This is a genomic window from Paraburkholderia lebeckiae (genome assembly GCF_014201005.1).
In the GTDB taxonomy this organism is placed as follows: domain Bacteria; phylum Pseudomonadota; class Gammaproteobacteria; order Burkholderiales; family Burkholderiaceae; genus Paraburkholderia; species Paraburkholderia tuberum.
The window spans coordinates 1-114,126 of the sequence record NZ_JACHDK010000005.1; the positions used below are offsets into that span (position 1 = coordinate 1).

At 64.0% G+C, this 114,126-nt stretch carries 101 protein-coding genes, 1 tRNA gene and 4 pseudogenes (1 of these 106 only partly in view); 45 read left to right on the forward strand and 61 right to left on the reverse strand.

What is annotated here, in order from left to right:
• Window positions 1-177: 177 nt before the first annotated feature.
• The 5 genes from HDG39_RS11215 to HDG39_RS11235 form a co-directional block, all read right to left on the reverse strand.
• On the reverse strand, window positions 178-432 hold the full coding sequence (locus HDG39_RS11215; RefSeq protein ID WP_184005942.1) for a hypothetical protein: 255 nt from the start codon (window positions 430-432) through the stop codon (window positions 178-180).
• 215 nt (window positions 433-647) lie between these two features.
• On the reverse strand, window positions 648-1,694 hold the full coding sequence (locus HDG39_RS11220) for a hypothetical protein (protein WP_184005944.1): 1,047 nt from the start codon (window positions 1,692-1,694) through the stop codon (window positions 648-650).
• A 91-nt stretch (window positions 1,695-1,785) separates the two neighbouring features.
• Window positions 1,786-2,961 (reverse strand): DNA-methyltransferase, encoded by a 1,176-nt coding sequence (locus tag HDG39_RS11225; RefSeq protein ID WP_184005946.1) that lies wholly within the window; start codon window positions 2,959-2,961, stop codon window positions 1,786-1,788.
• Window positions 2,958-3,269 (reverse strand): hypothetical protein, encoded by a 312-nt coding sequence (locus tag HDG39_RS11230; RefSeq protein ID WP_184005948.1) that lies wholly within the window; start codon window positions 3,267-3,269, stop codon window positions 2,958-2,960. The genes HDG39_RS11225 and HDG39_RS11230 overlap by 4 nt, the downstream gene beginning before the upstream one ends.
• Before the next feature lies 1 nt (window position 3,270).
• A complete protein-coding gene (locus HDG39_RS11235; RefSeq protein ID WP_184005950.1) occupies window positions 3,271-3,504 on the reverse strand; it encodes a helix-turn-helix domain-containing protein in 234 nt (77 codons plus the stop codon).
• Between the two features lie 57 nt (window positions 3,505-3,561).
• Here HDG39_RS11235 and HDG39_RS11240 point away from each other — a divergent pair, with 57 nt between their 5' ends.
• Window positions 3,562-4,071: a helix-turn-helix domain-containing protein gene (locus HDG39_RS11240; RefSeq protein ID WP_260327731.1), complete on the forward strand. Its 510-nt coding sequence runs from the start codon at window positions 3,562-3,564 to the stop codon at window positions 4,069-4,071.
• A 71-nt stretch (window positions 4,072-4,142) separates the two neighbouring features.
• Window positions 4,143-4,415, forward strand: a complete 273-nt coding sequence (locus HDG39_RS11245; RefSeq protein WP_184005952.1) for a hypothetical protein — start codon at window positions 4,143-4,145, stop codon at window positions 4,413-4,415.
• A gap of 173 nt (window positions 4,416-4,588) precedes the next feature.
• On the opposite strand, the gene HDG39_RS11250 is transcribed toward HDG39_RS11245, so the two are convergent.
• Window positions 4,589-5,575: a LysR family transcriptional regulator gene (locus HDG39_RS11250; RefSeq protein WP_221305716.1), complete on the reverse strand. Its 987-nt coding sequence runs from the start codon at window positions 5,573-5,575 to the stop codon at window positions 4,589-4,591.
• Window positions 5,576-5,901: 326 nt separating this feature from the next.
• Here HDG39_RS11250 and HDG39_RS11255 point away from each other — a divergent pair, with 326 nt between their 5' ends.
• The 12 genes from HDG39_RS11255 to HDG39_RS11310 all read left to right on the forward strand — a co-directional run bounded on the left by HDG39_RS11255 (window position 5,902) and on the right by HDG39_RS11310 (window position 12,469).
• The gene (locus HDG39_RS11255; protein ID WP_184005954.1) at window positions 5,902-6,210 is read left to right on the forward strand and encodes a hypothetical protein; all 309 of its coding nucleotides are present in this window, start codon (window positions 5,902-5,904) and stop codon (window positions 6,208-6,210) included.
• A 73-nt stretch (window positions 6,211-6,283) separates the two neighbouring features.
• The gene (locus HDG39_RS11260) at window positions 6,284-6,697 is read left to right on the forward strand and encodes a hypothetical protein (protein ID WP_184005956.1); all 414 of its coding nucleotides are present in this window, start codon (window positions 6,284-6,286) and stop codon (window positions 6,695-6,697) included.
• 127 nt (window positions 6,698-6,824) lie between these two features.
• A complete protein-coding gene (locus HDG39_RS11265; protein ID WP_184005958.1) occupies window positions 6,825-6,995 on the forward strand; it encodes a hypothetical protein in 171 nt (56 codons plus the stop codon).
• The gene (locus HDG39_RS11270; protein ID WP_184005960.1) at window positions 6,992-7,216 is read left to right on the forward strand and encodes a hypothetical protein; all 225 of its coding nucleotides are present in this window, start codon (window positions 6,992-6,994) and stop codon (window positions 7,214-7,216) included. The genes HDG39_RS11265 and HDG39_RS11270 overlap by 4 nt, the downstream gene beginning before the upstream one ends.
• A complete protein-coding gene (locus HDG39_RS11275) occupies window positions 7,216-7,671 on the forward strand; it encodes a hypothetical protein (RefSeq protein ID WP_184005962.1) in 456 nt (151 codons plus the stop codon). The genes HDG39_RS11270 and HDG39_RS11275 overlap by 1 nt, the downstream gene beginning before the upstream one ends.
• 8 nt (window positions 7,672-7,679) lie before the next feature.
• Complete coding sequence (locus HDG39_RS11280; protein ID WP_184005964.1) at window positions 7,680-8,603, forward strand: YqaJ viral recombinase family nuclease; 924 nt, start codon at window positions 7,680-7,682, stop codon at window positions 8,601-8,603.
• Entirely contained in the window at window positions 8,600-9,769 is a 1,170-nt protein-coding gene (locus HDG39_RS11285) for a RecT family recombinase (protein WP_221305717.1), read from the forward strand. The genes HDG39_RS11280 and HDG39_RS11285 overlap by 4 nt, the downstream gene beginning before the upstream one ends.
• A 1-nt stretch (window position 9,770) precedes the next feature.
• Window positions 9,771-9,959, forward strand: coding sequence for a hypothetical protein (locus HDG39_RS11290; RefSeq protein WP_184005966.1), 189 nt, complete (start codon window positions 9,771-9,773; stop codon window positions 9,957-9,959).
• A 392-nt stretch (window positions 9,960-10,351) separates the two neighbouring features.
• Complete coding sequence (locus HDG39_RS11295) at window positions 10,352-10,609, forward strand: hypothetical protein (RefSeq protein ID WP_184005968.1); 258 nt, start codon at window positions 10,352-10,354, stop codon at window positions 10,607-10,609.
• On the forward strand, window positions 10,606-10,830 hold the full coding sequence (locus HDG39_RS11300) for a hypothetical protein (protein ID WP_184005970.1): 225 nt from the start codon (window positions 10,606-10,608) through the stop codon (window positions 10,828-10,830). The genes HDG39_RS11295 and HDG39_RS11300 overlap by 4 nt, the downstream gene beginning before the upstream one ends.
• Entirely contained in the window at window positions 10,827-11,390 is a 564-nt protein-coding gene (locus tag HDG39_RS34620; protein ID WP_260327733.1) for an HNH endonuclease, read from the forward strand. Before HDG39_RS11300 ends, HDG39_RS34620 begins: the two co-directional genes overlap by 4 nt.
• Window positions 11,390-12,469, forward strand: a complete 1,080-nt coding sequence (locus HDG39_RS11310) for a phage Gp37/Gp68 family protein (RefSeq protein ID WP_184005972.1) — start codon at window positions 11,390-11,392, stop codon at window positions 12,467-12,469. The genes HDG39_RS34620 and HDG39_RS11310 overlap by 1 nt, the downstream gene beginning before the upstream one ends.
• Window positions 12,470-12,471: 2 nt before the next feature.
• Here HDG39_RS11310 and HDG39_RS11315 read toward each other — a convergent pair whose 3' ends face one another.
• Window positions 12,472-12,738 carry a hypothetical protein gene (locus HDG39_RS11315; protein ID WP_184068586.1) on the reverse strand — a complete coding sequence of 89 codons (267 nt, stop codon included), beginning with the start codon at window positions 12,736-12,738 and terminating at the stop codon, window positions 12,472-12,474.
• A gap of 35 nt (window positions 12,739-12,773) precedes the next feature.
• Here HDG39_RS11315 and HDG39_RS11320 point away from each other — a divergent pair, with 35 nt between their 5' ends.
• The 3 genes from HDG39_RS11320 (at window position 12,774) to HDG39_RS11325 (ending at window position 14,807) form a co-directional block, all read left to right on the forward strand.
• Window positions 12,774-13,244 (forward strand): ASCH domain-containing protein, encoded by a 471-nt coding sequence (locus HDG39_RS11320; protein ID WP_184005974.1) that lies wholly within the window; start codon window positions 12,774-12,776, stop codon window positions 13,242-13,244.
• 283 nt (window positions 13,245-13,527) lie between these two features.
• Window positions 13,528-13,875, forward strand: a complete 348-nt coding sequence (locus tag HDG39_RS35625; RefSeq protein ID WP_311666199.1) for a helix-turn-helix domain-containing protein — start codon at window positions 13,528-13,530, stop codon at window positions 13,873-13,875.
• On the forward strand, window positions 13,791-14,807 hold the full coding sequence (locus tag HDG39_RS11325) for a tyrosine-type recombinase/integrase (protein WP_311666218.1): 1,017 nt from the start codon (window positions 13,791-13,793) through the stop codon (window positions 14,805-14,807). Before HDG39_RS35625 ends, HDG39_RS11325 begins: the two co-directional genes overlap by 85 nt.
• On the opposite strand, the gene HDG39_RS11330 is transcribed toward HDG39_RS11325, so the two are convergent.
• The 4 genes from HDG39_RS11330 to HDG39_RS11345 form a co-directional block, all read right to left on the reverse strand.
• Window positions 14,754-17,300, reverse strand: coding sequence for a DNA internalization-related competence protein ComEC/Rec2 (locus tag HDG39_RS11330; protein ID WP_260327734.1), 2,547 nt, complete (start codon window positions 17,298-17,300; stop codon window positions 14,754-14,756). The two genes, HDG39_RS11325 and HDG39_RS11330, sit on opposite strands and share 54 nt — an antisense overlap.
• Window positions 17,301-17,415: 115 nt before the next feature.
• Entirely contained in the window at window positions 17,416-18,204 is a 789-nt protein-coding gene (locus HDG39_RS11335) for a TatD family hydrolase (RefSeq protein WP_184005978.1), read from the reverse strand.
• 97 nt (window positions 18,205-18,301) lie between these two features.
• On the reverse strand, window positions 18,302-19,057 hold the full coding sequence (lolD, locus tag HDG39_RS11340) for a lipoprotein-releasing ABC transporter ATP-binding protein LolD (protein WP_184005980.1): 756 nt from the start codon (window positions 19,055-19,057) through the stop codon (window positions 18,302-18,304).
• A complete protein-coding gene (locus tag HDG39_RS11345) occupies window positions 19,050-20,303 on the reverse strand; it encodes a lipoprotein-releasing ABC transporter permease subunit (protein ID WP_184005982.1) in 1,254 nt (417 codons plus the stop codon). The genes lolD and HDG39_RS11345 overlap by 8 nt, the downstream gene beginning before the upstream one ends.
• A gap of 305 nt (window positions 20,304-20,608) precedes the next feature.
• Between HDG39_RS11345 and HDG39_RS11350 the strand changes: the two genes are divergently transcribed.
• From HDG39_RS11350 to HDG39_RS11370, 5 genes are all read left to right on the forward strand, one after another.
• Entirely contained in the window at window positions 20,609-21,718 is a 1,110-nt protein-coding gene (locus HDG39_RS11350) for a regulator (protein WP_184005984.1), read from the forward strand.
• Window positions 21,719-21,734: 16 nt separating this feature from the next.
• Entirely contained in the window at window positions 21,735-23,441 is a 1,707-nt protein-coding gene (gene recJ / locus HDG39_RS11355) for a single-stranded-DNA-specific exonuclease RecJ (RefSeq protein WP_184005986.1), read from the forward strand.
• A 109-nt stretch (window positions 23,442-23,550) separates the two neighbouring features.
• Window positions 23,551-24,655, forward strand: a protein-coding gene (gene prfB, locus HDG39_RS11360) for a peptide chain release factor 2 (protein WP_184005988.1) whose coding sequence is annotated in 2 segments (ribosomal slippage) — window positions 23,551-23,631 and window positions 23,633-24,655 — 1,104 coding nt in all. Because the reading frame shifts where the segments join, the coding sequence is not laid out codon by codon here.
• Between the two features lie 173 nt (window positions 24,656-24,828).
• Window positions 24,829-26,355 (forward strand): lysine--tRNA ligase, encoded by a 1,527-nt coding sequence (gene lysS / locus HDG39_RS11365; RefSeq protein WP_018417531.1) that lies wholly within the window; start codon window positions 24,829-24,831, stop codon window positions 26,353-26,355.
• Window positions 26,356-26,699: 344 nt separating this feature from the next.
• Complete coding sequence (locus tag HDG39_RS11370; protein ID WP_184005990.1) at window positions 26,700-27,446, forward strand: glycine zipper 2TM domain-containing protein; 747 nt, start codon at window positions 26,700-26,702, stop codon at window positions 27,444-27,446.
• A 98-nt stretch (window positions 27,447-27,544) separates the two neighbouring features.
• Here HDG39_RS11370 and iscX read toward each other — a convergent pair whose 3' ends face one another.
• From iscX to HDG39_RS11420, 10 genes are all read right to left on the reverse strand, one after another.
• Window positions 27,545-27,742: a Fe-S cluster assembly protein IscX gene (gene iscX / locus HDG39_RS11375; RefSeq protein WP_013588918.1), complete on the reverse strand. Its 198-nt coding sequence runs from the start codon at window positions 27,740-27,742 to the stop codon at window positions 27,545-27,547.
• Window positions 27,743-27,757: 15 nt separating this feature from the next.
• Window positions 27,758-28,099 carry an ISC system 2Fe-2S type ferredoxin gene (gene fdx / locus HDG39_RS11380; RefSeq protein ID WP_062129615.1) on the reverse strand — a complete coding sequence of 114 codons (342 nt, stop codon included), beginning with the start codon at window positions 28,097-28,099 and terminating at the stop codon, window positions 27,758-27,760.
• A 218-nt stretch (window positions 28,100-28,317) separates the two neighbouring features.
• The gene (gene hscA / locus HDG39_RS11385; protein ID WP_184005992.1) at window positions 28,318-30,189 is read right to left on the reverse strand and encodes a Fe-S protein assembly chaperone HscA; all 1,872 of its coding nucleotides are present in this window, start codon (window positions 30,187-30,189) and stop codon (window positions 28,318-28,320) included.
• A gap of 165 nt (window positions 30,190-30,354) precedes the next feature.
• Window positions 30,355-30,882, reverse strand: coding sequence for a Fe-S protein assembly co-chaperone HscB (hscB, locus tag HDG39_RS11390; protein WP_018417527.1), 528 nt, complete (start codon window positions 30,880-30,882; stop codon window positions 30,355-30,357).
• 137 nt (window positions 30,883-31,019) lie between these two features.
• Complete coding sequence (gene iscA / locus HDG39_RS11395) at window positions 31,020-31,343, reverse strand: iron-sulfur cluster assembly protein IscA (RefSeq protein WP_018417526.1); 324 nt, start codon at window positions 31,341-31,343, stop codon at window positions 31,020-31,022.
• A gap of 78 nt (window positions 31,344-31,421) precedes the next feature.
• Complete coding sequence (gene iscU / locus HDG39_RS11400) at window positions 31,422-31,835, reverse strand: Fe-S cluster assembly scaffold IscU (protein ID WP_013089817.1); 414 nt, start codon at window positions 31,833-31,835, stop codon at window positions 31,422-31,424.
• Between the two features lie 72 nt (window positions 31,836-31,907).
• Window positions 31,908-33,131, reverse strand: coding sequence for an IscS subfamily cysteine desulfurase (locus tag HDG39_RS11405; protein WP_184005994.1), 1,224 nt, complete (start codon window positions 33,129-33,131; stop codon window positions 31,908-31,910).
• An 83-nt stretch (window positions 33,132-33,214) separates the two neighbouring features.
• Window positions 33,215-33,745, reverse strand: coding sequence for a Fe-S cluster assembly transcriptional regulator IscR (gene iscR / locus HDG39_RS11410; protein ID WP_018417524.1), 531 nt, complete (start codon window positions 33,743-33,745; stop codon window positions 33,215-33,217).
• 200 nt (window positions 33,746-33,945) lie between these two features.
• A complete protein-coding gene (locus tag HDG39_RS11415; RefSeq protein ID WP_184005996.1) occupies window positions 33,946-34,443 on the reverse strand; it encodes a low molecular weight protein-tyrosine-phosphatase in 498 nt (165 codons plus the stop codon).
• A gap of 154 nt (window positions 34,444-34,597) precedes the next feature.
• Window positions 34,598-34,837 carry a hypothetical protein gene (locus tag HDG39_RS11420; RefSeq protein ID WP_184005998.1) on the reverse strand — a complete coding sequence of 80 codons (240 nt, stop codon included), beginning with the start codon at window positions 34,835-34,837 and terminating at the stop codon, window positions 34,598-34,600.
• 273 nt (window positions 34,838-35,110) lie between these two features.
• Between HDG39_RS11420 and HDG39_RS11425 the strand changes: the two genes are divergently transcribed.
• Window positions 35,111-35,638, forward strand: coding sequence for a hypothetical protein (locus HDG39_RS11425; protein WP_184006000.1), 528 nt, complete (start codon window positions 35,111-35,113; stop codon window positions 35,636-35,638).
• Window positions 35,639-35,754: 116 nt separating this feature from the next.
• On the opposite strand, the gene HDG39_RS11430 is transcribed toward HDG39_RS11425, so the two are convergent.
• Together HDG39_RS11430 and HDG39_RS11435 are read right to left on the reverse strand one after the other, a co-directional pair.
• Entirely contained in the window at window positions 35,755-37,170 is a 1,416-nt protein-coding gene (locus HDG39_RS11430; RefSeq protein ID WP_184006002.1) for a lactate utilization protein B, read from the reverse strand.
• Between the two features lie 111 nt (window positions 37,171-37,281).
• The gene (locus HDG39_RS11435; protein ID WP_184006004.1) at window positions 37,282-38,004 is read right to left on the reverse strand and encodes a (Fe-S)-binding protein; all 723 of its coding nucleotides are present in this window, start codon (window positions 38,002-38,004) and stop codon (window positions 37,282-37,284) included.
• Window positions 38,005-38,184: 180 nt separating this feature from the next.
• Here HDG39_RS11435 and HDG39_RS11440 point away from each other — a divergent pair, with 180 nt between their 5' ends.
• Entirely contained in the window at window positions 38,185-39,009 is an 825-nt protein-coding gene (locus HDG39_RS11440) for an IclR family transcriptional regulator (protein ID WP_184006006.1), read from the forward strand.
• Window positions 39,010-39,156: 147 nt separating this feature from the next.
• Here HDG39_RS11440 and pbpG read toward each other — a convergent pair whose 3' ends face one another.
• The gene (pbpG, locus tag HDG39_RS11445; RefSeq protein WP_018417517.1) at window positions 39,157-40,344 is read right to left on the reverse strand and encodes a D-alanyl-D-alanine endopeptidase; all 1,188 of its coding nucleotides are present in this window, start codon (window positions 40,342-40,344) and stop codon (window positions 39,157-39,159) included.
• Between the two features lie 746 nt (window positions 40,345-41,090).
• On the opposite strand from pbpG, the gene HDG39_RS11450 reads away from it, so the two are divergent.
• Window positions 41,091-41,666: a phasin family protein gene (locus HDG39_RS11450; protein ID WP_013089827.1), complete on the forward strand. Its 576-nt coding sequence runs from the start codon at window positions 41,091-41,093 to the stop codon at window positions 41,664-41,666.
• 318 nt (window positions 41,667-41,984) lie between these two features.
• On the opposite strand, the gene lpdA is transcribed toward HDG39_RS11450, so the two are convergent.
• From lpdA to aceE, 3 genes are all read right to left on the reverse strand, one after another.
• On the reverse strand, window positions 41,985-43,763 hold the full coding sequence (gene lpdA, locus HDG39_RS11455; RefSeq protein WP_184006008.1) for a dihydrolipoyl dehydrogenase: 1,779 nt from the start codon (window positions 43,761-43,763) through the stop codon (window positions 41,985-41,987).
• Window positions 43,764-43,900: 137 nt separating this feature from the next.
• Window positions 43,901-45,553: a dihydrolipoyllysine-residue acetyltransferase gene (gene aceF / locus HDG39_RS11460; RefSeq protein WP_184006010.1), complete on the reverse strand. Its 1,653-nt coding sequence runs from the start codon at window positions 45,551-45,553 to the stop codon at window positions 43,901-43,903.
• An 83-nt stretch (window positions 45,554-45,636) separates the two neighbouring features.
• The gene (gene aceE / locus HDG39_RS11465; RefSeq protein ID WP_184006012.1) at window positions 45,637-48,333 is read right to left on the reverse strand and encodes a pyruvate dehydrogenase (acetyl-transferring), homodimeric type; all 2,697 of its coding nucleotides are present in this window, start codon (window positions 48,331-48,333) and stop codon (window positions 45,637-45,639) included.
• A gap of 275 nt (window positions 48,334-48,608) precedes the next feature.
• On the opposite strand from aceE, the gene fixL reads away from it, so the two are divergent.
• The 4 genes from fixL to HDG39_RS11485 all read left to right on the forward strand — a co-directional run bounded on the left by fixL (window position 48,609) and on the right by HDG39_RS11485 (window position 55,495).
• A complete protein-coding gene (gene fixL / locus HDG39_RS11470; protein WP_035470140.1) occupies window positions 48,609-51,125 on the forward strand; it encodes an oxygen sensor histidine kinase FixL in 2,517 nt (838 codons plus the stop codon).
• Window positions 51,122-51,766 carry an oxygen response regulator transcription factor FixJ gene (gene fixJ / locus HDG39_RS11475; protein WP_018417512.1) on the forward strand — a complete coding sequence of 215 codons (645 nt, stop codon included), beginning with the start codon at window positions 51,122-51,124 and terminating at the stop codon, window positions 51,764-51,766. Before fixL ends, fixJ begins: the two co-directional genes overlap by 4 nt.
• Before the next feature lie 436 nt (window positions 51,767-52,202).
• Window positions 52,203-53,066 carry a bifunctional methylenetetrahydrofolate dehydrogenase/methenyltetrahydrofolate cyclohydrolase FolD gene (gene folD / locus HDG39_RS11480; RefSeq protein WP_184006014.1) on the forward strand — a complete coding sequence of 288 codons (864 nt, stop codon included), beginning with the start codon at window positions 52,203-52,205 and terminating at the stop codon, window positions 53,064-53,066.
• Between the two features lie 323 nt (window positions 53,067-53,389).
• Window positions 53,390-55,495, forward strand: coding sequence for a M3 family metallopeptidase (locus tag HDG39_RS11485; RefSeq protein WP_184006016.1), 2,106 nt, complete (start codon window positions 53,390-53,392; stop codon window positions 55,493-55,495).
• A gap of 130 nt (window positions 55,496-55,625) precedes the next feature.
• Here HDG39_RS11485 and HDG39_RS11490 read toward each other — a convergent pair whose 3' ends face one another.
• Window positions 55,626-56,927 carry an amidohydrolase family protein gene (locus HDG39_RS11490; RefSeq protein WP_184006018.1) on the reverse strand — a complete coding sequence of 434 codons (1,302 nt, stop codon included), beginning with the start codon at window positions 56,925-56,927 and terminating at the stop codon, window positions 55,626-55,628.
• Between the two features lie 163 nt (window positions 56,928-57,090).
• Between HDG39_RS11490 and HDG39_RS11495 the strand changes: the two genes are divergently transcribed.
• Window positions 57,091-57,789 (forward strand): aspartate/glutamate racemase family protein, encoded by a 699-nt coding sequence (locus tag HDG39_RS11495; RefSeq protein WP_184006020.1) that lies wholly within the window; start codon window positions 57,091-57,093, stop codon window positions 57,787-57,789.
• A 137-nt stretch (window positions 57,790-57,926) separates the two neighbouring features.
• Here HDG39_RS11495 and HDG39_RS11500 read toward each other — a convergent pair.
• Window positions 57,927-58,003: transfer RNA gene (locus HDG39_RS11500), tRNA-Met, on the reverse strand.
• 22 nt (window positions 58,004-58,025) lie between these two features.
• Between HDG39_RS11500 and HDG39_RS11505 the strand changes: the two genes are divergently transcribed.
• The gene (locus HDG39_RS11505) at window positions 58,026-58,175 is read left to right on the forward strand and encodes a GNAT family N-acetyltransferase (protein ID WP_311735890.1); all 150 of its coding nucleotides are present in this window, start codon (window positions 58,026-58,028) and stop codon (window positions 58,173-58,175) included.
• A 5-nt stretch (window positions 58,176-58,180) separates the two neighbouring features.
• On the opposite strand, the gene HDG39_RS11510 is transcribed toward HDG39_RS11505, so the two are convergent.
• From HDG39_RS11510 to HDG39_RS11560, 11 genes are all read right to left on the reverse strand, one after another.
• On the reverse strand, window positions 58,181-61,366 hold the full coding sequence (locus HDG39_RS11510) for a multidrug efflux RND transporter permease subunit (RefSeq protein ID WP_184006024.1): 3,186 nt from the start codon (window positions 61,364-61,366) through the stop codon (window positions 58,181-58,183).
• Between the two features lie 7 nt (window positions 61,367-61,373).
• Complete coding sequence (locus HDG39_RS11515; RefSeq protein WP_184006026.1) at window positions 61,374-61,937, reverse strand: GNAT family N-acetyltransferase; 564 nt, start codon at window positions 61,935-61,937, stop codon at window positions 61,374-61,376.
• The gene (locus HDG39_RS11520; protein ID WP_184006028.1) at window positions 61,934-62,515 is read right to left on the reverse strand and encodes a GNAT family N-acetyltransferase; all 582 of its coding nucleotides are present in this window, start codon (window positions 62,513-62,515) and stop codon (window positions 61,934-61,936) included. The genes HDG39_RS11515 and HDG39_RS11520 overlap by 4 nt, the downstream gene beginning before the upstream one ends.
• A 47-nt stretch (window positions 62,516-62,562) precedes the next feature.
• Window positions 62,563-63,987 (reverse strand): TldD/PmbA family protein, encoded by a 1,425-nt coding sequence (locus tag HDG39_RS11525; RefSeq protein WP_184006030.1) that lies wholly within the window; start codon window positions 63,985-63,987, stop codon window positions 62,563-62,565.
• Complete coding sequence (locus HDG39_RS11530; RefSeq protein ID WP_184006032.1) at window positions 63,984-65,630, reverse strand: ABC transporter ATP-binding protein; 1,647 nt, start codon at window positions 65,628-65,630, stop codon at window positions 63,984-63,986. Before HDG39_RS11530 ends, HDG39_RS11525 begins: the two co-directional genes overlap by 4 nt.
• Window positions 65,630-66,742, reverse strand: a complete 1,113-nt coding sequence (locus tag HDG39_RS11535) for an ABC transporter permease (protein WP_184006034.1) — start codon at window positions 66,740-66,742, stop codon at window positions 65,630-65,632. Before HDG39_RS11535 ends, HDG39_RS11530 begins: the two co-directional genes overlap by 1 nt.
• Window positions 66,696-67,748 (reverse strand): microcin C ABC transporter permease YejB, encoded by a 1,053-nt coding sequence (locus HDG39_RS11540; protein ID WP_184006036.1) that lies wholly within the window; start codon window positions 67,746-67,748, stop codon window positions 66,696-66,698. Before HDG39_RS11540 ends, HDG39_RS11535 begins: the two co-directional genes overlap by 47 nt.
• 7 nt (window positions 67,749-67,755) lie before the next feature.
• Window positions 67,756-69,675: an extracellular solute-binding protein gene (locus HDG39_RS11545; protein ID WP_409259167.1), complete on the reverse strand. Its 1,920-nt coding sequence runs from the start codon at window positions 69,673-69,675 to the stop codon at window positions 67,756-67,758.
• A 155-nt stretch (window positions 69,676-69,830) separates the two neighbouring features.
• The gene (locus HDG39_RS11550; RefSeq protein WP_018417498.1) at window positions 69,831-70,574 is read right to left on the reverse strand and encodes an energy transducer TonB; all 744 of its coding nucleotides are present in this window, start codon (window positions 70,572-70,574) and stop codon (window positions 69,831-69,833) included.
• Complete coding sequence (locus HDG39_RS11555) at window positions 70,571-70,990, reverse strand: ExbD/TolR family protein (protein ID WP_018417497.1); 420 nt, start codon at window positions 70,988-70,990, stop codon at window positions 70,571-70,573. The genes HDG39_RS11550 and HDG39_RS11555 overlap by 4 nt, the downstream gene beginning before the upstream one ends.
• 24 nt (window positions 70,991-71,014) lie before the next feature.
• Window positions 71,015-71,626, reverse strand: a complete 612-nt coding sequence (locus tag HDG39_RS11560; RefSeq protein WP_018417496.1) for a MotA/TolQ/ExbB proton channel family protein — start codon at window positions 71,624-71,626, stop codon at window positions 71,015-71,017.
• Window positions 71,627-72,699: 1,073 nt separating this feature from the next.
• Between HDG39_RS11560 and HDG39_RS11565 the strand changes: the two genes are divergently transcribed.
• The 8 genes and pseudogenes from HDG39_RS11565 to xth all read left to right on the forward strand — a co-directional run bounded on the left by HDG39_RS11565 (window position 72,700) and on the right by xth (window position 82,225).
• Window positions 72,700-75,390: a TonB-dependent receptor plug domain-containing protein gene (locus tag HDG39_RS11565; RefSeq protein WP_184006040.1), complete on the forward strand. Its 2,691-nt coding sequence runs from the start codon at window positions 72,700-72,702 to the stop codon at window positions 75,388-75,390.
• A gap of 130 nt (window positions 75,391-75,520) precedes the next feature.
• The gene (locus tag HDG39_RS11570; RefSeq protein ID WP_184006042.1) at window positions 75,521-77,137 is read left to right on the forward strand and encodes a peptide ABC transporter substrate-binding protein; all 1,617 of its coding nucleotides are present in this window, start codon (window positions 75,521-75,523) and stop codon (window positions 77,135-77,137) included.
• Between the two features lie 17 nt (window positions 77,138-77,154).
• Window positions 77,155-78,090, forward strand: a complete 936-nt coding sequence (locus HDG39_RS11575) for an ABC transporter permease subunit (protein ID WP_018417493.1) — start codon at window positions 77,155-77,157, stop codon at window positions 78,088-78,090.
• A gap of 1 nt (window position 78,091) precedes the next feature.
• On the forward strand, window positions 78,092-79,042 hold the full coding sequence (locus HDG39_RS11580) for an ABC transporter permease subunit (protein ID WP_018417492.1): 951 nt from the start codon (window positions 78,092-78,094) through the stop codon (window positions 79,040-79,042).
• Between the two features lies 1 nt (window position 79,043).
• Window positions 79,044-80,045 (forward strand): ABC transporter ATP-binding protein, encoded by a 1,002-nt coding sequence (locus HDG39_RS11585; RefSeq protein WP_184006044.1) that lies wholly within the window; start codon window positions 79,044-79,046, stop codon window positions 80,043-80,045.
• The gene (locus tag HDG39_RS11590) at window positions 80,042-81,061 is read left to right on the forward strand and encodes an ABC transporter ATP-binding protein (protein WP_184006046.1); all 1,020 of its coding nucleotides are present in this window, start codon (window positions 80,042-80,044) and stop codon (window positions 81,059-81,061) included. Before HDG39_RS11585 ends, HDG39_RS11590 begins: the two co-directional genes overlap by 4 nt.
• Before the next feature lie 50 nt (window positions 81,062-81,111).
• Window positions 81,112-81,237 (forward strand): annotated as a pseudogene (locus HDG39_RS35055) (integrase); the annotation flags it as partial.
• Between the two features lie 211 nt (window positions 81,238-81,448).
• Window positions 81,449-82,225 carry an exodeoxyribonuclease III gene (xth, locus tag HDG39_RS11595; RefSeq protein ID WP_184006048.1) on the forward strand — a complete coding sequence of 259 codons (777 nt, stop codon included), beginning with the start codon at window positions 81,449-81,451 and terminating at the stop codon, window positions 82,223-82,225.
• 51 nt (window positions 82,226-82,276) lie between these two features.
• Here the strand turns inward: xth and HDG39_RS11600 are convergent, their stop codons facing one another.
• The 4 genes from HDG39_RS11600 to glnA all read right to left on the reverse strand — a co-directional run bounded on the left by HDG39_RS11600 (window position 82,277) and on the right by glnA (window position 88,868).
• Complete coding sequence (locus HDG39_RS11600) at window positions 82,277-84,394, reverse strand: prolyl oligopeptidase family serine peptidase (protein WP_184006050.1); 2,118 nt, start codon at window positions 84,392-84,394, stop codon at window positions 82,277-82,279.
• Between the two features lie 141 nt (window positions 84,395-84,535).
• Window positions 84,536-86,074, reverse strand: coding sequence for a nitrogen regulation protein NR(I) (ntrC, locus tag HDG39_RS11605; protein WP_184006052.1), 1,539 nt, complete (start codon window positions 86,072-86,074; stop codon window positions 84,536-84,538).
• 36 nt (window positions 86,075-86,110) lie between these two features.
• Complete coding sequence (gene glnL, locus HDG39_RS11610; protein ID WP_018417486.1) at window positions 86,111-87,253, reverse strand: nitrogen regulation protein NR(II); 1,143 nt, start codon at window positions 87,251-87,253, stop codon at window positions 86,111-86,113.
• A gap of 199 nt (window positions 87,254-87,452) precedes the next feature.
• Window positions 87,453-88,868 (reverse strand): type I glutamate--ammonia ligase, encoded by a 1,416-nt coding sequence (gene glnA / locus HDG39_RS11615; RefSeq protein ID WP_184006054.1) that lies wholly within the window; start codon window positions 88,866-88,868, stop codon window positions 87,453-87,455.
• A gap of 456 nt (window positions 88,869-89,324) precedes the next feature.
• Between glnA and HDG39_RS11620 the strand changes: the two genes are divergently transcribed.
• A complete protein-coding gene (locus tag HDG39_RS11620; RefSeq protein ID WP_184006056.1) occupies window positions 89,325-89,789 on the forward strand; it encodes a rhodanese-like domain-containing protein in 465 nt (154 codons plus the stop codon).
• 204 nt (window positions 89,790-89,993) lie between these two features.
• Here the strand turns inward: HDG39_RS11620 and HDG39_RS11625 are convergent.
• From HDG39_RS11625 to HDG39_RS11645, 5 genes and pseudogenes are all read right to left on the reverse strand, one after another.
• Window positions 89,994-90,463, reverse strand: a pseudogene (locus HDG39_RS11625) (GH92 family glycosyl hydrolase); the annotation flags it as partial.
• 527 nt (window positions 90,464-90,990) lie between these two features.
• Complete coding sequence (locus HDG39_RS11630) at window positions 90,991-91,830, reverse strand: competence/damage-inducible protein A (protein ID WP_184006060.1); 840 nt, start codon at window positions 91,828-91,830, stop codon at window positions 90,991-90,993.
• A gap of 19 nt (window positions 91,831-91,849) precedes the next feature.
• Window positions 91,850-92,683, reverse strand: coding sequence for an EI24 domain-containing protein (locus tag HDG39_RS11635; protein ID WP_184006062.1), 834 nt, complete (start codon window positions 92,681-92,683; stop codon window positions 91,850-91,852).
• 209 nt (window positions 92,684-92,892) lie between these two features.
• Window positions 92,893-93,891 carry a sterol desaturase family protein gene (locus HDG39_RS11640; protein WP_184006064.1) on the reverse strand — a complete coding sequence of 333 codons (999 nt, stop codon included), beginning with the start codon at window positions 93,889-93,891 and terminating at the stop codon, window positions 92,893-92,895.
• Between the two features lie 70 nt (window positions 93,892-93,961).
• Window positions 93,962-94,981, reverse strand: coding sequence for a YVTN family beta-propeller repeat protein (locus HDG39_RS11645; RefSeq protein ID WP_018417479.1), 1,020 nt, complete (start codon window positions 94,979-94,981; stop codon window positions 93,962-93,964).
• A 566-nt stretch (window positions 94,982-95,547) separates the two neighbouring features.
• Between HDG39_RS11645 and HDG39_RS11650 the strand changes: the two are divergent.
• Window positions 95,548-96,198: pseudogene (locus HDG39_RS11650) on the forward strand (YadA-like family protein); the annotation flags it as partial.
• Between the two features lie 149 nt (window positions 96,199-96,347).
• Here the strand turns inward: HDG39_RS11650 and hrpA are convergent.
• Both hrpA and HDG39_RS11660 read right to left on the reverse strand, forming a co-directional pair.
• Window positions 96,348-100,631 (reverse strand): ATP-dependent RNA helicase HrpA, encoded by a 4,284-nt coding sequence (hrpA, locus tag HDG39_RS11655; RefSeq protein WP_184006066.1) that lies wholly within the window; start codon window positions 100,629-100,631, stop codon window positions 96,348-96,350.
• Complete coding sequence (locus HDG39_RS11660; protein WP_184006068.1) at window positions 100,628-100,843, reverse strand: hypothetical protein; 216 nt, start codon at window positions 100,841-100,843, stop codon at window positions 100,628-100,630. The genes hrpA and HDG39_RS11660 overlap by 4 nt, the downstream gene beginning before the upstream one ends.
• A gap of 123 nt (window positions 100,844-100,966) precedes the next feature.
• Between HDG39_RS11660 and argA the strand changes: the two genes are divergently transcribed.
• The 3 genes from argA (at window position 100,967) to proP (ending at window position 104,909) form a co-directional block, all read left to right on the forward strand.
• Window positions 100,967-102,355: an amino-acid N-acetyltransferase gene (argA, locus tag HDG39_RS11665; RefSeq protein ID WP_184006070.1), complete on the forward strand. Its 1,389-nt coding sequence runs from the start codon at window positions 100,967-100,969 to the stop codon at window positions 102,353-102,355.
• Window positions 102,356-102,429: 74 nt separating this feature from the next.
• Window positions 102,430-102,702 carry an oxidative damage protection protein gene (locus tag HDG39_RS11670; protein WP_026225286.1) on the forward strand — a complete coding sequence of 91 codons (273 nt, stop codon included), beginning with the start codon at window positions 102,430-102,432 and terminating at the stop codon, window positions 102,700-102,702.
• Between the two features lie 737 nt (window positions 102,703-103,439).
• Window positions 103,440-104,909 (forward strand): glycine betaine/L-proline transporter ProP, encoded by a 1,470-nt coding sequence (gene proP / locus HDG39_RS11675; protein ID WP_090800879.1) that lies wholly within the window; start codon window positions 103,440-103,442, stop codon window positions 104,907-104,909.
• A 71-nt stretch (window positions 104,910-104,980) separates the two neighbouring features.
• On the opposite strand, the pseudogene HDG39_RS11680 reads toward proP, so the two are convergent.
• The 8 genes and pseudogenes from HDG39_RS11680 to HDG39_RS11715 form a co-directional block, all read right to left on the reverse strand.
• Window positions 104,981-105,469: pseudogene (locus tag HDG39_RS11680) on the reverse strand (metallophosphoesterase family protein).
• Window positions 105,470-105,477: 8 nt separating this feature from the next.
• A complete protein-coding gene (locus HDG39_RS11685) occupies window positions 105,478-106,284 on the reverse strand; it encodes a hypothetical protein (RefSeq protein ID WP_184006072.1) in 807 nt (268 codons plus the stop codon).
• 2 nt (window positions 106,285-106,286) lie between these two features.
• The gene (locus tag HDG39_RS11690; protein ID WP_184006075.1) at window positions 106,287-106,862 is read right to left on the reverse strand and encodes a TMEM175 family protein; all 576 of its coding nucleotides are present in this window, start codon (window positions 106,860-106,862) and stop codon (window positions 106,287-106,289) included.
• 144 nt (window positions 106,863-107,006) lie between these two features.
• A complete protein-coding gene (locus tag HDG39_RS11695; protein WP_184006077.1) occupies window positions 107,007-107,360 on the reverse strand; it encodes a cupin domain-containing protein in 354 nt (117 codons plus the stop codon).
• A 28-nt stretch (window positions 107,361-107,388) separates the two neighbouring features.
• Complete coding sequence (locus HDG39_RS11700) at window positions 107,389-108,786, reverse strand: FAD-containing oxidoreductase (protein ID WP_184006079.1); 1,398 nt, start codon at window positions 108,784-108,786, stop codon at window positions 107,389-107,391.
• A gap of 170 nt (window positions 108,787-108,956) precedes the next feature.
• Complete coding sequence (locus HDG39_RS11705) at window positions 108,957-109,145, reverse strand: hypothetical protein (protein WP_008922008.1); 189 nt, start codon at window positions 109,143-109,145, stop codon at window positions 108,957-108,959.
• Window positions 109,146-109,281: 136 nt separating this feature from the next.
• Window positions 109,282-111,597 carry a putative bifunctional diguanylate cyclase/phosphodiesterase gene (locus HDG39_RS11710; protein ID WP_184006081.1) on the reverse strand — a complete coding sequence of 772 codons (2,316 nt, stop codon included), beginning with the start codon at window positions 111,595-111,597 and terminating at the stop codon, window positions 109,282-109,284.
• Window positions 111,598-111,872: 275 nt separating this feature from the next.
• Window positions 111,873-112,637, reverse strand: coding sequence for an SH3 domain-containing protein (locus HDG39_RS11715; RefSeq protein WP_184006083.1), 765 nt, complete (start codon window positions 112,635-112,637; stop codon window positions 111,873-111,875).
• Between the two features lie 244 nt (window positions 112,638-112,881).
• Here HDG39_RS11715 and HDG39_RS11720 point away from each other — a divergent pair, with 244 nt between their 5' ends.
• On the forward strand, window positions 112,882-113,451 hold the full coding sequence (locus tag HDG39_RS11720; protein WP_184006085.1) for a lysozyme inhibitor LprI family protein: 570 nt from the start codon (window positions 112,882-112,884) through the stop codon (window positions 113,449-113,451).
• A gap of 82 nt (window positions 113,452-113,533) precedes the next feature.
• Here HDG39_RS11720 and HDG39_RS11725 read toward each other — a convergent pair whose 3' ends face one another.
• Both HDG39_RS11725 and HDG39_RS11730 read right to left on the reverse strand, forming a co-directional pair.
• Complete coding sequence (locus HDG39_RS11725; RefSeq protein WP_184006087.1) at window positions 113,534-113,824, reverse strand: helix-turn-helix domain-containing protein; 291 nt, start codon at window positions 113,822-113,824, stop codon at window positions 113,534-113,536.
• 48 nt (window positions 113,825-113,872) lie between these two features.
• Window positions 113,873-114,126 carry the final stretch of an aminotransferase-like domain-containing protein gene (locus HDG39_RS11730; protein WP_184006089.1) on the reverse strand. It continues 1,180 nt past the right edge of the window, so the window shows 254 of its 1,434 coding nt (coding positions 1,181-1,434); its start codon lies off the right edge, out of view; the stop codon is at window positions 113,873-113,875.

Consider the following 114,126-nt stretch of genomic DNA (forward strand, 5'->3'; position numbering starts at 1 on the left):
ACCGGATTGCACGCACAGCCGTGCGGCGCGTGCTCGCGCAGGTCGTTGCACGGGATCACGTGACATTCGCCCTTGATGCGCACCACGCGCCATTCGCCTCTCGAATTGCTCAATCACCACTCCAATCGTTAAAAACTGCTATCAATTGCTATCCGACGCGGGCGACTCGCTGTCCCATCACGGATCCTCGACCGGCGCACGCTTAGGCACCGGCACAAGACGCGCCGTTGTTGGCCGCGCCGCATTTGTCACCGTTTGCGAAGCACCTGAACATTTCTGAACATTCGCCCCACCTGTCGGCGCCTCGCCCTCGGGAAACGTCAGTCCCAATGCTGCATACGCGACGCGGTAGACGTTCGTCGGCTTCGGTGGCCGCCCTGCCTCGTACTCGTCGACGAGCTTGCGCGCCCATGCTTTCGGATCGGCCGACATGGTCAAAACGGAATCCGGTCGAAGTACTCGACGCGCTGCATCGCGACAGCGCTGTACGACATCTCGGCGCCGAGCACAAAAAACTCGCGCCCCGGATTGGCCCTGCGCGAGCCGCTCGGCTTCCGCGGCAGCGCTGCCGAAGTTCGTGTGCCGATAGGTCGGCGGCTTCGCGCCAGTCGGGCACCACACGATCCAGAATTTCTCGCCTTGGGTTTTCATGCCGCATGCCCTCCCCGTTGCTGTGTACGCACCTGCTCGAGCTTCGTGATGCTCGCCGCGCGGTCCAGTCCGTGAATGCTGATCGTCAGCCGCTTCGCCTCGTCGCAGAGTTGCGCATCGGTCATCGTCCGCAGCGGGACAGGCTTCGGTGGCGCGAGCGCCTTCGCGACGAACGCATCGAGGAAACCAGCGTTCACCGCTGTCATGTCGCGGTCGTGGTCGCGTTGCGCGACGGCTGCGTCGTACGCGATGCGCAGCTGCTCGGCAGTGATGCCGCGCATTGCCCACACGACGATCTGCTGTGCGTCAGGTGCGAATCGCGGGTTCTTGCCGCGCTCGCACTCCCACTGCTTCAGCAATTCGGCGATCTCTTTCGCACTCAACGACGACGACGAATGCGGCGGTGAACGTGCGACGCCATTCGAGTTATCCACAGCCCCACCACGTATCAAGTCTCTACCGTCGTCGTTAGTACCCTTAGGTTTACTACCGGTTCCGGTTCCGGTGTCGGATTCCCGATGGAGTCCCGCGTCTGTCCCATGGGACACATTTAGGACTCCATCGCCATTCACATGAGACGGCGGAGGCTTATCAGGGGACTTCTTCGCGGGCGTACGTTTGCCGCGAGCAGGGTCGCCAGACGCCTCCTGTGCGCCTTCCTTCGCCGCACGTTGCGCAGCCTTGCGCAGCCGCTCGCCGTCGCGATGGGCAATCATCTCGAGCACGCGCTCCGTCAGCGTGCTGTGATAAAGGCGGCCGTCATCAGCGAGCCACCATCCACGCATCAAGCGCTTCTTGATCGACTCGAACTGATCTAGTGGCATCCCGATACGCGCTGCGATCAGCTCGTCGTCCGCCGGCAGGCTGCCGCACGGCGTTTGCTCCCACGCAGTCATCCATAGCATCAGCAGCCACGGTCGAACCTCAGACGTGGCAAGCGCCCAGGTGTCGGACTGACGGATTCGCTCGTAGTCGAGTTCGAATCGCCAGCCTTTCGCGCGGGTGTCGGGTGGATAGGGTGCGGGGCGTGGACTCTCGGTCATGCAGAAGCCTGTTGCAATGCGCGTTCGTGCTCAAAGTTGCCGACGATCAGCTCGGCGCCGAGATCGAGAGGCCGCGTGAACGTATCGCGCTTCATGCGACCTCCAGCACAAGGCCCAGTTGCCGCAAGCGTTCGCGTTGCAGCGCTTCGTCATCGGAATTGAGCTCGCAGCCGATAAAGCGCCGGCCGAGCCGCTGCGCGACTTGACCGGTTGTGCCGCTCCCGAAAAACGGATCGAACACGATGTCGCCCGGCCGCGAGCCGGCAACTACGCAAGGCTCGACCAGCGCCTCGGGAAACGTGGCAAAGTGCGCACCGCTGAACGGCTGCGTCGGAATGCGCCACACGGAACGACGGTTCCGCGTGCTCACGAGATTCGCGACCGCGGCTGAGAAAGACTCGTTCTGCTTCACGCGAGGCTTCGTGACCTTGTCATAGCCCCGGCCGAAGCCCACCCCATTCCCGGCATAGCGCTCGCCGCGGTTGTGCTCCATTGCGGAATGCGATCCGGGACCGGTCGCCCAGCCAGCGACGGCCTTCGGATTAACGCCCGCCGCGCGCTGCCGCTCCGCATATGCGACGAGGCCGCTTTTCGTGCGATGGTGAGCATCGCCGGAGGCGTACGCATCAGCGCCACGATGCGTGTGATTGCCGGGTGCTCGCGCGTGGGCGCCGCCGGTCACCGGTTCCTGCATCGCATCGAAGTCCCAGTAGTACCGTTCTGACTTCGAAAGCAGGAACAGGTACTCGTGCGCCTTCGTGCAGCGATCGCGCACGCTTTCCGGCATGGGATTCACTTTTTCCCATACGATGTCCTGCCGCAGATACCAGCCCGCGTCCTGCAGCGCAAACGCGAGCCGCCAAGGCTGGCCCATCAGGTCCTTCGGCTTCAGGCCGTCGCCGTCCGTCCGGCCGAGCAGGTTCGGCGCGGTAAATCGACGGTCTGCGCGATCGCCCCGCGCGCCCTGAATGCCCGCGCCGCCGGCGGACGCGTAGCTGTCGCCCATGTTCACAAACGCCGTACCATCATCGGCCAGCAGCTCGCGGCACAACTCGAACACATCGACGAGCGTAGCGATGAACTCGCGGAGCGTCGGCTCGAGCCCGATTTCGGATCCCTTCTGCGGATGATCGTCAGGCAAATACGAACGCAGGCCCCAGTACGGCGGGCTCGTCACGATCGTCTGCACCTTCACGCCGTCGGCAATCATCGCGCGCATCGTGTCGCGGCAGTCGCCAAAGTGACATTTATCGACCCAGGCGTTCATGATCGCCCGCCCCTTTCTGGTCCTGAATTGGACCCATTCATCGACGCGACTCGGCGCCGGCGCTCGATTAACCTGTCAATCTCGTCACCGCATGCCCACCGGCACAGAATCTCGCGGTGCAGTTCGGTGACACCCATCCCCGCGGCGCGTGCGCGTTCGGCCAGCACGTCGCCGACGGATTCGGGGATAACGGTCTTTGCGAGGAAGGTCAGCTTGCCGAGCGGGTGCGACGTGCCCGAACGCGCGAACAGCGCAGCGTCGTCCGCGTGCGCCTCGTCGCTAATGTGGTAGGTCTGGCCGTTCGGCATATCACCCGACCTCCGAAGCGGCGGTCGAGACTGGCGGCGAGCCAGGCCTGCCCTGCGTCGCGATCTCAGCGTGCAACGCCACGATCGCAGTCAGAGTGGCCCCTTTACAGTCAGGTTGCCCCTTGAGGATGCGATTGACCGTCGGCTGGGAGACGCGCAGGCGCGTTGCCAGCGCCTTCTGCGACATCTTCGTCGCCGCGCGTATCTGCGTGAGGAGTTCGGTGGCTGTATTCATGCCACGAAATATATACGCGCTTGTATTGACAGTCAATCATTCGCGTATTGACCTTTGATGACCACCTATACGCCGATGTATATTTTTCAAATGAACATAGGTGATCTTCTCGACCAGGCAATGAAACGGCGAGGCATACGCTCGCAAGGCGCATTGTCGCGTCTATCCGGCGTGCCGCAGCCGACCATCAATCGAACGCTAAAAAACGTATCGGTGCCGGAGTTCTCAACGCTCAAGAAACTGGCTGACGCCTTGGACGTTGACGTGCGTTCGCTTATGGACGGCGACACTTCGGGATCGACGTCAGTGGCCAGAGTTAGCCCAGAAGCTGAACAGGCCGCGATGGTCGGCAAGTATGTCAGGCGCCTGACGTCACTGTTTGCGGGTCGAACAGAAGATGAAATAACGCGGATCGTGCGCGCGATCGAAATACTGATGCCGGCACAAGAAGCGAAGGCCGACGAGCCGGCACGCCATTCTCGCAAGATCTCGCTTAACGATGACGAAACGGCTGCTGAGGCCTCGTTCTCTCGTCGGCCACGTCGAAAGTCAGGAACACATGAATAGACACGCTATTTTCAACCGAAGCGCCCATTTGGGCGCTTTTTTTTTGCCATCTCAAAATGGAGATCTCAATAATGCAATCAATAGATTTGAAAAAACTCACCATCGCAACTCTGCTCGCCATCGCTGCGACCAGCGCCGCCCACGCCGACACGTACGTCAACGGCTACACCCGCCGCGACGGCACATACGTGCAGGGATATAACCGTACCGAGCCAAATTACACGCGCAACGACAACTACTCAACGCGCGGAAACTACAACCCGTACACAGGACAGGAAGGCCACAAGCCGCGTGACGAAGATTATGGATATCGCGGCAATGGGTACAGCCGATACGGGTACTGAAGGCAATTGAATTCGAAGGGAACGGATTCCGGGTCGACGTTGCAGCGCCGCCCGGCTCCGCCTACTTCGCCGCGGGGTTGCGCATCCCTGCGGGCGGCAGCCAAGCTCATTGCTCCGAAGTCGAAGGCGCTACAAACGTTGTCGCTGGCAGTACGCGTACCGCCATCGGTTGTCTAGATAAGCAACTCGACTGTATGCATCACCCGCTTTGTATCGGGATCGGACGAACTCATGGCGTCGCGAATCGTGTCGATCAGACTTCCAATAAAGCAGCTTGCAGCGGGACTCATGGGAGCGTCGGTTCGCGACAGGATGCCGGTTATGACGTCATCTAGATCCTCGCGTATCGGGACCGCGCGAAGGTCGTCCCGAACTGCGCGGGCCTCTATCAGTGGCCACGGGAAAGCACCAACCATGTCAGTCTTGGACAACAGTGCGAGTGAAAAGGTGAGCGAATGTCCAAGATGGATCGTGGAGGGCATGGGCAGACTGTTACGAGCAAACATCCTGAAGAGTACAAGGCCTTCAGACTCCATATCCGATGCCACAAGCCAGGCGAGATCAAGCAGTTCCGCGAGTGAACGACTCTCGGCGCGCGGATGCCCCCGCCTAACCACGATCGCCAAACCCGAAGATACAAGGGGCCTGAAGTCGAGGTCCATATTCTCTTCGCTGGGAACCTCTCTGCCGATTGCCAGTTCGATGCTGCCGTCACGCAATCCCGGATATATGATCGCCGGCAGCCCTTCGAAGAACTCGAGCCGGACGTCTGGCATTGTTTTCCGAAAGCGCCCCACTACCTCTGGAAGAAAGGTCACGGTTACCCACGGCACCACGGCAACCGAAAGCGTTTTTCGTGACTCGCCTTCCGTCGCATTGAATGCCCGCTCCGCACGGGACGCCTCCGCAACGATATGCCGCGCGTATGGCAGAAGAATCCGCCCCTGTTGAGTCAGTGTTATGCCGCTCGACGTTCCCTGTATCAGCGGCGCGTGAAGATACGCCTCCAGTTGATGAATGCTCGCGGCGACCGTCGACTTCGATGCATCGAGCATCTGTGCTCCGTTGCGGATGCTCCCGGCGTCCGCAACAGCGACCAGCATACGCAGATGATGCAACCGCACATTCCCGAGCTTATCGATGAGAGCTAGCCCCGACATTTCGCCCTCCAAGTTTCGTGCCTTGTTACAAAAGCGTCGCCAATTTGCGGATGGATTTCAACACGTAGAACCGGAGAAGGCCGCCAGGCTTGGCTTTGGGGTGTGTCCAGGAAACCTGGACGCGTCCAGGTTTCCTGGCCTTATGCGAGACCTCGCAAATCTGTACCGTACTGGCAGTTCATCTGAAGAGAAATTCAGCCTGAGCGCAGAGCGCTAAGGTCGATGCTGCGGGTTGCCGACATGCCGACTGGAGCAGAAAGCGGAAAACAGCCGACGTTATACGACGCAACGAAAGAAGCGTTCGGCCCGGTTGCGGGTGCACGGCTGTGAACGTCATTTCGTTCGCGCGGTATCTGGAACGACGTCGACAGTCCGGCGGCGGCGTTACTCAGCAGTTGCCTTCGCAGCCTGATTCCCTCTCCGATTTTTCCGCTGTTCCGCCCGTTATTGCAAGCCAACCGCAGCAGTCTCAATCTGAGCGCCCCCGCCCAGGCAGCTTCTTTCTTTGGGACGATGGTCTCGGCAATCGCGAGGTCGAATTCAACGGGCGGTGGGATGCCGACGAATCAGACCTCGACTACGTACTGCTGCAGCTTCTATTGAAATTGCGCAAAGGGGGATTACGCCGCGAATAATTCATTCGCGTATTGACATGATCAATACGCGTTCGTATTATTCCTCCATCGCACTCAACCGATGGAGGAAACGATGCTCCCCCTTCCACCCCCTGCGCCGCTGGCGCGCGTCACCGGCCTCGGTGACTACCTGACCGACGTCGAACTCGAAGACTCGACGCGCGAGACACAGGACATGCTTGCGCGCGCCGAGCTCGTGAACCGGATCGCACAGGAAAAGTTCGACGCGAAGATCGCGAACCTGCAACCGATCGACGTGATCGCGGCCATGCAATCGTTCGACATGCTCGACGGTGAGGTTGTGCGTGCAGCTTTCCTCGAAAGTGGTTCCGCGCTGCGCACGCTGATCGCCGGCCGCTTCTTCGAACTGCTGACGCGCGAGTGTTTCGAGCAGGCCGAAAAGGCTGTCCAGATGATCGAGCGCGACGACGTGCACGAGGATCTGAAGCAGTCGCATCGCACCTTCGTTATCGCGGGGGTCCAGTGATGTCGGCACTCGCAAAGGATTTGCTCGCGCTCCGCGCGCTGCCGGCGCCGAACGGCGCGCAACACGGCGGGCTGACCGAACACCTCATGCGCGCAATCGCGTGCACCCTCATTGCGCGAGGTGCCGCATGAACGGCCGCCTCTTACTCGGCCGCGCCCGCAGCGATAACGCCCTGCTGGGCGCTTGCCCGCACGCGCGGCGCCGCGTGCGCGCCGTGGCCACGATGTTCGCCTATGGCGCCACCGCCGGCGCTTTCCTCTGGCTCGTCGTCGCGCTGCGCGCTGGTGGTGGCGCATGAGTTCCACCCTCGGTTTTCTCGGCATCTGGGCATTGATCGCGCTCGCCTGCGGCGGCTTGTGGGTCTTCGTCCGCAGCGACAGCGCGGTGCGCCGCCTCGACATGTTCGAGCGCAGTCATCCGGTCTGGACATGGCTCGCCATGCTGGCGATGCTGCTCACGACCGCTATCGCCCTTGTCTGCATCAACACCGATGCGGCCTCTGTGTTGCGAGGTGCGTGATGGGTGAAATTGCCGAATCGATGCTCGACGGATCCTGCTGCGAACAATGCGGCGAATACCTTGGAGAGGCCGTCGGCTACGCACAGTGTTGCGCCGCGTGCGGCGGCGACAGCGAGCGCGAAGATAGCCAGATGCGGAGAGCCTCGAACCGCGAAAGCTCGAACCGCCTCCTGCGAGAGAACGGTTACACGTTTGACGAGCGCAACGGAGCCGCACACCTGATCGTGCAGACGCAGCGCGGCATCGTCGATTTCTGGCCGGGCACCGGCAAATTCATCGTGCGCTCGACGCGCTACGAGGCACGCGGCGTTTTCAACCTGATGCAACACGCCGCACCACTCCAGCCAGCGGCACCCCTCGAAATTCAATGGAAGCCACACATGACGCCTTTCTCAGTTCGGGCGTATCTGCAGGCGGGTTTCATCTTGGCCGGTGCGCCGGCCGATTCAAAATGAGGTTCTATATGAATGCACGCGAACAACGGCTCGCCGATCGTCAAGCAGGTATTGGCGGATCGGACGTAGCTGCCGCGCTCGGTCTGAGCCGCTACAAGACTGCCTATCAACTGTGGGCGGAAAAGACCGACCGACTCGCCCCGGAAAACCTCGACGACATCGAGCGCATCCGGTTCGGCAACCTGATGGAGGAAATCATTGCGCGGGAATACGCCCGTCGCAACGACGTGAAAGTCCAGCGTCGCAACTCCATCATCACCCACCCGAAATACCCATTCATGCGTGCGAACGTCGACCGTCTAATCGTCGGCGCGCGCCGCGGGCTCGAATGCAAGAACGTCGATGGCATGGCGTTCCGCTTTGGCGAGTGGGGCGAACCTGGTACCGACCAGGTGCCCGACGAGTATCTGCTGCAGTGCCATCACTACATGACCGTGCTCGACTATTCCGAGTGGCACCTTGCCGCTTGCGTCGGCGGCAACAGCCTGCGCACGTACATCATCGAGCGCGACGCCGAAACCGAGGAAATGCTGATCGAGCAGGAGCACGCGTTCTGGCAGTTCGTGCAGCGCGACGAGGCACCGTCGCTCGACTACGGCCACGCCACAACCGAGGCCGTGCTGAAACGCATGCACGCGGGTATCGACGGCGACGAGATCGCTCTGCCGCCCACAATCGCCGACTGGCACGCGGTAAAGCTGGACGCCGACGACCACATCAAACGATACGAGGCCGTCAGCGACGCCGCGAAGAACCACATCCTCGAAGCTCTCGGCAACGCCGCGGCCGGCCTGCTGCCAGACGGCGGCAAGTACACCCGCAAGCTCATCAAGAAAAAGGAATTCACCGTCGAGGCCAGCTCCTACATCAGGCTCGGTTACACGAAGCCCAAGGGCGCGAAGGATGCCGACGAAACCAAGGAAGCAGCATGAACAGCAACGTGATGCAATTTGGCGCCGATACGGCCGCGCCTGGCGCACCCAACCTCGGCAATACCTCTCTCGACATGGTGCTCGACGTCGCCACCATCCAGGCGATCAACATGATCGCGGAGACGATGGCCGGCGGCAAAGTAGCGATCCCGGTCCACCTGCGCGGTAATAAAGCCGACTGCTTCGCCGTTGCGATGCAAGCGTTTCAGTGGCGAATGAATCCGTTCGCGGTCGCGCAGAAAACGCATATCAGCCAGGGCGGCCAACTCGGCTACGAGGCGCAGCTCGTGAATGCGGTTGTCTCCAACCTTGCGCCCATCACGGGGCGCCCCGACTATGAGTTCCTGGGCGACTGGAACAAGGTTCTCGGGAAGGTCGAGGAACGCAAATCGGACAAGGGCGGCAAGTACTACGTCGCGACGTACACGAAGGCCGACGAGGAAGGGCTCGGCGTGATCGTGCGCGCGACGCTGCGCGGCGAGTCCGAGCCGCGCGAAGTGACGGTGATGATGTCACAAGCCTATCCGCGATTCTCTACGCAATGGGCGACCGATCCGCAGCAGCAAATCTGCTATCTCGCGATCCGGAAGTGGGCGCGCCGCTTCACACCCGACGTCCTGCTTGGCGTCTACACGCCCGACGAACTGAGCGCCGAGCGCCCCGAGTCGATCGACATGGGCCGGGCGGACGAGGTTCGCGCCGCCGCAAGCACGCAGGCTGCCAGCAAGACCGACTCGCTGCGCTCGCGCATGTCGAGCAAGCGCACCGGCGCCACTGCGGCCGACGTACCGAACGCCGACGCGATGATCCGCGCGATCGAGGGCGCAACTACAGGTCACGAGCTGAAGGTCGCAGTTGCGCGCATCGACGAACTCACCAGCGACGGCGACCGCGAGCGCGTGCGGACCGCGTATCAGGACAAGATCCGTACCGAAAAGGAACGGTCGCAGCAGGGAACAGCCGTCCAAGCGGAGCCGCCGCAGCAGACGGACAGCGGCCCGCCGCAGCTTGCACCGTATGAAACCATGCTGTCTCGCATTCAGCAGTGCAACGACGTCGAAGTGCTGGCCGTACTGGCCGACGAAGCGCGCGCCTATCCGGAAACAGAGCGCATCAAGCTCGACCAGGCATATCAGGACCGCCGCGAGATCTTGCTCGGAGCCTGACATGCGCCACGTCTCTACAACCGAAATGATTCAACGACTGTCGGGCCTGCTCGGCACAGACGACCTGACCGAATGGGAACAGGGATTCGTGCGCCAGCTCGACGCGATCCGAAGCACTGGCCATGTCACGAGCCTGAGCGACAAACAGGTCGAGCGACTGGACGAGCTGCACGCGAAGCATTTCGCCTAACCCCGCGGCGCGCCGGTATGCCGCAGAGACTTTCAAGCCTCGAAAGCCGGCACACGTCCCTCGGAATTTACGGGTGGCTTGGACAGCGCCCGGTTTTTTGGACACGGCAGAGAATAGGTATAAATCATATGCATTCCTACAGAAAGTCACGCGTGCGTGGCAACCGCATCAAGCGGCGCGCTGCCGAGCGCGTACACAAAAAGGCGCTTCAGCGCGCCGGGAAAAACGAGGCACAGGCAGCAGCAGCCGTGTCGCGCCTTCACGCCGAGGGCTATGCGCTCATGTGGTACGCGTGTGCTTGCGGCCACCGCGAGCGCATCTGGAACAGTCGCGACGGTGTTACACCGTACGTCGTACCCTGCCCCTCGTGTGGTAGTTCATCGCTAACACATGTGGACTGGCACGACGATCAGATTCGTTCCACCTACACGCCGCGCGACGGTCAACGCGTGTTCGTCGACATGGCACGCGACCAGGCGGAAACGATCGTCGAGCGCGCGTTCGTCCGGCTCGGTTTGACGCGGGACCATCCGAAATTTGCATCGTCCGTCGACGAGTTGCTAGGACACACAACCGGCGCCTCGCCGCTCGTCGCAGTCGCCGGCGATGTCGCCTACTACGCGCCGCGACATGGGGAGCCGGCAATATGAACGAATGTTCGATTACCCGCCTCTCTGAACTCACGCCGTCTTATCAGGAAGCCCTGCGCGACTGCGCGAGGTTTCGCCCCGGCACGTACGTTTTCAAGCCGGTGACGATGCAAAGGCTCAGCGACCTCGGGCTCACCAGCAAGACACAAAGCGGCGCGTTTTGCCTGACGCGCGAAGGCGCCGCCCTCGTTCGCGCGTGGAAGGAAGGAAGCCCGAAATGAGCGACAACACCAAAATCGAGTGGACGGACGCGACAGCGATTGTCGATCGCGACGGGCGCCGCGTGCGCATCTACCAGAGAAAAGACGCCACTCGACCGGGGCAGCAAATGCGCCGCAGGAAGTTGCTTGAGGGCCTGAAATGGTGTCGAGATTGCCAGGTATGGCTTCCCGTATCGCTCGTTGGCAAGAACGGTTTGTGCCGCCCGCACGAAAACGAACAAGCGCGGCTGCTGTATCGCGACAGCGAGGCACATCGGGACGAGAGAAAGCGGCACACCTACAGGCGCAGTCGAAACGTGGAGCCGATGCCGAAAGTCGCGGCTGAATTGATTGCAGAGTTGTTCAACGGTCTCTGCGCGTACTGCGGCAACCACTTCGAGACATGGGATCACGTCATCCCTGTGAGCAAAGGCGGAACGACGACACCCGGGAACATGGTGCCCGCGTGCAGACCATGCAACAGCTCGAAGAAGAATTCCGACATTAATGATTGGCTGGACAGAGCGCCGATGATCAAGCCATACACCATCGAATATCTCTCTTTCGCCGGGGTGCTGTAATGGCGAAAACGACAATTGAATGGACCGAGTACACGTGGAACCCGATTACGGGCTGCGACGTCACCAGCCCCGGCTGCAAGAACTGCTACGCAATGAAGCTCGCCGGCACGCGGCTGCGCAACCATGCGAGCCGCGCCGGTCTGACGCGTGCGACTTCAGCCGGCCCAGTATGGAACGGCGAAGTCCGTTTCAATGAGGAATGGCTCGATCAGCCGTTTCGCTGGACACGGCCGCGCATGGTCTTTGTGTGCGCGCACGGCGATCTGTTCCACGAGTCGGTGCCGGATGAATGGATCGATCGCGTGTTCGCGGTCATGGCCCGCGCGCGGCAGCACACGTACCAGGTGCTGACGAAGCGCGCCGACCGGATGCTCGAGTACTTCTCGCGCAGGGACCGTCACGGTCTCGTGCTCGCGGCCTCGCACGACATCGGCTGGGCAGGAATGGAATGGTGCCCGTGGCCGCTGCCGAACGTCTGGATCGGGGTAAGCGTTGAGGATCAAAAGCGAGCCGACGAGCGGATACCGAAGCTGCTGCAAGTACCCGCTGTAGTTCGCTGGATCAGCGCGGAGCCGCTGCTCGGACCGGTCGACCTGACGTCCATCCAATGGGGCGGCATTGGCACTTCCATGCTACAGGGATGGACCGGCCAAGAGGATGGTTTGCACTGGGTTGTTGCCGGCGGCGAGAGCGGTCCGGGCGCACGGCCGATGCATCCGGATTGGGCTCGCTCGCTGCGCGACCAGTGCGCCGCGGCCGGGGTGCCGTTCCTGTTCAAGCAATGGGGGGAGTGGCGGCCGATCAGCGAAGGCGAAAGCGACTGGTTCAGCAGCCTGTATGTGTCGCGCCGACGGGCACGTGAAGGCGAGGACCAGGCCATCGTGGATGAAATGCAGGGGCGCCGATGCACCGTGGCGCAAGCCGTCATCCACCAGGACGGGACGGTGTTCGAGGACATCGCCGCCTTTGGGGCTTACCAGCAGGGCACGGGGGCCATGCTCACCTTCGCCACGGGCAAGAAAGCCGCCGGCCGAATGCTCGACGGCCGCACCCACGACGAGTTTCCGGGGGCGCGGTGATGTCAGAGATCGGGGAAACCGTCATTGATCGCCGTACGAGCGCGCACTTCTGCGTCTCTGAGTGCATCCTGAAGCTCGTCAAACCACGGACCTTCTTCGAGCTGGTAGTTGAGGAAATTCTTGTACACAGGTTGACCGTCCAGCCTCGTAATTACGGCTCGCGCCGAAAAGCGACCATTCGGATCGGCAGCGCCGGCAAGATATTCCCGGTCAGCGTTGACAATGATTCGATACGGATCGTATTCAATTTCGCGATGTCGGTCCGACATGATCAGCTCCGGTTTTTCGCTTTAGGAATCCTAGCATGAGAGCGCTTTCGATCCGCCAACCATGGGCGTGGCTAATCGTGCGCCCTGACCTAACGGGGCCCGCCCGCGCCGCCGCGATCGCCGCCGGCATTCTGAAGAACATAGAGAATCGCAGCTGGCCGACAAAGGTCCGCGGGCGCGTGTTGATTCACGCTTCAAAGGGGATGACGCGCGCGGAGTACGACGCCGCTCAAGATCCCCTGTGGCCTGTCGGTGGACCGTCGATCGAACTGCCACCGTTCGACCAGTTGCAGCGCGGCGGGATCGTCGGCGTCGTGACGATCGATGAGTGCATCCATTCCGCCGATCGCACGTCGCGCTGGCACATCGATGGCGCTTTCGGTTTCCATCTGGTCGACGCGAAGCCGTTACCGTTCGTGGAATGCAAAGGCGCGCTGAATTTTTTCGACGTGCCGCCCGACGTCGCCGCGCAACTGCGGCAGATGCACGAGTTGGGGGCTATCTGATGCCGTGCATTCCCTTCCGCCTGCCCGACGGCACATCGGGAATCGTCTGCACGCGCGACCGGCGTACGGGGCGACGCTGCTCGGTCGATAGCTGCCGTGCGCCGAGCGGATACCAGTGCGACTACCCCATCGGTCGCGGCAAGACATGCGACCGGCATCTGTGCACAAGCCATGCACACGATATCGGCACCGATGTTCACTACTGCCCCGAGCACTTCGCGCAATGGAAGCGCGACGGCGCTCCCACTCAAGGGGCCTTTGATTTCGACAAAGGAGAAGGATCGTGAGCGACAAGGTCCCGATCATCGGCACGCGCGCAATCACCTTGAAGGAGGCCGCCAAGCTGCTGCGGGTCTCTTACGGCACGGTCTACGCGCGCCGCCAGCAGCTCGGATTCTTCCAGATCGGCTCGGTGTGGCGCATCTGGCCAGAAACTTTGGCCGATGCGACACAGGGCTACAATGAGCGCCGACCGGCGCAGACGGACGAGGAAAGCGAAACATGTCAATCCGAAAGCGCGAAGGCAGCGACCTCTGGCACCTTGACATCCGCACGCCAGACGGCCGCCGCATTAGACAAACTACTGGAACGCCCGACCGCAAGGAGGCGCAAGAATTCCACGACAAACTAAAGCATGAGCTCTGGCGCGTCGCGAAGCTCGGTGAGCGGCCGCGCCGCACGTTCGATGATGCCGCGTTGCGGCTGCTGCAGGAATGTCAGGGCACAAGCGATTTTGCGAACAAGCGGCTTCACATTCGACATTGGCGGACGCATTTCGCCGGCCGATACCTGGATTCGTTGACTCGGGACGAAATTTTTTCCGCCCTGCCGGAGCTGAGCGGTCGCACGAAGGAACCGCGGCGGGTCTCGATTGCCACGAAGAACCGGTATCTGTCGACCATTCGCGCGATGCTTAGCCGCGCAACGCATGAATGGGGTTGGATCGACAAAGCGCTCAAGTTGCCCGATCTGTCGAACAGACAGAAGCGGATTCGGTGGATCACGAAGGAAGAAGCGCAGCGCCTCATCGGCGTCATTAGCACGAACTGGATGCGCGACGTCGCGATTCTCGGGTTCGCAACTGGGCTGCGGCGCGCCAACCTACTCGGACTCGAATGGTCGCAGGTGGATCTGGTAAATCGCCGCGCATGGATACACGCCGACCAGGCCAAGGCTGGAAAGCCCATCGGCGTGCCGCTCAACGACGACGCGGTCGCGGCAATCCGTCGGTGGATCGGCAAGCACCAGACTCACGTATTCGTGCGGAAGGGGCACCCTATTCGTCATTGGTGCAGCGTGCAGTGGAACCGGCAATGCGAGCGTGCGGGAATCGAGAACTTTCGATTTCACGACGTGCGCCACACGTGGGCGAGTTGGCACGTTCAGGCCGGAACGCCGCTTGACCGGTTGATGGAGCTCGGCGGATGGTCAAAGTACGAGATGGTGTTGCGGTACGCCCACCTCGCGCCCGACCATCTGGCGCCGCACGCAACGGCGGTCACAATCTGGTCACAGCCGCCCCACGAAGGATCGGCGGAAATGCCGGAAAGAGCCGCCGCATAAGGAAGACAAGGGAGCGCAGAACAAGTAGTAATTCAGGTAGCCTACCTGAAATAACGCGATGGACGGATCGACAGAGTCGAGGAACGGCTCGGTCGACGACGTTTTGCTGCCATGATGCGGCACCATCAACACTTGCGCGCGCAGCATAGCGGGATCGCGCGCGAGCAGCGCGCGTTCGGTCGGCGCTTCGATGTCGGCGGTCAGCAGGGCCGTGAAACGCGGCGCGTTCGCACCAACGAACGCCGCCGCCTGGCTTGCGTTGGTGGCCGGCAACGTGCTGACCCTCAACACGCAGCAATGCTCGTTCGCCTTGCCCGTGAGTGCCCCGACGTCAGGCCACAGCACGGCGAACTCAACACCATCCCACTGCCAGCGCTGCCCCGCCACGCACGGCAGCGTCTGCGTGCCATGCTGTTTTGCCTTCGGCCACAGCGGATTGTCCGGCTCCAGAGCAGCCACCAGCTGACGCACCTCGATCGCATCGAAAACGGCAGGCGCGCCGCCCGCATGATCCGAATCGGCGTGACTGATCATCAGCGTATCGAGTGTCGTCACGCCTTGCGCCTGCAGGAACGGCACCACCACGCGCTCGCCAGCGTGGCTCGATTCCGGACCGGGACCCGCATCGAACAGCAACGCGTGATGCGCGGTCTGCACGAGCACCGACGAGCCCTGCCCGACATCGAGCGCAGTCAGACGGAACGCGCCTGATGGCTCGGCGAGTGCACCGCTTGCGCTGGGCATCAGTAGCGGCAGCCACGACAGCGGCGCCGCCCACCGCAGTGGCCAGCCGCGTGGCGCGAGACACCACAGCACACCGAGCGCCGCCGCGGCCAGCGCCCACGCATGCGGCTGCGGCAGCCACCACAGCGTCCAGCGCGGTCCCGATGCCAGTTGCAGGCCAGCCGTGAGACCATCGAGCAGCGTGTGCGCGGCGCGCCACGCGAACGCATCGAGCGGCGCGGGCAATGCGACGCCCGCGAGCACCGTCGGCGTGACGAGCAGGCTCACCCAGGGAATCGCGAACGCGTTCGCGAGCGGACCGGCGAGCGGAATTTGCGCGAACCAGTAGGCGGTCAGCGGCGCCAGCGCGACCGTCACCGCGAACTGCACGTGAGCGGCGCTGCGCAACCGTTCGGCAAGTACGCGCAGACGCCGGATCGATACGGGACGCGCCGCGCTGCCCTCCTCGTCTTCATGATGACGGGACGCCAGTGGACCCCGCACGCGCGGCCGCCCCGACATCGCGAACAGGATCGCGCCGACTGCGCAAAACGACAGCCAGAATCCGGCCGACACGACCGCCCACGGATCGACCAGCAGCACGAGCCCGAGCGCCCACGCGAGCACAGTGGAGCGCGCTAGCTGCCGGCCGCCGACGAACGCCAGCGCGACGAGCGCGGCCATCCACAGCGCGCGTTGCGCTGGCACGTTGAATCCCGCGAGCGCGGCATGCAGTGTGGCGAACATCGCACCGGCCGTCACGCCGACGAACTGCGCGGGCAAGCGCAGCGGCCAGTTGCGGCCGAGCCACCCCGAACGTCGCCAGATTGCTGCCGCGAGCCAGCCGGTCAGCCCCGCGACCAGGCCGATATGCAAGCCCGAAATCGCCACCAGATGACTCGTGCCGGTGCCGCGCATCAATTGCCGGTCGGCGGGGCTCACTTCGTCCTGCGCGCCGATCGCGAGCGCGACGACGACGCCGCGATGCGGCGCATCGGCAAGCACCGTGTCGATACGCGCACGCAACCCGGCGCGCCAGCGGTCGACCAGCACGGGGAGCCCGCGCGCGTGACCGGTCAGGCGCCGCGCATGGTCCGGCACGCTCACATAGCCGGTCGCGCGGACGTTGCGCGCGAGCAGACTCGCCTCTGCATCGCGCACGCCGAAATTCGCGTTGCCGTGCGGGCGCTTCAGGCGCACGGTCAGACGCCAGCGTTCGCCCGGTTCGAGCCGCGGCGTCGCGGCGTCGCGTGCGATCCAGGCTAGCTGGATCACCCGCGGGAACGCGGCGAGCCGCGCACCGTTCGTATCGACGTCGAACAGGAAGCGCGCGCCTTTGTCGTCACGCGTCGGCAATCCCTTGATCGTGCCGACCACCTCGATATCGCGCCCTTCCCACTCGTGCGGCAGGCTCACCGCGAGCCGCGTTTGCGCGCGCACGGCCGCGTAGCCGAAGCCGACGCAGATCGCCGCGCACCACACCGCGCCCCAACCGGCCACCCGCCGCATCCGAGCGTCGCGCCATACGCGGCGAGCGAGCTGGTGCGAGAAGCCCCGCTCGTATTCGCGCTGGAGCGCCGCACCGACCGCACCGGTGGCACCTGTCACACCCGCCGCAGCCGCTCCGCCGCCACGCAAACCCCACACCGCAACGCCGGCCGCCGTGCAGCCGACCAGTATCAACGCGCACCATCCGCCTGTATCCGGCAACACCGCCTGTCGCTGCAGCCAGACCACGCCCAACGCCAACCCACACCAGACCGCCCGCATCCGCCCTCCGTATCCGCTGGCGCCGGGCGTCGTCACCGCGCCAGCGAACGGGCAGCAGCGAGCCCGCCGGGCGTGGGGATCGCCCGACGCGAACCCTTTCGATCAACGGAATCGATTATGCAGAGGAAAGCGCGAGTCGCGGCAGCGCGGCGAGCGCGTTAGCCGTTGTGCCAAGGGCGGCTGCGTCGGAAGTGACACCGCGCAGTCGCGCGAGACTCGCGCCGATCGCCGGAATCTGCTCGGGTGAATTGCGCTGTCTGTACATCCACGACGGCGCTATATCCGGCGCGTCGGTCTCGACGACCAGCGCATCGAACGGCAGTTGTTCCGCGAGTCGCCGGATCTGCCGGGCGCGCTCGAACGTCAGGTTGCCGCCGAACCCAAGATGCATGCCCTGATCGATGTATGCCTGCGCCTGCTGGAAACTGCCATTGAACGCGTGCGCGATGCCGCGATGGATCTGATGCCGGCGCAGCCCTTTGATCACCTGATCCTGCGATTTGCGCACATGGCAGATGACCGGCAAATCGAATGCGCGCGCGAGCTGCAACTGGCCGTTGTAGAAAAATTGTTGGCGCGCATCGTCGAGACCGTCGACGAAATAGTCGAGCCCGATCTCGCCGATGCCGACGAAGCGCGGATCGTCGAGACTCGCCTCGATCTCCATGCGCAGCAGGTCGAGGTCGGCATCGACGGCGTGCGGCGTGAACAACGGATGAATGCCTAGCGCGTACGCGCCGCCGTCGACGCGATGCGCGAGCTCGCGCACCGCCGCGAAGTTCTGTCGCCCGATCGCCGGAATCACGATGCGCGACACCCCCGCATGGCGCGCGGACGCCGCAACCGCATCACGGTCGGCGTCGAACTCCGAAGCGTCGAGATGGCAATGCGTATCGATCCACATGGGTTATCTCGCTGGCAAGAGGACGGACCGAAGGCGGCCCGACGGTCCGCGTGACGGTCAGCCATCCGCGACCCGCCACGACCGCGCCGGCCCGCACTCAGACTGGCACCGGCGGCTCTTCGTGCAGGACGCCGTCGCGCAACCGCATGATGCGGTCACAGCGGCCCGCCAGCTCCGGGTCGTGCGTGACGATCACGAAGCTCGTCTCGAGCGTGCGCGACAGTTCGAGCATCAGGTTGAAGACCGTGTCGGCGGTGCCGCCGTCAAGGTTACCGGTCGGCTCGTCGGCGAGCACGCAGGCGGGCTTCGTGACGAGCGCACGCGCGATCGCGACACGCTGACGCTCGCCGCCCGACAGCTCGCCAGGTCGATGCTTCGCGCGATTCCCCATGCCGACGCGCTCCAGTACCGCCATGGCCTCTTGGCGCGCGACTTCGGTCGTCTCGCGACGAATCCGCAGCGGCATCGCGACGTTATCGAGCGCGGAAAACTCCGGCAGCAGATGGTGAAACTGATACACGAAACCGAGCGTGCGATTGCGTAGATCGTTGCGCTCGCGCTCGGAGAGCTTCGTGAACGGCTTGCCGAGCACCGACACGTGGCCCGCGCTCGGATCGTCGAGACCGCCGAGCACGTGCAGCAGCGTGCTCTTGCCGGAGCCCGACGCGCCGACGATCGCGAGCTTCTCGCCGCGCCGCACGGCGAGTTGCGCATTGTTGAGCACCTGCACGTTCAGCCCGCCCTGCACGAACGATTTGGAAATGCCGGTGGCTTCGAGCACGAACGGATGCGACGCGGAGTCCTGAGCGGTCGTGGATGAATCGGTTGAGGGATGGGCGAGGCGGTCATTCATAGCGCAGCGCCTCCGCCGGACGGACCTTCGCGCCGCGCCAGCTCGGATAGAGGGTCGCGAGCGCCGACAGCACGAACGCGATGGTGCCGATGCGCGCGACGTCCGCCGGAACCAGCTCGGACGGCAGCTCGCTGATGAAGTACACCGACGGCGGCAGGAATTGCACGCCGAGCAGATGCTCGATCATCGGCACGAGCCACGGAATGCTCCACGCGATCAGGCAGCCGAGCACGACGCCAGTCGCCGTGCCGATGAAGCCGATCGTCACGCCCTGCACGACGAAGATCTTCATGATCGAGCCGGGCTGCGCGCCGAGCGTGCGCAGGATCGCGATGTCGGCCTGCTTGTTGGTCACCGTCATCACCAGCGACGACACAAGATTGAACGCGGCCACCGCAATGATCAGCGTCAGGATGATAAACATCATGCGCTTCTCGATCTGCACCGCCGAGAACCAGGTCTTGTTCTGCTGGGTCCAGTCGCGAATGTACAGATCGCCCGACAGCGTGCGCGCGAGCTGATGCGCGACTTCCGGCGCGCGCTGCATGTCGGTGAGGCGCAGCCGCACGCCGGTCGGTGCGGGCAACCGGAACAGCGCCTGTGCGTCCTTGATGTTGATCAGCGCGAGCGTGCTGTCGTATTCGTAATGGCCCGACTCGAAGATGCCGACCACCGTGAACTGCTTCAGGCGCGGCAGCATGCCGGCCGGCGTGATCGTGCCTTCGGGCGCGACGAGCGTGATCTTGTCGTTCAGCTGCACGCCGAGATTGGCCGCCAGATCGGCGCCGAGCACGATGCCGAAGCCGCCGGGCACGAGGTCGGCCAGCTTGCCGCCTTTCATTTCCTTGCCGATATCGGACACTTCAGGCTCGAGCGTCGGCTCGATGCCACGCAACGCGACGCCGCTCACCGCGTCCTGGCGCGTGAGCAGCGCCTGGGCCTCGACGTACGGAGCCGCGCCAATCACCTCCTTGTTCTGGCGCGCTTCCTTCGCGGTCAGTTGCCAGTCGGGCATCGAACCGGTCGGCGAAAAGATCTCGACGTGCGCGAGCACCGACAGCATGCGGTCGCGCACCTCTTTCTGAAAGCCGTTCATCACCGACAACACCACGATCAGCGCCGCGACGCCAAGCGCGATGCCCGACATCGACACCAGCGCGATGAACGAAATGAAGCCGTTACCGGTCGTGCGTTTGCCGGCGCGTGTGTAGCGCCAGCCAATCTGCCATTCGTAGGGAAATTTCAAGCGAATCCTTTTGTGCGTTCTTCGACTGTATGTCGGGACCGGCGGACATCGACGTCCGCCGTGCGGCCCGAGCGTCGTGATCGTTGGGCTCGCGGCGGCGCGGATCGTTCCTCGCGCGCCCGGCCGCTGTGCGACTCTGCCGGCGCATAGAGGCGCGGCGCCGCGGTGCGCCACCCTGCCGGGTCCGGCGATCAAGCGCGAAGTTTGCCACACAATGCCGCCGGCTCGCGCAAAGGACGTGCCTCGGCCGCGCCATCAACAAACCGGCCGCGCTTCGTCGAAATACTCGCACCGTTTGCCCTACAATGCGCAGCATCATGCCTGCCGACCGCCTCCATCTTCTGCTGCCCTTCGCGCTGCCTGCCGCGGCCGACGCCTCCACCGCGCTTCACGACATCCAGTGCCCCGCTCTCGACAGGCTGATCGCGCGCGCGACGCTGATCGAACGCGTGATCGGCGAGGATTTTCAGCGCACGCTGCCGCACGAGCGCTGGGTCGCGCGACAATTCGGCGCGCTGCCCGGCGGCGCCTCGGCCGCCGCCGACGAAGCCCCGCTCGCGCCCTACATGCTGCGCGCCGACGGCGGCGAACCCGGCAACGCGACGTGGGCCTGCGTGCAGCCGGTACACGTGCACATTGCGCACGACCACCTGGTGCTGATCGACCCGGCGTCGCTCAATCTGTCGGACGACGAAGCGAGCACGCTGCTCGCGCTCGCGCGTCCGCTGATCGAGGAACTCGGCGTGCGCATCGAGGCGCCCAAGCCAATCCGCTGGTATCTGTCGAGCGACGCTTTCGGCTCGCTCGCGGGCGCGTCGCCGTTGCGCGCGAGCGGCCGCAACATCGAGATCTGGTTGCCGCACGAAGCGCATTCCGGCGAACGCTCTCGCGCGTGGATGAAGCTGCAGAACGAAGTGCAGATGGCGTGGTTCGAGCATCCGGTCAACGAAGCGCGGGAGGCGCGCGGGCTGCCCCCTGTCAACTCGATCTGGTTTCACGCGCAAGGCGCCGCGCGGAACGTGCGCAGTCCGTTCGCGCAGGTGCTGTCCGATGCCGCCGCAACGCGCGGTCTCGCGCTCAGCGCGGGGGTCGCGACAGGCGCGCCGCCGGCGTCGTATCGCGAACTGGCCGCGGCGCTGCGCGGTACCAACAACGGCAGCGGCGCAACGCTCGTCGAACTCGACCCCTTCTCCGCGCCCTACATCGAACAGGACTGGGCGCGCTGGAATCAGGCATTCGCCGCGCTGCAGACCGACTGGTTCGCGCCCGCGCTCGCGGCACTGCAGTCGGGCGAACTCGCCGAGCTCGGCCTCACGCTGTGCGGCGACACCGGCTCGGTGACGCTGACGGTCACGCGCGGCGATCTGCGCAAATTCTGGCGGCGGCGCGTGCTGGCCTCGCTTTTCATCGAATGATCCACGGCCCTTCCGCATGACCCGAATCGTTACGCGCCCCTGCTCCCCCGTCGACGCCGAAGTGTTGACCCGCTGCGGCCTGCATCCGGTGCTCGCGCGCCTGTACGCATCGCGCGGCGTGTGCCTGCCCGAGGACGTCGAAACCGGCCTCGCGCGGCTCGTGCCGCCAGCCGAACTGAAGGGCTGCAACGCGGCCGCCGCGCTGCTCGCCGACGCGCTCCAGCAGCAGCGCCGCATGCTGGTCGTCGCCGACTACGACTGCGACGGCGCGACAGCCTGCGCGGTCGCGGTGCGCGGGCTGCGCATGTTCGGCGCGCGCATCGACTACCTCGTGCCGAACCGCATGGAGCACGGCTACGGGCTCACGCCGGACATCGTCGAGCTGGCGGCGCGTAGCGCGGCCGGCAAGCCTGATCTGCTGATCACCGTCGACAACGGCATCGCGAGCGTCGACGGCGTCGCGGCTGCCAACGCGCTCGGCATCGACGTGCTCGTCACAGACCACCACCTGCCCGGCGACGAGCTGCCCGTCGCGCGTGCAATCGTCAATCCGAACCAGCCGGGCTGTACGTTCCCGAGCAAGTGCCTCGCCGGCGTCGGCGTGATGTTCTACGTGCTGCTCGCGCTGCGCGCCGAACTGCGCCGCCGTGGGGCGTTCGGCGACGCGCTGCCCGAGCCGCGCCTCGACGGCCTGCTCGATCTGGTCGCACTCGGCACCGTCGCCGATGTCGTCAAACTCGACGGCAACAACCGCGTGCTGGTGGCGCAAGGTCTGCAGCGCATCCGCCGCGGCCGCATGCAGCCGGGCATCGCCGCGCTGTTTCGGGCCGCTGCGCGCGACGCGCGCAACGCCTCCGGCTTCGACCTCGGCTTCGCGCTGGGACCGCGCCTGAACGCGGCGGGTCGGCTGTCGGACATGTCGCTCGGCATCGAATGCCTGACCACCGACGACGTCGGCCGCGCCTGGGAACTCGCGCAGCAACTCGACACGATGAACCGCGAGCGCCGCGAAATCGAGGCCGGCATGCAGCAGCAGGCGCTGGACGACCTGTCGACGGTCGATCCCGACGGCGCGACCACGATCACGTTGTTCAATCCGGGCTGGCATCAGGGCGTGATCGGCATCGTCGCGGGACGGCTGAAAGAGAAGTTCCACCGCCCGTCGTTCACGTTCGCGCCGGCCGACGATACCGGCATGCTCGTCAAGGGCTCGGGCCGCTCGATCGCGGGCTTCCACCTGCGCGACGCGCTCGATCTGATCTCGAAGCGCGAGCCGGACCTGATCGTCAAATTCGGCGGCCACGCGATGGCCGCGGGCCTGACGATCGCCGCCGCCGACGTGCCGCGCTTCACCGCCGCGTTCGAGGCGGTCGGCCGCGAGTGGCTGTCCGCGCAGGCGCTCGCGCGCACGATCGAAACCGACGGCGAGCTCGAAGACGCGTACTTCACGCCGCAATTCGTCGAAATGCTCGACGCGGCCGTTTGGGGCCAGGGTTTTCCGGCGCCGGTGTTCTCCGGCGAATTCGAGGTCGCCTCGCAGGCGTTAGTGAAGGACAAGCACCTGAAGCTGCAACTTCTGCGCGGCCGCCAGCGCTTCAACGCGATCTGGTTCAATCACACCGACACGCTACCCGCGCGCACGACCGTCGCCTACCGGCTCGCAAGCGATACATGGAACGGCGTGTCGCGCGTGCAACTGATCGTCGAGCACGCGGTGAGCTGAAATCTCCCGCAAAATCAATCGCGAACACGCGCTGGATCGCCCGCGAGGCTCCGGCGCGGCGTGCCGATCGGCTATAATTTGTGCTTTTTACGCAGAATAGAAGATCGACATGGAAGCGGAACGTCTCAACGCGATCGAAGCCTCTCTGGCCGACCTGCGCAAGCGCGCGGACGACCTACGGGGGTATCTTTGACTACGACGACAAAGCACTGCGTCTAATCGAAGTCAACCGGGAACTCGAAGACCCGGACGTCTGGAACGACTCGAAGCACGCCCAGGCACTCGGTAAAGAAAAGAAGCTCCTCGACGACACGGTCGGCAAGCTCACGTCGATCACGAACGACGCGCGCGACGCGCAAGACCTGTTCGAGATGGCACGCGAAGAAGCCGACGACGACACGCTGCTCGCCTGCGAGGGTGACGCCCAGGCTATCGAGGCACGCGTCGCCGACATGGAATTCCGCCGGATGTTCGCGAACCCGGCCGACCCCAACAACGCCTTTCTCGACATCCAGGCCGGCGCCGGCGGTACCGAAGCATGCGACTGGGCGTCGATGCTGCTGCGCCAGTATTTGCGTTATTGCGAGCGCAAGGGCTTCAAGACCGAAGTGCTCGAGCAGACCGAAGGCGACGTCGCCGGCATCAAGAACGCGACGATCAAGATCGAAGGCGAATACGCGTACGGCTTCCTGCGTACCGAAACCGGCGTGCACCGGCTCGTGCGCAAGTCACCGTTCGACTCGTCGGGCGGTCGTCACACGTCGTTCTCGTCGGTATTCGTGTACCCGGAAATCGACGACTCGATCGAAGTCGACATCAACCCGGCCGATCTGCGCATCGACACGTACCGTGCTTCTGGAGCGGGCGGTCAGCACATCAACAAGACAGACTCGGCGGTGCGTATCACGCACATGCCGTCGGGCATCGTCGTGCAGTGCCAGAACGACCGCTCGCAGCACCGCAACCGCGCCGAAGCAATGGCGATGCTGAAATCGCGCCTGTATGAAGCGGAAATCCGCAAGCGTCAGGCCGAGCAGGACAAGCTGGAAGCCGGCAAGACCGATGTGGGTTGGGGCCATCAGATCCGTTCGTACGTGCTCGACAACAGCCGCATCAAGGATCTGCGCACCAACGTCGAAATCAGCAACACGAAGAGCGTGCTCGACGGTGACCTCGATCCGTTCATCAGCGCGAGCCTGAAACAGGGCGTCTAGGCGCGCACGGCGCGGCCCCGTTCACCGATCGGGACCGCGCCTTCTTGGTTGCTGCTTTTGCGTTGCTTCCGCGCTATTTGTTCGCCGTTTTTCCCGTACCGCCTGAGGTTTTACACTGACTGGCTTCCCGCCAGCGGAGCACTCCGCGGCGGGCCACCGAATACCAAATCATCATGACTGAACCGACCCAGCCGACTGTCGTGCCCGAAGCGGACGACAACAAGATCATCGCCGAGCGCCGCGAAAAGCTGCGCGAACTGCGTGAGCAAGGCGTCGCCTATCCGAACGATTTCCGTCCCACGCACCACGCCGAAGATCTGCAGGCGCAGTACGAGCACGCCGACAAGGAAGCGCTCGAAGCGAATCCGCTCGAAGTCGCGATCGCCGGCCGCATGATGCTGAAACGCGTGATGGGCAAGGCAAGTTTCGCGACCGTGCGCGACGGCTCGGGTCAGATCCAGTTCTTCATCACGCCGGCAGACGTCGGTCAGGAGACCTACGACGCGTTCAAGAAGTGGGACATGGGTGACATCGTCGCCGCGCGCGGCGTGCTGTTCCGCACCAACAAGGGCGAGCTATCGGTGCGCTGCACGGAGCTGCGTCTGCTGTCGAAGTCGCTGCGTCCGCTGCCGGACAAGTTCCACGGTCTCGCCGACCAGGAAATGAAGTACCGCCAGCGCTATGTCGATCTGATCGTCACGCCGGAAACGCGCCGCACGTTCGTCGCGCGCACGAAGGCGATTTCGTCGATCCGCAAGTACATGGCCGACGCGAACTTCATGGAAGTCGAAACACCGATGCTGCACCCGATTCCGGGCGGGGCGGCGGCCAAGCCGTTCTCGACGCACCACAATGCGCTCGACATGCAGATGTTCCTGCGCATCGCGCCGGAGCTGTACCTGAAGCGGCTGGTGGTGGGCGGCTTCGAGCGCGTGTTCGAGATCAATCGTAATTTCCGCAACGAGGGCGTGTCCGTGCGCCACAACCCGGAATTCACGATGATCGAGTTCTACGCGGCCTACACCGATTACAAGTGGCTGATGGACTTCACCGAGCAGCTGATCCGCCAGGCGGCGATCGATGCGCTCGGCACGGCCACCATCACTTATCAGGGCCGCGAGCTCGACCTGTCGAAGCCGTTCCATCGGCTCACGATCACGCAGGCGATCCAGAAATACGCGCCGCAATACACGAACGAGCAGCTCGCCGACGGCACGTTCCTGCGCGCCGAGCTGAAGAAGTTCGGCGTCGATGCGTCGCAGCCGCAGTTCCTCAACGCGGGCGTCGGCTCGCTGCAACTTGCACTGTTCGAAGAGACCGCCGAGTCGCAACTGTGGGAGCCGACCTACATCATCGACTACCCGATCGAGGTGTCGCCGCTCGCGCGTGCGTCGGACAAGGTGGAAGGCATCACCGAGCGTTTCGAGCTGTTCATCACCGGCCGCGAAATCGCCAACGGGTTCTCGGAGCTGAACGATCCGGAAGATCAGGCCGCGCGCTTCAGGAAGCAGGTCGACCAGAAAGACGCCGGCGACGAGGAAGCGATGTTCTACGACGCCGACTACATCCGCGCGCTCGAGTACGGCATGCCGCCGGCGGGCGGCTGCGGTATCGGCATCGATCGTCTGGTCATGATGCTGACCGATAGCCCGAGCATCCGCGACGTGATTCTGTTCCCGCATCTGCGTCGCGAAGACTGAGCGACGCTCGGCGCGAGCGCTCGTTGTGCTTCGCGCGCAATGCGATGGTTTGAAGAGCGCCCGGTTGATGCCGGGCGTTTTCTTATGCGCGCGTTTTCGCTTTGCGGGACCGTTTTCTGCTTCTCATCGTTTGTAACCAGCGGTAAAAGCTGCTCGTTCGCGCGCAAGTCGCCGCGGACTCGATGGTCTTGGAAGCTTGTTGCACCAAAGCGCACGGCGTGAAGGGCGCCTACCCACGCCCGAGGGCGCCACCTGAGCGGTTACAAATAGAAACGCTGCCCAGATCGAATTGCCCGACACTCAGTCTCATCAGAAGTCGGCTCTGCCAGAAACGGAGGACCTACATGGACACCCCTACTCATCAACCCACGCAGCCACGTCGCCTTCATCCGTTGATCGCGGTGGCCGCCGGCGCGGTGCTCGTCGCGAGTCTCGTCGCTACCGCGGCGATCACCGGCGTGTTCCCAAAGGCGTCGGGCAACGGCGCACAGAACGATCAGACGCAGGCCGCGCAGGTCAGCACGCAACCGCCGGGCGTCGTGGATTCGGCCGCGCCGGTCAATCCATCCGCGCAACAGCAGCAGGTTCAGGCTCAGCAAGCGGCGCCATCCGCCCCTGCCCCGGCTCCTGCTTCGGCGCAGCAACAGCAGTACGCGCAGCAGCAGGCGCAGGCCGCACCCCAGTCGCAATACACACAACCACCCGAGCCGCAAGCGGCGCCGCAGCATGCGCAGCAGCCGGCTCCGCAAGCCGCTTATTGCGCGACTTGCGGCACCGTCGTCGCGATCTCGGCGCTTCGCCATGAAGGACATGGCACCGGTATTGGCGCGGTCGGCGGCGCGGTGGCCGGTGGCGTCGTCGGTAACCAGTTCGGTGCCGGCGGCGGGCGTACCGCGATGACGCTCCTTGGCGCGCTCGGCGGCGGGTTCGCCGGCAACTCGGTCGAAAAACATCTGCGCAGCACGACGTCGTATTCGGTGCGCGTGCGCATGGAAGACGGCAAGATGCGCTACTTCACCTATCAAGAGGCGCCGCCGTTCCGCGACGGCGAGCGCGTGCGCGTCCAGAACGGCCGCCTCCTCGCCGACTGAGGTCAGCGCTCCAGGTTTCTTCGACGCAGCAATGAAAAAGGCGATTCCATTGGAATCGCCTTTTCTTTGGAGTTCAATGCACCCGTTCGAACACGCGCTCAGTAATCCGCGTCTTCGATCCACGCCGCCTGAATCGCTTCGAGAATCTTTTCGTTCGAGCGGTTCGGATCGTCGTCGAAGCCTTCGAGCTCGGTCACCCAGCGATGCAGGTCGGTGAAACGCACCTGCTGCGGATCGACGTCCTGATGCTTGTCCGTCAGAGCCATCGCGATGTCTTGAGTATCGGTCCACTTCATGGCGGCGCCCTCCTGTTAGTGATTTTCCTTCGCGTGATTGATCGAGTAACGCGGTATTTCGACGACCAGATCCTGCTCGTCCGGCACGATCGCCTGACACGACAGGCGCGAAGCGGGTTCGAGCCCCCATGCCTTGTCCAACAGATCGTCCTCGTCTTCCTCGGACGGCGTCAAGGCGGCGAAACCCTCACGCACGATCACGTGACAGGTCGTGCACGCGCACGACTTCTCGCACGCATGCTCGATTTCGATACCGTTATCGAGCAGGTTGTCGCAGATGCTCTTGCCGGGAACGGCGTCGATCACCGCGCCTTCCGGGCACAGTTCGACGTGAGGCAGCACAACGATTTGAGGCATACAGTTTCCGTTTGGGTCTGAGGCACGGCGGCTGCCAGCATATTGCCGCGTGCAGGCTCCGTGTCATTTTACTGGCGTCGCGCGGACTTTTTAAGCCCACGCGGCGCGCTCCGGTGGTTCGTGGGATGTTCGCAATTCGTCCGTGGGTGGAGCGCGCGTTGCCGGTTCGCTCACGCAACGCGCATAGCGCGTGCGCGGCCTTCGCCACGTTCGCCCGTTCAGATCTCGTCGAGCTTGCGTCCCGCCAGCGCGCGGCGAATTCCCTTGTTCATGCGGCGCGCGGCGAATTCGTCGGTGCCTTCGGCGAGCGCCTTCGTCGCGGCTTCGATCGTGCCGACGTCGTCGCCTGGCGCGACGTTGCGCAGCGCGGCGAGCAGCGCGTCGAGTTCGGCGCGTTCGCTGTCGTCGAGCAGCTCGGCGTCGGCGGCGAGCGCCGCGTCGGTCGCTTCGACGAGACGCTGCGCTTCGACCTGCGCCTCGCGCAGAGCGCGCGCGCGCATGTCGATTTCAGCGGTCGAAAAGCTGTCTTCGAGCATGCGCGCGATGTCGTCGTCGGCCAGGCCATACGAAGGCTTCACGACGACCGATGCCTCCACGCCCGACGCCAGCTCGCGCGCAAACACCGACAGCAGGCCGTCAGCGTCGACCTGATAGGTCACGCGAATGCGCGCGGCGCCGGCGGCCATCGGCGGAATGCCGCGCAGCTCGAAGCGCGCGAGCGAACGGCAATCGCTGACGAGCTCGCGCTCGCCCTGGACGACGTGAATCGCCATCGCGGTCTGGCCGTCCTTGAAGGTCGTGAAATCCTGGGCGCGCGCGACTGGAATCGTCGAGTTGCGCGGAATGATCTTTTCGGTGAGGCCACCCATCGTCTCGACGCCGAGCGACAGCGGAATCACGTCGAGCAATAGCCACTCGTCGCCTTCCGCCCCGCGGTTGCCGGCCAGCAGATCGGCCTGGATCGCGGCGCCGAGTGCGACGACCTGATCCGGATCGAGGTTGACGAGCGGCAGCTGGCCGAAGAACGCCTCGACCGCGCGGCGGATCACCGGCATGCGCGTCGCGCCGCCGACCAGCACGACGCCCTTGATTTCCTTCGTGGTGACCTTCGCGTCGCGCAGCGCCTTTTTCGTCGGGCCCAGCGTGCGTTGCACCAGCGCGGCCGTGATGGTCTCGAAGGTGGCTTCGTCGATCGTCAGATCGAGCGCGGTGCCGTTGGAAAGCGTGAGCTTGAGGGTAGTTTGCGACGCGCTCGACAGCGCCTCCTTGGCCTCGCGCACACTATCGAGCAGCAGGCGCACGTCGTGCGGCGCGAGCGTCTGCGACGTGATGCCGGCCTGTTCGAGCACATGGCGGTACAGCGTGTGGTCGAAGTCGTCGCCGCCGAGCGCGGAATCGCCGCCCGCCGCGAGCACTTCGAACACGCCCTTGGTGAGCTTCAGGATCGACAGGTCGAAGGTGCCGCCGCCGAGGTCGTAGATCGCGTACAAACCTTCGGCGCCGTTGTCGAGACCGTAGGCGATCGCCGCAGCGGTCGGTTCGTTGAGCAGACGCAGCACGTTCAGCCCCGCGAGGCGCGCGGCGTCTTTGGTCGCCTGGCGCTGCGCTTCGTCGAAGTAAGCGGGCACCGTGATTACCGCGCCGACGAGCTCGTCGCCGAGCGTGTCTTCGGCGCGCTGGCGCAGCGTCGCGAGAATTTCAGCCGATACCTCGACCGGGCTCTTCACGCCGTCGACGGTGCGGATCTGCACCATGCCGGGTGCATCGACGAAGTCGTACGGCGCGTTTTCGGCGCCCTCCACCTCAGCCTTGCCGCGACCCATGAAGCGCTTGACCGACACGATCGTATTGCGCGGGTCGCTCGCAGCCTCGGCCTTCGCCCGGCGGCCGATGCGACGGCCGCCCTGCTCCAGGTAACGCACCACCGACGGCAGCAGCACGTGCCCGTCTTCGTCGGGCATCACATCGGGCAGGCCGCTGCGCACGGCGGCGACGAGGGAGTTGGTGGTGCCAAGATCGATACCGACCGCCAGACGCCGCTGGTGAGGCGCCGGCGCCATGCCGGGTTCGGAGATTTGCAGTAAGGCCATCTGGATTTTCTCGGGGACGTCGTGCCCCGTCCTGAATGTTCGCGTTGCTGGGGGTGATGCCGCGGCTCGCGGCCGCTCTGATTTTTTGTTTGTCGCTTACTACGTCGCTGCCTACTGTTGCTGCTTGCCCGCGCCGCGCTTTTGCGCGCGCCGCACGAAACCGCGCTAGCCTTCGAGCCGCTCGATCTGGGCATCGATTTCCGACGCGACGCGCTCGATGAACATCAGCTGCCGCACCGCCTCGCCCGCCGCCTGATTCGCGCCGCTATCGAGCGATGCGCCGAGCTTGTCGAAGCGCCGACGCTCCTCGTCGCGCAACTCGATGAGCAGCGCGTCGAGCGCGTCGACGTTCTTCGCCGCGGCCGCGTCCTCGATGTTCTCGCGCCACTCCATCTGCTGCATCAGGAACGCGGGCTCCATCGCCGTGTTGTTCTCCGCGCCGACGTTGATGCCGCGCAACGACAGCAGGTAGGTCGCACGCTTGAGCGGATCGCGCAGCGTCTGATAGGCCTCGTTCGCGCGCGTCGCCCACTGCATCGCGATACGCTTTTGCGCATCGCCGGCCGCCGCGAAGCGATCCGGATGCACCTGCGCCTGCACGGTGCGGTACGCGTGATCGAGCGTGCTCGCGTCGAGCGCGAATTGCGCCGGCAGACCGAACAGATCGAAGTGGCTGTCGTTCAGCGAGACCATCGGATTAAAGTTCGTTGATGAAAACTGGTGTGGAGACGTTGGGCCTTGTCAGGCGTGACCGGTTCAGTGGAGCGCGGATCAAACTAAAAAGGCGGCCCGCGCCGCCTTTTATCCGCCGAACGCGGAAGGTAACGAATCTAGACGCGGAACGACTCGCCGCAGCCGCATTCGTCTTTCACGTTCGGGTTGTTGAACTTGAAGCCTTCGTTCAGCCCTTCGCGCGCGAAGTCGAGCTCCGTCCCGTCGATATACGCGAGACTCTTCGGGTCGACGATGACCTTCACGCCGCCCGTCTCGAACACCTGATCTTCCGGCGCGAGTTCGTCCACGTACTCGAGCTTGTAGGCGAGGCCCGAGCAACCGGTGGTGCGCACGCCGACGCGCAACCCGATGCCTTTACCGCGGCGGATCAGATACTTCTGGACGTGCTGTGCTGCCTTTTCGGTCAACGTAATTGCCATAACGTTTCTCAGTTGCCAGAGTGCGCGGCGCGCGTGTTCGCGCCGCGCTCACCGGTTGCTTCTTTCTTACCCTGTTGCTCAGGCGGCCTTGCCGTCTTCGGCAACCGCTGCTTCGCCGTGGCGCTGCTTGTAGTCGGCGACGGCTGCCTTGATCGCGTCTTCCGCGAGGATCGAGCAATGGATCTTCACCGGCGGCAGTGCCAGTTCTTCGGCGATCTGCGTGTTCTTGATCGACATCGCCTGGTCGAGCGTCTTGCCCTTCACCCATTCGGTGACGAGCGAGCTCGATGCGATCGCCGAGCCGCAGCCGTAGGTCTTGAACTTCGCGTCTTCGATGATGCCATCCGCGCCGACGCGGATCTGCAGCTTCATCACGTCGCCGCAGGCCGGCGCGCCGACCATGCCGGTACCGACCGTGTCGTCGTCTTTCGCGAAGGAACCGACGTTGCGCGGGTTTTCGTAGTGGTCGAGGACCTTGTCGCTATAAGCCATGATTACACTCCTTGATTCGTTTCAACCTGCAATGCGATGAACGTTCGATGTCCGGTTCGTCCAGCCGGCGCGTCAGTGCGCGGCCCACTGGATGGTCGACAGATCGATCCCGTCCTTGTGCATTTCCCACAGCGGCGACAGATCGCGCAGCTTGGAAATCTTCGACTTCAGCAGGTTGATCACGTAGTCGATTTCCTGCTCGGTCGTGAACCGTCCCACCGTGAAGCGGATCGAGCTGTGCGCGAGTTCGTCGTTGCGGCCAAGCGCTCGCAGCACGTACGACGGCTCCAGCGACGCCGACGTGCACGCCGAGCCCGACGACACCGCGACGTCCTTCACCGCCATGATCAGCGATTCGCCTTCGACGAAATTGAAGCTGATGTTCAGGTTGTGCGGCACACGCTTTTCCATGTCGCCGTTCACATACACTTCCTCGATTTGCGACAGGCCTTTCAGCAGCCGGTCACGCAGCATGCGGATACGCTCGTTTTCGGTCGCCATCTCTTCACGCGCGATACGAAACGCTTCACCCATGCCGACGATCTGGTGCGTGGCGAGCGTGCCCGAACGCATGCCGCGCTCGTGACCGCCGCCGTGCATCTGCGCCTCGATACGGATACGCGGCTTGCGACGCACGTAAAGCGCGCCGATGCCTTTCGGGCCGTAGGTCTTGTGCGCCGAGAACGACATCAGGTCGACCTTCAGCTTCTGCAGATCGATCTGGATCTTACCGGTGGCCTGCGCCGCGTCGACGTGGAAAATGATGCCCTTCTCACGCGTGATCTCGCCAATCGCCTCGATGTCCTGGATGACGCCGATCTCGTTGTTGACCGACATCACCGACACCAGAATCGTGTCCGGGCGCAGCGCCGCCTTGAACGCGTCGAGGTCGATCAGACCGTCGTCCTTGACATCCAGATAGGTGACTTCGAAGCCTTCGCGCTCTAGCTCGCGGGTGGTGTCCAGCACCGCCTTGTGCTCGGTCTTCACCGTGATGATGTGCTTGCCCTTGCTCTTGTAGAAGTGCGCGGCACCTTTCAGAGCGAGGTTGTCCGACTCCGTCGCACCCGAGGTCCAGATGATTTCGCGTGGATCGGCGTTCACGAGCGCGGCGACCTGCTCGCGCGCTTCCTCGACTGCGCGCTCGGCGGTCCAGCCATAAGCGTGACTACGCGACGCTGGATTGCCGAACTGCTCGCGCAGATACGGGATCATCTTGTCCACCACACGCGGATCGATCGGCGTCGTGGCGCTGTAGTCCATGTAGATGGGCAGATGGAGAGAGTCGTTGTTCATCAATTGCTCCGGGGACGTCATGTGCTCTGGCTTCTGGGTTCGATATGGGGCTGCGGCGAGGGTTTTCTATTGCGTGCCGCGCTTCACGAACCGGCCATGTTGAAAACGGAATTGGGACCCTTGGGCGCCACGCGGACGGGTTCGACCGCCGGAGCGTCGTTGCGCCTGTCGCGCAGCACGGCAGGCGTGCCTTCGCGCGAACGCTGCTGATCGACCAGATCCTTCAGCGAAACCGAATCGAGGTATTCGACCATTTTCTGGTTCAGCGTCGACCACAGCTCATGCGTCATGCAGTGGCCGTCGTGCTGCTTGGTGCCTTCGCACGTGCCCTTACCGCCGCACTGGGTGGCGTCGAGCGGTTCGTCGACCGCGATGATGATGTCGGCCACCGTCACCTCTTCGGCACGGCGCGCGAGATTGTAGCCACCGCCCGGTCCGCGCACGGACTCGACGATTTCATGACGGCGCAGCTTGCCAAACAGCTGCTCGAGATACGACAGGGAGATGTGTTGGCGCTGGCTGATACCCGCAAGCGTCACCGGGCCCTGCTCCTGGCGCAGCGCCAGGTCGATCATCGCCGTGACGGCGAAACGGCCTTTCGTGGTGAGTCTCATATGATGTGGGAACCGCAATTCTCGACAAGTTTGGTCAAGTATAAATACATGAGCGATTTAGTCAAGTATGGGCGGTAAATTTTGTGTCATTCGCTTAATTGATCACCATACTTCGACGCCGCACCCGTATGCGCGCGGCGCACGCGGCAGAGGCGGCGTTTGCCCACCCGTGTGGTGCGTCTGCATTCTTCGCCCGATGCCTACGCGAGCAACTGCGGGCGCAGCGCGGCGATCAGCCCGCGGCAGGCTGCTTCGCACTGATCGAGCACCAACTCGAAGCCTTCCGCGCCGCCGAAATACGGATCGACAACCTCTCGCGCGCCGCTCCAGCGGCCATCCGACTCAGGCACGAACTCCATCAGCAGACGGATCTTGTCGCGCTGTGCGGGCGGGCACAGTTGACGCAACGCGGCGACGTTTCGGTCGTCCATGGCAATCAGCAGATCGAAGCGCTCGAAGTCCGCGACCGTGATCTGGCGGCCGCGCAGCGCGTCGAGCGCATAGCCGCGCTGGCGCGCCGCGTGTTGCGCGCGTTCGTCGGGCGCCGCGCCGATGTGCCAATCGCCGGTGCCGGCCGAATCGATCACGATGCAGTCCGCAAGCTTCGCCTCGTCGACCAGATGACGCATCACGCCCTCCGCCGTCGGTGAACGGCAGATATTCCCGAGGCAAACGAAACAGATCGACACAGTTTTCATCAGGGATTTTTCGACGCTCGAGGCGCCGCGCGTGAGGTCGTCAGACAGTCAGCGGACTGCGCCGCGATTATACAAATCTCGACAGATTCGCGCCGAGCGGGGCGCAGCCAGGCAAGGTCAGCGGCTTCGGACCGTCGCGGTCCGCCGCGACGGCTTACGATGCCTCGGCGAGCGGCGTCGCCGTGGCGGCACGCATCGGCTTGGCCGGCAATGCCGACGCCGTGTCGATCATGCCGTACGACACCGCGCGTGCGAGTTCGGCGGTCAGATGGTTGGCGTCGAGCGGCATCTGCGAAGCGCGCGAACCGGTTTGGCCGTTGACATGCAGAAAGGCGAGCACCGCGAGCGGTACAACGATGACTAGGGGCCAGTACACCGATATTGTGTTTTTCATGATGGTTTTTCAATTAGGGGCGTATGAGCTTAGACGCGCTATGCCCTAATTAAATGCTATAGGAATTCACAATCGGGAAAAACCCGCCCGCGCAAGATAGATCGTTGCTCGACACGAAACAGTCAATTGATGCCTGTTTCGGGAACGAATGGCGCATCGCTGGCACACAAACGTAAAGCTTACAAACGCATACAAAGCCGCCGCGACGGACGGCGATAATCATGGTCTTATTCTTACCCCTACATTTCTTTGCACTTGCATCGGTCCCACAAAATGAAACGCGTTGCACCTCTCACTGGCCTGGTGGTCGCCGCGCTGCTCGGCGGCTGCGCGGTCTATCCGGACGGCACGCCGATGTACGGCAACGGCTACGGCGCCTATAGCGGCTACAACGGTTATGACGACTCCGCATACGCGCCGGGCGCCGCGGTCGTGCCGCAAACCAATGTGTACCTCGGCTACGGCGATTACGGTCCGGGACGCTACTACGGCCCGGCGCCGGGCTCCGGCTATCGCGGCTATCCGGATCGCGGTCACCCGAGCAACAACGACTGGCACCATGGCGATCACGGCAACGGTCATGGCAACGACGGCGGCGGTCGTGGACAACCGCACGGCGGCCCGCCGCCGCAGGGCGCAGCGGGCGGTCCGCACGGCCCTGGTGGCGCCAATGGCGGCCCGCACCCCGGCGCGGGCGGCTCGCCGCCGGGCCAGCCGCAAGCCGGCAACGGCGGCGGACGAGGCAACGATTCGGGGAGAAATGCGCCCGCGCGTCAGCCGGGGCAGATGACCGAACATTGAAGACGGAGCGGCACTGAAGTATCCCGCCGGCTCGCTGAAGTATCCCGCCGGCTTCTTCGCCCATCTCGACGGCTGCGCGAGCGCGCAGCCGTCAAACCAATCCCAATGCCGCCCGCTCAGCCAATATGGCTGCGCTGCGCGGCATACAACTCGCGGAACGTACGACCCACCGGCGCCGGCATGTCGCGCGTATCGGTCCAGCCCGCGCCGCCGAGCGGCAGTTTGGCGATCGACCGATTGCGCCCACCCATGCGCTCCAGCACGCGCACGGCGAGTTTGGTAAAGAGCGCATAGGCATCGGGATGCAGCGCGAGCCAGCCCCACAGCGCCAAGCCGGCGCGCTCCTTCCACGGACGTAGGTGTCGCTCCATCTGCTTTTCGCGCAGCTTGCGCAACAGATCGGACAGCGGGATACCGACCGGGCACACGCTATTGCATTCGCCGCATAACGTCGCCGCTTGCGGCAGATCGAGCGCCTTGTCGATACCGACATAGCTCGGCGTCAGCACGGACCCCATCGGCCCCGGATAGACCCAGCCATACGCGTGCCCGCCGACCTTCTGATACACCGGGCAATGGTTCATGCACGCGCCGCAGCGGATGCAGCGAAGCATCTCCTGGAAGTCGCCGCCGATCAGCCCCGTGCGGCCACCGTCGACGAGCACCACGTACATATGCTCGGGCCCATCCTGATCGCCCGCGCCACGCGGCCCGGTCAGCATCGAAAAATAGTTCGAGGTGGCCTGGCCGGTTGCCGAACGCGGCAGCAGGCGCATAGCAGTCGCGAGATCCTCGAGCGTCGGCAGCACCTTCTCGATGCCGGTGACAGCGACATGCACGCGCGGCATCACCGTGCACATGCCTTCGTTGCCCTCGTTGGTCACGACCGCGACCGAGCCCGTTTCCGCGATGATGAAATTGCCGCCCGTCACGCCCATGTCCGCGCTCAGAAAATGCGGCCGCAGCATCTCGCGCGCCTCGCGCGTCATGTCGGCAATCTCGGTGAGCCGCGGCCGGCCGTGCGTTTTCGCGAACAGATCGGCGATCTCGTCCTTATCCTTGTGAACGACCGGCGCGATGATGTGACTTGGCGGCTCGTTATCGTTGATCTGCAGGATGTATTCGCCAAGGTCGGTTTCGATCGACTGCACGCCCATCTGCCCGAGCACTTCGTTCAGGCGCATTTCCTCGGTGACCATCGACTTGGTCTTGATCACCTTCTTCACGTCGTGCTTGCGCGCAATGTCGCCGACGAGCCGCGCGGCCTCTTGCGTGGTCTCCGCGAACAGCACAGTCACGCCGCGCCGGGTCGCCTCGCGCTCGAAGGTTTCGAGCCACACGTCGAGATTTTCGAGCGCGCGATCACGGCGCTCCTTGAGCGCGGCCCGCGTCGCGGGGAAATCGATCGCGGTCATCGCGCTCGCGCGCGCCGACACGAACTTCGTGGACAGCTTGGTCAGGTTCTGCTGCAGGCGCTGGTCGGCGAGTTTCTGACCGGCGCGAGCCTTGAACTGCATCGATTGGACTTGCATGGCGGTCCTGATGAGGTCGGAGTGAAACGCGCGGCGCATTCGCGCCCGACGCAATGCGTGACAGACAAGATAAGCGTGACGCGAACAATGGCGGTGTTCGCCGCGCGGGGATTACACGTCGCCGGCCAGCACCTGCGCGATATGCAGCACGCGCGTCGTCGAGTCGCCGTTGCGGCGCAGCCGCCCTTCGATATTCAACATGCAGCCGAGGTCGCCGAGCACCACCGCACCGGCGCCGCTCGCGGCGATGTTCGCGCACTTTTCGTCGACGATCGCGGTCGAGATATTGCCGTATTTGACCGCGAAAGTGCCGCCGAAGCCGCAGCAATGCTCGCAGCCTTTCATCTCGGTGACCGAGACGCCGACCTGCGCGAGCAGTTCGCGCGGCTGTTCCTTGACGCCCAGTTCGCGCAAGCCCGAACACGAGTCGTGATAAGTCACCTGTCCCGCGAACTCGCCCGGTTGCAACTGCACCTTCGCTACGTTGACGAGGAAATCCGTGAGTTCGAACACCTTGCCGCGCAGGCGGCCGAAACGGTTCATCAGTTCGGGATCGTCGCGGAACAGGTCGCCGTAGTGCGCGCGGATCATGCCGCCGCACGAGCCCGACGGCACCACCACATAGTCGAACTGTTCGAACTCGCGCAGCGTTTTCTCGGCAAGGTCGCGCGCGAGGCGGCGGTCTCCCGAGTTATACGCAGGTTGCCCGCAACAGGTTTGCGCGGGCGGCACCACGACCTCGAAACCGGCGCCTTCGATCAGCTTGATGACCGAAAAACCGATCTCGGGACGCATCAGGTCAATCAGGCACGTGACGAACAATCCGACTCGCATGAGCCCTCCTTGCGGGGAAACGTCCCTGATTATCCGCTGTTTGCCGGTGCAATACCAACGGCCGAAAGGCATAGGAAGTACGCCGCGCTCGATTGGAAACGCGCCTCGAAGCGCGTTCGCTTTTTTCACAATACGAGATACAATCAATTTCCGCAGTTTGACGCATCCACCAATTCTCATATGAGCGATACGAACCCGGATCCCAAAACTTCGATCCAGGTGATCGAACGCATGATGCGCCTGCTCGACGCGCTGGCGGCGCATAGCGACCCGGTCAGCCTGAAAGAACTGGCCCTCCGCACGGAGCTGCATCCATCCACCGCGCACCGCATCCTGAACGATATGGTGATGTGCCGGCTGGTCGACCGCTCAGACCCCGGCACCTACCGTCTCGGCATGCGCCTGCTCGAACTGGGCAATCTCGTCAAGGCGCGCCTGTCGGTGCGCGACGCGGCGCTCACGCCGATGCGCGAGCTGCACCGCCAGACCGGGCAGACCGTGAACCTGTCGGTGCGTCAGGGCGACGAAATCGTCTATATCGAACGCGCATATTCGGAGCGCTCGGGCATGCAGGTGGTGCGGGCGATCGGCGGGCGCGCGCCGCTTCATCTGACCTCGGTCGGCAAGCTGTTCCTCGCGGCCGACGAAGCCACCCGCGTGCGTGCCTACGCAACCCGCACCGGTCTGTCGGGCCACACGCAGAACAGCATCACCGATCTCGCGAAACTCGAGCGAGAGCTGTCGCATGTGCGCCAGCAGGCCTGCGCGCGCGACAACGAGGAACTGGAGTTGGGCGTGCGCTGCATCGCCGCCGGCATCTACGACGATACCGGCAAGCTGGTCGCGGGGCTGTCGCTGTCGGCGCCGGCCGATCGTTTGCAGGATTCGTGGCTCGGGCAGTTGAGCCAGACCGCGTTGATGATTTCGGAATCGCTCGGCTACCGGCCGCAGGCGCAGCAAGACCATTCGCACGCTTCGCACAGTTCCCACGGCCAGCATTCGTAGGCGACGCAGCGGCCGTCGGTTCGTGGTTGCACCCTTTCCCGTCGTGCCTTCGTCAACGCCAATAAAAAGCCTCGCATCCGCGAGGCTTTTCTCTGCACGTCAGCTGCAGCCGGACTGACTACCACCGGCTGAGTATGCGTTGCGGCTTCAGGTACCCGGACCGCCGGCATCGGCGCTCGTGATACGCGGCTGGTCGCCGCCGTTGTCGAGCCATGTACGCAGACGCGTCGCGTCCGCGAAACGCGAGTACTTGCCCGACGAATCGAGCAGCACCAGGATCATCGGCCGGCCGTGGATGGTCGCCTGCATCACGAGACACTCGCCCGCTTCGTTGATGAAGCCGGTCTTCTGCAGACCGATGTCCCACGTCGGGTTGCGCACCAGCGCGTTCGTGCTGTTGTACGCGAGCGTGCGCTTGCCGGTGTACACCTCATAGCTGTGATCGGTCGAGAACTTGCGGATCAGCGGGTACTGATACGCCGCGTTGACCATCTTCACGAGATCGCGCGCGCTCGACACGTTCATGCTCGTCAGACCGGTCGGGTTCTCGAAGTGTGTGTCGCTCATGCCGAGCTGCCTGGCCTTCGCGTTCATCGCCGCGAGGAACGCCGGACGGCCGCCCGGGTAGTAGCGCGACAGCGCCGCCGCCGCGCGGTTTTCCGACGCCATCAGCGCGATGTGCAGCATGTCCTCGCGCGACAGCACCGAGCCCACCGACAGACGCGAACCGGTGTTCTTCTCGTAGTCGCGGTCTTCGTCGGTGACTTCGATCTGATCGGTCATCGGCTCTTTCGAATCGAGCACCACCATCGCCGTCATCAGCTTGCTGATCGATGCAATCGGTACCACCGCACGCGAGTTCTTGTCGAACAGCGTCTCGCCGCTGTTCTGGTCGATCACATAGGCGACGCTCGAGCGCAGCATCAGCGCGTCCGGCGTCTCGTGCAGACCAAACGCCTGGCCGACGCTCGGTTGGCGCGGCTCGTACGCGACGCGTCGCATCACCGAACGGTGCCGGCCGTTCGCTGTGAATGTGACGCGCTTGCGTTTGACGCCGGCGTGCGGCGCGTCTTCATCCGCGGCAGCGCCTTTCACGGCCTCACCCTTGCCGGCTTTCGCCGCATGGCTCGACACCTTTTCGGTGGCGGCCGCCTGCGCCGGTTTCCTGGCAGTTTTAGCGTGTTTGGAAGTTTTTGCGGTTGCAGCAGACGTAGCTGCAAAAGTGCTTACAGGCGTAGCGAACGCTGCGATGGCCAGCGAGACGGCCACCGACAGAGCGGTGCTGCGCGCCGCGCCGTGGAGCACTTTTAGCGACGAAAACATGTCGGTTTTCATGGGTGTTCGATAGGGAGCGGCGAGAGGTTTCCGCAAGTGTAGTAAAGCAACGAAAAATTAGCAATTTGAAGCACTTATACACGCTCCTTAAACCGGCTTGTCAGCTCCGATCGCGAAAACGCAAATAAGTGCCGCGCCTCGATCGAAAAAAACGATCGCCGCCAGCAAGCCTCGCCATTGCCGCCGCCCGCTCCAATCGAGCAGATCCTTGCAGGATAACGGCAATTTTGAGACAACCTTGATCCGGGGAAATACTGTCAGAGCACAGGCGGAAACTACTGCACCGCGCCATGAAGGCGTTGCGAACGTGCGACAGACTTTTAAGTGTCCGACGAAAGTCGCTAACGCGCGTTCGACTGCCATCGTTCTTTAACGTTCCTTGTCATCTTGTGGTTTACATCGAATCGACGAGAATTGGTTTTTCAGGGGCGAATCGCTGCTACACGGAAAAATAATCTCCGGACGGCCTGCCGATCAGTTATTTTATGTCGCACCAGCACGGTGCAACGCGCAATCGTTCCGCGTCATATTAATGACATGCCTACTGCATAAGCTATTGTTTTGTCAGCATTTTCTTAACATTGTGCGATGCACAAAAAACGCTTGACATTCCTTGTAGCCATCCTAAAATGGGAACCATTGCTGCGATGCACAATACATCGCGGTCCGGGCAGACGATGAATCCGCGTCTTGCCACCCACCCAACGCGGTCCGCACAGACCGGCCGCGATCCAGGAGCGTAAACCATGACTCTGCTGACCCCTGAGCAATTCGCCGCAGCCCAGAAAGCCAACTTCGAAACCCTGTTCGGCCTGACGACCAAAGCATTTGAAGGTGTCGAAAAGCTGGTCGAACTGAACCTGCAAGTTGTGAAGTCGACGCTCGCCGAAAGCCAGGAAAATGCCCAACGCGCGCTGTCCGTGAAGGACGCGCAGGAACTGCTGGCACTGCAAGCAAGCCTCGCGCAGCCGGTGGCTGAAAAGGCGCTGTCGTATGGCCGCCATGTGTACGAAATCGTTTCGGCAACGCAGGGTGAATTCACTCGCGTCGCGGAAGCGCAATTCGAAGAGCAAAACCGCAAGGTTCAGGCGCTCGTCGAAAACGTCGCCAAGAACGCACCGGCCGGTTCGGAAACCGCTGTCGCCGTGATGAAGTCGGCTATCACCGCCGCCAACACCACGTACGAAACGGTCCACAAGGCAACCCGCCAGGCTGTCGAAATCGCCGAAAGCAACTTCAACGCAGCTGCAACGGCCGCTTCGAAGGCAGCTTCGCAAGCCGCGGCGCAAGCATCGCGCGCCGCCGCCAAGAAGGCCGTCTAAGCTTCACGCGTCAACACGCCAGGCTTTATGCCTGGCGGCGTCTTTCACGCCGGCCCAGCCTATGCGCTGCGCCGGCGTTATCGCAAGCAACAGCGTCGTGCCGTTGCCGCTTATACGGTTTGATGAGCCGAACGCTCCGATACGTTGCAATGACGTATCGTTTGCCCGGCCGCCAAGCCGGGATTTTTTTGCCCGCTACCGGCCGCCACGAAAACAGAAACGGCGCGCTCCGACCTGGAGCGCGCCGTTTTTCTTTGCCGTACGGCTCGACCGGCTTTGCCGCGCCCGCGTGTCGTCACGCAGGCGCGGTGCACCGCGTTACTTCTTCTTGACGGGCGGCAGATCGGTACAGACGCCTTCATACAACTCGGCCGCCATGCCGATCGATTCGCCGAGCGTCGGATGCGGATGGATCGTCTTGCCGATATCCGTTGCGTCCGCGCCCATTTCGATCGCGAGACAGACTTCGCTGATCAGGTCGCCCGCATTCAGACCGACGATACCGCCGCCGATCACGCGATGCGTTTGCTCATCGAACAGCAGCTTCGTGAAGCCCTCGTCGCGACCGTTGGCGATCGCGCGACCCGATGCGGCCCACGGGAACACCGCCTTGCCGAACTTGACGCCTTCGGCTTTCAGCTGGTCTTCCGTCTTGCCGGCCCATGCTACTTCCGGATCGGTGTAGGCCACCGACGGAATCTGCAGCGCGTCGAAGTACGCCTTCTCGCCATGCGCGACTTCCGCCGCCACGTGGCCTTCGTGCACGGCCTTGTGCGCGAGCATCGGCTGACCGACGATGTCGCCGATCGCGAAGATGTGCGGCACATTCGTGCGCTGTTGCTTGTCGACTTCGATGAAGCCGCGATCCGTCACCGCGACACCGGCCTTTTCCGCGCCGATCCGCTTGCCGTTCGGCGAGCGGCCGACGGCCACCAGCACGAGGTCGTAGCGTTGCGGCTCGGCCGGCGCCTGCTCGCCCTCGAACGACACGTAGATACCGTCGTCCTTCGCTTCGGCGGCGATGGTCTTGGTCTTCAGCATCACGTTCGCGAAACGCTTGCTGTTGTACTTCTCCCACACTTTGACCAGATCGCGGTCCGCGCCGGTCATCAGGTCTTCGAGCATTTCGACGACGTCGATCTGCGCGCCGAGCGTCGAGTACACGGTCGCCATTTCGAGACCGATGATGCCGCCGCCGATCACGAGCATGCGCTGCGGAATCTGGCGCAGTTCGAGCGCGCCGGTCGAATCGACGACCCGCGGATCTTCCGGAATGAACGGCAGCTTCACGGCTTCCGAGCCCGCTGCGATGATCGCCTGCTTGAACCGGACGACCTTCTTGCCGCCCTCGGTCTGCACTTCCATGTGGTTCGGATCGACGAACGCACCCGTACCGACCACCACTTCGACCTTGCGCGCCTTCGCCATGCCGGCGAGACCGCCGGTCAGCTTCTTGACCACGCCGGACTTGAAATCGCGCAGCTTGTCGAGATCGATCTGCGGCTTGCCGAAGGTGATGCCGTGCGCGGCAAGATCAGCCGCTTCGTCGATGACGAGCGCGGTGTGCAGCAGCGCCTTCGAAGGGATGCAGCCGACGTTCAGACACACGCCGCCGAGCGTCGGATAACGCTCGACCAGCACGGTCTTCATGCCGAGGTCGGCGGAGCGGAACGCGGCCGAATAACCGCCGGGGCCCGAACCGAGCACGAGCATATCGCACTCGATGTCGGCGCTGCCCGAATAGCTGCCGGCTTGCGGAGCCGGTGCGGCGGCCTGCGGCGCCGCAGCAGCAGGCGCCGGCGCGGGAGCCGCCTTCTCGGGCGCTTTCGGCGCCGGCGCGGCCGCAGCCGCGCCGCCCGCCGTTGCCTCGACGAGCGCGATGACCGTGCCCTGCGAGACCTTGTCGCCCGGCTTGATACGCACTTCCTTGACGGTGCCGGCGGTATCGCTCGGCACTTCCATCGACGCCTTGTCGGATTCGAGCGTCAGCAGCGACTGCTCTTTTTCGATGGTGTCGCCCGGCTTGATGTTGACTTCGATGACGTCGACGTCCTTGAAGTCACCGATGTCCGGCACTTTTACTTCGACGAGACTCATGGTGTCCCCTTCTCTTATTGATCGATGATGAGCGGCGCCTTCGACGCGCACAGCGCACGCGAGCGCGAACGCGCGGACGGCGCGACGCGGATCGGTCGAAACCATCCGCGCCCGCGCCGGCGAACCTCACCAGCCGGTCAAAGAATCACACGCCGGAAATCGGCAAGAATCGAACCGAGGTATGCGTTGAAGCGCGCGGCTTCCGCTCCGTCGATCACGCGATGGTCGTACGACAGCGACAGCGGCATGGTCAGGCGCGGCTCGAACTGCTTGCCGTCCCACACCGGCTTCATCGCGCTGCGCGACAGGCCGAGAATCGCGACTTCAGGCGCATTGATGATCGGCGTGAAGTGCGTGCCGCCGATACCGCCCAGCGACGAGATCGAGAAGCAGCCGCCCTGCATCTGGTCCGGCTTCAGCTTGCCCTCGCGCGCAGCCTTCGACAGGTCGGCCATTTCCTTCGCGATGTCGACGAGGCCCTTCTTGTCCGCGTCGCGAATCACCGGCACCATGAGGCCGTTCGGCGTGTCAGCGGCAAAACCGATGTGGTAGTACTGCTTGAACACCAGGTTGTCGCCGTCGAGGCTCGCGTTGAAGGTCGGGAATTTCTTCAGGGCCGCCACGCAGGCCTTGATCACGAACGCGAGCATCGTGAACTTGACGCCCGCCTTCTCGTGTTCCTTGTTCAGCTTGACACGCAGCGCTTCGAGCTCGGTGATGTCCGCTTCGTCGTTGTTCGTGACGTGCGGAATCATGACCCAGTTGCGATGCAGGTTCGCGCCCGAGATCTTCTTGATGCGCGACAACGGCTTCGGATCGATCGGACCGAACTTCGTGAAGTCGACCTTCGGCCACGGCAGCAGATTCAGCTCGCCACCGCCGGCGGCCGGCGCGGCCGCACCAGCCGGCGCCGCGCGCTGGCCCGTCATCACGCCCTTCACGAACGCGGTCACGTCGGCCTGCGTAATGCGGCCCTTCGGACCGGTGCCCTTCACCTGGCCGACGTCCACCCCGAGTTCGCGCGCGAACTTGCGCACCGACGGCGACGCATGGCTCGGATGACGCGAACCGCCTTCTCCAGCCGGGATCAGCGGCGCCTGCGCGAGCGCGGACGGCGCGGCCGGTGCCGGGGTCGGCGTGGCCGGCGCGTCGGACGGCATTTCAGTCGGCGCCTTCGCGGCCGGTGCCGGCGCGGGTGCCGGGGCAGCGCCGCCTTCCGCTTCGATCACGACGATGACCGAGCCTTCCGACACGGTATCGCCAACCTTGACCTTCACTTCCTTGACGACACCGGCGGCCGAGCTGGGCACATCCATCGTCGCCTTGTCGGATTCGAGCGTGACGAGCGACTGTTCCTTCTCGACACGATCGCCGACCTTCACCGCGATCTCGATCACGGGGACGTCTTTGTAGTCGCCGATATCCGGCACCTTGATTTCCTGCACGCCGCCGCCTGCCGCCGCGGGTGCGGGCGCCGCAGCGGGAGCTGCCGCCGGCGCAGGAGCAGGAGCAGGTGCGGCAGCCGCCGCGGGCGCCGCGGCAGCGGCGTTGGCGCCTTCCAGCACGATGATCAGCGTGCCTTCGGACACCGCATCGCCGACCTTGACCTTCACTTCCTTGACGACGCCGTCGGCCGAGCTCGGCACGTCCATCGTCGCCTTGTCGGATTCCAGCGTAACGAGCGATTGCTCTTTTTCGACGGTGTCACCCGCCTTCACCAGCACCTCGATCACAGGGACGTCCTTGTAATCGCCGATGTCCGGCACCTTGACTTCGATCGCTTGACTCATTGTTAGTGTCTCCAGGGCCGCGCACGCCGCCTGCCCCTCGCGATGAGGAGCAGGCGCGTACGCCATGGCACACGGGTGATGCCTTAGACGGTCATCGGGTTGGGTTTGGCGGGATCAAGGTCGTACTTCTTGAGCGCCTCGGCGACCACCTTGCGTTCGATCGTGCCTTCGTCCGCCAGCGCGTTCAGCGCGGCGACCGTGACCCAGTAGCGATCGACTTCGAAGAAGTGACGCAGCTTCTCGCGCGTGTCCGAGCGGCCGTAGCCGTCGGTGCCCAGCACGACGAACTTCTGCGGCACGAACGCGCGGATCTGCTCGGTCAGCGCGCGCACGTAGTCGGTCGATGCGATGACCGGACCCGGCGCATCCTTCAGCAGCTTCTCGACGTGCGACAGCTTCTTCTCTTCGGTCGGGTGCAACAGGTTCCAGCGCTGCACTTCGTGACCTTCGCGCGCGAGCTCGGTGAAGCTCGGCACGCTCCACAAGTCGGCGTTGACGCCCCAGTCGTTTTTCAGCAGGTCGGCCGCGGCGATCACTTCGTTGAAGATCGTGCCCGCGCCCATCAGTTGCACGTGCGGCGCCTTTTTATCGGCTGCGGTCTTGCTGAACGAGTACATGCCCTTGATGATGTCGGCCGCCACGGTCTCGCCCTGCGGGATCGCCGGGTGCTCGTAGTTCTCGTTCATCACGGTGACGTAGTAGTAGACGTCTTCCTGGTCGGCGACCATGCGGCGCAGACCGTCCTGCACGATGACCGCGAGTTCGTAGCCGAACGTCGGGTCGTAGCTGATGCAGTTCGGCACCGAAGCCGCCCACATCAGCGAGTGGCCGTCTTCGTGTTGCAGGCCTTCGCCGTTCAGCGTCGTGCGGCCCGCCGTGCCGCCCAGCAGGAAACCGCGCGAGCGCATGTCGCCAGCGGCCCATGCGAGGTCGCCGATGCGCTGGAAGCCGAACATCGAGTAGAAGATGTAGAACGGGATCATGATCTCGCCGTGCGTCGAGTACGACGTCGCGGCCGCGATCCAGTCGGCCATGCCGCCGGCTTCGTTGATGCCCTCCTGCAGGATCTGACCGGTCTCCGACTCACGGTAGAACATCAGCTGGTCGGAATCTTCCGGCACGTACTTCTGGCCGTCCTGATTCCAGATACCGATCTGACGGAACAGACCTTCCATGCCGAACGTACGCGATTCGTCCGGCACGATCGGCACGACGCGCTTGCCGAGCGTCTTGTCCTTCAGCAGGATGTTCAGGATCCGCACGAACGCCATCGTCGTGGAGATCTCGCGGCCTTCGCCCGTGCCCTTGAGCAGCGGCTCGAATGCCGACAGTTCCGGCACCGGCAGCGACTCGGCCTTCTGACGACGCGCCGGGAGATAGCCGCCGAGGTCCATGCGCTTCTGGCGCATGTATTCGAGTTCCTTCGAGCCTTCCTCGAACGTCAGGTACGGCACGTCGACGATCTGCTCGTCCGTGATCGGCAGACGGAACTGGTCGCGGAACTTCTTCAACTGCTCCACCTGCATCTTCTTCTGCTGGTGGGTGATGTTCATCGCCTGGCCGGCTTCGCCCATGCCGTAACCCTTGATCGTCTTGGCGAGGATGACGGTCGGCTGGCCCTTCGAATTCGTCGCTTCCGTGAACGCCGCGTAGATCTTGTGCGGATCATGGCCGCCGCGGTTCAGATTCCAGATGTCGTCGTCGGACCAGTCGGCGACGAGCGCCTTCAGTTCCGGCGTGTTGAAGAAGTGCTCGCGCACGAACGCGCCCGACTCCGACTTGTACGTCTGGTACTCGCCGTCGACGACTTCCATCATGCGGCGCATCAGCACGCCCGACTTGTCGCGCGCGAACAGAGCGTCCCAGCGGCTGCCCCAGATGACCTTGATGACGTTCCAGCCGGCGCCGCGGAATTCGCTTTCGAGTTCCTGGATGATCTTGCCGTTGCCGCGCACCGGACCGTCGAGACGCTGCAGGTTGCAGTTGATCACGAACACGAGGTTGTCCAGACGCTCGCGGCCGGCCATGCCGATCGCGCCGAGCGATTCCGGCTCATCCGTTTCGCCGTCGCCGAGGAAGGCCCAGACCTTACGGCCGTCGGTCTTCGCGATGCCGCGCGCCTGCAGGTACTTCATGAAGCGCGCCTGGTAAATCGCCATGATCGGGCCCAGGCCCATCGACACGGTCGGGAATTGCCAGAAGTCCGGCATCAGCCACGGATGCGGATACGACGAGATGCCCTCGCCGCCGACTTCCTGGCGGAAGTTGTCGAGCTGCTTGTCGGTCAGGCGACCGAGCAGGAACGCGCGCGAGTAGACGCCCGGCGACGAGTGGCCCTGCACGAACACGAGGTCACCGCCATGCTCGGCCGACGGTGCGTGCCAGAAGTGGTTGTAGCCGACGTCGTACAGCGTGGCGGCCGACGCGAACGACGCGATGTGGCCGCCGACGTTGGTTTCCTTGCCGGCGCGCAGCACCATCGCCATCGCGTTCCAGCGGGTGTATGAGCGGATACGGTGCTCGATGTCCTGGTCGCCGGGGTTCTTGGCCTGGCGCGCGACCGGAATCGTGTTGATGTAAGGAGTGTTAGCGGAGAACGGCAGATGTTCGCCGTGCACGCGTGCGAATTCGATCTGTTTTTCGATCAGGTAGTGGGCACGGTCAGGGCCAACAGCAGAAATCACGCCATCCAGCGCTTCCAGCCATTCGCCGGTTTCCTGGGGATCGTCGTCTTTATCGGCGGCGACATATTTCATGACTTCGTCGGGTACAGCGGACATGCTCGTCTCCTGGGTATGGGAACGCACTTTTGAACAGACGACGCGGACGCAGGAATGGCCGCGGCAGCTCCGGCCGATTGTAATGAGGGTCCAGACGTCAGCGCAACCAAATTTTCAAATTACGAGATCAATTCTCATAATACGGAAAATTGCTGCAACGCAACCTGGTTTGACTGCCGATCGATTGATCCGTCGGCTAGTTTGCGCCGATCAACTGCACTTTCCGTGCTTTTTTGCGTCATTTGTCGGGGACGTGCTGAGCTACAATGCCACGCATGTTGACCGAACGGCTCTTCTCTCGCTCGGCGCGCACCGCGGGTTCGCCGGCGGATTCGTCGCCGTCCTCGCGCTGGCACCACGGACCCTGGTGGTCCAATTCCTATTTGCTGACGCCGCTCCTGTCGATCCTGGTGTTCCTGGTCGTCATGAGCCTGATTCTGTGGAGTCTGAACCGGCGCGAGCAGCAACAGCAGGAAGACACGCTGTACCGCAACGTCGCGTGGGCGCAGCAGCAGATCCGCCTGTCGATGACGGGCGCGCAGGAGCAGATCCAGGCGCTCGCGCGCGACCTCGCCGCCGGCCATGCCGACGAGCATTCGTTCCAGGTGAGCACCACGGACATCATGCAGGGGCATCCTGAGATCCTCTACATGAACTGGTACACGGGCCAGCAGCAGCCGCGCTGGCCCAACGCCGCGCCGCCGGTGCTCGGCCAGCGGCTAGCGCGTCCGAACGACGCGCAGATGGACGAGGCTGTCAAGGCCGGCTTCGCCGAGGCGCGCAACACGCGCCGCCAGGTGTACTCGCCGCTCATCTACGACGACCTCGGCAACGGCTTCATCACGCTGCAAACGCCGATCTTCCGCGACCGCGATTTCCTCGGCACCATCGCCGCGGTGTTCTCGGTGGAAGGCATTCTGAAGCGCGACATCCCGCCCGAGCTGTCGGCCAAATACAAGATCTCGATCATCGACGTGAACAACCGCGAGTTGACCACCACGTCGACCCGCCCGCGCCTGCCGCGCGACATGTTCTACGACCTGCCGCTCGACCCGCCGGGCCAGGGCATTTCGGTGCGCGTGTACGCGTTCCCGCAGATCACCAACTTCACGAACAACACGCTGGTGTGGCTGGTGGCCGGCCTCTCGTGCTTCGTGCTGTGGAGCCTGTGGAGTCTGTGGAAGCACACGCGCCAGCGCTTCGAGGCGCAGCAGGCGCTCTACGCGGAAGCGTTTTTCCGCCGCGCGATGGAAAATTCGGTGCTGATCGGCATGCGCGTGCTCGACATGCACGGCCGCATCACGCACGTGAACCCGGCGTTCTGCCGCATGACCGGCTGGGACGAAAGCGACCTCGTCGGCAAGAGCGCGCCGTTCGCTTACTGGCCGCGCGATGCATACCCCGAAATGCAGCGCCAGCTCGACATGACACTGCGTGGCAAGGCGCCCTCGTCCGGCTTCGAGTTGCGCGTGCGGCGCAAGGACGGCTCGACGTTCCACGCGCGGCTCTACGTGTCGCCGCTGATCGACAGCTCGGGCCGCCAGACCGGCTGGATGTCGTCGATGACCGACATCACCGAGCCGAAGCGCGCGCGCGAAGAGCTCGCCGCCGCCCACGAACGCTTCACGACCGTGCTCGAAAGCCTCGATGCCGCGGTGTCCGTGCTCGCCGCCGACGAAGCCGAGCTGCTGTTCGCGAACCGCTACTACCGGCATCTGTTCGGCATCCGCCCGGACGGCCACCTCGAACTCGCGGGCGGCGGCTTCGACAGCTCGCAGGCGTCGTCCGATTCGATCGACATGGTCGACACCTTCGTCGGCCTGCCCGCCGCCGCGCTGACCGAAAGCGCCGCCGACGCGCAGGAAATCTACATCCCCGGCATCCAGAAGTGGTTCGAGGTGCGACGCCAGTACATCCAGTGGGTCGACGGCCATCTCGCGCAGATGCAGATCGCGACCGACATCACGACCCGCAAGCGCGCGCAGGAACTCGCGCGCCAGCAGGACGAGAAGCTGCAGTTCACGAGCCGCCTGATGACGATGGGTGAAATGGCCTCGTCGCTCGCGCACGAACTGAACCAGCCGCTCGCCGCCATCAATAACTATTGCTCCGGAACCGTCGCACTGGTTAAATCCGGTCGAACGACGCCCGACAATCTGCTGCCGGTGCTCGAAAAGACTGCGCAGCAGGCGGTGCGCGCCGGCATGATCATCAAGCGCATCCGCGAGTTCGTGAAGCGCAGCGAGCCGAAGCGGCAGGCCACGCGGGTCGCGGATATCGTCGCGGACGCGGTGGGTCTCGCTGAAATCGAGGCAAGGAAGCGGCGGATTCGCATCGTCACCGATCTGCGCTCGCGGCTGCCGGTGATCTACGTCGATCCGGTGCTGATCGAGCAGGTGCTCGTGAACCTGCTGAAGAACGGCGTCGAAGCGATGGCCGAAGCGCGCCCAAACGCGGTCGACCCAGTCATCCGCGTGGTCGTGCGACTGGAGAGCGGCTTCGTCTGCATCAGCGTCGTCGACCAGGGGCCCGGCGTCGACGAAGCGACCGCCGAGCGTCTGTTCGAACCGTTTTACAGCACCAAGTCCGATGGCATGGGCATGGGGCTGAACATTTGCCGTTCGATTATCGAATCGCACCGCGGCCGTCTGTGGGTGGTCAACAACGTCGAATCCGACGGCCACATCACGGGCGCCACGTTCCATTGCAGTCTGCCCATTGGGGAGCCTGACGGCCCGAGCAACGGCGGGTCCGAGGCGCCGATACCACAAACCGTTACGGGAGAGCTATGAACAGCCCAGTCACCACACAGGAAACCGTCTTTGTCGTCGACGACGACGAGGCCGTGCGAGATTCGCTGCGCTGGCTGCTGGAGGCGAACGGCTACCGCGTTCAGTGCTTCTCGAGCGCCGAGCAGTTCATCGACGCATGGCAGCCGCATCAGCATCCGGGCCAGATCGCGTGTCTGATCCTCGACGTGCGGATGTCCGGCATGAGCGGGCTAGAGTTGCAGGAACGCCTGATCGCCGACAATGCGTCGTTGCCGATCATCTTCGTGACGGGCCACGGCGACGTGCCGATGGCGGTGTCGACGATGAAAAAAGGCGCGATGGACTTCATCGAAAAGCCGTTCGACGAAGCCGAACTGCGCAAGCTCGTCGAGCGCATGCTCAACAAGGCACGCAGCGAAAGCACCAGCGTCCAGCAGCAGCGCGCCGCGGCCGAGCGCCTCGGCAAGTTGACCGCGCGCGAGCATCAGGTGCTCGAGCGGATCATCGCGGGCCGCCTGAACAAGCAGATCGCCGACGACCTCGGCATCAGCATCAAGACGGTCGAAGCGCATCGCGCGAACATCATGGAAAAGCTGAACGTCAACACGGTCGCCGATCTGCTGCGACTCGCGCTGTCGAACAAGCCGCAAACGGCGCAGTAACAGAGGCACGGGCGGCCCTTCGTTCGGAGGGGCCGTTGGTACGTGGCCGCCATCCGTGGCGGTTGCGTCGCCGGTTCGCGACGGTCTGACCGACGCCGAGTCCGGCGTGCGAGTGGCGTGCGAGCGGCCTGCCCCGGCGCTCGCAGTGCGCTTCCTTGCTGCCACAGGACCGCCGCCTCACATCCCGGACGCTCCCACGCGCGCCGCGGGCCCCGAATCCACTGCAGAAGCGCGCCCCCGCGCCGGTATAATGTTGGACTTCGCGGCGGCGCCTTGCCCGAACCGGCAGCGCGCCTGTCGCAGGGCGACGGGGCTCCGTCAGCCAGCCGAAACACGCCGTCGCGCGCCCCTCCGCGCGAGCGCTTCGCCCCGCCTGCCAAATCGCCTGTCCCGACCTGATTCCCGATCCCAATCTCGACCCAACGTTCGACCGACCATGACAGCCAAACTGATCGACGGCCTCGCCCTCTCCAAGACCCTGCGTGCCGACGTCGCGGCGCGCGCCGCCGCCCTGACCGCCCGCGGCCATCAGCCGGGCCTCGCCGTGATTCTGGTCGGCGACAATCCGGCCAGCGAAGTGTATGTGCGCAACAAGGTAAAGGCCTGCCACGACAACGGCCTCGGCTCGTCGTTCGACCGCTATCCAGCCAATCTGCCCGAAGCCGACCTGCTCGCGCGCATCGACGAGCTGAATCGCGATCCGGCCATCCACGGCATTCTCGTGCAGTTGCCGCTACCGAAGCACATCGACAGCCACAAGGTGATCGAGGCGATCGCGCCCGAGAAGGACGTCGACGGTTTCCACGTCGCCAATGCGGGCGCGCTGTTGACGGGTCAGCCGCTGTTCCGTCCGTGCACGCCGTACGGCGTGATGAAGATGTTCGAGGCCTACGGCATCGATCTGAAGGGCGCGAACGCGGTCGTGATCGGCCGCTCGAACATCGTCGGCAAGCCGATGGCGCTGCTGCTGCTCGAAGCGGGCGCGACCGTCACGATCTGCCACAGCAAGACGCGCGATCTGGCCGCGCACACGCGCAACGCCGACGTCGTGGTCGCCGCGACCGGTCTGCGCAACATCCTGACCGCGGACATGGTGAAGCCGGGCGCGACCGTGATCGACGTCGGCATGAATCGCGACGACGCCGGCAAGCTGTGCGGCGACGTCGACTTCGCGGGTGTCGAGGAAGTGGCCGGCCACATCACGCCGGTGCCGGGCGGCGTCGGCCCGATGACGATCACGATGCTGCTCGTCAACACGATCGAAGCGGCCGAGCGCGGGGCGGACGCGGCCAAGGCGTAACCGCCGGGCGGCGAGCGCGAGGCGGAGTGAGGCGACTCATCCGTCTCGTCCACCGGGACATCACCCGCCCTTCTTTCTCGCAGAAGCACCACCTCCTTACCGCGTCGCCGGAACACGCGGCCCACGCCACGCCCCGCCCCAACGCGCGCCCAACACGCCGCAACATCTGTTAATTTGTCAGCCGATGGATTGGAATCGGCGCCCCCCGCCCCAATAATGTCCATAGCCGGTGCCGCCATGCGCCGAGCGTCGAGCGACCCACCACGAGACGGCACGCGCGAGCGCCGCACCGCCCCCTTCACCCGCGTCAGACAGGAAGCCTTATGTCCACTACCGCCACGCATCAAGACAACCCGCTCCTCGATTTTTCCGATCTGCCGCGCTTTGGCTCCATCCGACCCGAACACGTGACGCCCGCCCTCGACGTGCTGCTCGCCGACGCGGCGGCCGCCGTCGAGCGTGCCGCGCTGCCGGCCACGCCCGCGTCGTGGGCCGACGTCGTCGAACCGGTCGAGCGCGCCACCGAGCCGCTGTCGCGCGCGTGGAGCGTGATCGGTCATCTCAATGCCGTCGCCGATACGCCCGAGCTGCGCGCCGTGTACGGCGAAAACCTGCCGCGCGTGACCGAGTTCTGGTCGAGCGTCGGCCAGAATCTCGCGCTCTACGAGAAGTACAAGGCACTGAACGCCAGCGACGAATTCGCATCGCTGAACGGCGAACGCAAAAAAATCCTCAGCAACGCGCTGCGTGATTTCCGTCTGTCCGGCGCCGAGTTGCCGGAAGACCAGAAGCCGCGTTTCGCCGAATTGCAGGAGCGCCAGGCGGCGCTGTCGAAGGCATTTTCGGATCACGTGCTCGATGCGACCAACGCGTATGCGTACATCGTCGATGCGGGCAACGAAACGCAACTGGCGGGGCTGCCCGAAGACGTGATCGAAGCCGCGAAGGAAGCCGCTGTACGCGACGGCAAGACCGGCTACAAGTTCACGCTGCACTTCCCGTCGTATTTCCCGGTCATGCAGTACTCGGAGAACCGTCCGATGCGTGAAGCGATGTATCGCGCGTACGTGACGCGCGCTTCCGAACTCGGCGCGCAATACGGCAACGGCAATACCGAGTGGGACAACACCCAGGTGCTCGCCGACGAACTGAAGCTGCGCGCCGAAGAAGCGCAGATGCTCGGCTACGGCAACTTCGCCGAAGTGTCGCTCGCACCGAAGATGGCCGAATCGCCGGCGCAGGTGATGGCGTTCCTCGAAGACCTCGCGACGCGCGCGCGTCCGCATGCCGAGCAGGACTGGAAAGAGCTGCGCGAATTTGCGGCGAGCGAACTCGGCATGACCGATCTGCAGCCGTGGGATATGACGTTCGCCGCCGAGCGCCTGCGTCAGAAGCGCTATTCGTTCTCGGAAAACGAAGTGAAGCAGTACTTCCCGGAAGACGCGGTGTTCAAGGGGCTGTTCAAGGTCACCGAGACGCTGTTTGGCGTGCGCATCCGCCGCGACGAAGCGGCCGTCTGGCATCCGGACGTGCGCTTCTTCCGCGTCGAGAATCAGGACGGCGGCCTCGTCGCGCAGTTCTATCTCGACCTGTATGCACGCGAAGGCAAGCGCGGCGGCGCATGGATGGACGACGCGCGCGGCCGTCACAAGCTCGCGCATGGCGCGGTGCAAACGCCGGTCGCGTATCTAACCTGTAATTTCTCGGCGCCGGTCGGCGGCAAGCCCGCCTGCTTTACGCACGACGAAGTGATCACGCTGTTCCATGAGTTCGGCCACGGCTTGCATCACATGCTCACGCGCGTCGATGAGCTCGGCGTGTCGGGCATCAACGGCGTCGAATGGGATGCGGTCGAGCTGCCTTCGCAGTTCATGGAGAACTTCTGCTGGGAGTGGGACGTGCTGTCCGACATGACCTCGCACGTCGATACCGCGAAGCCGTTGCCGCGCGAGCTGTTCGACAAGATGCTCGCCGCGAAGAACTTTCAGAGCGGCCTCGGCACGCTGCGGCAGATCGTGTTCTCGATGTTCGACATGCAACTGCATACGGGCTTCGATGCGAACGGCGCGAAGAGCGCCAACGAACTCGCGCGCGAAATCAACGAGCGCTTCCATGTCGTGCCGCAAGCGCCGTTCTCGCGTTGGCCGAATACGTTCAGCCATATTTTCGCGGGCGGTTACGCGGCCGGCTACTACAGCTACAAGTGGGCGGAAGTGCTGTCGGCCGACGCGTACGCGGCGTTCGAGGAAGCCGCGCAAGCCGCGGGCAGCGTGCTCGATCAGACGACCGGCATGCGTTATCGTCGCGAGATTCTCGAAGTGGGCGGCAGCCGTCCGGCGATGGAATCGTTCAAGGCGTTTCGTGGCCGCGAGCCGAATATCGATGCGCTGCTGCGGCATAACGGCATGGCGCCGGGTGCCGCGCATTGAGCGATTGAAACGTCGCGATGATCGTTCGTTCGGCCTGGATGCGATGGCGCTGAATGAACGATGCCGATAGAAAAACCGGCGGTCTGCGCAAGCAGGCCGCCGGTTTTTCATTGATGCGCGACATGCGTCGCTACGCGCGATGCAGCTTGAAATCGACCTGCTCAGGCCGCCCTTCGAGCGATAACGACACGCTCGCGGCCGGCGCGCGGCCGACCACCCTGCCCCGGCTCACCACCACGAGCCGCGCGGCGCGCAGACGGATCGCCTCGAGTTCGTCGCGCGCATCGAGCACGACGAGATTGGCCGCGCATCCGGGCGCGATGCCATAGTCTTCCAGACCGAGAATGCGCGCCGCGTTCACGGTCACCGCGTCGAAACAGGCGTGCATGCCGTCGACGCTGGTCATCTGCGCAACATGCAGGCCCATCTGCGCGACTTCGAGCATGTCGGCCGAACCAAGGCTGTACCACGGGTCCATCACGCAGTCGTGGCCGAACGCGACCGTGATGCCCGCGGCCAGCATCTCCGGCACCCGCGTCATGCCACGCCGTTTCGGGTATGTGTCGCTGCGGCCTTGCAGCGTGATGTTGATCAGCGGATTCGCGATCGCCGCGACGCCCGACTCGCGCATCAGCGGCAACAGCTTGCTCACGTAGTAGTTGTCCATCGAATGCATCGACGTCAGGTGCGAACCGGCGACACGTCCGTGCAGGCCGAGCCGGTGCGTTTCGGCCGCGAGCGTTTCGATGTGGCGCGACAGCGGATCGTCTGATTCGTCGCAATGCATGTCGACGCGCAGGCCCTTTTCGGCCGCGTACTCGCACAGCATGCGCACCGACTGGGCGCCGTCGGCCATCGTCCGCTCGAAATGCGGAATGCCGCCGACCACGTCGACGCCCATGCCGATCGCGCGCTTCAGATTATCGAACGCACCGGCGCTGCGCAGCAGACCGTCTTGCGGGAAGGCGACCAATTGCAGATCGAGATACGGCGCGACGCGGCGCTTCACTTCGAGCAATGCCTCGACCGCGAGCAGACGCGGATCGCACACGTCGACGTGGCTGCGGATCGCGAGCAGGCCGCGCGCGACCGCCCAATCGCAATACTGCATCGCGCGTTCGATCAGCGCTTGCTGCGTGAGCTCGGGCTTCAGCTCGCCCCATAGCGCGATGCCTTCGAGCAGCGTGCCCGACACGTTCACGCGCGGCAAACCGTACGACAGCGTCGCGTCCATATGGAAATGCGGGTCGACGAATGGCGGCGTGACGAGCGAACCGGCCGCGTCGATTTCGTCGCGCGCGCTCGCGGCCAGGTTCGGCTCGATGGCGACGATACGGCCCGCGTCGACGCCGATGTCGATTGGGGACTGGTGATGCGGGGACAGCTGGGCGGCACTGCGCGGCAGCGTCGCGCGGCGGATGATCAGATCCATGTTCGCTCCGGTTGATCGCGTTCGGACTCGCTACGATTCTATCGGCGCCAGAAAAATGCGGGCACCGATGCGTACCGGCGCGCAGGCCGAATTCCGTACCGGCTGCGCGCGATGCGACGCGCCTATACTCGCCGTTTCGGCCATGCAATGACGGAGCGTACAGATGAAAACGATCGGCGTGATCGGCGGAATGAGCTGGGAGTCGTCCACCGAGTACTACCGGCTGCTGAACCGCCACGCGAAGGCGCGGCTCGGCGGACATCACAACGCGCGCAGTCTGCTGTTGACCGTCGATTTCGCGTCGATCGAGGCGAACCAGCGCGCCGGCGACTGGCACGCGCTCGGCGAGCAGATGGCCGACGCCGCGCGCCAGCTCGAACGCGGCGGCGCCGATCTCGTGATTCTTGCGACGAACACGATGCATCGCGTGTGCGAATCGATCGAGCAGGCAATCACGGTGCCGTTCCTGCACATCGCCGATCCGACCGGCGCGGCGCTGCGCGCGGCGGGCATCGAGCGCGTGGGCCTGCTCGGCACGCGCTACACGATGGAGCAGACGTTCTATATGGGCCGGCTGTGCGAGCGCTATGGACTCGACACGCTCGTGCCTGAAGACGATGAGCGCGCGGACGTGCACCGCATCATTTACGACGAGCTATGCCACGGCAACGTGGCCGACGCGTCGCGCAAGGTTTATCAACGCGTGATCGAGCACCTGGCCGCGCGTGGCGCGCAGGCGGTGATACTCGGCTGCACAGAGATCACGCTGCTGATCAAGCCGGAAGATTCGGTGCTGCCTGTGTTCGATACTACTGCGTTGCATGCGCAGGCGGCGGTGGAGTGGGCGATCGGGGCTGAGTGAGGATGGCTTGGGGCCTGGATCGGACGCGAAACGCGCTGCTCGTGCTCACACGCACACGGCCTGCTGCCACAAGCAGAAACAACCGTTGAAACAAAAAGCCCGCATGGCTTGCGCGATGCGGGCTTTCAACAATGCTTTGGTTGCGGGGGTAGGATTTGAACCTACGACCTTCGGGTTATGAGCCCGACGAGCTGCCAGACTGCTCCACCCCGCGTCAGAGAAAAAGAGTATATCGGATCGCTGACACAACGTCAAATACGCTGCAACTGCATCGCGTAATGGCGAATTACCGGCCCGACAATCTGCGCAGCGCGCGACTCCTCGAGCGGCTCGGCTTCGAAAACGAAGGCCTCGCGCGTGCGTATCTGAAGACCGACGGCGCGTGAGCCGATCATGTGCTGACATCGCGAATCAACTCGCGCGACTGACGCCGATAGCCATGCAAGCGCCGCAGCGCGCCGCGCGGCCCTTGCTGCGCGACCACCGCCACCGCCTGAAACGCGACCGGCGCAAACACCAGTCCGAGCAAGGTCGCCGTCACGACGCCGCCGAACACGCCCGTACCGATCGACCGGCGGCTTTCCGCACCGCCGCCGCTCGCCAGCACCAGCGGCACGACGCCCAGCAGGAACGCCGACGACGTCATCACGATCGGGCGAAATCGCGCGCCCGCCGCGCGTATCACCGCGCGCGTCAGCGGCACGCCGCGTAGGCTCAGGTCGCGCGCGAATTGCACGATCAAGATCGCGTTTTTCGCGGACAAGCCGATCACCGTGATCATCCCAACCTTGAAGTAGACGTCGTTCGGCATGCCGCGCATCAGCATCGCCGCAATGGCGCCGACTACGCCAAGCGGTACGACCATCAACACCGCGAGCGGAATCGTCCAGCTTTCGTATAGCGCGGCCAGCGCCATGAACACCGCCAGCAGCGACAGTCCGAGCAGCAACGGCGTCAGCCGCGCCGCCGCGCGTTCTTCGCGCGCCGCATCGACCCAGTCGAACGCGATGCCCGCAGGCAAGCTCGCCGCGAGCCGCTCCATCGCCTCCATCGCCGCCCCCGAACTGACACCGCTCGCCGCACGGCCGTTCAGATCGAGCGACGGATAGCCGTTGTAGCGCGTCAATGCGACTGGCCCGATGGTCCAGCGGCGCGTCGCAACCGACGACAGCGGCACCATCGCGCCCGACTGGTTCGGCACCGACAACGCCAGCAGATCGGTTTCCGTCATCCGCGTCGACGCATCGCCCGCCACCAGGACGCGGCGCATCCGGCCACCCGCCGGAAAATCGTCGACGTAGTACGAGCCAAAGGTGCTGCGAAACACGTCCGCAATCCGGTCGAACGATACGCCGAGCGCGTACGCCTTCGCGCGGTCCACGTCGAGTTCGATACGCGGCGCGTCGGGCAGATCCTCGAAATGAATCGACGCCAGCGACGGATCGGCCTTCGCGCGCTCGGCAAGCTGGTCGCGGGCGGCCTTCAACGCGTCGCGGCCCAAGCCGCCGCGATCTTCGAGCCGGAACGTGAAGCCGTCCGAATGCCCGACGCCCGGCACCGACGGCGGCAATTGCGCCTGCACGTTGCCGTCGAGAATCCGGCTGAACGACCGGTTCAACGTGTCGCGCAGCGTCATCGCATCAACGCCGCGCTGGCCCCAGTCTTTCAGCGTGACGAATAACATCGCTACGTTCTGTCCGCTGCCCTCGAAACTCCAGCCGATCACGCTCGTCACGTTCGACACCGCCGTTTGCATGCGCAATATCGACTCGGTCTTTTCGACGACGGCGAGCGTGCGCGCCTGCGTCGCGCCGGCCGGCAACTGGATCATCACCTGCAGCTGGCCCTGGTCTTCGACGGGCAGGAAGCCGCCCGGCATCCGCCAGTACAACGCGCCGCACAGCAGCAGCAAGACGGCATACACCGCGAGCAGCGGCCCGACCCGGCGCATCGCGGCGGCCGTCATGGCCCGGTAGGCGCGCGACGCGCGATCGAAGCCCTGTTCGAAACGCGTCGAGAGGCGGGCGGCAACGCCACGCAAACCGCGTCGCGCGTCACGCTGACGGACCGATTGCGCAGGCGCGCTCAGCAGGTTCGCGCACAACGCCGGAGTCAACGAAAGCGCCATGAAAGACGACACCAGCATCGACGCAATCATCGCGACCGCGAATTGCCGGTAAATCCCACCGACGCCGCCAGGAAAGAACGCCATCGGCACGAACACGGCGGTCAGCACCGCCGTCACGCCGACGATCGCACCGCCGATCTGTTTCATCGCTTTCAATGTCGCGTCGCGCGGCGCCATGCCCTCTTCGTCCATCACGCGATGCACGCTCTCGACCACCACGATCGCGTCGTCGACCAGAATGCCGATCGCCAGCACGAGGCCGAACATCGTGAACACGTTGATCGACAAGCCGAATGCGTACATCGTGACAAACGCCCCCATCAGCGTGACCGGAATCACCACTGTCGGCACCAGCGCGTAGCGCAGATCGCGCAGGAACAGCCACATCACGAGAAACACCAGCACGATCGCCTCGGCCAGCGTGATCAGCACTTCGCGAATCGCAACGTTGACGAAGCGCGCGCTATCGAACGGCACCTGAACCGCGACGCCCGGCGGCAAACGGTTCGCCAGTTCCGCGAGCCGCGCCCGAATCGCGTCCGATGTTTCGAGCGCGTTGCCGCGCGGCCCGAGTTGAATTCCGACCGTCGCCGACGGCTTGCCGTTCAGGCGCGACCAGAACGTATAGTTGTCGCGGCCGATCTCGACCCGCGCGACGTCGGCAAGCCGCACTGCCGAGCCGTCGGGGTGCGCTTTCAGCACGATCTGGCCGAATTCCTCCGGCGACAGCAACTGGCCTTTAACGTTCACCGACGCGGTCAGCTGCTGGCCGTCCACCAGCGGCGCGTCGCCGAGTGTCCCTGCCGCGACGCTCACGTTTTGCGCGGCAATCGCGGCGTTGACGTCGGACGCGGCGAGGCCGAATTCGCGCAGCTTCATCGGATCGAGCCAGATGCGCAACGCTTCGTCGGCGTCCCACAGTTGCGCGGAACCGACGCCCGGCGCGCGCTTCAGTTCGCGCATGATGTCGCGGCTGAGGATGTCGCTCAGTTGCGCGGAATCGCGCGTGCCATCGGTGGATGTCAGCGCGACCAGCATCAGGAACGTGTTGGCGGCCTTGAAAACGCTGATACCCTGCTGCACCACCTGTTGCGGCAAACGCGGCTCGACCTGCTTGAGCCGGTTCTGCACGTCCATCATCGCGATATCGGGGTTGGTGCCGGGCGCGAAGGTCGCCGCGATTTCAAGGTTGCCGAGGCCGTCGCTGGCGGTTTCGTAGTAAAGCATCCCGTCGGCACCGTCGAGACTTTCTTCGATGATGCTGCCAACGTTCGCATCCACGGCTTCCGTCGATGCACCCGGATAGACGGCGTCGATCACGATACGCGGCGGCGCGAGTCGCGGATATTGCGCGACCGGCAGTTGCGTCAACGCGAGCGCACCCGCGATGATTACCGCAAGCGCCAGAATCCACGCAAAGACCGGTCGGTCGATAAAAAAGGCGGCCAAGGCATGCTCACGCGGGTGGGTTCGGTGCGAGCGCGACCGGCGAAGCGAACACCGGCGCATCGGCGAAACGGGCCATATGGAATGCATCGACCAGCTTGCCGTCGCGCATCGCGAACGCTGGCGAGCGTCCTTCCTCGACGAAACCGAAGCGCTGGTACAGAGCGATCGCGCGGTGGTTGTCGACGAACACGGTCAACTCCAGCCGACGCAGGCCGAGCAGCGTATCCGCGCACTCGACGGCCGCCGCGAGCAGCGCCGTGCCGACGCCGCGCCCGACGTATTCGTCATGCACGGACAGACCGATTCCCGCGCAATGCGCCATCCGGTGCATGCGCGGCAACACGTCGATCATCCCGACCACGCGACCGCCCGCCTCCGCGCACAGTCCGAGCGTGTCCGCCGGCATTTTTTCGAGCCAGCTCCCGACCGTCGCGTTCGAGCGATACGGCGTCTGCAACGTGCCATGCCGCGCGCCGGGGCAGTTCAGCAACGAAGTGATCGCGTCGAGGTCGGACGCTTCGCGGGCGCGGATAATCACATGCGCCGTGTCGGGTTTCAACGAGACGTTCATACGGTCGCCTCGATTTCCGCTTGCAGATGACCCATCGGCGCGCGTAAGCGGCCCATGAACGCCGAGTCGATCAGCATGCCGTCGCGCAGCACGGCGCCGCGAAAGGTCGCTTCGTGCGAAAAACCGAACTTGCGATACAGCGCAATCGCGCGATGGTTGTCGGCGAACACGTTCAGCTCGAGACGGCGCAGCCCGTACCAGTTGTCGGCGGCATCGATCAGTTCGGCCATCAGCCGCGTGCCGATGCCCTTGCCCTGCCAGTCGTCGTGCACGCTGATACCCAGCCAGCCGCTATGCGCGCGACGCAGCGCGCCCGGATGCAGATCGGCCGCGCCGACCAGCGTATCGCCCACCAGCGCTGCAATCGCCATCGACGGCGCCGCGAGCTTCGCGAGCCAGCCTTGAGTCTGCTGCAAGGTCGGATACGGACGCATCGGGTTCTGGCGCATCACACCGGGGCATGAACGCAGCGCGTGGAATTGCGCGGCGTCGTCAGGATGCAGCGGCCTGATGCTGATCTCGAACGGTTCGGTCCCGAACCGTGTCGTGCTCTCAAATATTGTCGTTGGTTCTGTCATTGTTATGGCTTTCAGTCTGTCATCGGAAACTCACTCACAGCGTCAGTTCACACATCGACATGCGTGAACACGCACGGCGACGACGCATGGCCGACGCGCACCACCTGCGTCGGTTCGCCTTTGCCGCACATCGACGTGCCGAACACTTCGCGCGTGCCGGCATTGCCGACCGCGCTCAGGCTGCGCCAGAAATTCGCGGATATGCCGCGATAATTCGGTTGCTTGACGATTTGCGTGAGCTTGCCGTTTTCGATCAACTGGCCGAACTCGCAGCCGAATTGAAACTTGTTGCGGTGATCGTCGATCGACCACGACGTATTGGTGCGCATCAGGATGCCGTGTTCGATGCCGGAAATCATTTCGCCCAGCGTGCTGGTTCCCGGTTCGATATTCAGGTTCGCCATCCGGTCGATCGGCGCGCGATTCCAGCTCGACGCACGCGAATTCGCGACGCCCGCCATCTTTGCGCGCTGTTGCGACAGCGCGCCACCGAGCGGACGTTCGAGCACGCCATCGCGAATCAGATACTGTTTGCGCGCTTCAGTGCCGTCGTCGTCGAATGCGTACGATGCGGCTTCTTCGCGCAACGACGGATCGAATGTCACGTTGAGCAGTTCCGAGCCGTAACGGTAAGTGCCGAACATCTCCGGCTTCACGAAACTCCATCCGGCGAAGTTGCGTTCGTCGCCGAGAATCCGGTCGAGTTCGAGCGGATGCCCGATCGATTCGTGAATCTGCAACATCATCTGATCGGGCATCAGCAACAGGTCGCGCGGACCAGACGGACAGTTCGGCGCGGCCAGCAAGGTCAGCGCGTCGGTGGCGAGCCGCACGCCCGCGCCGTCGAACGCGTAGCGGTCCAGCACTTCGACGCCGCCTTGCGCGAGCGTGCCGTAATTGCCGCCGAGCGTGCGCACCTGCGTGTCGCCGTTCGCGTGCGCCGCGACGCTCATTTCCGGCATCACGAGGCAAAAGCGCTGCTCGATTCGCGCGCCGTCGCTGGTCAGATAAACCTGTTCGGTGCGCGTGATCTGCACGGATGCCGTGCGCTCGACGATCCGGTCGTCGATTTTCGCGGCGGCGCATTCGTGCGCGAGACGCGCGAGCCATTCGCCGCGCGTCGGCAGCGGCTGGTCGGCATTGGGCGAGACATACGCGCCGCTGAGCGCTTCGCGCGACACCGCGCGATGGTCGATCAGCGATGCGCCGGCGCTCGCCAGCGCACGTTGCGTCGCGATATCGAGCGCAGCCTGCAAGCCCGCGATGGACAGATCCGTGCTCGCCGCATAGCCCGCGCCAGCGCCGGCCCACGCGGTCAGCATGGCACCGCGTTCGCGCTGCGTGCGCAGCGGCTGCGCGACGTCGTTGCGCACTTCGTGGTCGTCGATCTGTTCATCGACAATCCGTAAGGACCAGAACGCCGCGGTGCTCTTCAACGCACGGGCGGCCTGCGTCCAGCGCGATTCACTCATTGCAGCACCTCGGGTTCGTCGTGCTCCGGCGCGATCATCGACGCGGCGAGCAACGACTGCGTATAAGGATGTGACGGCGCATGGAGTACGTCGAGCGTGTCTCCCGCCTCGATCACGCGGCCGTTCTTCATCACGATCACGCGATGCGCCATCGCACGCATCACCGCCAGATCATGGGTGATCAATAGATAACTTAACCGGTACTTCTTCTGCAAGCCCGCCAACAACTTAAGCACCTGTTGCTGGATCGACACATCGAGCGCGCTGGTCGGCTCGTCGAGAATCAGCACTTCCGGTTCGACCGCCAACGCACGCGCGATCGCTATGCGCTGCCGCTGCCCGCCGGAAAACTCGTGCGGATAGCGCAGCATCGATTCTTGCGGCATGCCCACTTCTTCGAGCATCGTCCCCACCCGCGCGCGACGCGTGCGCGCGTCGATTTCCGGCCGGTGCACCTCGATCCATTCCCCGACGATCTGCTCGACCGTCATGCGCGGCGATAGCGACCCGAACGGGTCCTGAAACACCACCTGCATCCGCGAGTACAACGCGCGGCGCGAGTTCGCTCCACGCAAAGCGGACAACGGCGCGCCGTCGATATGGATATAACCGGCGGCGGGCCGTTGCAGACCGAGCAGCGTCGCCGCCAGCGTCGATTTTCCGGAGCCCGATTCGCCGACCACGCCGAGCGTCTCACCGCGACGCAGCGTCAGATCGACGTCGTGCACTGCGCGAAACGTCGAACCGCTGAACAGCGAGCGCCAGCCTTTCGCGGCCGTCCGGTAATCGACCGCGAGGCCTTGCACCTCGAGCACCCGACGCGCGTGCGGTTCGATCGGCTCGATCTCGCGATGCGGTTCGCTGTCGAGCAATCGCTGCGTGTAAGGATGCTGCGGCGCTGCGAACAGCGCCTGGGTCGTATTGGTTTCGACCAGCACACCCTTTTCCATTACCGCCACGCGTTGGGCGAAGCGGCGCACGAGATTCAGGTCGTGCGTGATCAGCAGCACCGCCATGCCGCGATCGGCGGCTTCCTGTTCCTGAAGCTCGATCAGCAGATCGACGATCTGCTGACGCACGGTGACGTCGAGCGCGGTAGTGGGTTCGTCGGCGAGCAGCAGGCGCGGACGGCACGCGAGCGCCATCGCGATCATCGCGCGCTGGCGTTGTCCGCCGGACAGTTGATGCGGGTAGCTGTCGATCCGCCGTTCCGGCTCGGGAATGCCGGTACGGCGCAGCAGTTCGATGCCGCGGGCGTGCGCCGCGTTCGGCCGCAAACCTTCGTGCAAACGCAGGCTTTCGGCGATCTGCTGACCGATCGTGAACAGCGGATTGAGCGCGGTCATCGGCTCCTGAAACACCATCGCGACGTCGGCGCCGCGAATCCCGCGCATCTGCTGCTCGGTTTTCTGCAATAGATCGACGCCGTCGAGACGTATCTCGCCGCTGGTCTGCGCATGTTCGACGAGGCGCAGGATCGACAGCGCCGTGACGCTCTTGCCCGAACCGGATTCGCCGACCAGCGCAACCCGCTCGCCACGCCCGATCGTCAGGTTCAGTTCGCGAACCGCGACCTTGTTGCCGAAACGGATCGAGAACGTGTCGATTTCCAGCAAAGGCTTGTGCAACGTTGCATCGCTCATCACTTCCCCCCGCCGAACGCCGACCCGCGCGAACGCGTGTCGAGCGCATTGCGCAACGCGTCGCCCATGAACGTCAGCAGCAACAACGTGATCACCAGCGCGGCAAACGCAGATACCGAAATCCACCATGCGTCGAGGTTGTTCTTGCCTTCCTGAAGCAGTTCGCCCAGGCTCGGCGTGGGCGGTGCGACACCTAGCCCGAGAAAGTCCAGACTCGTCAGCGACAGAATCGCGGCGCTCATCCGGAACGGCAGGAAGGTGATCACCGGCGTCATGCTGTTCGGCAGCAGATGACGCCAGATGATCTGCCAGTTGCTCAAACCCATCGTGCGCGCGGCGCGAACGTAATCGAGCGAACGGTTGCGCAGGAATTCGGCGCGCACATAGTCGGACAGCACCAGCCAGGCGAACATCGACAGCAGGATAAACAGCAGCCACAAACTCGGCTCGAAGATCGACGCGAAGATGATCAGCAGATACAGGTCCGGCATCGAACTCCATACTTCGATCAGGCGCTGCCCGATCAGGTCGGTGCGGCCGCCGTAAAAGCCTTGCAACGCACCCGCCAGCACGCCCAGCACGATCCCCGACACCGTCAGCGCAAGCGCCATCAACACCGACAGCCTGAAGCCGTACAGCAATCGCGACAGCACGTCGCGGCCGTATTGATCGGTGCCGAGCCAGTTGGTCGCGGACGGCGACGCCGGAAACGGCCGCGTCGCGAAGTAATCGATCGTGTCGTAGTGGTAGTGATTCGGCGGGTAGATCGCGAAGTTGCCTTTCTCCGTCAACTGCTTGCGGATAAACGGATCGAGATAGTTCGCGCGGGTCGGAAAATCGCCGCCGAACATCGTTTCCGGATAGTCCTTCACGATCGGAAAATAGTCATGGCCGTCGTAACGGACCATCAGCGGCCGGTCATTCGCGAGCACTTCGCCGAGTAGGCTCAGCACGAACAGCGTTGCGAACACGATCAGGCTCCAGTAACCGAGCTTCTGCCGGCGGAAACGCTGCCATACGCGTCGCCCAAGCGACACGGACACCGGCAACGCGCCGGGCGGCAGCTCATCGGTCCAGGCTGTTGAACTGGATGCGGGGGTCGACGAGGACATAGCAGACGTCAGCAATGAGTTTGGTCACGAGACCAATCAATGTGAACAGGAACAGCGAACCCAGCACGACCGGATAGTCGCGGCGGATCACCGAGTCATAAGACAGTTGGCCCATGCCGTCGAGCGAAAACAGCGTTTCGATCAGCAGGTTGCCGTTCAGGAAGGTGCCGATAAACGCGGCGGGCAGCCCGGTCAGCAGCGGAATCGCGGCGTTGCGCAATACGTGCTTCCACAGCACGTCACGCTTGGGCGCGCCTTTCGCCCGCGCGGTCAGCACGTATTGACGACCAATTTCTTCGAGAAACGTATTCTTGGTCAGGATCGTAACGATCGCGAAGTTGCCCACCACCGACGCCGTCACCGGCAACACGATGTGCCATAGATAATCGAGCACCTTGCCGAACGCGCTGAGTTCGTCGAAGTTATCGGACGTGAGGCCGCGCATCGGGAAGACCTGCCAGAACGTGCCGCCGCCAAACAGCATCAGCAGCAGCACGCCGAACACGAAGCCCGGAATCGCGTAGCCGGTCAGCACCATCACGCTGGTGGCGGTATCGAAGCGCGAGCCGTTGCGCACCGCTTTCGCGATCCCGAGTGGCACCGACACGATGTAGGTCAGCACGACCGTCCATAACCCGAGCGTGATCGACACCGGCAGTTTCGAGCGAATCACCGCCCATACGCTCTGATGGTGATAGTAGGACTGGCCGAGATCGAAACGCGCGTAGTCCTTCAGCATCTTCAGATAGCGCGTCAGCGGCGGTTTGTCGAAGCCGAACTGCTTCTTGATCTGCTCGATCTGCTGCGGATCGACGCCCTGGCTGCCGTGATACGCGTTGCCTCCGCCTCCGCCTTCGCCGCCGCGCTGCTGGCCGTGACGCAACTGCGTCATCATCTGTTCGACCGGGCCGCCCGGCACGAACTGCGTCACGAAGAAAGTCAGCGTAACGACGCCGATCAGCGTCGGGATCATCAGCAGCAGACGTTTGACGATGTAGATAAACATAAGCCCCTCACTTCGCCTCGGCGGTATTGGCCGCAGCGGACGGCGTCTTGCGATACCAGTAGCTGACGATCCAGTCCTCGCCCTGGAAACTGACCGGCGTCACCGACGGGTAGCCGAGGGCGCTTTTGTACGCGATCCGCGTATCCGGCGCGAAATATTCGGGCACCAGGTAATAGCCGTTGATCAGCACGCGGTCGAGCGCATGGGTCGCGGTTTCGAGTTCGTTCAGTGTGCTCGCGCGCATCACCGCGCGCACCAGCGTATCGACTGCCGGCGACTTCACGCCTGGATAGTTCTCCGAGCCGACCTGGGACGCCGATGCGCTGCTGAAGCGACGCTCCAGTTCGGAGCCGGGAATCGTTACGCGCAGATAGACAAAACTCGTCATATCGAAATCGAAGTTGTCGATGCGCTTCTGATACAACGCACTATCTATCTCGCGCATATGCGCATCGATGCCGAGCAGTTGCAGGTTGCGCATATACGGCAACAGTACGCGATCCATGCCAGGCTGATCGTCGATGATTTCGATCGACATCGGGTCGCCGTGCGCGTCGCGCAACTGGCCGTCGCGCACCGTCCAACCGGCTTCGGCGAGCAGGCCGCGCGCTTCGCGCAGGTTCTCGCGCAACGTGTGCGGCGCAATCGTGTCGGCCTGCCTGACCATTGGACCGAACACGGCCGCCGGCAAACTCGCGCGATACGGGTCGAGCAGCGTGAGTTCGGCATCGGTGGGCACGCCTTGCGCGGCGAACGGGCTATCGTCGAAGTAGCTGTTGGTGCGCCGGTACTGGCCGTAGAAGGTCATCCGGTTCAGCCAGTCATAGTCGAACGCGAGTGCAAGGGCATGCCGCACCCGCACATCCGAAAACATCGGCCTGCGCGTGTTGAACATCAGCCCCTGCATCTGCGCGCCGTGATCCGGAAACAGTTTGCGCTGCAACGCGCCGTTCTCGAAGTTCTTGCCGATATAACGGCGCGCCCATTGCATCGAACTGTATTCGACCATCACGTCGGTATCGAGCGCTTTCAGCGATTCGAGCTGCGTGTAATGATCGTGATAGAGCTTGAACGCGACGCGCGCGAAATGGTACATGCCGCGCCGCGACGGCAAATTTGCAGCCCAGTAAGCCGGATTGCGACGGTAGACGATCTGCGTGTCGTTCTTGCGCTGCTCGATCAGATACGGGCCGCTCGACACCGGCGGCACGTTGGTCAACTGATCGAACGCGATGCGCGTGCCGTTGGCTTGCATTGCCCACTTGCGCGAGAAAACCGGCAGGTCGCCTGCGATCAACGGCGCGTCGCGTTCGACGTGCCTGAAGTCGAAGCGCACCCGCGACGGGTCGAGCACCGTGGCGCGGCTGATCACCGCGAACTGCGAGTTGAACAGCGGCGATGCCTGCGGGCTGGTCAGCGTATCGAACGAATACTTGACGTCGTCGGCGGTGATCGGATCGCCGTTCGAAAAGCGCGCTCGCGGGTCGATATGAAACACCGCTGATTTGCCATCCGGCGCCACCTCGACGTCGTCGGCGATCAATGCGTATTCCGACGCGAGTTCGTCCCAGCTGCGCTGCATCAGCGTATCGAACATCAGATGCAGGATGTCCGGCGCCGGCGCACCACGCGTCAGGAACGGATTCAGCGAATCGTAGCTTTGCGCTTCGTCGTAGTTCTGGAAAACCAGTGTGCCGTCGGTCGGCGCATTCGGGTCCGCGTAATCGAAATGCGTGAACCCGGACGGATACTTCGGCGCGTCGTACTGCGCGATCGACGCCCTCGCGAACGCGGGCGCGGTCGTCAACGGCACGACCAGCAGCCCCGCGACGAGCGTCATCGCAACCCGCGCCGCGAACGCCGTAACGACGCTCGCGCGCGGGCCTCGAAACCTGTCGGTTGTCATCATGCGTGTCTGGACGCGCATCGGCTCGTAGCCGGCGCGCGATGCTTCGAAACCGCGCGGGCAGCGGCGGGTAGCCACCGCTCGCGCGGTTCCGGGTTGAAGGCCGGATGGGTAAATTGCGAAGGCCGCAAGTTCGCGTCGAAGCTGAGCTTATTCGTCGTCGTTACTCGTCGTGATTACTCGTCGTCGGACGGTGTGGTCTTGAACGAGAACTGAACTTCGCCGACATACGGCTCGGCATTCTTCTCGCACTTGTACGCCTTGCCCGCGGCAATCACGGCTTCGTTGAACACCGATGTCGGCGGCGTGACGCGCATGATCTTCACGTCGCTGACCTTGCCGTCCGTACCGATCGTCAGATGCGCGATCACGTCCGCCGAAATACCGTCCGTCAATGCCTTGCGCGGAATCACCGGCTGCACCGACTGACAATGACCGCGGCCGTCCACCACGCCATGCAGCGCGGGTGGCGCCGGCGGCGCGGCCGGTGCAGGAGCGGGTGCCGGCGCAGGCGTCGGCGACGCGACTGCCGGAGCGTTCGGAGCCGGATTCGCCGTGGGCTGGATCACCGGCTGCGGCGTCGGTCGCGGCGGCGGCGGCGTCGGGGTCGGCTTCGGTATTTCGTGCTTCGGCTGCGCTTTTGGCGGCGCCGGCGGCGGCTCCAGCTTCTTCACCTCGGGCGGCGGCGGTGGCGGAGGCGGCGGCGCAATCTGCACGCGCATCTCCTTCGGCGGCGGAGGCGGCGGCGGCTGGAACTTCATGTGCGACACGCCCAGAATCACCAGCGCCTCGACCAGCACCGCAACGCCGATCGCCAGCTTCATGGGCATGCGACCGTGATGCGCCGGCGTCGTCGATGCCCAGAGTGCGCCGTCCAGGCGGTTTTGCGGATCTTTCATGTCGATGGCCGGTGAACTCATGTCGTCGGGTTCGTGGCCAATGCAACCGAACTGATGCCCGCCGCGCGCACCAGGTCCATCACCTTGACGATATTCTTGTAGCTCGTGCCTTCGTCGCCGGCAATCGCGACATCCACTTTCTTCGAGTCGTGAACCAGACCCTGCAGACGCGCGGTCAGTTCTTCCGGCGTCACGGGCTTCGAATCCAGATAGATTTCATCCGTCTTCGTCACGCCGATCGATAGCTTGACGGTCTGCTGCAACTGCTCGGCGGTGCTCGATTGCGGCAGGTCGAGCTTGATGCCTGTGCCCTGGATCATCTTCAGCGTCGCGAGCATGAAGAACACCAGCAGGAACATCATGATGTCGATCATCGGGATGATCTCGATGCGCGCTTTCTCTTCACCGCCGAGGTAATGGCTGCGATGGTTTCGCATGGTCCGTCTCCTTGAGTGAGGGCGTCAGACTGCGAAGCGCGATACGAGCAACGACTTGATGAGGTCGAACTGGTTGACCGTCATCCGGATACGCTTGTTGAAGTAGTTCAGGAAGATCACGCAGATGATCGCGATGGTCAGCCCGCACGCGGTGGCCGTCAGTGCGTGACCGATGCCGCCCGTCACACCGTTCGGGTTCGCGGTGCCGCTGGTGCCGAGCACGTTGAACGATTCGACCATGCCGATGATCGTGCCAAGCAGACCCAGCAACGGGCCGAGCGTCACGGCCGTGTCGAGAATCCACAGGTTACGGTCGAGACGCGGCAACTGGAACATGATCGTTTCCTCGATCTCGCGTTCGACCACGGCTTCGCTCTTGCCCTTCACTTTCATCGCCGACTTCACGAGTTCGCCTTGCACGGTCTGCTTGTAGTGCTCGGCCACTTTGGCGGCATCGTCGGGATTGGCTGCATCGACGAGTTTCAGGTCATGTTCGAGGGTCCTGCCGGCACGCACGGCACGCGAGAAGAACATGAATCGTTCGATGATGATCGCGATGCCGAGCAGGAAGATGAACGCGAGGAGAGGGATCAGACCCATCGACTGGATCGAGTAGTTAATGAGGGTATTCAGCACTGCGGACTCCGGTTAGTACGGGCTCAAGCGGCCGTTGAATAACGGTGGGTATCGAGATGCCGGCTGCCTTATGGGTCGCCAGCTAAAAAGGCCTGCCAGCAATGCAAAGCCCGTACCAGGTCGAGTGTCTGATTGCTCCGTAAAGACGTCGCCAATCCCTTACACGGAACGCTTTGCCTTTTATTTCATGGCCTTACGTAGCGTAACAAAAACTCGCATCCCGAAGGCTTGCGTGGCGCTCGCGCACGCGTATATCAAAACAAATTGATTTCGGTAATGGCGTAAAGCCGCTTTCGAAGACTTTCCCTGGCAAGGTCTTTAATTCGCCATTGCCGAAATGGTGCGAAAAATCGCAATTGAAATGCTTTGGTGCAACGCCCAATACGACATAGCCAACTTTATTACATGTATAGTTCTTTTTACTTTCTGTTGTCTTACACCATAAACACCAATTGCAGACCAATCCCCGCCCCAAAAAAGCTTCGCGCAACGCGAAGCCATCTTACCGATCATTTCCTTACATTTATTACTTAGCGTTTTTAAGGCATCTTAATTGCCCAGAATTAGGGAATCTCATTGCGTTTGATCCATCTTTATTTAATGCACCAATTCGGAATTAACGCATTCGCGCGGTGCGAATTTCGCACCAATCGTAACAACAACGAACCACCGGCCTGTATTCTTTTTTAATTGAAATTTTCTCGTGTTCTGTTACACGCACGAGGAGAGCTTTATTTCCAGGCATTACCCGCGTAACAAAATTTTTCGTAAGTCTTAATTCCTAAGCAAATCAATCGCTTCGATGCATTTGCGGAGGCCGCTCAAGGCCTTTCCGACGGTCCGCGACCTCACACATGGCATATCTCGTGCTCTTGCTGCGCTCGCTTCAAGACCAAGGCGCGCGTCCGACACGATCGGCGACGCACCCTGGACGGGATGTGCGGGACGGCGCGGGGATGCGCCGGACAGCGAAGAACTCGCTGACGTCAACGCACGGCAGCGCATGCGCAACTCGCGCCTGCGTTTGCGTGATCGTTCAACGGAAGTGGCCTTAACAACAAGAAGGAGCGGAAGTGAAACAAAAGCGATTGGCCTCAGCCATCAAAAGAATCATCGGAGCCGAACTGGTGTTGACAGCGGCGTTCGTCCCGCTGGCACACGCACAAAGCCAACCTGATACAGCGGCCGTTCCGACGGCCGCAAGCACGCCAGCGGCGACTCCCCCCGCCGTCAGCAAGCTCGAAAAAGTAGAAGTCACCGGTTCGCTGATCCGCACATCGGACAAGACCGGCAACGTCGAAGTCCAGACCGTTACAGCAAGGGAAATCCAGCAAAGCGGCTACACGACCGTGGCCGACTTCCTGCGCGGCATGTCTGCCAACTCCGCTTCCAGTTGGGGTTCCACCACGATGAACGGCACGGCGCCGGGCGGCTCGGGGATCGCATTGCGCGGTCTGTCCGAGAAGTACACGCTGGTGCTGGTCGACGGCCAACGCGTCGCGAACTACGCACAGGCGGTGAACTTCACCGACACGTTCTTCGACGTCAACACGATCCCGCTGAACATCGTCGATCACATCGAAGTCGTGAAGACGGGCGCCGTGTCCGAATACGGTTCCGACGCGATTGCCGGCGTGGTCAACATCATCACGAAGAAGAACTTCCAGGGTCTTCAGATCGACGGGCAGCTCGGCAAGGCACAGCATCCGGGTGACGGTCAGGGCAACTTCAGCGTGCTCGGCGGCTTCGGCAACCTGAACTCGGATCGTTTCAACGTGACGGCAGCCGCCAGCTACTATCGCGATTCCGGTTCGACGCTCGACCAGCGCGACATGACCAAAAACGAAGACTTCAGTCAGTTCCCTGGTGGGTCGGCTGGTCCTCTGGGTCCGAATCAGCAGTCATTCTGGCAACTGCCCGACGGCTCGACCGCCGCGTTGAGCCCATGCCCTCCGGGCAGCACTAACGCGGCGGGCGCATCGTGCGTGTACAAGAACGCGAACACGTACTCGCTGATTCCGCAGACGACGCGTATGAACGCGAAGGTGCGTGGCACCTTCAAGATCAACGACGACATACAGGCTTACGCCGACCTGTGGGCGAGCCGCAACGAGACGGTCCAGTATTTCGGCAGCCCAGCCATCAGCAGCACGTCGAACGTGTTCAATCCGCTGACCGGCTCGGTGTCGCAACTCGACCGCACGGTGTCGGCGCTGAATCCGTACAACCCGTACGGTGTCGATACGCCGATCAACCTGACCTTCCCGGGCGTTGCGCAGCGCGCAGACACGGTATCGACGTTCTGGAAGGCGTCGACGGGCGTGAAGGGTTCGTTCACCACGGCGAAGATCGGCGACTGGGACTGGTCGGTGGACTATGGTCATTCGCAGAGCACGGTCGACACGACGTACTCGAACATGATCAACACGGCCGCGCTTGAAAACATCCTCGGCCCGAACGGCGGCTACAACTTCGCGAACCCGGCATCGACACCGAACGGTCTGAACGGCCTGTTCCAGAACGACAACCAGCAGGCGATCTCGAAGCTCGACAGCGTGACGGCGAAGACCTCGACCGGCAATCTGTTCAACCTTCCGGCTGGCCCGGTCGGCATGGGTTTCGGTACGGAATTCCGTCACGAAAGCTCGCTGATCAACCCGCGCACGTACTCGTCGCAAGGGATCGTCGTGCCGGCGAACGTTCAGTCCGTCGACGGCGAACGCAACATCGCGGCCGTGTATTACCAGATCGATATTCCGATCATCCACAACCTGACGTTCACGCAAGCGGGCCGCTACGACCACTATAGCGATTTCGGCGGCGCGTTCTCGCCGAACTTCGCACTGCGCTTCCAGCCGGTCCAGATGCTGACGACGTACGCGTCGTACAGCCGTGGTTTCCGCGCGCCGACGCTGGTCGAAAACTCGCAGGCAACCTACCTGGCTCACCAGAACCTCGTCGACCCGAACGACCCGAGCGGCGTGCCGACCAAGCACTTCACGACGGAACAGATCAACGGCAACCCGAACCTCCAACCGGAGCACACCAAGAACTACAACATCGGCTTCGAACTGTCGCCGGATGCGTCGACCGATATCGGTGCAGCGTTCTACAAGATTCATATCGACGGCGTAATCGGTACCGACGATCCGAATGCCGTGCTGGATGCCAACGACCCGTCGAGGGTCGTGCGCAATCCCGACGGCACGGTCCGCTACATCGCGCAACAGTTCGTCAACCTCGGCTCGCTGGACACCGACGGCTTCGATATGAACTTCCGCAAATCGGTCGGCACGAAGTACGGCACGTTCACGCTGTCGGGCGACTGGGCGTACGTGTGGCACTTCAAGCTGAACAGCCCGGGCTCTGCAACGCAGGACTTCGCGGGTAACAACCTCGCGCTGCTGCAACCGTTCGGTGCGTCGAATCCCCGCTGGAAGGGCAACACGAACCTGACGTGGGATTACCGCAAGATGACCACGACGCTGAGCTGGCAGTACACGGGTCCGTACACCAACGCGGTGGCAGCCGAGTTCGGCGACGGTGGCACGGGTTCGGTGGCGTCGTATAGCCAGTTCAACCTGATGATGACGTATCGCGGCTTCAAGAACTGGACGATCTATGGTGGCATCCAGAACATCTTCGACAGGACGCCGCCGTTCGACGTGGAGTGGCAAGCAACGCCGGACATCACCGGCTACGACCAGTCGCTGTACACGAATCTGGGCCGCTTCTTCCAGATCGGTGCGACCTACCGCTTCTGATCGTCGCAGCGGGCTTTATCGCAGGACCGAAGGTCTCCTCTTGCCTCTTCTTCGTTGTTGAAGAGGATTGGCGGCGGTGCCTCGCGCACCGCCAGCTTTTTTGCTTTTCGGATGCCACTTGGAATACGCAATGAAACCGATTCACGCCACTCGGGCGGCGTTGGCCGCGTTGGCGCTCGCCTTTCTCTCTCCCGCCCGCTCCGTGACGATCCCGCCCGGCGTCACGCTCGCAGCCACCCAGGAACTCACGCGACAAACCCCCGTCGAGGCAGAATCGATCGACCCCGCGCATATCGAATCCTGGGCCGCTAATACCATCGGCCTCGACCTGTTCGAAGGCTTGACGCGAATCGCCGCCGACGGTGCGGTCGTGGCGGGCGTCGCGCAATCGTGGAGCCGCAGCGCGCCCGATACATGGATCTTCAAGCTGCGCCACAACGCGCGCTGGAGTAACGGCGAGCCGGTCACGGCCGCCGATTTCGTCTATTCATGGCAACGCGTGGTCGATCCGAAGACCGGCTCGAAATACACGATCCTGGTCGAGTTCGTGAAGAACGCGAAGGCGATTCTGGCGGGCAAGGCGCCGCTCTCCAGTCTCGGCGTGCGCGCGGTCGATCCGTACACGCTAGAGGTCAAGACCGAAGACCCGACCGCGTTCTTTCCGCAACTGACCGCAATGTCGACGATGGCGCCGGTGAACCGCGCGACGGTCGCGAAGTACGGCGACGAATGGACCCGTCCCGGCCACATGGTCAGCGACGGTGCATATGCGTTGAGCGACTGGCAACCGGGCAACCGTCTAGTGATGGTGAAGAACGACAAGTACTGGGATGCGAGCAAGGTCGCGATCACGAAAGTCACCTATCTGCCGATCGAAAGCGACGAAACGGCAATGCGGATGTATCAGGCCGGCCAGTTTGATTACACGTATTCGATTCCGTCCGGCATCTATAACCAGGTCAGCAAGCAGTTCGGCTCCGAACTGAAGACCGGGATGTTTATCGCCACCTACTACTACTCGCTGAACAACGCCGACCCGGCCTTCAAGGACAAGCGCGTGCGCGAGGCGCTGTCGATGGTGATCGACCGCAACCTGCTGACGTCTAAACTGACCGCAAGCGGCGAGTTGCCGCTGTACGGCCTGATTGCAAAAGGCACGCAAGGCGCGGCGCAATTCCAGCCCGACTGGGCCTCGTGGCCGATGGCGAAACGCATCGAAACCGCGCGAGACCTGCTGAAACAGGCGGGCTATTCCGCTGCAAAGCCGTTGACGTTCACGCTGACATACAACACCAACGACCTGCACAAGAAGGTCGCACTATTCACGACGTCGGAATGGCGCACCAAGCTCGGCGTCAACGTGAAGCTCGAAAACGTCGAGAACCGCGTGCTGCTGAAAATGCGCCACGACGGCAAGGTGCAGGCGTCGCGCGACGGCTGGTTCGTCGACTACAACGACGCGATGTCGTTCTTCGACCTGATCCGCTGCAACAGCGTGCAGAACGACCAGCACTACTGCAATCCGAAGGTCGATGCGTTGATCGATCAGGCGAACCAGCAGATGGACGAAGCGAAGCGCACCGCGATGCTAACGCAGGCGCACGACATCGCGATGAACGACTATCCGCTGATTCCGATGTTCCAGTACTCGGCGGTGCGGCTCGTGAAATCGTACGTGGGCGGCTATTCGCCGACCAACTACGTCGATCAGCGGCAGTCGCAGGACATGTACATCATCAAGCACTGAGCGCAAGGAGCCTTGCCATGCTGGCTTATACATTGCGCCGCGCGTTATGGGCGATCCCGACGATTCTCGCCGTGATCACCGCGTGCTACCTGCTGCTGCACCTGACGCCCGGCGGCCCGTTCGATTCGGAGAAGCATCTGTCGGCGGCCGTGCTTGCCAATCTCGACGCGAAATATCACATCGATCAGCCGCTGTGGAAGCAGTATTTGCTGTACATCGACTCGCTGCTGCACGGCGATCTCGGCGCGTCGTTCCGTTACACGGATTGGTCGGTCAGCGAACTGGTGTGGAAAGCCCTACCGGTCAGCCTCGGCGTCGGCGGCATTTCGGTACCGATCGCGCTGGTGATCGGTGTGGCGCTCGGCACGGTTGCGGCAGTGCGCCGCAATGGCGTGATCGACTACGGCGTGATGTTGCTCGGCAATCTCGGCAGTGTGGTGCCGCCATTCATCCTCGGCCCCGTGCTGGTGTGGGTCTTCGCGATCCTGATCAAGCGCGGCGAGCATGGTCTGCTGCCCGCTGGCGGTTGGGGCGATGGCGACTGGCACTACCGCGTATTGCCGATCGTACTGCTCGTGATTATCAACGTATCGACGATTGCGCGCGTGATGCGCGGCAGCATGATCGAAGTGCTGTCCGGCAACTTCATCCGGACCGCGCGCGCGAAAGGTCTGGCCGGGCGCACCATCGTCTTGCGTCATGCGCTGAAACCGGCGCTGATGCCGGTCGTATCGCTACTCGGCTCGCTGTGCATTTCGTCGATCACCGCTGCGGTCGTCACCGAATCCGTATTCGCACTGCCCGGTCTCGGGCAACTGGTCGTGAACGGCGCGATCAATCGCGACTACACGCTGGTGCTCGGTCTGGTCGCATTGATCACGGCATTCGCGGTCCTGTTCAATCTGCTGGTCGATCTTGCTTACGCATGGCTCGATCCGCGCATCCGGTACTGACATGAAGATTCGTCTATTCAACCTGGCCGCGCGTGCGTTCGTCGCGCCGCCGGCCGATGCGGCGTCCGCAGGCGGCTGTCTGTCCGGCGGCATCGTCACGAAGGCTGCGCGCGGACCGTTCGCGATTGCCGGCATGCGCTTTTTGCGTAATCGCGCGGCATTTGCAAGTCTCGTGATCCTGCTGCTGATCGTCGTCGCATGCTTTGCGGGGCCGCTGTTTCTGCCCAACAATCCGGTCGACAGCGACTGGGGATCGATCAGTCTGCCGCCGTCGTGGCTCGGCATGCATCTGTTCGGTACCGACGAACTCGGTCGCGACCTGCTCGCGCGCACGCTGGTGGGCGGGCGCGTATCGCTCGAAGTCGGGTTGCTCGGCACGCTGGTGTCCGGACTGATCGGCGTCGCGTGGGGCGCGACAGCCGGCTTCATGGGCGGACGCGTCGATGCCGTTATGATGCGCGTCGTCGACGTGATGTACGCGATTCCGTACATGCTGATCGCGATCATGATGATGACGCTGTTCGGCCGCGCATTCTATCTGGTCGTGCTGACCATCAGCGCGTTTTCGTGGCTCGATATGGCGCGCGTGGTGCGCGGTCAGACGCTGTCGCTGCGTTCGCGCGAATTCGTCGACGCGGCGCGTGCGACTGGCGTCAGCACCCGCGCCATCATCGCGCGGCATATCGTGCCGAACCTGATCGGCGTGGTGGTCGTGTATGCCACGGTCACAGTGCCGTCGATCGTGCTGACGGAATCGGTGCTGTCGTTTCTCGGACTCGGCGTCCAGGAGCCGATGACGAGTTGGGGCGTGCTGATCGAAGACGGTGCCCAAAAACTCGAATCGATGCCGTGGCTGCTGCTCTGCCCTGCCGTCATGCTGTGCGTGACGCTGTATTGCGTGAACTTCGTCGGCGACGGTTTGCGCGACGCTCTCGACCCCAAGGATCATTGACATGGCGCTACTCGAAGTGAAGGACCTGAGTGTGCGCTTCACGCGCCGCGAAGGACCGCCGGTCGATGCGGTCCAACGCGTGTCGTTTTCGCTCGACGCGGGCAGCACGCTGGGCATCGTCGGCGAATCGGGGTCGGGCAAGAGTCAGACCGTGATGGCGCTGCTCGGTTTGCTGTCGTCGAACGGCAGCGTGTCGGGCACCGCACTGTTTCGTGGCGAAGACGGCGGCGATCTGCTGACGATGAACAACGCAGCGCTGAACAGGATTCGCGGCAATCGGATCGGCATGGTGTTTCAGGACCCGATGACGGCGCTCAATCCGTTTTTGACCATTGAACGGCAGATGACGGAATCGCTGCAATTGCACAAGAAGCTGTCGCGTCGCGAAGCGCGTCGGCGTGCCATCGAGGTACTCGACACGGTACGGATTCCCGATGCCGCACGCCGCATCGGCATGTATCCGCATGAGTTTTCCGGTGGTATGCGGCAGCGCGTGATGATTGCGATGGCGTTGCTGTCCGAACCGGAAATTTTGATTGCCGACGAACCGACTACCGCGCTCGACGTCACCGTTCAGGCGCAAATCATCGAATTGCTGCGCGAACTGAATCGCGAGCGCGGCACGGCAATCGTCCTCATCACGCACGACATGGGCGTGGTCGCCGGTTTGTGCGACACCGTGATGGTGATGTACGCAGGGCGCACGGTCGAGCAGGCAGACGCGCGTGCGCTGTTCGCCGCGCCGACCCATCCGTACACGATCGGCCTGCTGAACGCGCTGCCGCGCATCACCGACGACGACGACCGCCCGTTGCAAACCATTCCGGGCAATCCGCCTTTGCCGGGGCAAATCGGCGCGGGTTGCGCGTTCGCACCGCGTTGTTCGTTTGCAGACGATACTTGCCGCACCACCGTGCCGTCGCTCGATGCGCGTAGCGATCTGGCGGGAGCATTGCGCGCGTGCCACCGTCCGGTTTCAGCCATTCTGGAGGCCGTTCGATGAACCAGCATTCCGCTTGCAACAGTACCGAACCGCTACTGTCGGTGAACGAACTGAAGGTGCATTTCAGCGTGCCGCGCGGCAAATTACCGTGGTCTGGCAAGGCCACGCTGCGCGCTGTCGACGGCGTGTCGTTCGATGTACGGCGCGGCGAAACTGTCGGGCTGGTGGGTGAATCCGGCTGCGGCAAGTCCACGCTCGCGCGCGCGATCGTCGGTCTTGCGCCTGCGTCGGGCGGCAGCGTCAAGCTTCATGGCGTCGAAACCGTGCAAGGCGCGAAGCGCGATCTCGGCATCTTGCGGCGCGACGTGCAGATGATCTTTCAGGACCCGCTGGCGTCGCTCGATCCGCGCATGACGATCGAGCAGATCGTCGCGGAGCCGTTGATCACGCATCGGCCCGATGTCGCGCGCGCCGATGTGCGCGCTCGCGTGCTGACCATCCTCGAACGCGTCGGCCTGAATGCGCAGCATCTGCGGCGCTATCCGCATGAGTTTTCGGGCGGGCAATGTCAGCGCGTCGGAATTGCACGGGCATTGATCAGCGAGCCGCAACTCGTGATCTGCGATGAACCGGTGTCCGCACTCGACGTGTCGATTCAAGCGCAAATCGTTAATCTATTGCGCGACTTGCAACGCGAACTGTCGTTGTCGCTGCTGTTCGTCGCACACGATCTGGCCGTGGTGAAAGCAATCAGCCATCGCGTGATGGTGATGTATATGGGGCGCGTGATAGAGTTCGGCGAAAAACGCGCGCTGTACGCGGCACCAGCGCATCCCTATACCCGTGCATTGCTGTCGGCCGTACCGGTTCCCGACCCGACCGTCGAGCGCGCGCGACGGCATCTGCTGCTTCAAGGCGAGATTCCGTCGCCCTTGCAACCGCCGTCGGGATGCGCGTTCCGCACGCGCTGCCCCGCCGCGATCGACGCATGCGGCGATGCGCAACCGCAAGCGGTTTCCCAGCAAGGTGATGCACGGCGGGTTGCGTGCATCCGGGTTCCCGTTCCTACCGAATAGCGCCTCTCTCATGGGCGGGAGTTCAACAACCGGGACAGCGGCGAAAGCCCACGCTCGACCGGCCCGAGCTGATGGTCAGAATGCACCCGGTGCGCGTGCCCCGCACATTGCCCGTCGTGCTCAGTCCCGATGAAGTGCGTCGTCTCATCGAGGCGGCCGGCAACCTCAAGCACCAGCCTGGTGATGGGCCAAAAGCAAAAAGCACGTTCAAGTTCCCATGAACGGGCTTTGTCTGGCGGAGTGGACGGGACTCGAACCCGCGCCCCCCGGCCTGACAGGCCGTATCATATAGGCTGCGACGCCGGACTGGCATGGCGTGTGACTCCTGAGTAACGGAACACCACTCGTGGTCAAATATTTATTGAAAATCAACAATTTGTGCAACTGATGAAAATCGCCACCTGGAACGTCAACTCCCTCAAAGTCCGCCAGCAGCACGTCATCGACTGGCTCGCGAGCAGCGGCACCGACGTGCTGTGCCTGCAGGAGCTGAAGCTTCCCGACGAAAAATTTCCGCGCGCCGAACTCGAGGCGGTCGGCTATCGATGCTGGTACGCGGGTCAGAAAACTTATAACGGTGTCGGCATTCTGGTGCGCGAAGGTTTGAACGTCGACGAAAGCAGCATCGTGCGCAATATCCCCGGTTTCGAGGACCCGCAGCAGCGCGTGATCGCGGCAACCATCGACGGCGTGCGCATCATCTCCGCGTATTTCCCCAACGGCCAGGCGCCCGGCACCGACAAGTTCGCGTACAAGCTGCGCTGGCTCGACGCGCTGCACGACTGGCTCGCAACCGAGATGACGCTGTATCCGAAACTCGCCTTGCTCGGCGACTACAACATCGCGCCCGACGATCGCGACGTGCACGATCCGAAGGCATGGGAAGGTCAGAATCTGGTGTCGCCCGAGGAACGCGCGGCGTTCGTGCGGCTGATCGGCCTCGGCCTGCTCGACGCGTTCCGCCAGTTCGAGCAGCAGGAAAAAATCTATTCGTGGTGGGACTACCGGATGATGGCGTTCCGTCGCAACGCGGGACTGCGCATCGATCACATCCTGCTGTCGAAGGCATTGGCCGACATCTGCTCGGCGTGCGACATCGACAAGGTGCCGCGCAAGTGGGAGCAGCCGTCGGATCACGCGCCAGTGTTCGCGCAGCTGGGTTGATCCGGCATACAGCGACGAAACGAGGCAGCGCTGCCTCGCTTCCCTATTGCTTCAAGCGCCGCCCAGCACACCCCACAAGAACCCGAACACCATCGCGTCATGCTCGGCCTGCTCCAACTCATCGGAGCCGCCGTGGCCGCCTTCCGTATTCTCCCGATACCACACGTGCTGCGCGCCCAGCGCCTGCATGCGCGCGGCCATTTTGCGCGCATGGCCGGGATGCACGCGATCGTCGGCGGTCGACGTCGTGAATAGCACCGGCGGATACGCGACACCCGCCGCGAGGTTGTGATACGGCGAATACGCGGCGAGCGAGCGCGCTTCATCGGGTTCATCGGGGTCGCCGTATTCGTCGATCCACGAGGCGCCCGCATGCAGCAGGTGATAGCGGCTCATATCGAGCAACGGCACCTCGCAGACGACCGCGCCGAATAGCTGCGGCCGCTGCACCATGCAGGCGGCCACCAGCAGACCGCCGTTGCTGCCGCCCTGAATGCCAAGCTGGGCGGCGCTCGTCACGCCGGTCGCGATCAGCGCCTCGGCGACCGCGATGAAATCATCGAACGCGCGCTGGCGATGCTCGCCTTGCGCCGCCGTGTGCCAGCGCGTGCCGAACTCGCCGCCGCCGCGAATATGCGCGACCACGTACACGCCGCCGCGTTCGAGCCAGCCGATGCCCTGCCCCGTCAGATAGCTCGGCAGCAGCGGAATCGCGAAGCCGCCGTAGCCGCTCAGCAGACATGGGCGCGTCGGGCTGTCATCGCCCGGCGATGACAGCGCTTCCTTCGGCCCAATCACCGTGTAGGGTACGCGCGTGCCATCGGCCGATACCGCATGTCCGCGCGTCACCGCAACGCGCGTCGCGTCGAACTGCGTCGGCCAACGGTCGAGCAACTCCCATTCGTCGGGCTCCTCGAGCGCGAGATCGGAGAGCCAGTAGGCGGGCGGTTGCAGATAATCGTCGGTGTCGACGAACACTTCGTCGTTCAGTGTCGACTCGACCGGCGAAACGTCGACCTGCGCATCGCCGCGCGACGCGAACACGCGCTCACGCCACTGCCACGTGCCGTCCTCGCGCTGCGACGGCGTCCAGATCAGCGTCTTGCCGCGCACGTCGTCGAGATACGACACGATCAGATGATGGCGCGTATGCGACCACTCGCAGGCCGAGGTCAGCGGCGTCGGCGTGAAGAGCGGCGTCACGTCGCGCTCGCCGCGCAGAAACGCGTCCTCGCGAATCGCGAGCAGCGCGCCGCCCGGATAGCGCGCGAGATTGCCGTCCCACTTGCATTCCCAATCGAGCCGCGGCTCGAGCAGCAGCCAGCCCTGCCACGCCCCCACCGCTACGTGCGACGGCACTTCGTAACGATGCCAGGCGTCGCTAGCGTCGTCGAGGTAATACGTGTGCGAATCGAAAAAGTCGACGCTGCTCGTCACCGTATGCCGGCGATCGACCGGATCGTAATGCGCCTCCACGCCGATGTCGCCAAACTCGCCGCGAAACACGACGGGCGCATCGGCGAGCGCGGTACCGCGGGTCCAGCGCCACACGTCGCGCGGATAACCGGAGCGCGTCAGCGTCTTGCGCCCATTGTCCCAGCCGACGTACAGCGTATCGCGATCGATCCACGACACCGTGTGCTTGCCCGCCTTCGCAATCGCGAAGCCATCGTCGACGAAACGCCGCGCGTCGAGATCGAACTCGCGCACGACGAGCGCATCCGAACCGCCCGGCGACATCGTGATCAGCGCGCGGTCGCCGTCCGGATAAAGGATATCGAGATCGACGCACACCCACGGCGTGCCTTCGGCCGCGCCGAGCGCGTCGAAGTCGAGCAGGTTCTGCCACACCGGCGCGCCGTTGCGCCATGCGGCCCACGCGGTGCGTCGCCAGATACCGCGCGGATTGCGCTCGTCCTGCCATAAATCGTAGGCCCAGTCCTTCCAGCGATCCGGAATCACCGGACGCTCGCGCGGCAGATAGGCATCGGCAAGCCACCGTCTGAGCGTGTCGAACGGCTCGCCGCTGCACCACGCCACGCGGGTGCGCGCATTCTGCGCGTCGACCCATGCGAGTGCGTCAGCGTCGTACAGCTCTTCGAGCGACAGGAAAGGATCGGGGGAAAGCGGCCACTCGAACGGGGCGGGAGAAGCTGAAGAAGCTGGCATCGTCGGCTGTTGGATCGGAACAGCGTTGATTATGCCTCGTGTCCGGTGGTTGACGGTTTGCCGCGGGGCGCGATGCAAAAAACGACGAAGGCGGCCTGAGCCGCCCCCGCCTGCCATGCAGCATCGCTCAGACCGAGCGCGTCATGGCTCCAGATTGAGCTCCTGAATCTTGCGCGTAATCGTATTGCGCCCGATGCCGAGCCGCTCGGCCGCCTCGACCTTGCGGCCGCGCGTGAAGTCGAGCGCCTCGCGGATCACGGCCGCTTCGAAGCGGCGCGCGAGTTCGTCCATCACGTCGGCCGCGTTCTCGCGCAGCATGCGCGCGACTTCGGTGCGCAAGCCGCCTTCCCATGCGCTCAGCGCGGTGGCGACCGACGCACCGGCCGCCCCACCCGGATGCACGAGCGCGCCGCCGCTCGTGCCAGCGAGCGGCACGCCGCCCGCGATTCCCGCATTGGTCGCCACGGTGCCATCGGTCGTCGCGCCGCCAGCGGCGCCCGCACCAAGCTCGCTCCCGCCGCCGTGCGCGGGACCGAGATCGGGCGGCAGATCCTTGATTTCGATCGTCTGTGCGGGCGCCATCACCGTGAGCCAGTTCGCGAGGTTCTCGAGTTGTCGCACGTTGCCCGGAAACGGCAGCGACGCGAGATACGCGAGCGCCTCCTCGGACACGCGCTTCGGTTCGACGCCGAGATCGCGCGCACTCTTTTGCAGGAAATGCCGCGTCAGCAGCGGGATATCCTCGTTGCGCTCGCGCAACGCGGGCAAGCGCAGACGGATCACGTTCAGACGGTGATACAGGTCCTCGCGAAACAGTCCCTGCCGCACGCGCGATTCGAGATTCTGGTGCGTCGCCGCGATCACCCGCACATTCGCGCGCAACGGATTGTGGCCGCCCACGCGATAGAACTGCCCGTCCGACAGCACGCGCAACAGACGCGTCTGCAGATCGAACGGCATGTCGCCGATTTCGTCGAGAAACAGCGTGCCGTTCTCGGCCTGCTCGAAGCGTCCCTGGCGCATCGCCTGCGCGCCGGTGAACGCCCCGCGCTCATGACCGAACAGTTCGGACTCCAGCAAATCCTTCGGAATCGCGGCCGTGTTCAACGCGATGAAGGGGCCGTTCGCGCGTGGGCTATGTCGGTGCAACGCACGCGCGACCAGTTCCTTCCCGGTGCCTGATTCGCCCGTAATGAGCACGGTGGCCGCCGAATGCGACAGGCGGCCGATCGCCCGAAACATGTCCTGCATCGCGGGCGCCTGGCCGAGCATCTCGGGCGCTTCGGCGACGCGCTCGTCCCACGTCTGCTCGCCGCGCATGCTTTCGTCGACCGCGCGGCGAATCAGCTCGACGGCCTTGTCGACGTCGAACGGCTTCGCCAGATACTCGAACGCGCCGCCCTGGAATGCGGCGACCGCGCTATCGAGATCCGAGAATGCGGTCATGATGATGACCGGCAAGCCCGGCACCTTGTCGCGTACGGTTTGCAGCAGCTCCAGCCCGGAGCCGCCAGGCATGCGGATATCGGAGACCAGCACCTGCGGGCTGTCGTGATCGAGCGCGGCCGACGCTTCGCGCACGTTCGCGAAGCTGCGCGTCGCGAAGTTCTCGCGCGCCAGCGCTTTTTCGAGCACCCAGCGAATTGATTGATCGTCGTCTACTATCCAGATCGGCTTCATATAGGTCGGTCAGAAGTCTTGAGGTGCTTGTTGAATCTAGAGGTCGAGTGGCAGCAGAATCTGAAACTCGGTATGGCCCGGCCGGCTGTCCACTTCGATCAGACCTTCGTGCTGCTGCACGAAGGTCTGCGCTAGTGTGAGACCGAGACCGCTGCCGTCGTCGCGCCCCGACACGAGCGGGTAGAAAATGCGGTCGCGAATCTCTTCGGGAATGCCTGGGCCGTTGTCGATGATATGCAAGTCCAATGCCAGCTTGCACAGGCGTTTTGAAATCGTGACCTTGCGCGCGACGCGCGTACGCAATTCGATGCGCGCATCGCCCTGCGAGATCCGCTCGCGCAACGCCTCGGCCGCATTGCGCACGATGTTCAGCAGCGCCTGGATCAGCTGCTCCTTGTCGCCGCGCAGATCCGGCACGCTGACGTCGTAATCGCGCTCGATCGTCAGGCCGCGCGGAAACTCCGCGAGAATCACCTGACGCACGCGCTCGCACACCTCGTGAATATTCACGTCGCCGACGATGTGCGGATGCCGGTGCGGTTCGAGCAAGCGGTCGACCAGCGTCTGCAGACGGTCCGACTCCTTGATGATGACCTGGGTGTACTCGCGCAACTCGTCGCGCTGACGTTCGCCAAGTTCGAACTCGAGCAGTTGCGCGGCGCCGCGAATCCCGCCCAGCGGATTCTTGATTTCGTGCGCGAGATTGCGGATCAGATGCTTGTTGACGGCCGTCAGGTCGTTGATGCGCTCTTCTCGGTCGGTGCGCAGATGCCGCTCGTTCTCGAACAGTTCGAGCAACACGTAGTCCTGCGCGCTTTCCAGAAAACCGACGATCGCATGCACGTGCAGCGGCTCGTGGCCGGGACGCTCGAGCACGGCGTCCAGATGCGTCGCGTGAAAACGGTGCGCGGCGATCGCGGTGATCGTCGCGACCAGTTCGTCCGCGTTCGAGAAAATGTCTGGCCACGCCATCTGCGTGAGTTGCTTGCGAGACATCTCCAGCATCGACTCCGCCGACGGATTCGCGAACGCGACGCGCAGCGTGCGCTTTTCGAGCACCAGCACGACGGTCGGCAGCGCCTCGAAACCGGGCAGCAAACCGGAGCTCACGAGCTGCACGTCGTCCGACAGCGTCTGTTCGTGTCCTTTCCTTGCCTTGATCAGATTCTTCAGAACCATCTTGCAGTCTGGCCGGTAGGAGATGGTGATAAATCAGGAGTGCTGCTTTATTGTGCTTCACCGGATGCCGGGTTGTCCGCGCGCGGCCGGCGGTGCGTACGGCCTAACAAAAAAGGGACGGCGCCGCCGTCCCTTTGTGACCGATCGCGAGCGTCGGGCAAAGCGCTTCGCCGGGTGACTGGCGAAGCGCCATGGCCGCTTACAGCGAGTAGTACATTTCGAATTCGATCGGGTGCACCGACTGACGATAACGCTGCAGTTCTGTCGTCTTCAGTTCGATGTACGCGTCGAGCATCGCATCCGTGAACACGCCACCGCGCGTCAGGAACTCGCGGTCCGCGTCGAGCGAGTCGAGCGCCTGATCGAGGCCCGCACACACGGTCGGGATCTTTGCATCCTCTTCCGGCGGCAGGTCGTACAGGTTCTTGTCGGCGGCTTCGCCCGGGTGAATCTTGTTCTGCACGCCGTCCAGACCCGCCATCATCAGCGCGGAGAAGCACAGGTACGGATTCGCCAGCGGATCCGGGAAGCGCGTTTCGATACGGCGGCCCTTCGGGTTCGAGACGTGCGGAATACGGATCGATGCCGAACGGTTGCGAGCCGAGTAGGCGAGCTTGACCGGAGCTTCGAAGTGCGGCACGAGACGCTTGTACGAGTTCGTACCCGGGTTCGTGATCGCGTTCAGCGCGCGAGCGTGCTTGATGATGCCGCCGATGTAGAACAGCGCGAATTCCGACAGACCCGCGTAGCCATTGCCCGCGAACAGGTTCTGGCCGTCCTTCCAGATCGACTGGTGGACGTGCATGCCCGAACCGTTATCGCCCACGACCGGCTTCGGCATGAACGTCGCCGTCTTGCCGTACGTGTGCGCGACGTTTTGGATGATGTACTTCAGTTGCTGCGTCCAGTCGGCGCGCTGCACCAGCGTCGAGAACTTCGTGCCGATTTCATTCTGGCCCATGCCCCCCACTTCGTGGTGATGCACTTCGACCGGAATGCCGATCTGTTCGAGCAGCAGACACATTTCCGAACGGATGTCCTGGAACGAATCGACCGGCGCGACCGGGAAGTAGCCGCCCTTGGTGCCCGGACGGTGGCCGGTGTTGCCGCCTTCGAATTCCTTCGCCGACGACCACGGTGCTTCTTCCGAACCGATCTTCACGAAGCAGCCCGACTGATCCGTATTCCACTGGACCGAGTCGAAAATGAAGAATTCCGGTTCCGGACCGAAGTACGCGGTGTCGCCGAGGCCCGAGTTCTTCAGGTACGCTTCCGCGCGCTTCGCGAGCGAGCGCGGGTCGCGCTCGTAGCCCTTGCCGTCAGCCGGTTCGACGACGTCACAGGTCAGCACGAGGGTCGATTCTTCGTAGAACGGGTCGATGAAGGCGGTGTTCGCGTCAGGGACCAGCAACATGTCCGATGCTTCGATGCCCTTCCAGCCGGCAATCGACGAACCGTCAAACGCATGGCCGCTTTCGAACTTGTCTTCATCGAACGCCGACACCGGCACCGAAACGTGTTGCTCCTTGCCGCGCGTGTCGGTGAAACGGAAGTCGACAAACTTGACGTCTTCGTCTTTGACGAGTTGAATGACGTCGGCCACGGATTTACTCATAACCTATCTCCTGATTAACAATTTCGGCGGATTCAGCCGCCGCCCAATCTAGCTGACCCGTCCCGGAACGTCCACCTATACGGCGTCGCAGGGCGGAAAATTCTGCCGGGGCAAAATCGATCGGCACCAATAAAGCAGATAGTGTGCCACGTCTGGGCCCGGGCGGGCCAATCCGGCGCACACCACTGCGCCGCTTGGATTTGCCGGCCACGCACGAGGCGCGAGCCGCGTCGCAAACAAACGTGCGGGCATCGCTACGCACCAATTTCGTGCATTCACCGCTTTGGAAACGGCGCTCTCTACCATTTTGGTGCATTCAGCGGGAAATGCACCATATTCGCGCATCGAGATTGGGGCGCTTGCCCGTCGACTGTCCGGCGCCGTCCAGTCTACACAGTTCTGTGCGCTGCCTGCCGCGCGCTAGAATAATCACTTGGTCCGAAGGAGTTGACGCTCATGAGCACGCTCGAACAGCTTTACGCGAAGGCGGACGCCCGCCGCACCGAGAACCAACTGCCCTATGCGGGCGCGGTATCGCCGGCCGAGGCGTTCGAACTGCTGGAACTCGATCCGCGCACGCGTCTCGTCGACGTGCGTACCCGCGCCGAGCTCGACTGGGTCGGCCGGCCGGTGATCGGTGATGGCCAATACGCGCATGTCGAATGGACGCGCTATCCGGGCGCGGTGCCCAATCAGGAGTTCGTGCAGCAACTCGCGCAGGTCGCCTCGCCCGACACGCCGGTGCTGTTCCTGTGCCGCAGCGCCGCGCGCTCGAAGCTCGCCGCGATCGCCGCGACCCAGGCCGGCTTCACGAAGGCGTATGACCTGCTGGAAGGCTTCGAAGGCGACAAGGACAGCCGGGGGCATCGGAAGACGGTGTCGGGATGGTGTTTTCGCGGCTTGCCGTGGATCGGAGCCTGATGGCGCGTGGCGCACTGCCCGCATCTGCGCAAGCCCGTGGCGCGGCGCTGAAGCAGGCCGATTGAAACGGTTCGCGCCGACCACGCATTGATTGCATCGTCGGCGCGGGTTGTGACACTGCGATGTCGCGGTTCGCGCCAACCTAACCCCTCAGGCGCGGACCGCTTGTTTCGTCGGCGCCGCGCGCGCGGCGCTCGATTGTGTTCAGGGCGCGGCCGAAATCCCGAACACGTGCAACTTGCCCGCGCTGACCTGTTTCGGCAGCGTGACGCTCGCCACGAGCTTGCCCGGCGACAGTGGCACGCTCTGCGCGAACGGATAGGTCCTGACGCCGTCGTTGCTGCCGTCGCCGGCATTGCGATAGGTCGTCGTCGACGCGATCGGGTCCACCGGCGCCGCACCGCCACCATTGAGCGTCCGGTCGTCGAACGAGAGCGTGAAAGGTGTGGTCGTGCCGTCCGCATAGGTAACGAGCGCGGCATCCGAGCTCGGGCCATTGGCGCCGCGCCCGCCGCCGTCAAGGCCTGCGACGAGTAGCCGCACAGCGAGCCGTCGAAGTCCGCACCCGGACCATCGGTATCGGTGCTGCCGTCGCTGCCGATGCCGTGGTTGTTGAATGCGTCGGCAACATTCCGCGCGAGCGGCACGCCATACGAAGGGGGTGCGTCCGCCGCGCTCCTCCACAACCCGTCAAAGCACCGGTAATAAGCAAAGCGACCGAAAGACGGCGTATATCTATCACGGCTGCCTCCTGAGTATTGTTTAGTCAACCGTTTAGTCGTCGCGATTATCGTTTGACAATCGGCTCAATGAGTGGCGGCCATGCTATAGAAGCGATTAGAATTGCATCAATCGATTGTCCATTTCGATTTAAGTTTATTTGACTTTACTAAACAAACTAAAATTCGCGATGGAATATCCAATTCTTGGATTAATCGAGGCAATGGAATGAACCTGGTTTGGAGGAATGCCCGGTTATGCATAACGAATTTTATTTAGCAATGCCCGTAGAGATACTTGAATGCCGACGATGAGTCGCATCGAGAGGCGCGCAGAAGAAGCGGCGGTTAGTTGCGCGGAGTTGCCGGCCCCGCGCCGCGCGCATGTCGATGTGCGTTGAAGCGGCATGCGCGCGCGGCGCCGACATCCTGAACTGCGCGGGTCGTACGCTACAGCTGCCCGGCGGACCGCTGTCGCCCGCTCAGCTTCGCGGCTTACCCGTGGCCGCTGCCGCCGCTTCAGGCTCGACGATATCGCCACCGAGCAGATGCACCCCCTCTCGCAGCTTCACGAACGCCGCGGCGACGGCTTCCGGCTCACCCTTCACACCCAGATCGATGTGATGCCGCGCATACACGCCGCCGCGCTCCGCATCCCCGACGCTCGGCAGGCTGAACACCCGCACGCCCGGAAAATCGCGCTCGATTTTCTCCATCAGCGGCGTCACGCGCGACTCCGGCAACTCGAACACCAGCAGCGACTTTTCAGCGTGCGGCGTCGTGTGATGCAGATGCGCGTAATGCGTGTCGAGCACCCATTCGATCATCGGCCAGGCCATCACCGGGAAACCCGGCACGAAATGGTGTTGGCGGATCGAAAAGCCCGGAATCTTGTTGTAGCCGTTCGGAATGATATCGGCGGCCTGCGGGTACGTGCCCATATTCAGACGATGCCGGTTCTCGGGCGAGTTCAGATCGAGCGGCGCCGGCGAGTTCGCCGGATACATGTCGCGGATACGCTCCTGGATCAGCTTCGCGGCTTCCGGATGCAGCTCGAGCGGCACGCCGAGCGCGGCCGCCGCGCACTGGCGCGTGTGGTCGTCCGGTGTCGCACCGATACCGCCTGTCGAGAACACGATGTCGCCCGACGCGAACGTGCGCCGCAGCGTCGCCGTGATGCGCTCCGGATCGTCGCCGATGTACTCCGCCCAGCCGAGCGACAGCCCGCGCACGCGGAGCAACTCGATGACCTTCGGCAGATGCTTGTCGACGCGTCTGCCCGACAGGATTTCATCGCCGATGATGATGACGCCAAATGCCATTGCCGCCTCTTTCGTTTGATCAATAGGGAACCGGCGCGACCTCGCGCGCGCCGCCAGGCGCTTCCGCCCGCATGCGCTGCAGCGCGCGCAGGCAGTAGTTGCCGAACCATAGCGCCGAGAACACGAGGATGAACGCGTAAATCCAGATCGTCACCGTCGTGATCACCGGGAACAGCACAATCAGCCATACCGACGACGCCCACAACAGTGTCGGCAGCGAACCTAGCAGGCCGCTCACGATACCGATCAGCAGCAACGGCAGCCGGTGGCGCCGCACCAGTTCGCGCCGCTCGTCGCGCGTAGCATGCAACGAGAGCGCATCGTAGGTCATCACGCGATACGTGAGCCATCCCCACAGCAGCGGCGGAATCAACGCGAAGAACGGCGGCACGAGCCACAGCGGCAGCGTGACGATCAGCAGCGCGAGACACAGCAGCGTGGTCCAGAGCGCCTGACCGAGGCTACCGTACCACGTTCCGCCGCGGCGCATCTCCAGCCCGGCGAACTGGCGGGCCGCGAGAAAGCGGATCACGGCCGGCATCGACAGCATGGCGATCAGCAGCAGCACCGTGACGACGATCAGCGGGATCGCCATCGCGATCACGATGAACGGCGCGATGACCGCGTGCAGCGTCGAAAAACCGAGCACGTCGAACAGATGATAAAGCGTGGCGGTGAAGGACCAGTCGTCGAGCCAGGTGCGCGTCGCGCCGGTCAGCGTCTGCCAGAAGAACCACAGGAGTACGCCCCAGCCGACCGTCGCGACGAAAAACGGTTTGAAGGTCAGCCAGAGCATGCGCGGATGAAACGCGCTTGCGAGCGCGCGCCCAAACGAGCGCAACAGATCATTCATGCGAGCCAGTGCCTGCGAACGAAACGATGGACGAGAAAAACGCGCCGCGCGCGGGCCAGGCAAGCTGGGGCACTGGAGGGTGCGCTCGAACGTGCACAGCATAAACCAAGGGACCGCGCCGCCGGCGGAAGTGAGCAGCGCGGCGGAGTGCGCGCTCGAATGGATCCGCAATGGACTCAGAACGGACTCTGAACCGACTCTGAATCGACTCAAACGGCAGCGGTGTCGTTGCCGGGTGCGCGGCGCTTCGATACGAGGCGATGCGCGATGCGCACGAAGGCGAACCAGTGCTGCGCCCAGAATCCATCGCCATAGCGGCGGCCTTCGAGCTGATCGCTGATACCTGTCGGCTCCATATCGCGGCTCCACGACACGCTGCGGAACAACATGTCCCACCACGGGAACAGCACGCCGAAATTGCAACCGTAATTGAGCCCTTCATGACCGTACCCGATCGCGTGGTGACGGCGGTGGAACGCCGGGCTGACGAGCAGCCGCTCGCCGAGCCAGCCGTAATACAGGCGGATGTTCGCGTGCTGCACGCTTTGCGCGAGATTCGTGATCGCAACCAGCACGACGAACTGCGACGGCGGCACACCGATTGCGAGCGCGATCATCGCGAAGAACGACGCCTGCAGCAGATCGTCGAGCAGATGGTTGCGATCGTCGGACCACAGCGACATTTGCCGCTGACTATGGTGTACCGCATGCAGTTCCCACCACACGCCGAAGCGGTGCTGCCAGCGGTGATACCAGTAGCCGGCGAAATCGAGCACGAGCAGGTACATGACGAATGTGACGAGCGGCTGCGTGGTCACGCCGGGCCACAGGTTGTCGAAGTTCAGGTTCGCGATGCCGTGCAGCCGCAGCCAGCCTTGCACGTTGTCGAAGAACGGTTGCATCGCGAAGAAAAAGAACAGGTTCAGAATGCCGAGCTTGGCTATCCACGTGTACAGCACGTCGACGCGCACGGCCTTGCGGTCCTCCCATTGCTCGGCCGGGCGCAGCACCTCGAGCGGACGCAGGATCGCGTACATCGCGAGCACCTCGAGCACACCGACGATGACCCAGTACAGGCTGTCGTAGGTGTCCTCGTCGTAGTCCATCAGATTGAACCGGAACAGCAGCGGCTGCACCACGTCGACGTACAGCCACGTCTGCACGGCTGAAACGAAGCTGTCGAGTGAGGAGAAAATCAGATGGAACATGATGCTGGCCTGTTACTTCATCCTTGATGGCTCATTGCGCCCTGGCTCTGCTCTGGTGCCCTCAGGCCCCTCACGCACCGTTCGGCGCCGTCACCGGCGCGCGGTTGAAGAAATAGATGCCGTGCGGCGAGCGGCCCACCGCAATCGTCTGGATCAGCTTGCGCGTGTTGAGATCGATGATGCCAACGTGCTTCGCGAAGCGGAAAGTAACCCACAGATAGCGTTTGTCGGCGGAAAGTTCCATATCGTCCGGTCCCGGCATCAGGCCGGTGATGTCGCCGACGTTGGTGAGCGTGTCTTCGTCGATGATGCTGATCGTGCTAGCGACGCGGTTAGACACCGCGACATGCTTGCCGTCGGCGAGCGAGCGGAAATTGTGAGCGCCCTTGCCCGTGTGAATCGTCTTGACGACCTTCTGGTTGCGCCAGTCCACCACGGCGACGCAGTCCTCGCCGGTCATGCCGACGAGCAGGTACTTTTCCCCCGGCGTCATCCACAGACCCGCGGGCACCTTGCCGACCTTCATCTTCCATTTGACGGTTTGCGTGGGCAGGTCGATGGCGGCGAGCTCGCCCGAGATCTGCAGCGAGACGAACACCGTCTTGCTGTCATTCGAGAACGCCATGTGGCTCGGCATCACCGCGAGCGGCAGCCGTGAAGCCAGCGTCATCTGGTTTTTCTGGTTGTCGTAGTGATAGATGTCGAGTCGGTCGAGCCGCAGTCCCGTAGTGACGAGCCACTTGCGATCAGGCGAAAAACCGATTTGATAGGGATCTTCGATGTTCTCGACCCAGCGCTGTAACTGCCCCGTTTTCGGATCGACGAACATCAGGTTGTTCGACACCGAATTGGCGACGATCAGCGAGGAATTGTCCGGCGTGGCCATCAGGTGATGCGGTTCCTTGCCCGTGGGCACGGTGCCGATGACCTGGCGGCTGTTCTCGTCGATCAGGCTCAGCGTGGCCTCGCCGGAATTGAGCACGATCACGTTATTGGCGTGCGCCGCTGGAGAAAAAAAGCCTGCGGCGGCGACCAGCACCGCGGTCGCGGCGAACGTGGCACTCAAGCCGGGAAGAAAAAATTTACGCATGAAAACTCGCTTCGGAGAACAACCGTCATTGTAGAACGTTTGCCGGTCCGGGCGGTTGACGTAAGTCACTGGCGACGACCGAAAAATGACGGGTGCGATGAAGCGCGGCCGCGTGCGGGAGGTTTCGTCTGCCGCGTCCGGTTTGATGCTCGCGCCGCGGGTTTTCGAGCGAGGAATCAATGTGCTCTCCCTGTCAGGGCCAATCATGCATCAGCCACACGTTAAAATCGCGCAAATGATTAGCGGGAGCAATAAGAATACTCCTCTTTCCTTATCAATAAAAACCTAGCCGTATTAATATATTTTTTAGCCAGATTGAATTTCGGAGTTTGCTGATATCTGAATTGCGGAGAATTCTCCGTACGCGCCGCCCCGGTTGCGACTCTCCCATGAAACCCGAGCGCATATCGCCGGGCCGACGCGCGCTCGACCAAATAACGCAAGCCTTACCAATGACCGGCGTTTTTGTATTTTCAATATTTTCAAAACCACGCAATAACATCACGTCAAAGTCGGAATACGCGCTGCGTGCCACTAACTACAATAATGCGGAGGATTTTTAATTGATGAACCTCGGTCAGCTGAACGCGGCGCTCGAAGGCACGATCAATAACGCGACGATCGGCTCGGCCGACGCGTTGTTCAGCGCGGCAGGCGATAGCGCGACTGAGAGCGCGCAGGCGTCCGGCGCGCACGCGATTGCGGCCGGGGCGAACGCGCGGGCGAGCGGCGTCAATACGGTCGCCGAGGGTGCGAACGCAGAGGCGGCCGGCACGAACGCGATTGCCGTCGGAGCGAATGCACAAGCAAGCGGCACCAACGCGGCAAGCATCGGAGCGAACGCCATCGTCAGCGCAACAACGCGACGGCGGTCGATGCCGCAGCCAGCGCGAGCGCCGACAACTCGGTGGCGTTAGGCCAGGGCTCCGTCGCCGACCGAGCGAACACGGTATCGGTTGGCGCGGCGGGTCAGGAACGCCAGATCGCCAACGTCGCGGCCGGCGTGCGAGGCACCTACGCGGTCAACGTCATTGCCACAAGCGGTCCTGCCGGGACACGGCATGGTCGCCATGACGGGTGGCACGGGCGGTCAATCTGCGCTCGCGATCAGCGTGTCGCAGTTGTCGGACACCGGCAAATGGATCTACAAGGTCCAAGGCAGCACCGACTCTCGCCGACAGTTCGGCGCATCGATCGGCGAGGGGATGCATTGGTGAAATCAGCTCGAGCGAACGTGTCGAACAGAGTCCGGCCGCGACGGCGCTCAGAGGACGCTCGGCGTACCCCGCGCGCATCGGTGCGCGGGCCCGCTCATCGGCCGCGGTGCACATCCAGTGTCCAGCGTCCGCGAGCGAGCGCCCTGGCTTTAGCGCTGCATCGACTCCCACACCTTGTGCAGGCGCTTCACCGAAACCGGCATCGGGGTGCGAAGCTCCTGCGCAAACAGCGAGATGCGCAATTCCTCGAGCAGCCAGCGGAATTCCGCAAGCCGCGGATCCACGACGCCGCCGCGCTGCGACACCGCGCGCTGATAGTGCTGCAGCAGCGGCTGGAATTCGGCGAACTGGCGCGCGTCGCGTATGGCGTCCGCGCGCAGCTTGTCGATACGCAGCGCCATCCCCTTCAGATAACGCGGGAAATGTGCGAGTTGGGCATGCGGCGTATCGACGACAAAACGCTTGCCGATCAGTGCATCGAGCTGATTCTGCAGATCGGTGTACGCGGCCGCGAATGGCTTCGCCTGCAGGAGCTTCTTCGTCAGGCTCGCGTATTCGCCAAGAATCTGACCGACCAGCCGCGAAATTTCCTGCGCGAGCAACGTGAGGCGGCTGCGCCCTTCGTCGCGGCGGACATGGAAGCTCGCATCGTCGTCGGGCAGCGGATCCTGCAGACACGTGCGGTCGAGTGCGGTGTCGATCAGCTGATCGCGCAGTTCCTCCTGCGTGCCGCGCGGCATGAACTGCATGGCCATTTCGCGCAGGCCCGGCAGATTCTTCTCCAGATACTTGATCGGCTCCTTCAACTGCAGCGCGAAGAGCCGACGCAAGCCCGCCCGATGAATCCGCGCGGCTTCTTCCGGCGAATCGAACACCTCGACGTCGCAATGAGTGCCACGGTCCACGAGCGCCGGGTAGCCAAACAGCGTCTGACCACCACGGCGAATTTCGAGCAACTCGGGCAACTTGCCGAAATTCCACGTGGTCAGGTTTTCATAGAGCGCGGTGGCTGGTGCGCCTTCCGGTGTCGCGGGCCGTGGCGCGGCCGCGCCCTTGCCGCGCGACGCGCCACTCTGAGGCAGATCTGGAGAGCGTGCAGGTGCCGCAACTCCGCCGCCGCCCGCGTCGGCCAAGGCGGCGCCCGCCGCGCCCGAAACGAGCTTCTGGAAATGCTGCTGCGCCTGACCGCCGAGCTCGGCGCGCAGTTGCGACAAATTGCGCCCCATCGCGAGCTGCCGGCCATGTTCGTCGATGACCTTGAAGTTCATGAACAGATGCGCGGGCAGCGTCTCGAGCTTGAAGTCGGACTGCTTCATCGCGACCTGGGTCTGCTCGCGCAGGTCGGCGATCAGCGCCTCGAGCAGGCCGCCTCCTCCGAAGCGCTGTGCGCCGTGCCGTTCGGCGAAGCCCGCCGCGTACTCGGGGAGCGGCACGCAATGCCGACGCAGCTTTTGCGGCAGCGACTTCAGCAGCATCTGCGCCTTTTCTTTCAGCATCCCGGGCACGAGCCACTCACAGCGGCGCGCGTCGACCTGGTTCAGCGCGTACAGCGGCACTGCGAGCGTCACGCCGTCGCGCGGCGTGCCCGGCTCGAAGTGATAGGTCAGCGCCATCTCGATGCCCGCCATCGTCAGCCGCTTAGGGAACAGATCCGTCGTGACACCCGCCGCCTCGTGCCGCATCAGATCGTCTCGGGACAAATACAACAGCCGCAGCTTGTCCTCCGCCTGGCCACTCTTTTTGACCTCGTCGCGATACCAGCGCTCGAACGCGGCGCCGGTATGGATGCCGTCCGGCAACGCCTGATCGTAGAACGCGTAGATCAATTCATCGTCGACCAGCACGTCCTGGCGGCGCGACTTGTGCTCGAGCTGCTCGATGTCGGCGAGCAGCTTGCGGTTGTGCGCGAAGAACGCAAGCTTCGTGTCGAACTCGCCTTCGACGAGCGCACCGCGAATGAACAGCTCGCGCGCCCGCGCCGGGTCCTGCGTGCCGAACGCGACGCGCCGCCGGTGATAGATCGGCAGGCCGTACAGCATCGCCCGCTCGAACGCGGACACCTGCGCCGCGCGTTTTTCCCAATGCGGCTCGGACAACGATTTCTTGAGCAGATGCGCGCCGACCTTCTCGACCCACTCCGGCTCAATTTTCGCGATGCAGCGCGCGTACAGACGGCTCGTTTCGACGAGCTCGGCGGCCATCGCCCACTTGCCTGTTTTTTTCACGAGCGCCGAGCCGGGCCACAAGTAGAACTTGATGCCGCGCGCGCCGAGGTAGTACGGCTCGTCGTCGGCTTTCAGGCCGATGTTGCCGAGCAGACCGGTCAGCAGCGCCAGATGGATCTGCTCGAATGTCGCCTCCGCTTCGTTCAGCCGCCAGCCGTGCTCGCGCACCACCGTCAGCAGTTGCGAGTGGACGTCGCGCCATTCGCGCAGCCGCAGTTGCGACAGGAAGTTCTTGCGGCACTCGTCCTGCAGCTGCCGGTTCGATTTCTTGTGCGCGATCGCTTCGTCGAACCAGTTCCAGATCTTCAGCCACTGCAGGAATTCGGAGCGCTCGTCGGCGAACCGGCGATGCGCCTGGTCCGCCTGCTCCTGCGCTTCGATCGGGCGATCGCGCGGGTCCTGCACGGACAGTGCACTCGCGATGATCAGCACTTCCTTCAGCGCCTGCTGGTCGCGCGCGGCGAGGATCATGCGGCCGACGCGCGGATCGAGCGGCAGTCGCGCGAGTTCGCGGCCGAGCGGCGTCAGGTGGGTGTCGTCGTCGACGGCGCCGAGCTCGTTGAGCAACTGGTAGCCATCGGAAATCGCACGGCCCGGCGGCGGCTCGATAAACGGGAAGGTTTCGATCGCCGTCAGATGCAGCGACTTCATGCGCAGAATCACCGAAGCAAGCGACGAGCGCAGAATTTCCGGATCGGTGAAGCGCGCGCGGCCCTGGAAGTCGCTGTCCTCATACAGACGAATGCAGATGCCATCGGCGACCCGGCCGCAACGCCCCGCGCGCTGGTTCGCGGCGGCCTGCGAAATCGACTCGACCTGCAACTGCTCGACCTTGTTGCGATACGAGTAGCGCTTCACGCGCGCAAGGCCGGTGTCGACCACGTAGCGGATGCCGGGTACCGTCAGCGAAGTCTCGGCGACGTTGGTCGCGAGCACGATGCGGCGCGCGTTCGACGTGCGGAACACGCGCTCCTGCTCGGCGGCCGAGAGCCGCGCGAACAGCGGCAGGATCTCCGTATGGGGCGGATGATGTTTGCGCAGCGCCTCGGCGGCGTCGCGAATCTCGCGCTCGCCGGGCAGGAACACCAGTACGTCGCCGGGGCCTTCGCGGCACAGTTCGTCGACGGCGTCGACGATCGCCTCCATCAGATCACGATCAGTCTCGCGCTGCGTCTTCGGGCGCTCGCGGCCAGACGAGGTTGCACCCGAGGTCCCTTGCGCCGCCTTGACCGCCGGGCTGTCCTCGACGACCGGACGGTAACGTACCTCGACCGGATACAGCCGGCCGCTCACTTCGATCACCGGCGCGGGCTTGTCGTCGCTGCCGAAATGACGCGCAAAACGATCGGCGTCGATCGTCGCCGAGGTGACGATCAGCTTCAGGTCGGGACGCTTGGGAAGAATCTCCTTCAGGTAGCCGAGCAGAAAATCGATGTTGAGGCTGCGCTCGTGTGCTTCGTCGATGATCAGCGTGTCGTAGGCCTTCAGCAGCGGATCGGTCTGCGTTTCCGCAAGCAGAATGCCGTCGGTCATCAGCTTGACCGATGCGCCCGGCGAGAGGTTGTCGTTGAAGCGCACCTTATAGCCGACCACTTCGCCGAACGGCGTGCCGAGTTCCTCGGCGATACGGCGCCCGGTTGCCGACGCGGCGATCCGGCGCGGCTGCGTATGGCCGATCAGACCATTGCCGCCGGCCCCGAGACCACGGCCCAGCGCGAGGCAGATTTTCGGCAACTGCGTGGTCTTGCCCGAGCCGGTTTCGCCCGACACGATCACGACCTGATTCTCCGCGATCGCCCGCGCGATCTCGTCGCGACGACCGGAGACAGGAAGCGCTTCGGGGAACGTGACCGGTGGAATCGGATTCGGCTCGACGACCCGCGACGGCCGCGCTTCGCGCGGCGCGCGAGGTTCCTTGCGCGGCTCGCCCGATTGTTTGTCGCGCGATCCGTGACGTTGCTCGCCGCGGGTCGATCCGCGTTGCTCGCTGCGTGGCCCGCGATCTCCCTGTTCGTTGCGAGACGCACGACGCTGTTCAACTCCCTCGTCGCGAGCCTGCTGGCCATGCTCACCGCGAGGCGCGGCCGAAGGCGTATTGCGGCGCTGGCTTTGCGGCCCGCCCCGCTGCCCGCTTTGCGGCCCATCGCCCTGCTGCTCGCGGGCCGCGTTGTGAACCGCAGTACGGAATTGGCCAAGCTGCTCGCTCAACGAAGCGCCACGTTGCTCGCCACGAGCCCCACCGCCCCGCTTCGCACCAGACGCCTGATCCGATTCATCGCGGGATTCACCGCGCCGTTCGTCATGCGCGCCAGCGTGCTCTTCGCGACCTTTTCGACCTGCACCGCCCCCTTCAGGCGGCACCTTTCGCGCAGACGCGCCCGCCCCCCGACGCGCGTCACGCGCCTGATCGGGTTTCGCATCCTGCGCTGGGCGGCGCATCGTGTCGCCGGGGTTGGCCGGCTCGCCGGCCGACGCCGGTTTCTCGTTCGCCCCAGCGGGACTTTTGGGTACATTCGACATGGGGGCGCATTATAATCCCCGGCATGAATTCCCAAACCGACCTCGTCCCCGCGCCCGCGAGCGTTCCGGCGCCCTCCGATTCGCCGGAAACCCTCGCCCAGCACGCGCAATTCGTCGACTGGATGCGTTCCGTCGCCCCGTATATCCACGCGTTCCGAAACAAGACATTCGTCGTGGGTTTCGGCGGCGAAGTGGTGCATCAGGGGCTGCTGAATGCGCTCGTGTCCGACATCGCGCTGCTGCAGGCAATGGGCATCCAGATCGTGCTCGTACATGGCTCGCGCCCGCAGGTCGAGGAGCAGATGAGCCTGCACGGCGTCGAATCGGAGTTTTCACACGGCATGCGCATCACCGACGCGCGCGCGCTCGAGTCCGCGAAGGAGGCGGCCGGCGAAGTGCGTCTCGACATCGAAGCCGCGATCAGCCAGGGTCTGCCGAACACGCCAATGGCGCACGCGCACATCAGCGTCGTATCGGGCAACTTCGTGACGGCGCGCCCCGTCGGCATTCTGGACGGCGTCGACTTCCAGCACACGGGCCTCGTGCGCAAGATCGACGCGGATTCGATCCGACACTCGCTTGCGAGCCGCAAGCTCGTGCTGCTGTCGCCGCTCGGCTTCTCACCCACCGGTGAGGCATTCAATCTGTCGATGGAAGACGTGGCCTCGGCCGCGGCGATCGCGCTGCGCGCCGACAAGATCGTGTTCCTGACCGAAACGCCGGGCCTGATGGAAACCGGCGAAAGCGGCACCGAGCTGATTCGCGAACTGTCGCTCGACGACGCCTACAAGCTGAACGAAAGCGGCGAAGTGACCGGCGACGCCGCGTTCTACCTGAAGCATTCGATTCGCGCCTGCCGCGGCGGCGTGCCGCGTGCGCACATCATCCCGTACGCACTCGACGGCAGCCTGCTGCTCGAACTGTTCCTGCACGATGGCGTCGGCACGATGATTTCGTACGAGAACCTCGAAAGCCTGCGCGAAGCAACGCCGGACGACGTCGGCGGCATTCTCGCGCTGATCGAGCCGCTCGAAACTGACGGCACGCTGGTACGGCGCGGCCGTCACCAGATCGAACGCGACATCGACCATTTCTCGGTGATCGAGCACGATGGCGTGCTGTTCGGCTGCGCGGCGCTGTATCCGTATCCGCAGGAGCGCATCGGCGAAATGGCGTGCCTGACGGTCGCGCCGGAAGCGCAAGGCACCGGCGACGGCGAGCGTTTGCTCAAGCGGATCGAGCAGCGCGCGCGGGCACGCGGCCTCACGCGCATTTTCGTGCTCACCACACGCACCGAACACTGGTTCCTGAAACGCGGCTTCGTCAAGGTTTCGGTCGACGACCTGCCCGAAGACCGCCGCCGACTCTATAACTGGCAGCGCAAGTCGCTCGTGCTGATGAAACAGCTTTGAGTACTTCGTGATCGCCCCCATCTGATCCGAACCGGCGCCTGCCCGCCCCACATCGATTACAGGAGAAGCACAGCATGACTCGTATGGTTCAATGCGCGAAGCTCGGCAAGGAAGCCGAAGGCCTCGATTTCCCGCCGCTGCCGGGCGAACTCGGCAAGCGGATCTACGAAAGTATCTCGAAGGAAGCCTGGCAGAGCTGGTTGAAGCAGCAGACCATGCTGATCAACGAAAATCGCCTGAACATGGCCGATCCGCGCGCGCGTCAGTATCTGATGAAGCAGACCGAAAAGTTCTTCTTCGGCGAAGGCGCGGATACCGCATCGGGGTACGTGCCGCCGTCAGCCTGAGCTTGCCTCGTCGAGGACGACACGACACAACGCGTCGCCCAAACCGAGCAAATACACGCCTGAAAGTCCGCGCCGCGAGCGCGGATTTTTTTCGCCCCGATACCGGCCGCGTATCGGGTCCGCAGTTCGTGTCGCCTTCGCCTCGAAAATGAGTCTGCAAATGTTCCAGGCGGTCCGTTTTCCCATTCTGCCAATCCCGCCAGACCCCCCACCCGCAACGGATTGAGCCACATCGGCGGCCTTCGCCCGCACCACCGGTTTGCACGATCCTCTGTCATCGTGCTAATATGTGCCGCGTTTCAACAGCAATTCACCTTCATTCGTGTTCTATTCAAGTTGGCTCGCCGTGCGTTTTCCGCGCGTGCGTCGTCCTGAATCGAGCTGTTTTTAAACAAGAAGGCTCGTCGGTCGTTTCCCCGCCTGAAGCGGAAAATTCAAGACCGGCCTTTTTCGTTTCAAGCCTTCAGTGGCGCACGGGTCAGTTTCCCGCCAGCCCCGCGTCCCTCATGCATCTGCCCCCCTTCCACGGCCACGCAGGTGCAACAGTCAGCACAATCTAGTCGAGTGTTTTTTCGCGAACTTACCGCGAGGCACGGGCGTTTGCTTCTTTTCGCCATCCGTTCCGCCGCCGGATAACCGGTGCCGCGAATAGCCTCGCCTTGCTCACGAAATTACACTTCCCAGCAACCGTGGCGGAACGCATCACGAGTTTCGTCGCAGTCATTGGAGTTTCAACCTTGACCGCTTCCAGCAACGGCTTCTGGCGACATCACAAACCGGAACAGCGTCTTTCCCTCGACGACATCACCGTTGTCGATCACTCCCTCCTGAAACGGGCCGTCGGCGCCATGGCGCTCGGCAACGCGATGGAATGGTTCGATTTCGGCGTGTACAGCTACATCGCGGTCACGCTCGGCAAGGTGTTCTTCCCTTCGTCGAGCCCATCGGCGCAACTCATTGCGACCTTCGGCACGTTTGCCGCGGCGTTTCTCGTGCGGCCGATCGGCGGCATGGTATTCGGGCCGCTCGGTGACCGCATCGGCCGTCAGCGCGTACTGGCGATGACGATGATCATGATGGCCGCGGGCACCTTCGCGATCGGCCTGATCCCCAACTACGCGACGATCGGCATTCTCGCGCCAGCGCTGTTGCTGCTTGCGCGCCTCGTGCAGGGCTTCTCGACCGGCGGCGAATACGGCGGCGCCGCGACTTTCATCGCCGAATTCTCGACCGACAAGCGCCGCGGCTTCATGGGCAGCTTTCTCGAGTTCGGCACGCTGATCGGCTACGTGCTCGGCGCGGGCACGGTCGCGCTGCTGACGGCGACGCTGTCGAACGACGCGCTGCTGTCCTGGGGCTGGCGCGTACCGTTCCTGATCGCCGGACCGCTCGGCCTGGTGGGTCTCTACATCCGCATGAAGCTCGAGGAAACGCCCGCGTTCAAGAAACAGGCCGAAGAGCGCGAAGCCGAGGACCGCGCGCTGCCCAGCCAGTCGTTGCGCCAGCTGCTCGTGCAGCAGTGGAAGCCGCTGCTGCTGTGTGTCGGCCTCGTGCTGATTTTCAACGTGACCGACTATATGGCGCTGTCGTATCTGCCGAGCTATCTGTCCGCCACGCTGCACTTCAACGAAACGCACGGTCTGTTCCTCGTGCTGCTCGTGATGATCCTGATGATGCCGATGACGCTCGCCGCCGGCCGTCTGTCCGATGCGATCGGCCGCAAGCCCGTGATGCTGCTCGGCTGCGTCGGTCTGTTCGCGCTGTCGATTCCCGCGCTGCTGCTGATTCGGATGGGCACGGTGCTGCCGGTGTTCGGCGGTCTGATGATTCTCGGCGTGCTGCTGTCGTGCTTCACCGGGGTGATGCCGTCGGCGCTGCCGGCGCTGTTCCCGACCCGGATCCGCTACGGCGCGCTCGCGATCGGCTTCAATATCTCGGTGTCGCTGTTCGGCGGCACGACGCCGCTCGTGACCGCATGGCTCGTCGACCGGACCGGCAATCTGATGATGCCCGCGTACTACCTGATGGGCGCGTCGCTGATCGGCATCGTGTCGGTGCTCGCGCTGCGCGAAACCGCGCGCAAGCCGCTGCTCGGCTCAGGTCCGTGCGTCGCGACGCGCGCTGAAGCGCACGCGGTGCTGCGCGGTGAGCGCGAGGCCGAGGAGATGGATGAACGGTTCGCGGCGGCTGCGACCGCGCGTGCCTGACCTGCGCAGTCATCACATCAAGCGTTGTTTCTGAAGCGAGCGGGCCGGCGAAATTCGCCGGCCCGCTTCTTTTACGTCAGGAGCGGATCGAACGTCGCACCAACCCGCGCGCCTTCGACGGTCAGCGTGCCCGCGCACACCGGCAGCTTGAAGCGCCGCGGCCCCGCGCTGCCAGGATTGACATACAGCACGCCGTCGCGCTAGGCGATCGACGGCTTGTGCGAGTGGCCGCTCACCACGACGCGAATGCGATCGTGCTGCGGCACGCAGCCCAGCTCGGCAATATCGTGCACGACCAGAATCGTCACCTGCTGGACGGTCAGCCGCGCATGCGTCGGTAGAGACGCGGCCCAGTCACCGGTATCGTTGTTGCCGCGCACCGCGGTGAGCGGCGCGATCCGCGCGAGCGCGTCGAGCACGTCCGGGTTGCAGATATCGCCCGCGTGAATGATCGCGTCGCAGCCGTCGAGATAGCGCAACGCTTCCGGACGCACGAGGTTGTGCGTATCCGAGATGAGCCCGATGCGGGTAGCGGTCGAAGGTGAGCGATGTGAAGCCATGCGCAGTCTCACTCCGTCTGCGGCTGCGTCAACTCTCGCGCCGTCGCCTGAGCACGGCGCTGCCCAGCCAGCATGCGCCGCGTCAACCCCTGCACGACGACCGACACCACCGCCGCGCACGCAAACCCCGTCGCCACACCGTACTGCGGCAGGAGCATCGCCGTCACCGCGAAGAACGCCGCGAACGAGCCGCGCCCGACCACCATGCCGCGCATCAAGAGCGCCACGAAGTCCGCGCCATGCGCACGCTGCGCCGACACCGCGAGCACGATGCCGAGCAGCGGAAACACCGACACCACGCCACTCCACGCGGCGCCCATCGATGCCGAGGCGGCCGTCACCGCGAGCGTCAGCAATGCGCCCGCGAGCATCCGCACGGCCAGATCCGCACGCCCGACGCGCGCCGCCGGCACATGGCCCGTCGCGCGCGGCAAGCAGCTCTGCGACACCGCGACGGCCACGCACGCCGCCGCCAGCGCCCACCCAAGCGAGCCGGGCATCCGCACGATCAGCAGTCCCGCGCCGAGCCAGCCGGCCATGCCCGCGACCAGTGCGAGCGGCCAGTCGAAGCGTCGGCAGCTCCATCCATAAGCAAGATTGAATGCCTCGGATGCGGCAATCGCCGCAACCGACGCCGCCGACGCCTGCGCCGCGAACGCCGGCCCGCGCTCGACTGCGAGCAGCAGCATGATCGGTCCGGCGACGACCGGCAGTCCCGCGAGCCATCCCGCGACCGACGGCCCCCAGACGCGCGCGGCCGCCGTCAGCGCGGCGAGAAAGGCCGGCACCAGCACGAGCTTCAGTGCGAGCAGCATGCTCATGCCTCCAGCACTTGTTCGATGCGACGGTCCGGTACGAACCACCACGCGGCGGCGAGCGCGTACAGCACGGCCGACGCCCACGGCGCGACGAACGCGAGCCCGATGCCGGTCAGGTAAATGACGACGGAGACCTTGCCCTTGAAGTCGTTGCCGAGCGCTTTGGCCAGCGTCGAGTCGTGTCCATGCTGCGAAATCAGCGCGCGCGTCAGGATGAAATACGCGATCGCCGCCATGAACAGCACGATGCCGTACATCGCGGTCGGCCACGCGGCCAGATGGTTCGCGCCGACCCAGTGCGTGACGGCCGGCAACAGCGACAGCCAGAACAGCAGATGCAGGTTCGCCCACAGCACCTTGCCGTTGACCTTCTGCACCGCATGGAACATGTGATGGTGATTGTTCCAGTAAATGCCGACGTACACGAAGCTCAGCACGTATGCGCAGAACACCGGTACGAGCGGGCGCAGCGCCGCCAGATCGTGGCCTTCGGGCACCTTCAGCTCGAGCACCATGATCGTGATGATGATGGCGATTACGCCATCGCTGAAGGCTTCGACGCGTCCCTTGCCCATGCGAGTCCCGAAGATCAATGCGGTGGGGCGCACAGCCCGCCTTCGCCTTGCGCGCGGGCCGCGCCGCTGCCGATTATCGGTGATGGTGTGAGGATTTGTCGATGCGCGAGAGCCGGCCGCGCGGATGGCTCGATCCGCCGCGGCTCACGGGTAATGGACGGCGAGCCACACGCTCGGCTCGGTGTCGCTCGTCCATGCGACGCGGTGACGGCAATGCGCTTCGATCAGCACGTGATCGCCGGGCTTCATCGGATGCGGCTGGGGGTCGCCGTGGAATTCGAGCAGCGCCGCGCCGGTGAGCAGCACGACCCATTCGGGGCGCGGGCTGTCGTACCAGAAGCCGGGCGGACTCGCCTGCCCGGTCGAGACGATCCGCTCGATCGTCACGCCGCCACGCTCGACGAGCGCGTCGACCTGCTCCTCGGGCGTCGTCCCCAACTGCGCGACGGCGTCGAACAGGTTGCCGCAGTTACGTGCGGGTTTGAGCGGGCTTGTCATCAGCGTGTCGCGCCAGCGTCAAGGCAGTTCATTGCATCGGCTTGAGCCCATCAAGCAGCGTCGGCACCAGTTCGCTGATGGTCGGATGCACGTGCATCGCGTATTGCAAAGTCGGATACGGCGCGCCCGCCGTCATGATGTCGACGAACGTATGGATCGCCTCGTCACCCTCGACGCCGTGAATCGCCGCGCCGAGTATCTGTTTGCTGTTCGCATCGACGAGTGCCTTCATGAAGCCGTCGGTTTCGCCACGCTCGCGCGCACGGCCCACGCGCGACATCGGCATCGTCGCGATCAGCGCGTCGCGGCCGCTGTTGCGCACCTCCTGCTCGGACATGCCGACGCGCGCAAGCGGCGGATCGACGAACACCGCATACGTCATGATCCGTGTGTCGACGCTGCGCGCGCCGCCGTCGAGCAGGTTCGCCGCGACGATCTGGTAGTCGTCGTAGGACGTATGCGTGAACGCGCCGCGGCCGTTCACGTCGCCGATCGCCCACACGCCCGGCACGCTGGTGCGCAGCTGGCCGTCGACGATGATCGTGCCGTGCCGGTCGGTCTCGATGCCGGCGACGTCGAGGCCGAGGTCGTCGGTATTCGGCCTGCGGCCGGTGGCAACCAGCAGGTGCGACGCCTCCATGGCCGGGATGTTCTGCTCGAAGCCGATGCACACGTCGTTCGCGCGATGCGCATGCGGCTCGACGCGCGTCGGCTGCACGCCGAAATGAAACTCGACGCCCTCGCGCGCGAGCACCTTTTGCACCGATTCCGCGAAATCGGCATCCTCGCGGTTGAGCACGCGCTCGCCGCGCACGAGCACGCTGACGCGGCTCCCGAAGCGGCGAAACACCTGCGCGAATTCGAGCGCGATATAACTGCCGCCGACGATCACCAGATGATCCGGCAACGCGGTCAGTTCGAGCAGCGTCGAGTTCGTGTAGTACGGAATCCGCTGGATGCCTTCGAGCGGCGGCACGACGGCGCGCGTGCCGCTGTTGATGAAGATTTCGAACGCGCTGAGCTCGTCCAGCGGTTGACCGTCGTGCCCGCTGATCGCGAGCATGCGCGCGCCGGTGAAGCGCGCGTGGCCGTTGAACACCGTGATGTTTTCCGTGGCGCGCAGCCATTTTTCGACGCCGCTGCGCGACTCTCCGATGATCCGGTCCTTGCGCGCCTTCACGGCCGCCAGATCGACGCCGACCGAACCCACCTGCACGCCGAGGTCCGCCGCATGGCGCGCCACGTGCGCCGCGCGGGCGCTCGCCACATAGGATTTGGTCGGCGTGCAGCCGACGTTCACGCAAGTGCCGCCGAACTCCGCGCGTTCGATCACTGCGGTGCGGCGCCCGCTTTGAGCGAGGCGCACGGCGAGCGGCGAACCGCCTTGTCCCGTACCGATCACGACTGCGTCGAAGTGCTGTGCCATGGCAACTCTCCAGGGTCTGGGTGCAGGTCGTAGCATCTTACGCTTCGCGCCACGGGCTGCCATGCCATGTCTGATTGTGCGGGCGCTTTGGCGACGGCCCGTCTTGCCAGGCGCCGCGCGCGAGGCGGCGCCAATCAGTCTGGATTACTGCAGATCCTCCACGCGAGTCCTCAGGCGTGGCAATGAACCGCGCAAATCAACTCGCGCGAACGTTGCAATGCGGCCTGCGCGCCGCGCGCCGCGAACACCCAGCCGACCTGGCCGAGATTGAAGTCCTGCGACACCATCACCTGCATCAGCGCGACCATCGGCAGTACGACCGATGGCCGGTAAAGCTGGTTTCTGATCAACTCTGACATCTCGACCCCCAAACGCGGGGCGCCGCTTCGGCACCACGCACCAATAACGTTTCGATGGGGGAATTTTAGGGAGCGCGTCGCCGCCGATAAATAGCGGCAACGCGAAGTCACTTGTTCGGCAATCTGAACAATCGCGTCAGGATGCCTTCGCCATGCCGATCAGCTGCGCGTCGTACAGCGTGCGCGCATACGCGCTCGCGCCGACCGGCCGGCTGTACAGGTAGCCCTGCTGCTTGTCGCAATCGATCGCGCGCAGGAACGCCGCCTGCTCGGCGGTCTCGACGCCCTCGGCGGTCACGTTCATGCCGAGCGAGTGCGCCATCGCCACGACCGCCTGCGTGATCGCGATCGAATCGCGATGATCGGGCAGCCCCGCGACGAACGACCGGTCGATCTTCAGGTTATGCAGCGGAAAGCGTTTCAGGTACGACAGCGACGAATAACCGGTGCCGAAATCGTCGACCGAGATGCGCACGCCCATTGCGTTCAGCGCGCTCAGCATCGGCAGCACGGTATCGCTGTCGCTCATCAGCAACCGCTCGGTGATCTCGAGTTCGAGCGCGGCCGGTTCGAGCCCGGACTGCGCGAGACAACCTTCGATGCGCTCGAGCAGCCCGTCGTTGAACTGCCGCGGCGACAGATTGACCGCGACGATCAGATGCGGCGCGAGCGAGCGCCGCCACTGCGCGACCTGCTGGCAGGCGTGCTCGAGCACCCAGTCGCCGATCTCGACGATCAGCCCGGCATCCTCGGCGACCGGAATGAATTCGCCCGGCGACACGTTGCCCAGCTCGCTGTTGTACCAGCGCAGCAGCGCTTCCGCGCCGATCGTGCGGCCGCTTTGGCTATCGACGATCGGCTGGTACACGAGGCTCAGCTCGTTGGCCGCAAGCGCGCGCCGCAGCGACTGTTCGATCGTGAAACGCCGCTGCAGATGCTGGTTCAGCTCGGCGGTGAAGAACTGGAAGTTGTTGCGGCCGCGCTGCTTCGCGTGATACATCGCCGAATCGGCGTTGCGCATCAGCGTCGCGACGTCCTGGCCGTCTTCGGGAAACAGGCTGATGCCGATCGACGCGCCCAGGTAGTACTCGTTGCCCGCCACCGCGAACGGCACCGCGATCATGTCCAGAATGCGGTGCGCGAGGCCGATCAGCTCGCCGGTATTGCCGTACGCACTGGCGACGATCACGAACTCGTCGCCGCCGACGCGCGCCAGCGTGTCGCCGCACCCGACGCAGGCCGACAGCCGTTCGGCGACGCTGCACAGCAACGCGTCGCCAGCTTCGTGACCGGCGGTGTCGTTGACCTTCTTGAAGCCGTCGAGATCGACGAACAGCACGGCGACGCTGGTGAGCTCGCCGTCATCGTCGCCGGCGGCGCGCGGCGCGAACAGGTCGCGCATCCGCTCGGTCAGGTAGGCGCGGTTGTAGAGGCCGGTCAGCGAATCGCGCGTGGCGAGGTACTTCAGCTGGCGCTGCGCCTCGCGCACCGGCCCGATGTCGGAAAACGAAATCAGCACGGAGTCCGGCTCGCTGTCGCCGGGCCGCAGGATCGGCACGACGTTCTGCGTGATCCACACGACTTCGCCGCCGATCAGTTCGAGGCCGACCGTCACGCCGAGCATCGGCTTGCCGGTCGCAAAGACCTGCGAGACCGGACGGTTGACTTCGCCGATGACCGAGCCGTCCTCGCCGAACGCGCGTGTCATCACGGTCCGCATGCTGCTGCCGACGACCTCCGGCGTCACGTGCAGCATGCGCTGCGCACTCGGATTGCAGGCGAGCACGATGCCGGTGCGCGACTGCACGACGATGCCCTCGCTGAGATGATCGACGACCAGCCGGTGACGCTCCTCGCTATGCGCGAGGCGCTGCGCCATCGCGTCCTGATGGACCGCAAGGCCGACACTGCTGCCGATGTCGCGCAGCATCGCCTCTTCCTCGACGGTCGGACGGCGGGTGGCGCGGTAGTAGACGGCGAACGCGCCGAGCACGATGCCCGCGTCGTTTTCGAAGGGCACGGACCAGCATGCGCGCAAGCCGTGCGGCAACGCGACATCGCGGAAGTTTTCCCACAGCGGATCGGATTCGATGTCGTCGACGATCACCAGACGCCGCTCGAACATCGCCGTGCCGCATGAGCCGGCGCGCGGACCGATCGCCGCGCCCTCGATCGCGGCGCTGTATGCGGGCGGCAGCGACGGCGCACCGCCGACGCGCACATGCACGCCGTCCGGGTCGAGCAGCAGGATCGAGCAGCACGCGCCGTCGCCGAGCAGCGCCTCGGCGCGACGGCAGACTTCGTCGAGCAGCTCGGGCAGCGGCGTGTTGCGGGTGATCAGCCGCAACACGCTGCGCTCGGACGCGAGTACCTCCTCGGCCCGTTCCGGCCGATAGCGGGCGCCCTCCGGCGCGGCTGTCGTCGTGCCACGTGATGTTGCTTCGCAAATCATAGTTGCGCCCCCCAACCCAACATCGGCAAGTTAGTGTACGCGGCACACCGGGGTTTACGCTAAGCCCAGCGTGAAAATCTGCCATGCATCGCGTGCGGACGGCTCCGGTGTGGCGTGCCAGCATCGGTTGATGCCGGTACGACGGGCGACGGCAGTGCGGGCGCCGTCTGTTCGTGGCCCGGAGGCGCCGCAGCGGCTCGACGCTGGGCCGGCCGCGGCAGACTGCGGCGGCCCATTTGGCTTGATGGTCTGCAGCGTGGCGGCGGCGTCAATCCTCAATTGCTGCCACCGCCTCCGGGAGGCCGTGTTCCGCCACCACCTCCACCGCCTTGAGGACCGCCTTGGGGTCCGCCCTGATGACCACCTGGGGGGAGATTGCCGCCGCCCTGCTGGCCGCCGCCCGGTGGCCGACCGCCCCCACCGCCATGCTCCGCGCCGGGAGGACGCCCCCCTGCGTTGCCTGGCGGCGGGCCGCCCGCCGGATGGCCAACCGCATTACCGGGAGGCGGTCTACCCGACGGACGGCCACCCGTACTGGCCGGCGGCGTCCCGCCCGGCGGACGTCCGCCGACATGCCCCGGCGACGGCCGCCAGTTCGGCGGCGGATGCCCGGCGCCCGGTCGCGGCGGCGGGGGCGGCGCATGACGCGCCCAGCGGGACCGCTGGCCGTACCACGGCTGGCCGCGGTAGTAGTTGCCCCAGTAATCGTTGATCGAGAACGCGAGGATCGGCAGGCCGAGCGCGGCACCGTAGTTCAGCGGCATGTTGTAGCCCTGGTACGGCGAACTGAGCCGCGATGCATACACCCAGCCGCGCAGATTCGGCGCGGCGACGTCGCACCACTGGTAGTTGCTCAGGCACCCCATCACCGTCACCGGAACGCCGCCCGGCAGCTGCGCGACGATCGGGTAGTCGGCCGCAGGGCCCGCGCGCACGTTGGTCCCGCTGTTCGTATAGGCCTGTGACTGCGCGCTGGCCGCGCCGGGTAAAGTCAAAAGGCCCGCTGCCATGTAAAGACCGATCACGAGTCGTCGTTGCATTCGTTCTCCCTCTTTCGATGGCCGCCTTCGAACACGCCGGCCCAAGTGCCCCCACTTCCAATATCTAGACGTTGCGCGTACTTCATGACACGCGAAGGTGCGCGAGCGCCGACCTGAGCCGGCAGCCCGCGCGGCAACATCTGGTAACGACCCGCCCGAATTCCCGCGTTGTTCGGACATCCATGAGGCGCGCGACCGGTCGATCATCGGCGGCATGATCAATCGATGCACCGCCCAGACCCTGATGACCCTCTTCCGCCCCCTCCTGATCGCCGGACTGCTGCTCGCGCATCCGTACGCCAACGCTGCGAGCTTCGATTGCCAGCGCGGCCGCTCGCCGGCCGAGCGCATGATTTGCGGCGACGCCGCGCTGTCGACGCTCGACGACACATTGGGCCAACTCTACTGGAAAGCACGTCGGCGAGTCGCCCAACGCCGCGCGTTCATCGACGACAGCGACAGCAAGTGGGCCTGGCGCGAAGCGAACTGCCGCGACGCCGCGTGTCTGCGGACGTGGTACGCGACGCGTATCGACGAATTGCAGCGACTGCTGGCGAGCTTGCCGAGCGGCGCGCGGGACGCGGCGTCCGTGAATGTGGATGCGCACTCCGACCCGTCGACGCTGCAATGCACGGCCGCAAAGCCCGACCTTGTGGTGAACGAGCAGTGTGCGAGCGTAATCGGGCAGTCCAGCAAGCGGTGGAAGTATCAGCCGCGCGATGCCGACTGGTTCTGCGGCGTGGCCACGCTAGAGGCGGCGGACATGGCGCCATCGCAATCACAATCGCAAGTGCAGGCGAGCGTCGGGCAATGAGACGGCGGAACGCGCTGACAACGACAACAATCAACCCGTGCGCCGGATCAATTGCGCGCCGGTGGCAGTTGCGCCGGGAAGCTCAGTCGGCGGCCGACGGCTCGCCGCCCTCGCTCGTGCCGAACAGCTCCGCGCAAAGCTGCGCGCCGATTTCGCTCAGCGACGCGGCTCCGGTGCCATCGTCCTGGAACATCGTATCGACGAGACCGCTTCCCGAGAGCGCCGCCAATTGCCGCCGCAAGCTGCTCATCGGCACGCCGGACTGCTTCGACAGCTTCGCGAGCGACCACGCGCGCCGGGGTGTCTCGCGATGCGCGCGCCATAGCTGCGCGAGTATCGCGGCAAGTTGCGGGTCGATGTCGTCGTCGTCCAAGTCAGCCTACCTGTCGTGATGTGTCGTTTTGCATCGCCGTTGCGCCTGTCACGCCATCGCCGTAGCCAGCTCACCGAGCGTCTTCAACGCCGCTTCGGCCTGCGCGGTCCACGGATAGCTGTAGTTGAGCCGGATGAAGTGCCGAAAATCGTTGCGCGTAGAAAACATCATCCCCGGCCCGACCGTGATCCCGCGTTCGAGCGCCGCCTGATAAAGCCGCATCGAATCGATCGCGACGGGCAACTCGACCCACAGCACGTAGCCGCCCTGCGGCGTCGACACGCGCGTGCCGACCGGGAAAA

What these genes read in the sequence shown, in the direction of transcription:
- HDG39_RS11245 (WP_184005952.1), top strand. Translation starts at nt 4,143, where the DNA reads ATGCAATCAATAGATTTGAAAAAACTCACCATCGCAACTCTGCTCGCC.
- HDG39_RS11320 (WP_184005974.1), top strand. Translation starts at nt 12,774, where the DNA reads ATGAGAGCGCTTTCGATCCGCCAACCATGGGCGTGGCTAATCGTGCGC.
- HDG39_RS11420 (WP_184005998.1), bottom strand. Translation starts at nt 34,837, where the DNA reads ATGAAAAACACAATATCGGTGTACTGGCCCCTAGTCATCGTTGTACCG.
- HDG39_RS11520 (WP_184006028.1), bottom strand. Translation starts at nt 62,515, where the DNA reads ATGACAGAACCAACGACAATATTTGAGAGCACGACACGGTTCGGGACC.
- HDG39_RS11705 (WP_008922008.1), bottom strand. Translation starts at nt 109,145, where the DNA reads ATGTCAGAGTTGATCAGAAACCAGCTTTACCGGCCATCGGTCGTACTG.
- fixL (WP_035470140.1), top strand. Translation starts at nt 48,609, where the DNA reads ATGTTGACCGAACGGCTCTTCTCTCGCTCGGCGCGCACCGCGGGTTCG.
- HDG39_RS11700 (WP_184006079.1), bottom strand. Translation starts at nt 108,786, where the DNA reads ATGGCACAGCACTTCGACGCAGTCGTGATCGGTACGGGACAAGGCGGT.
- HDG39_RS11660 (WP_184006068.1), bottom strand. Translation starts at nt 100,843, where the DNA reads ATGCGAAACCCGATCAGGCGCGTGACGCGCGTCGGGGGGCGGGCGCGT.
- HDG39_RS11275 (WP_184005962.1), top strand. Translation starts at nt 7,216, where the DNA reads ATGGGTGAAATTGCCGAATCGATGCTCGACGGATCCTGCTGCGAACAA.
- pbpG (WP_018417517.1), bottom strand. Translation starts at nt 40,344, where the DNA reads ATGAAAACCGACATGTTTTCGTCGCTAAAAGTGCTCCACGGCGCGGCG.
- glnA (WP_184006054.1), bottom strand. Translation starts at nt 88,868, where the DNA reads ATGAGTAAATCCGTGGCCGACGTCATTCAACTCGTCAAAGACGAAGAC.
- iscR (WP_018417524.1), bottom strand. Translation starts at nt 33,745, where the DNA reads ATGAGACTCACCACGAAAGGCCGTTTCGCCGTCACGGCGATGATCGAC.
- HDG39_RS11415 (WP_184005996.1), bottom strand. Translation starts at nt 34,443, where the DNA reads ATGAAAACTGTGTCGATCTGTTTCGTTTGCCTCGGGAATATCTGCCGT.
- HDG39_RS11235 (WP_184005950.1), bottom strand. Translation starts at nt 3,504, where the DNA reads ATGAATACAGCCACCGAACTCCTCACGCAGATACGCGCGGCGACGAAG.
- HDG39_RS11430 (WP_184006002.1), bottom strand. Translation starts at nt 37,170, where the DNA reads ATGCAAGTCCAATCGATGCAGTTCAAGGCTCGCGCCGGTCAGAAACTC.
- HDG39_RS11280 (WP_184005964.1), top strand. Translation starts at nt 7,680, where the DNA reads ATGAATGCACGCGAACAACGGCTCGCCGATCGTCAAGCAGGTATTGGC.
- HDG39_RS11720 (WP_184006085.1), top strand. Translation starts at nt 112,882, where the DNA reads ATGACCCTCTTCCGCCCCCTCCTGATCGCCGGACTGCTGCTCGCGCAT.
- HDG39_RS11515 (WP_184006026.1), bottom strand. Translation starts at nt 61,937, where the DNA reads ATGAACGTCTCGTTGAAACCCGACACGGCGCATGTGATTATCCGCGCC.
- recJ (WP_184005986.1), top strand. Translation starts at nt 21,735, where the DNA reads ATGACCCGAATCGTTACGCGCCCCTGCTCCCCCGTCGACGCCGAAGTG.
- HDG39_RS34620 (WP_260327733.1), top strand. Translation starts at nt 10,827, where the DNA reads ATGAGCGACAACACCAAAATCGAGTGGACGGACGCGACAGCGATTGTC.
- lysS (WP_018417531.1), top strand. Translation starts at nt 24,829, where the DNA reads ATGACTGAACCGACCCAGCCGACTGTCGTGCCCGAAGCGGACGACAAC.
- HDG39_RS11250 (WP_221305716.1), bottom strand. Translation starts at nt 5,575, where the DNA reads ATGTCGGGGCTAGCTCTCATCGATAAGCTCGGGAATGTGCGGTTGCAT.
- ntrC (WP_184006052.1), bottom strand. Translation starts at nt 86,074, where the DNA reads ATGAAGCCGATCTGGATAGTAGACGACGATCAATCAATTCGCTGGGTG.
- folD (WP_184006014.1), top strand. Translation starts at nt 52,203, where the DNA reads ATGACAGCCAAACTGATCGACGGCCTCGCCCTCTCCAAGACCCTGCGT.
- fixJ (WP_018417512.1), top strand. Translation starts at nt 51,122, where the DNA reads ATGAACAGCCCAGTCACCACACAGGAAACCGTCTTTGTCGTCGACGAC.
- HDG39_RS11220 (WP_184005944.1), bottom strand. Translation starts at nt 1,694, where the DNA reads ATGACCGAGAGTCCACGCCCCGCACCCTATCCACCCGACACCCGCGCG.
- HDG39_RS11425 (WP_184006000.1), top strand. Translation starts at nt 35,111, where the DNA reads ATGAAACGCGTTGCACCTCTCACTGGCCTGGTGGTCGCCGCGCTGCTC.
- hscB (WP_018417527.1), bottom strand. Translation starts at nt 30,882, where the DNA reads ATGGTCTCGCTGAACGACAGCCACTTCGATCTGTTCGGTCTGCCGGCG.
- HDG39_RS11490 (WP_184006018.1), bottom strand. Translation starts at nt 56,927, where the DNA reads ATGGATCTGATCATCCGCCGCGCGACGCTGCCGCGCAGTGCCGCCCAG.
- HDG39_RS11230 (WP_184005948.1), bottom strand. Translation starts at nt 3,269, where the DNA reads ATGCCGAACGGCCAGACCTACCACATTAGCGACGAGGCGCACGCGGAC.
- HDG39_RS11335 (WP_184005978.1), bottom strand. Translation starts at nt 18,204, where the DNA reads ATGTGGATCGATACGCATTGCCATCTCGACGCTTCGGAGTTCGACGCC.
- lolD (WP_184005980.1), bottom strand. Translation starts at nt 19,057, where the DNA reads ATGAATGACCGCCTCGCCCATCCCTCAACCGATTCATCCACGACCGCT.
- HDG39_RS11330 (WP_260327734.1), bottom strand. Translation starts at nt 17,300, where the DNA reads ATGCGGGCGGTCTGGTGTGGGTTGGCGTTGGGCGTGGTCTGGCTGCAG.
- aceE (WP_184006012.1), bottom strand. Translation starts at nt 48,333, where the DNA reads ATGTCCGCTGTACCCGACGAAGTCATGAAATATGTCGCCGCCGATAAA.
- HDG39_RS11575 (WP_018417493.1), top strand. Translation starts at nt 77,155, where the DNA reads ATGCTGGCTTATACATTGCGCCGCGCGTTATGGGCGATCCCGACGATT.
- HDG39_RS11260 (WP_184005956.1), top strand. Translation starts at nt 6,284, where the DNA reads ATGCTCCCCCTTCCACCCCCTGCGCCGCTGGCGCGCGTCACCGGCCTC.
- HDG39_RS11635 (WP_184006062.1), bottom strand. Translation starts at nt 92,683, where the DNA reads ATGAATGATCTGTTGCGCTCGTTTGGGCGCGCGCTCGCAAGCGCGTTT.
- HDG39_RS11290 (WP_184005966.1), top strand. Translation starts at nt 9,771, where the DNA reads ATGCGCCACGTCTCTACAACCGAAATGATTCAACGACTGTCGGGCCTG.
- HDG39_RS11535 (WP_184006034.1), bottom strand. Translation starts at nt 66,742, where the DNA reads ATGTCCTCGTCGACCCCCGCATCCAGTTCAACAGCCTGGACCGATGAG.
- HDG39_RS11405 (WP_184005994.1), bottom strand. Translation starts at nt 33,131, where the DNA reads ATGAACAACGACTCTCTCCATCTGCCCATCTACATGGACTACAGCGCC.
- HDG39_RS11670 (WP_026225286.1), top strand. Translation starts at nt 102,430, where the DNA reads ATGACTCGTATGGTTCAATGCGCGAAGCTCGGCAAGGAAGCCGAAGGC.
- glnL (WP_018417486.1), bottom strand. Translation starts at nt 87,253, where the DNA reads ATGGTTCTGAAGAATCTGATCAAGGCAAGGAAAGGACACGAACAGACG.
- HDG39_RS11590 (WP_184006046.1), top strand. Translation starts at nt 80,042, where the DNA reads ATGAACCAGCATTCCGCTTGCAACAGTACCGAACCGCTACTGTCGGTG.
- HDG39_RS11630 (WP_184006060.1), bottom strand. Translation starts at nt 91,830, where the DNA reads ATGGCATTTGGCGTCATCATCATCGGCGATGAAATCCTGTCGGGCAGA.
- HDG39_RS11435 (WP_184006004.1), bottom strand. Translation starts at nt 38,004, where the DNA reads ATGCGAGTCGGATTGTTCGTCACGTGCCTGATTGACCTGATGCGTCCC.
- HDG39_RS11585 (WP_184006044.1), top strand. Translation starts at nt 79,044, where the DNA reads ATGGCGCTACTCGAAGTGAAGGACCTGAGTGTGCGCTTCACGCGCCGC.
- HDG39_RS11690 (WP_184006075.1), bottom strand. Translation starts at nt 106,862, where the DNA reads ATGGGCAAGGGACGCGTCGAAGCCTTCAGCGATGGCGTAATCGCCATC.
- HDG39_RS11640 (WP_184006064.1), bottom strand. Translation starts at nt 93,891, where the DNA reads ATGTTCCATCTGATTTTCTCCTCACTCGACAGCTTCGTTTCAGCCGTG.
- HDG39_RS11620 (WP_184006056.1), top strand. Translation starts at nt 89,325, where the DNA reads ATGAGCACGCTCGAACAGCTTTACGCGAAGGCGGACGCCCGCCGCACC.
- hscA (WP_184005992.1), bottom strand. Translation starts at nt 30,189, where the DNA reads ATGGCCTTACTGCAAATCTCCGAACCCGGCATGGCGCCGGCGCCTCAC.
- iscX (WP_013588918.1), bottom strand. Translation starts at nt 27,742, where the DNA reads ATGAAGTGGACCGATACTCAAGACATCGCGATGGCTCTGACGGACAAG.
- aceF (WP_184006010.1), bottom strand. Translation starts at nt 45,553, where the DNA reads ATGAGTCAAGCGATCGAAGTCAAGGTGCCGGACATCGGCGATTACAAG.
- HDG39_RS11240 (WP_260327731.1), top strand. Translation starts at nt 3,562, where the DNA reads ATGACCACCTATACGCCGATGTATATTTTTCAAATGAACATAGGTGAT.
- HDG39_RS11645 (WP_018417479.1), bottom strand. Translation starts at nt 94,981, where the DNA reads ATGCGTAAATTTTTTCTTCCCGGCTTGAGTGCCACGTTCGCCGCGACC.
- HDG39_RS11495 (WP_184006020.1), top strand. Translation starts at nt 57,091, where the DNA reads ATGAAAACGATCGGCGTGATCGGCGGAATGAGCTGGGAGTCGTCCACC.
- HDG39_RS11570 (WP_184006042.1), top strand. Translation starts at nt 75,521, where the DNA reads ATGAAACCGATTCACGCCACTCGGGCGGCGTTGGCCGCGTTGGCGCTC.
- HDG39_RS11555 (WP_018417497.1), bottom strand. Translation starts at nt 70,990, where the DNA reads ATGCGAAACCATCGCAGCCATTACCTCGGCGGTGAAGAGAAAGCGCGC.
- HDG39_RS11270 (WP_184005960.1), top strand. Translation starts at nt 6,992, where the DNA reads ATGAGTTCCACCCTCGGTTTTCTCGGCATCTGGGCATTGATCGCGCTC.
- HDG39_RS11450 (WP_013089827.1), top strand. Translation starts at nt 41,091, where the DNA reads ATGACTCTGCTGACCCCTGAGCAATTCGCCGCAGCCCAGAAAGCCAAC.
- HDG39_RS11265 (WP_184005958.1), top strand. Translation starts at nt 6,825, where the DNA reads ATGAACGGCCGCCTCTTACTCGGCCGCGCCCGCAGCGATAACGCCCTG.
- HDG39_RS11315 (WP_184068586.1), bottom strand. Translation starts at nt 12,738, where the DNA reads ATGTCGGACCGACATCGCGAAATTGAATACGATCCGTATCGAATCATT.
- HDG39_RS11225 (WP_184005946.1), bottom strand. Translation starts at nt 2,961, where the DNA reads ATGAACGCCTGGGTCGATAAATGTCACTTTGGCGACTGCCGCGACACG.
- HDG39_RS11540 (WP_184006036.1), bottom strand. Translation starts at nt 67,748, where the DNA reads ATGTTTATCTACATCGTCAAACGTCTGCTGCTGATGATCCCGACGCTG.
- HDG39_RS11310 (WP_184005972.1), top strand. Translation starts at nt 11,390, where the DNA reads ATGGCGAAAACGACAATTGAATGGACCGAGTACACGTGGAACCCGATT.
- iscU (WP_013089817.1), bottom strand. Translation starts at nt 31,835, where the DNA reads ATGGCTTATAGCGACAAGGTCCTCGACCACTACGAAAACCCGCGCAAC.
- HDG39_RS11580 (WP_018417492.1), top strand. Translation starts at nt 78,092, where the DNA reads ATGAAGATTCGTCTATTCAACCTGGCCGCGCGTGCGTTCGTCGCGCCG.
- HDG39_RS11685 (WP_184006072.1), bottom strand. Translation starts at nt 106,284, where the DNA reads ATGCTGCTCGCACTGAAGCTCGTGCTGGTGCCGGCCTTTCTCGCCGCG.
- lpdA (WP_184006008.1), bottom strand. Translation starts at nt 43,763, where the DNA reads ATGAGTCTCGTCGAAGTAAAAGTGCCGGACATCGGTGACTTCAAGGAC.
- HDG39_RS11525 (WP_184006030.1), bottom strand. Translation starts at nt 63,987, where the DNA reads ATGAGTGAATCGCGCTGGACGCAGGCCGCCCGTGCGTTGAAGAGCACC.
- HDG39_RS11710 (WP_184006081.1), bottom strand. Translation starts at nt 111,597, where the DNA reads ATGATTTGCGAAGCAACATCACGTGGCACGACGACAGCCGCGCCGGAG.
- HDG39_RS11715 (WP_184006083.1), bottom strand. Translation starts at nt 112,637, where the DNA reads ATGCAACGACGACTCGTGATCGGTCTTTACATGGCAGCGGGCCTTTTG.
- fdx (WP_062129615.1), bottom strand. Translation starts at nt 28,099, where the DNA reads ATGCCTCAAATCGTTGTGCTGCCTCACGTCGAACTGTGCCCGGAAGGC.
- HDG39_RS11300 (WP_184005970.1), top strand. Translation starts at nt 10,606, where the DNA reads ATGAACGAATGTTCGATTACCCGCCTCTCTGAACTCACGCCGTCTTAT.
- HDG39_RS11285 (WP_221305717.1), top strand. Translation starts at nt 8,600, where the DNA reads ATGAACAGCAACGTGATGCAATTTGGCGCCGATACGGCCGCGCCTGGC.
- HDG39_RS11370 (WP_184005990.1), top strand. Translation starts at nt 26,700, where the DNA reads ATGGACACCCCTACTCATCAACCCACGCAGCCACGTCGCCTTCATCCG.
- HDG39_RS11550 (WP_018417498.1), bottom strand. Translation starts at nt 70,574, where the DNA reads ATGAGTTCACCGGCCATCGACATGAAAGATCCGCAAAACCGCCTGGAC.
- HDG39_RS11440 (WP_184006006.1), top strand. Translation starts at nt 38,185, where the DNA reads ATGAGCGATACGAACCCGGATCCCAAAACTTCGATCCAGGTGATCGAA.
- HDG39_RS11545 (WP_409259167.1), bottom strand. Translation starts at nt 69,675, where the DNA reads ATGCGCGTCCAGACACGCATGATGACAACCGACAGGTTTCGAGGCCCG.
- xth (WP_184006048.1), top strand. Translation starts at nt 81,449, where the DNA reads ATGAAAATCGCCACCTGGAACGTCAACTCCCTCAAAGTCCGCCAGCAG.
- argA (WP_184006070.1), top strand. Translation starts at nt 100,967, where the DNA reads ATGAATTCCCAAACCGACCTCGTCCCCGCGCCCGCGAGCGTTCCGGCG.
- HDG39_RS11350 (WP_184005984.1), top strand. Translation starts at nt 20,609, where the DNA reads ATGCGCAGCATCATGCCTGCCGACCGCCTCCATCTTCTGCTGCCCTTC.
- HDG39_RS11530 (WP_184006032.1), bottom strand. Translation starts at nt 65,630, where the DNA reads ATGAGCGATGCAACGTTGCACAAGCCTTTGCTGGAAATCGACACGTTC.
- HDG39_RS11695 (WP_184006077.1), bottom strand. Translation starts at nt 107,360, where the DNA reads ATGACAAGCCCGCTCAAACCCGCACGTAACTGCGGCAACCTGTTCGAC.
- HDG39_RS11485 (WP_184006016.1), top strand. Translation starts at nt 53,390, where the DNA reads ATGTCCACTACCGCCACGCATCAAGACAACCCGCTCCTCGATTTTTCC.
- HDG39_RS11600 (WP_184006050.1), bottom strand. Translation starts at nt 84,394, where the DNA reads ATGCCAGCTTCTTCAGCTTCTCCCGCCCCGTTCGAGTGGCCGCTTTCC.
- HDG39_RS11215 (WP_184005942.1), bottom strand. Translation starts at nt 432, where the DNA reads ATGTCGGCCGATCCGAAAGCATGGGCGCGCAAGCTCGTCGACGAGTAC.
- iscA (WP_018417526.1), bottom strand. Translation starts at nt 31,343, where the DNA reads ATGGCAATTACGTTGACCGAAAAGGCAGCACAGCACGTCCAGAAGTAT.